Raw genomic sequence first — 93,575 nt, forward strand, 5'->3', positions numbered from 1 at the left:
GGCGAAGAGCAGGACGTCGTAGGCGTGGTCCTGCGGGATCGAGACGAGGTTCGCCTGCGCGTAGCCGTCGGCGATCCCCGAGGTCGGCCGCACGAGCCCCGCGCGGAAGCGCTCGCGGGCCTGCGCGGGGGTCGTGGCGCCGTCCAGCGGCGGCAGCGGCGTCGTCGTGGTCATCTCAGGCACCGGTGATCATCTCGACCATGGGGATGAACCCGCGCACCGCGATGAACACGGAGACGATCCACGCGAGCGCGCCGATCACGAGCAGCCACCCGGGGTAGCGGTAGCCGTGCAGCAGGTCGCGGCGGCGCCAGGCCACGTACAGGAGGGCGGCGAAGCCGACCGGCAGGATCATGCCGTTGAACGCGCCGGCGAACACGAGCAGCGTCTGCGGTGCCTGGCGCAGCGCCAGGTAGAGGGCGGTGCAGACCACGATGAAGGCGACCGTCAGCAGGTTGCGGGTGCGGGCGCTGGTGGTGGAGCGGGTGACGAAGCTGATCGAGGTGTACGACGCACCGATCACGGAGGTGACGGCGGCGGCCCACAGGACGATGCCGAACATGCGCAGGCCGATGTCGCCGGCGGCGGCCTGGAAGGCGGAGGCGGCCAGGTTGTCCTTGGACAGCACCGCCCCCGAGGCGACGACGCCGAGGATCGCCAGGAACAGGAGGGCGCGCATCAGGCCGGTCACGAGGATCGAGGCCACGGAGCTGCGGGTGATGTCCTGGACGTCGTCCACGCCCTTCACTCCGGAGTCGATCATGCGGTGGGCGCCCGCGTAGGTGATGTAGCCGCCGATGGTGCCGCCCACGAGGGTGACGATCACGAAGAAGTCGACCTCCTCCGGCATCACGGACTGGCGCAGGGCCTCGCCCACGGGCGGGGCGGAGGTGATGGCCACGTACAGCATCAGCAGGATCATGACGGCGCCGAGCGCCACCACGATCCGGTCCAGGGCCACGCCGGCGCGCTTGGAGAGGAAGATCAACAGCGCGATGAGCGCGGAGACGCCGCCACCGATCAGGGGGTCGACGCCGAGCATGGCGTTCGCGCCGAGGCCGGTGCCGGCGATGTTGCCGATGTTGAAGACCATGCCGCCGAGGAACACGAGCGCGGCGAGGACCCAGCCGAGGCCGGGCAGGACGCGGTTCGCCAGCTCCTGGGCGCGCATGCCGGAGACGCCGATGACGCGCCACACGTTCATCTGGACGGCGATGTCGATGAGGATGGAGACCAGGATGGCGAACGCGAACGCGGCGCCCATCCGGACGGTGAACGTGGCGGTCTGCGTGATGAAGCCGGGGCCGATGGCCGAGGTGGCCATGAGGAACATGGCGCCGAGCAGGGCGGTGCGCCGGGTGGCGCTCGCGGCACGGGAGTCGGTCTTCGGTGCGGTGCCCGAGGGGGTCGAGCCGTCCGGTCCGGCGTGGGGGATGTCTGCGTGGGACACGGTGGTCACCTTCGTCGAGGGCGCCAGGCGAGGTGACGGGCGTCACGAGGCGCTGGGGAGACGGTAGCTGTTGTTGAACAATCCTGGCAACAGCGAGACCGGGTGCCGTGGCGTCCCCGTCCGAAGGAACGCCTCACCTGCCTGGCGCGCCCCGCCCCGCGCCGCGACCATGGAGACATGTCGCACACGTCTGAACAGTCCTCGCCCCTGTCCGATCACCTCCCGCCGGGCGGTCCCGACGAGCCGCACGCCGCCGGCGGCGTGCATGCCCGCCTCAACTGGCTCCGCGCGGGTGTGCTCGGCGCCAACGACGGCATCGTGTCCGTCGCCGCCACCGTCGTCGGTGTCGCCGGCGCGACGACGGCGCTCACCCCGATCCTGCTGGCCGGCGCCGCCGCCGTGGTCGGCGGCGCCTTCTCCATGGCGCTGGGCGAGTACGTGTCCGTCTCCTCGTCCTCCGACTCGCAGAAGTCGCTGATCGCCAAGGAGCGCCGTGAGCTCGAGGAGGATCCCGAGGGCGAGCTGGAGGAGCTCGTGCAGCTCTACGAGGCGGACGGCCTGAGCCGGGCCACGGCCGAGGCCGCCGCGCGGGAGCTCACCGAGAAGGACGCGCTCGCCGCGCATCTGCGCATGGAGCTGGGCATGGCGGAGGAGGACGTCGTCAGCCCGTGGGCCGCCGCCGGAGCGTCCTTCCTCGCGTTCCTCGTGGGCGCGCTGCTGCCCTTCCTGACGGTCGTCCTGGCGCCGGTGGGCCTCCGCGTCCCGTTCACGTTCGGCGTCACCCTCGTGGCCCTCGCCGTCACCGGCTGGGTCGGGGCCCGGCTCGGCGACGCGCCCGCGCTGCGGGCGGCCGTGCGCGTCGTCCTCGGCGGCGCCCTGGCGCTCGGCCTGACCTTCGCGGTGGGCTCGCTGCTGGGGGCGTCGGTCGCCTGATCCGCGCCGGAGGGGTGGGCCGGCCCGGCGCCCGTGGCCGCGCCGAGCCGTGGCCAGCGGAGCGGCCCCGGGGGCCGAGGACCGTGCGCATACCACAGGCGCCCCCCGTCGAGTTGAAGCGACGCCCACGGTTCGCGTAAGGTGGGACGGCGCACGCCGCGTTGTTCTCGTCGTTCCATCGGTCAGGTGACCGGGCGGACGGCGGGTCGGAAAAGCAACGCGCTCCCGCAGACCGGATCCCGGGACGTCCTCAGGGCGGACCGGGGCTCACCGTCCACACCAGCGATCCCATAAGGAACTTCGGTTGGCTCTCACCCAGCCTGGTCCCCCTTTTCGAGAAGTCGCAGTAAGAGTGCGGTGTCCACACCCGGGGCGGGGCTCACAACAGGTGTCCGCGGACAGGTCCGCGGCTCGCCGCCATGCGGGTTCCGCCCGTCCTTTTACTACTACTTGCCACGAGGAGTGATCATGGCAGCTCACTGCCAGGTAACCGGGGCTGGGCCGGGATTCGGCCACAGCATCTCCCACTCGCACCGTCGCACCAAGCGCCGGTTCGACCCGAACATCCAGAAGAAGACCTACTGGGTCCCCTCCCTGCGCCGCAACGTCACCCTGACGCTGTCCGCCAAGGGCATCAAGACCATCGACGTGCGCGGTATCGACGCCGTCGTGGCGGACCTGATCGCGAAGGGAGTGAAGCTCTGACATGGCCAAGGACAAGGACGTTCGTCCGATCATCAAGCTGAAGTCCACCGCCGGCACCGGGTTCACCTACGTGACCCGCAAGAACCGCCGGAACAACCCGGACCGCATCACCCTGAAGAAGTACGACCCGGTGGTCCGCAAGCACGTCGACTTCCGAGAGGAGCGCTGAGATGGCCAAGAAGTCCAAGATCGCCAAGAACGAGCAGCGCAAGGCCATCGTGGCCCGTTACGCCGAGAAGCGTCTCGAGCTGCGCAAGACCCTCGTGGACCCGAACGCGTCGGACGAGGCCCGCGAGGCCGCCCGTCTGGGCCTGCAGAAGCTGCCCCGCGACGCCTCCCCGGTCCGCGTGCGCAACCGCGACGCCATCGACGGTCGCCCCCGCGGCACCTTCCAGCGCTTCGGCATCTCCCGCGTGCGCTTCCGCGACATGGCGCACCGTGGCGAGCTGCCCGGCGTGACCAAGTCCTCCTGGTGACCTGAGGCCCGGTCTCCGGGCGCTCGGCACCACCGCGACGGCGGCGTCCCTCCTGAGGAGGGGCGCCGCCGTCGTCGTGCCTCGGGGATCAGGGCCACCCAGGTCACGGGAAATCGCGGATTCTCGCGGTTCAGGGGGCGATTCGCCCGCGGAGAGATGGTACGTTCACAACTGGCAGCCCGGTCCGAACGGCCCGGGAACCGTAACCGACGTCCCATAGGGAGGACCCATGGCCATGAACCGCAAGGAACTCGTCGCCGCCGTCGCCGAGCGCTCCGGCAACACCCAGGCCGCCGTCAGCGATGTGCTGGACGCCCTCTTCGAGGTGTTCACCGCCCAGGTCAAGAAGGGCGAGAAGGTCTCGATCCCGGGCTGGCTGGCCGTGGAGCGCACCGAGCGCAAGGAGCGCACCGGCCGCAACCCGCGCACCGGCGAGGAGATCACCATCCCGGCCGGCCACTCCGTGAAGGTGACCGCCGGCTCCAAGCTCAAGGCCGCCGCCTCCGAGTGATCCCGGCCGCGGCGGGCGTCCCCGGACCCACGCCGTACGCCGCAGGACGGGCGTCCCACCCTCGGGTGGGGCGCCCGTCGTCGTCCCCGGCCGCGTAGGATGGGCGGACGATCGTCCGGCCGACGTGGACCGGGGCCGTCAGGAGAGGAGTCGTGGCATGCGCAGCGCCGTCGCCGCCGCTCCCTGGGCCCCGTCCAGCCTCGAGGACGCCCGTCCGCGCGTCGTGCGGGGACCGGCCCGTCTGGCCCGGGGCTGGGCCGGGGCCCTGGCGATGACCGCCCTGGCCGCGCTGTTCCACACCGCCGCCGAGCCCGGCCACGGGTTCCCCGAGGTCGGCGTCGTCGCCTTCGCGGCCGTCCTCGCCGCCCCGCTCTGCACCGCCCTGGCGGGCCGCGCCCTCTCGCTGTGGCGCACCGCCGCCGCCGTCGCGATCGCCCAGGGGCTGTTCCACGTGCTCTACGGGCTCGCCGCCGGCGGCCACGCCGTGGCGCCGGCCGCCGGCGTCGACCCCGCCCACCTCGGCCACGCCCGCCCCGGCGCCGGGGCCCTCCTGGCGCCGGGGGAGGCCCTGTCCGGCGCCCCCACCGGCCACCTGACCGATCTGCGCATGCTCGCGGCCCACGTGATCGCCGCGGTCCTCACCGTGCTGGTGCTGCGGCGCGGTGAGGCCCTCGTGCTCACCATCGCCGAACGCGTGGTGGCCGCCGTCTGCCCGCCGCCGGCCACGCACGGCCCCCTGCCGACGCCGGCCCGCCTCCGTGTCCCCGTCCCGCCGGTGCTCCGGCCGGCGACGTCCCTCGCCCTCCTCAGCTCTCCGGGGCGGCGCGGCCCGCCGTTCGCCCTCGCGGCCTGAGGACGCCGGCTCCGTCCGCGTCTCGAGGCCCGACCGCGCCCGACGACCCTTCGGAACGGTCCGCCCGCGACTCCCGTCCGGGACCGCGGCAGACCCGTGAGGACACCACCATGCATCACCAGACCACCCCTGTCCGCCGCGCCGCTCGCGCCGCCGCCGGACTCGCCCTGCTGCCCGCCCTCGTCGTCGCCGGGGCCGCCCCCGCGGCCGCACACGACGAGCTCATCCGCACCGCCCCCGCGGTCGACGAGACCGTCACGACGGCGCCGTCGGAGGTCTCGCTGACCTTCAGCGGCGACCTGATCGACGGCGAGGGCATCCAGAACCTCCTGCAGGTCCGCGACGCCGACCGCAACCAGTGGCAGTCCGCCGCCGGCACCGTGGACGGCCCCACCTTCTCCGCGCCGCTGTGCGAGGGGCTGCCCAACGGCGACTACGAGGTCGCCTACCGCGTCGTCTACTCGGACGGGCACTCCGAGGAGCGCTCGTTCGACTTCGCGGTGGACGACCCGGCCGCACCGGCCGCCGGCACCGCGCCCCAGGGCTGCGGCTCCGCCGTCTCCGGGGCCTCGATCGCCGCCTCCCCGGAGGCCGCGGCAGGCCAGGGCGACGCCGTCTCGGCCGAGGCGACCGCGCAGGCGGACGCCTCCGACGCCGCGCAGCCCGCGGACTCCGACGCGCTGCCCGCCTGGGTGTGGGTCGCCGGCATCGCCGGCCTGGCCGTGCTCGTGGTGGCCTTCCTCCTTATGGGCCGCCGCGCCCGCGCGCTCGGCCACCTCGACGACGGCCGCTGACCTCTGACCCCCGGCCGGCCCCACGAGGGGACCGGCCCCGCCCTCGCGCGCCCGCACGCCCCGCGCGTCGTCGCGCGCCCGCCTGACAAGGAACCCCACAGACATGACCACCTCCTCCCCCCGCGCCCCTCGCCGCCTCGGCGCCGCCGCCGTGCTCGCCGTTGCCGCCCTCGGCCTGACGGCCTGCGCCGGAGACGAGGCCGGCTCCGCCCCGAGCGCGTCGGATGCCTCGAGCGTCGCGCCGGCCACGGGCGCCGCCCCGGCCTCGGATTCCTCGTCGGCCGCGTCCACCGCGGACGGCCAGGCCGCCGGCCTCACGATCACCGACCCCTGGACGAAGGCCACCGAGGAGGGCATGACCGGCTCCTTCGGCATGCTCGAGAACTCCTCGGACCAGGACCTGCACGTCGTCGGCGTCCGCTCGGAGCTGGGTGAGACGGTCGAGCTCCACGAGATGGTCTCCGGCGAGGACGGCCAGATGGTGATGCAGCGGAGCCCCGACGGCTTCACCGTGCCCGCCGGAGGGAGCTTCGAGCTCGCCCCGGGCGGCAACCACGTGATGTTCCTGGGCCTGACCGACCCGATCGAGCCGGGTGAGGACGTGACCTACGACCTCGAGCTGGAGGACGGCTCCACCCTCGAGGTCACCTCCGTGGTCCGGCCCTTCACCGGCGCCAACGAGTCGTACCACGGTGGCGAGTCCCACGAATCGGAGGACCATGCCGACCACTGACCCCGCCGGCCGGCCGGACGACCACCACGGGTCGGGCGGGCGCGAGGGCGCCCGCCCGGCCCCGGGGGGCCCCTCCCGCCGCGGCCTGCTCCTCGGGGCGGGCGCGGTGGGCGGCGGCCTGCTGGGCACGGCACTCGGCTATGGCGCCGGCCACGCGTCGGCCTCGACCGCCCCGGGCGCGTCTACCGCGCCCGGGGCGGGGGCCTCGCCGTCCGAGGTCATGGGCGACACCGGCATCGAGGGCGACGTCGGCCGGGCCGGCTGGGCCGAGCCCGGCGGCCAGGCCGCCCGGGTGGCCGTCAGCTCGCCCGTGGGCACGGACACCGTGCCGTTCCACGGGCCGCGCCAGGCCGGCGTCGACACCCCCGCCCAGGCCCACGCCGTCTTCCTCGCCCTCGACCTGCGCGAGGACGCGGACCGGGTGCGCATCGAGCGGATGCTGCGCCTGCTCACCGACGACGCGGCGCGCCTGACCCAGGGCCGCGCCACGATCGCCGACACCGAGCCGGAGCTCGCCGCCGCCCCCGCGCGGCTCACCGTGACGTTCGGCTTCGGCCCGGAGCTCGTCCGCCGCGTGGCCCCGGACCGGGCCCCGGCCTGGCTGCGCCCGCTGCCGGCGTTCGAGCAGATCGACCGCCTGGACCCCGCGTTCAGCGACGGCGACCTCCTGCTGCAGATCTGCGGCGACGACCGGATGTCCGTGGCCCACGCCCGGCGCATGCTCCTCAAGGCGGCCCGGCCGTTCGCCACCGAGCGCTGGGTGCAGGAGGGCTTCCGCTCCGCCCGCGGCGCCCACCCCACCGGCACCACCATGCGCAACCTCTTCGGGCAGGTGGACGGCACCGGCAACCCGGCCGCGGACACCCCGCACCTCGATCGCGTGGTGTGGGGCGTGGGCGCCGAGCAGGTGGGCGTCACCCCGTGGATCGCGGACGGCACGTCCGTGGTGATCCGGCGCATCGAGATGCTCATGGACACGTGGGACGAGCTCGACCGCCCGGCCAAGGAGAAGGTCATCGGCCGTCGCCTCGGCACCGGCGCCCCCCTCACGGGGGAGCAGGAGCACGACGAGCCGGACTTCGACGCCGTCGGCCCCACGGGCTTCCCGGTCATCTCGGACATCGCGCACCTGCGGCGGGCCCGCGGGGAGGAGCCCGAGTACGGGATGCTGCGTCGCAGCTACAACTACGACGACCCGCGCGGGGCGCTGGAGGCGGGCTCCGGCCTGATCTTCGCCGCCTACCAGGCGGACGTGGACCGACAGTTCGTCCCCGTCCAGGCCCGGCTCGCCGAGTCGGACCACCTGAACCTGTGGACCGTGCCCGTCGGCTCGGCGGTCTTCGCGATCCCGCCCGGCTGCGCCGAGGGCGGGTTCGTGGGCGACGCCCTGTTCGCCTGACCCAGGGGCCCGACGACGGCGGGGCCGCTCCCGTCGTCGCCGGGCGTCCGCACGCTTTGAGAGGATGGACCCCATGTCCGCCGCCACCGCCCCCGCCCGGGGCAGCCACCCCGCCGAGAACGACGACGCCGCCCGCCCCGGTCCGTCGGGGCCGGTCGGTGTGCCCCGGTGGATCTGGGTGCTCGTGGCCGCCGCGGGAGCCGCCGGCCTCGCCGCCGCCGGCTGGCTGACCGGGGTCACCGCCGCACGCCAGCTCTCCGACCCGGGGTGGATCACCCGCTGGGGCGTGCCCGTGGGGGAGCTCGTCTCCAACCTGGCGATGTCCCTGACCATCGCGGCGCTGATCTTCGCGGCCGGGGTCCTGCCGCCGCACGCGGCGGGCACGGAACGGTGGCACCGCTCCGCCCGGCAGCGGCGCGAGGACGCGGACGCCGCACCGCTGCCCGAGCACCCCGCGTTCACCCGCGTGATGCGGATCGCCGCCGTCAGCGCCGGCGTGTGGACGGTGGCCGCGCTGGCCGTCGGCGTGCTGTCCTACTCGGATCTCGCCGGCATCCCCGTCACTGCGGGGCAGGGCTTCACGGACGGCCTGGCGGCCTACGTGGTCGGCATCTCGGTGGGCCAGGCGTGGTTCTGGGTCACCGTGATCGCCGCCGTCGTGACCACGTTGGCGATCGCCGTCCGCTCCCACAACGGCCTGTTCTGGACCGGCATCCTGGCGATGCTCGCCCTCGTGCCCCTGGCCCTGATCGGGCACGCGGCGGGCGGTGACGACCACACCGGCGCCGTGAACTCGATCGGCCTGCACCTGCTCGGCGTCGTCGTGTGGGTGGGCGGACTGCTCGTGCTCGTCGCGATCTCGGACACCCTCGTGGGGCCCAACGGGGCGCAGGGGCGGGGCCGCAGCCTGCGCCGGCAGGGCCCGGCGCCCCTGCTGCACACGGTCCTGACCCGCTACTCCGTGCTCGCCGGGCTGGGCCTGGTCACGGTGGCGCTGTCCGGCGTGGTCAACGCGTCGATCCGCATGGACGATCCGGCCCAGCTGCTGAGCCCCTACGGCATCCTCGTGTCGGCCAAGTTCCTGGCGGCCCTGGGCCTCGGCCTGATCGGCCTGCTGCACCGCCGGTGGGTGATCCCCCGCCTCGACGCCGGCCCGGACCGTCCCAGCCCCGCCCCCGCGCGTCGCCTGCTGTGGCAGCTCATCGCCGTGGAGGCCGTGATCATGGGCGCCGTCATGGGCGTCTCCTCCGTGCTCTCCCGGACGGCCCCGCCCGTGCCGGAGGAGCTCGCGCCGGACGCCTCCCCGGCCCGCATCCTCACCGGCTACGAGCTGCCGCCGGCCCTCGAGGGCGCCCGGTGGATCACGATGTGGCGGTTCGACTGGCTGTGGGTCGCGATCATCGCGTTCCTGACCCTCTGGTACCTGCGCTCCGTGTGGCAGCTGCGCCGCCGCGGCGACCGCTGGCCCGTGCTGCGCACCGTCGCGTGGCTCGCGGGCCTGGCCGTGCTGCTGTGGGCGACCTCCGGGTCCCCGGCCGTGTACGGCCGCGTCCTGTTCAGCGCGCACATGGTGGGCCACATGACGCTGACGATGCTCAGCCCCGTCTTCCTCGTCCTGGGCGCGCCGATCACCCTGGCGCTGCGGGCCCTGCCGTCCCGCACGGACGGGACGCGCGGCCCGCGCGAGTGGATCCTGTGGATCGTGCACTCCCCGTGGGGGCGGTTCATCACGAACCCGATCGTGGCGGGGGTCAACTTCGCCGGCTCGATCCTGGTGTTCTACTACACGGACTTCTTCCGGTTCTCGCTGGAGACCCACGTGGGCCACGAGTTCATGAACGTCCACTTCCTGCTGACCGGGTTCCTGTTCGCCCTGGTCATGATCGGCTCGGATCCGCTGCCGCGCCGGCCCCCGTACGCCCTGCGGCTCGTGCTGCTGATGGCCACGATGATCTTCCACGCCTTCATCGGCGTCGCCATGACCTCCTCCACCGGCCTGATGCAGGCGTCCTGGTTCGGCAACATGGGCCGCGACTGGGGCCCCACCGCCCTCGAGGACCAGCGCATCGGCGGCGCGGTGATGTGGGGCATCGGCGAGTTCCCCACCGTGATGATGGCGGTGATGGTGGCCGTGCTCTGGTATCGCAGCGACCGCAAGAACGCGGTCCGGCTGGACCGGCAGGCCGACCGCGACGGCGACGCGGAGCTGCGCCGCTGGAACGAGATGTACGCCCGCATGCACGGCACCCCGGTCACCGACGCCCCGAGCGGCGCCGAGCCCGTGGCCCGTGACTCCTCCACCGGCCCCGAGGAGGCCCGTGATGTCCGCTGACCTCCTCCCTCCCCTCGGCCGCCCGGCCGCGCCCCGGCGTGGTCGGCTGCGCCTCGCGGCCGCCGTCGCCGCCGGCCTGCTGGCCCTGACGGGCTGCAGGGCCGGGGACGGCGATCCGGCCGCCGCGTCCGCGCCCGCGGACGGAGTCCACGGCGACGCCGGCACCGCGGCGCCCACGGAGTCGGCGGCCCCGGAGGGGCTCGGCCTGGGCGACCGTCAGGACGAGCGCATGGCGCAGGCCGCGGCCGAGCGTGCGGCCACGTTCGGCTTCGTCCGGCAGCGGGCCGCCACGGCGGAGGAGATCGACGCGGCCCGCGAGGACTCCCGGGACCGGCGCGCGGACGCGGACCGGACCACCGTGCAGCCGGCGCAGTGCAAGGCGCCGCTGACCGCCCTGGACTTCTCCCCGATCGCCCTCGACGAGGCCGAGGCCACGCGCGTGGACGTCGGCGCCGACACCTTCACGGGCACGGGCACCGTGGAGGTCGCCCGGCTCACGGGCCAGGGCCGCCAGGACGTCGAGCGCCACATCCAGACCGTCAACGCCCTGCGCGCCGACTGCCGCGAGATGACCATGACCGTGCAGGAGGGGGACGCGACCGTCGACTACCGCCTCGAGGTCTCCGACGCGCCGCTGTCCGACGGCACGCCGGCGCAGTCCGCCCTCGTGTGGGAGCGGACCGTGGCCTCGGAGTCCGAGCCCCAGCTCACGGCCCAGGTGCTCACCGCCGTCACCTCCGACGCCGTGGTGATGGTCTCCTTCGTGGGCCGGCCCGAGGCCGGGCGCAAGGAGTTCACCCTCATCGCCGAGGAGATGCTGGCCGCCGCCCTGGCCGCCGACTGAGCCGGACCCGCCCGGCGGCGTCGTCTTTCCCCCTGTGACGCCGCCGGCGTCCGCTCACGGCTGACGCGTCCGGGGCGTGCGTCATGATGGTGGACATGACCGCACCGCAGACCCCGAACCCCGCCCCGACCGCTGACGCCCCCGCCGCCGTGCCGCGCGCGGCCACCCGGGTGCGCGCGTCCGAGCTCGTGGGCCGCGGCTGGCTGAACACCGGCGGCGAGCAGGTGAGCCTCGAGGACCTGCGCGGCAAGGTCGTCCTCCTCGACTTCTGGACGTTCTGCTGCATCAACTGCCTGCACGTCCTGGACGAGCTGCGCCCGCTCGAGGAGGAGTTCGCGGACGTGCTCGTCACGGTGGGCGTGCACTCGCCCAAGTTCGAGCACGAGGCGGACCCGGACGCGCTCGCGGCCGCCGTCGAGCGCTACGCCATCGAGCACCCCGTGCTGGACGACCCCGAGCTGACCACGTGGCAGGCGTACTCGGCGCGCGCGTGGCCCACCCTCGTGGTGGTGGACCCGGAGGGCTACATCGCCGCGCACCTGTCCGGAGAGGGGCACGTGGCCGGGCTCTACGGGCTCGTGCGCGAGCTCGTGGCCGAGCACGAGGCCAAGGGCACGCTGCACCGCGGCTCGGGCCCCTACGTCCCGCCCGCCCCCGTGGCCCGGGACCTGTCGTTCCCCGGCAAGGCCGTGTCGCTCGGCGGCCGCGGCTCCCGCCCGGGCACGTTCCTCGTCTCGGACACCGGCCACCACCGCCTCCTGGAGGTCGCCGAGGACCTGACCACGGTGCTCCGCGCGTTCGGCGGCGGGGACCCCGCCACGGCGGACGCGGGCCAGGCCGAGCTCGCATTCCCCACGCCCGGGGAGAAGGGCCACGCGGACGGCGGGCCGGACCAGGCGCTGTTCAACGAGCCGCAGGGCCTGGCGCTGCTGCCCGAGGACGTCGCCCAGCGCGTCGGCTACGACGTCGTCGTGGCGGACTCCGTCAACCACCGGCTGCGGGGCCTGCGCCTGTCGGACGGGCACGTCAGCACCCTCGCCGGCAACGGCGTGCAGAAGCTCATCGACTCCGAGCGCGCCAAGGAGGCCGCCGCCGTCGACGACGAGGGGGACGTCGCCGTCGACCTCGCGGACCTGCCCGGGGAGCCGACCGCGATCTCGCTGTCCTCCCCGTGGGACGTCGTGTGGCACCCCGCCCTGGGGCGTGTGGTGATCGCGATGGCCGGCACGCACCAGCTCTTCGACTTCGACCCCGTCACAGACGCGCTCGCGGTGCACGCGGGCACGGCGCTCGAGGGCCTGCTGGACGGCGACGCCGGACGGGCCTGGTTCGCGCAGCCCTCGGGGCTGTCCGTGGGCGCGGACGGCACGCTGTGGGTCGCGGACTCGGAGACCTCCGCGGTGCGCTGGGTGCGGACCGGGGAGGACGGGCGCCGCGAGGTCGGGACCGCCGTCGGGGCGGGCCTGTTCGACTTCGGCCACGTGGACGGGGAGGCGGACCGCGCGCGCCTGCAGCACGCGCTGGGCGTCACGGCCCTGCCGGACGGCTCCGTGCTGATCGCGGACACGTACAACGGCGCGATCCGCCGGTACGCCCCGGCCGGCGAGGATGCCGCGGGCCGGGCGGTCCCGGCCACGGTGACCACGGTGGCGCGCGGGCTGCTCGAGCCCTCGGACGTGCTCGTGGAGCACGACGCGGACGGGAACGACACTGCGATCGTGGTGGTCGAGTCCAACGCCCACCGGCTCACGCGGCTGGCGGTGCCGGAGGAGTTCCTCACCGTGGACGAGGGCGCGCGGCAGACGCAGCGTCCCCGCACCCCGGTGGTGGCCGGCGACCTGGACCTGACGATCGGCTTCGCCGCGCCCACGGGGCAGAAGCTGGACGACCGCTGGGGCGACCCCACGCAGCTGAAGGTCTCCTCGTCCCCGGAGGAGCTGCTGCTCGAGGGCGCGGGCACGTCCACGGGGCTGCACCGGACGCTGCGGCTGAACCCCGAGGTCGAGGAGGGCGTCCTGCACATCACCGCCCGGGCCGCCGCGTGCGACGGGGAGAAGGGGCAGCCGATCCCCGACCACGCCGCCTGCCACCTGTACCAGCAGGACTGGGGCATCCCGGTCACGGTGCACACCCCGGACCGGGCCCCGGAGGGCGCCGAGACCCGCCTGGACCTGGACCTGCGCGGGATACACTGAGCGCGTCGTCCGCCCCCGACCCCGAAGGCTGCGCCCCACCATGACCACGCTCATCGTCACCTCGTCCGCCCACGGATCCACGCGAGAGATCGCCGAGCGTGTCGCGGAGGTGCTGCGCACGTCGCAGGCCGTCCCGACCGTGGTGGAGGACGTCGAGGGCGCCGCCGCGTGGCTGGCCACGGCGGACGCGGTGATCGTCGCGGCCCCGGTCTACACGGGCTCGCTCGCCGCCGACGCGCGGGCGTTCCTCGACACCCGTCGGGCCGAGCTGGCGGACCTGCCGCTCGTGATCCTGGCCTCCGGCGGCGCGCCCGAGCTGGCCCCGCCGGTGCGGAAGAAGCTCGAGTCCTACGGTCCGCGCGAGGTGGCGTACTTCCGCGGGGCGCTCGTCGAGGAGCGCCTGGGCCGGCTGGAGAAGCTCAAGCTCAAGCTCTCCCGCAACGAGCACTACGGCGACTACCGCGACTGGGACGCCATCGAGGCCTGGGCCAAGACCCTCTCCGGCGCCGGCGTCCGCTGACCTCACCTGCCGCTGTCGTCGACGAGACGGTGGGGGCGCCTCCGCAGACGCTGTCGTTGACGAAACGGCGACGGAGGCTCTCGTGTCCGCAGCCGAGGCGAGCGGTTAACCTGGCCGCATGTCCCATGCCGCCCGTCGCCCCGCCGCGTCCTCCCGCCCCGCCCGGCCCCGCCCGACGACGGCGCCCCTCGCTCTGCCCGACCGGCCCGGCTGGGTGCGGCTCGCCGCGGGTGCGGTGGTCCCGGGCGTCGTCGCGGCGGTCGCGGCGCTCGCGGCCCTGCAGGTGTTCGTCCTCAACCCGTTGGCCGCCGCGCCCGGCGACCGCGGCCTCGGGAGGATCTACGCGGACCTGAGCGCGGCGGGCCAGCTCGGCGTCCCCTTCGTCCTTCCGGCCGTGATCCTAGCGGCCGGGTTCGGTGTGGCCGCGATCCTGTGGTTCCTCACGTGGCGTCGCGAGGAGGTCGACCCGCTGGCGGTCCTCGCCCTGGGCCTCGCCTCGCTCGTCGCCGCGTCCCCGGCCTACTTCATGGCCTCGTTCGGGCCGGGCATGGCGCTCGCGGACACCTACGGCATCGGCGGGGGCGACCACAGCCCGTGGGCCTGGCCGATCTACGTGGTCAGCGTGCTGGCGTCGGCGGGGCTGGTCGCCGTCGTCGTGCTCCTGCTGCGCGGTCCGGTGGGCGGACCCGGCGCCCCGCGGCGCCGGGCCTAGGCTGGCGGGACCGACCTGACCACGACCCCACCAGGAGGACGCACATGACCATCCGCGCCGGCATCGTCGGATACGGGAACCTCGGCCGCAGTGTGGAGAAGCTCGTGAAGCTCCAGCCGGACATGGAGCTGGTGGGCATCTTCTCGCGCCGCACCGGCCTGGACACGGACACGCCCGTGCTCCCGGCGGAGCGGGCCGCCGAGCACGCCGGGGAGATCGACGTGCTGTTCCTCTGCCTCGGCAGCGCCACGGACATCCCCGAGCAGGCGGCCGGCTACGCGCGGCACTTCACCACCGTGGACACCTACGACAACCACCAGCTCATCCCGCGGCACCGCGCCGAGATGGACGCCGCGGCCCGGGAGGGCGGGCACGTGGCGATGATCTCCACCGGCTGGGACCCGGGCCTGTTCTCGGTGAACCGGGTGCTGGGCGCGGCGCTGTTCCCGCAGCCGCAGCAGAACACGTTCTGGGGCAAGGGCCTCTCGCAGGGCCATTCCGACGCCGTCCGGCGGGTCCCCGGCGTCCGGCGCGGCGTGCAGTACACGATCCCCAGCGAGGAGGCGATCGCCGAGGCCCGCGCCGGACGGGGCGCCGAGATCACCGGCGCCTCCGCGCACGTGCGTGAGTGCTACGTGGTGGCCGACGAGGCCGACCACGCGGCCATCACCGAGGCCATCACCACGATGCCCGACTACTTCGCCCCGTACGAGACCACCGTGCACTTCATCTCCGAGGAGGAGTTCGAGCGCGACCACCAGGGCATGCCGCACGGCGGCCACGTCGTCACCTCGGGCGACCTCGGCGGCTCGCGCAGCGCTGTCGAGTTCGTGCTGGAGCTGGAGTCCAACCCCGACTTCACCGCCGCCGCGCAGGTCGCCTACGGCCGTGCCGCCGCGCGTCTGAAGGCCCAGGGGGAGACGGGGGCGCGCACCGTGCTCGAGGTCGCCCCGTACCTGCTCTCGCCCACGGGGCTGGACGAGCTGATCCGCCGGGACGTCTGAGCCGCGGCGAGGCGTCCGGCGCGTGACACCGGGCCGGGCGCCGCCGTCGTCGGCCTCAGGCCAGCAGCAGGGCGACGGCGATCATCGCCGGGATCGCGACGATCGTGGTGACCAGGATCGTGTCCTTCGAGACGCGCAGCCCCGCGTCGTAGCGCACGGCGGTGACGAACACGTTCTGTGCGGTCGGCAGGGAGGCCAGGACGACGGCGACGAACACGTGCCGCGCATCCAGGCCGAACACGAACTGCGCGAGCAGCCAGGCCAGCAGCGGATGCACCACCAGCTTCACCGCCGAGGCGAGCAGCACGTCCGCGCGTCGCCCGCCGGCCCGCTCGAGCGGCCGCGAGCCGACCAGCGACATGCCGAACGCCAGGAGCATCGCCGGGATGGACAGCCCGCCGATGAGCTCCACGGACTCCATGAGGGGGCCCGGCAACGACCAGCCGGTGAGGGAGAAGACCAGGCCGGCCACCGAGCCCAGGATCAGGGGGTTGGTGACCGTGTGGCGGACCTGGTCGGCCACGGCGCGCCCGGGGGAGCGGCGCACCGCCCGGCGCCGGCCCGCCGTCGTGCGTCGCCGGACCTCGCGCGCGGTGGCGGCGTCCATCGCGGCCACGTAGAGCGGCGTGTAGATCGCCAGCTGGAAGATGAGCGCCGGGGCGGCCAGGGCGGCGTCGCCGAGGACGTAGGCCGCGATGGGGATGCCGAGGTTCGCCGAGTTCACGAGCGAGGCGCTGAGCGCGGACATGATCCGCTCCGAGGCCGACCTGCCCTTCAGCAGCGGGACCGTCACCGCGAGGTACAGTGCGGCCGCGGTGAACGCGGACAGCGTGGCCACCCACAGCTGGGGGCCCAGCACGGCGCCCACGTCCGCGCGGGAGAGCGTGACGAACAGCAGCGCCGGGTTGCCGATGAAGAACGCCGCGCGGGAGAGCACGGTGCGGCCGTGCTCGCCGAGCACCCCCGTGCGCCCCACCAGGACGCCCACGAGGATGATCACCCACACGACCGCGAAGCCGGAGAGCACCTGGGTCACGGACGGGCCTCCACAGGTCGGGGTGGGGCGGTCCGCGGCGGGGTCAGGGGCATGGCGCGATCCTACGTCGCGGGCGTCGGCTAGCCTGGATCACGACGGCGGCGCCCACCGCCGAGCGCGCCACGCGGCCCGGTCCCGCGCGGCAGGGCCCTGCAGCCCGGCGCGAAGGGGAGCGGATCCTCGGGCCCACCCGCACGCGACGGACGTCGTCCCCGACCCGCGGCGCGGCATGGCCGGGAGCGCGCCGGCGAGGATGCACCATGACCCGTCAGTCCGACCTCAAGACCCTGATCCGTGCCCGCATGGCCGTCACCGGTGAGCGGTACACCGCCGCGGCGGCGGCCCTCGCTGACGAGTGGCAGTCCGCCGAGCGCTACCACGCGACCGTGCTCACCCGCTTCTTCGACGGGGACCGGCTGCGCTCCATCCCTGCGCGTCGCAAGCCGCGGGTGGCCGTCCTTCTCGAGCTGCTGCGTCGCTTCAGAGCGGGCCGCGCCTACGCGGAGGCCGAGGTCAACGACCTGCTGCGCCCCGCCCACGAGGACGTGGCCACGCTGCGTCGCGAACTCGTGGACTACGGGTTCCTCGACCGCGCCGACGGCGTCTACCGACTGGCGGACGCCGGGCCCGACCTCGACCCGCGCTTCGCCGCAGACCTGCCGGTCGACCTGGAACGCCGGCTGCGCGAGATCCGCGCGGGCGGTTGAGGGGAGCGGGACCCCGCACGTCGACCTGGAACGCCAGCGGTCGCCATGACACCGGAATGTGGCCGCATTCCGACGTCTTGCGTTCCCGGTGCGGCCGTGGCGGGGCGACGTGGACCGATACGGCCCCGGGTCCCTCGCGTGAGGGGCCCGGGGCCGTCGTCGTGGTGTGGAGCGGGCGACGGGAATCGAACCCGCGTATCTTGCTTGGGAAGCAAGCGCTCTACCATTGAGCTACGCCCGCGCAACCGCTCAGCTTCCGCCTGCGGCGCGGGCACCACCATACACCAGCCCGGCCGTGCGACCGGCCCCGCGTCGTCATTGAGCCCCGCGGACCCGTACGTCAGTGCACCGGGTCCGCTGCGGCGACCTCGCGCGCCCGCACCCGCCGCGTCGCCGCCCGGGCGCGCGAGCGACCGAACGCGTCCGCGTACCGCGTGAGCACCGGCCCGGCGATCACGATGGAGAACTCGCCGCGGATGGTCAGGGCCGCACCCGCGCGCCAGCGGCCGGCCACGCCGTTTCCCGAACGAAAGCGCACCAGGGGCCGCCGTTTCCCGAACGAAAGCGCACCAGGGGCCGCCGTTTCCCGAACGAAAGCGCGCCGGGGGCCGCTGGTAGAGTCCGAACCGCGCCCGGCCGCGGCCGGACGCGTCCGGCAGCCCCTGTCCCGGAAGGACGTCCCATGCGCGACACCACGGCCGACGCGGCCCAGGTCCCCGCCCGCCCCGACGACGCGGCGGTGTACCGCTACCTCGCGTTCGGGGAGGCGGACCGCCCCTTCCTCGTCGGCGGTCCCCGGCCCGCGCCGCTGGCCCCCGCTGCGACGCCGTCCCCGGTCGCCGACCTCGAGTCGGTCCGCGCCGCGATCCGCGCCCACGGCGGCCCCTTGGCCTCGACCGCGCACGTGTGCGGCCGCCCCGTCCCGACGCCTCCGGCCGCCGACGCGCCCCGCGGCCTGCGCGGTGCCGCGCGCACCCTGACCGCGACCCGCCGCGACGTCGCCGCACGCCTGGCCGACTCCCGCGAGCGCGCCGACGTGCCCGTCGAGGCGCTGCTGAACTCGGCCTTCGTCGACGCCCACGCGGACGAGCGCCCCGCCGATCGCGGCGTGCCGCGCGGGCGGCTCGCCGGCCTGGTGGACGCCGTCCTCCCGCCGGCCCGCCACGCGGACGACGACGCCGCGGCCGGCCTGCTGCTCGCCCTGCGCGAGCCGGTCCGCGAGGTGTTCGCCTCCGACTCGTTCGCCGCCCGCCCGTACGCCGACGCGCCCACCGTCCGCGCGCTCTTCGAGGACTTCCTCGCCCACCCGCGCCGGCACGACCCCGAGCGCTTCTGGCGCCTGCTCAACCTCGAGCTCTGGCTGCGCGACGCGGTGGACGCGGACGCCGCCCCGGCCGGCCCCGCCACCGCGGTCGACGAGGCCCCCACCGCCCCGGCACCGGCCAAACCGGACCACGAGCCGAACCCGGGCAAGGAGCTCGACCTGGTCTCCGCCGAGGACGGCCGCCGCTACCGCCGCTTCCCGGTGCAGACCGGCCTGGTGGACCGGGACACGGACCTGCAGGCCTACCTGCGCGGCGAGATCGAGGACTTCTTCCGCGACCTGCCCGCGGACGCGATGCCGCAGGACGCCCCGTGGCACTTCTCCGTGTCCGAGAAGATCGTGGCCATCACCCAGGGTCGCTCCTACTACACGTGGGAGGTCCGCCCCTCCGTGGCCGCCCGCGTCCTCTCCCGCCTGGTCACCCGCACGCCCGCGGGCATCGGCCTGGGCGATCCCACCACCATGCAGCTGGCCATCCAGGAGGCGGGCCTGCCGCGCATCGTGCTCTCCGCGGCGGCCGGCGCCGCCGGCAAGGTCGCCGGCAAGCGCGGTGTGTTCTACAACGTGGTGGGCGGCAACGTCCGCGCGATCGACGGGCCCACCACCTACTCCACGTTCCCGGCCAACGTCTCGGCCAAGCTGCCGCCGGCCGAGCCGGACCGGGTGGCCGCCGAGGTCTCGGCGATGATCCGGGCGGCGGACATCCCGGCCTGGGCGAAGGCATCCTTCGCCGGCACCGTCGTGATGGACGCCAACGACATCGGCCGCAACGCCCTCGGCCGGGACACGGAGGCCTCCGCCGCCGTCCTCGAGGCCGCCTTCGCGGACAACCCGCTGGGCCAGGGCCGCGAGCGCACCCCGCTGGCCGTCGTCGTGCGAATGGACTGAGCCGTGCTGCTCTCCGACCGCGACATCCGCGCCGAGCTCGACTCCGGGCGCGTGGGCCTGGACCCCCTCGACCCGGCGATGGTCCAGCCCGCGTCCGTGGACGTGCGCCTGGACCGGTTCTTCCGGCTCTTCGACAACCACCGGTACGCGCACATCGACCCGCGCCAGGAGCAGGACGAGCTGACCCGGCTGGTGGAGGTGGACCCGGACGAGGCGTTCATCCTGCATCCGGGGGAGTTCGTGCTCGGCTCCACCTATGAGCAGGTCACGCTGCCGGACGACCTCGCCGCCCGCCTCGAGGGCAAGTCCTCGCTGGGGCGGCTGGGCCTGCTGACGCACTCGACCGCCGGGTTCATCGACCCCGGGTTCTCCGGGCACGTCACGCTCGAGCTGTCCAACGTGGCCACGCTGCCCATCACGCTGTGGCCGGGGATGAAGATCGGCCAGCTGTGCTTCTTCCGGCTCTCCTCGTCGGCCCAGTCGCCGTACGGCACCGGGGCCAACCAGAACCGGTACCAGGGTCAGCGCGGGCCCACGGCCTCCCGGGCGCACCGGGACTTCCACCTCACCCGCATCGAGCGATGACCGACGTCGCGCTCCCGCCGGTCGCCTCCGCCGCCCCGCGCCGCCAGGTGGCCGCGTGGGCGCTGTGGGACTGGGGCTCGGCCGCGTTCAACGCGGTCATGGTCACCTTCGTGTTCGGCACCTACCTGGCCTCGGACGCGTTCGGGCCGGACGAGCGGGGCACGGCCTGGCTCTCGACGGCGATGGCGGTGGCCGGCGTCGTCATCGCGGTCACCGCGCCCGTGCTGGGGCGTCGGGCGGACGGCGCGGGACGGCGCCGGCGGGGGCTGGCGCTGACCACGGGCGCCGTGATCGCGTGCACCGCAGCTTGCTTCTGGGTCACCCCGGAGGAGTCCTCCCTTCTGCTGGGCGTCACCCTGATCGCCCTGGGCACGGTGTTCTTCGAGTTCGCGGAGGTGCAGGTCAACGCGATCCTCGTGCACATCTCGACGCCGGCCACGATCGGCCGGATCTCGGGCATCGGCTGGGGCGCGGGGTATCTCGGCGGCATCCTGCTGCTGCTGATCGTGTTCGTGGGCTTCGTCTCGGGTGACGCGCACTGGTTCGGCGTCACGGAGGACGCGGCGCTGAACATCCGGGTGGTCGCGCTCGTGGCCGCCGCGTGGTTCCTCGTGTTCGCGATCCCCGTGCTGGTGGCCGTGCCGGACCCGGCCCCCGCCCCGGCGGCGGACGGCGGGCCGCGCCGTGAGTCGGTGCTGGGCTCCTACCGCGAGCTGGGGGCCACGCTGGCCCGGATGTGGCGCGAGGATCGGAACACGCTGTGGTTCCTCGTGGCCTCGGCGGTGTTCCGCGACGGCGTGGGCGCGGTGTTCGTCTACGGCGCCATCCTGGGCACCACGGTCTACGGGCTGGCGACCTCGGACGTGATCCTGTTCGCGATCGCGGCCAACGTGGTGGCCGCCCTGGGCGCCTTCGTGGGCGGGCGGCTCGACGACGCGGTCGGTCCGCGCCGGGTGATCCTCGGTTCGCTGGCCGCCATGGTCCTCGTGGCCGGGGCGCTGTTCTTCGCCTCGGGCACCCTCGCGTTCTGGGTCGGCGGGCTGGCGCTGTGCCTGTTCGTGGGCCCGGTGCAGTCGGCCTCGCGCGCGTTCCTGGGCCGGCTCACCACGCCGCGGACGGCTGGCGAGGTGTTCGGGCTGTACGCCACCACGGGCCGCGCGGTCGGGTTCATCACGCCCGCGCTCGTCACGCTCGCGCTCGCCCTGCACCCGGACAACCGGGTGGTCATCCCCGTGATCGCCGTCGTGCTCGTGGCCGGTGGGCTGCTGTTCGCCCGGGTCACGGAGCCGATCACGCGGAGCGCGGAATCGGTCCGCTGACCCCGGGTGGGGCGCATCCCTCCGTTAGGCTGGACCGGACCCTCGCCCGTGCCTGACGAAGGGACCGCATGCTCGTCATCCTGACCGCGCTCTTCGTCGTCGCGCTCGCCGCCCCGGTGCTCTTCCGGTGGACGGGACGTCAGGGGTTCTATCTGCTCGCCGCCGCTCCCGCGGCGGGCTTCGTCTGGCTGCTCACTCAGCTGCCGCACGTGTTCGCGCTGCAGGAGGCGCTCGACGCCGGCCGGCCGGTCCCGGCCTCGGCGGCGCGCCTGGACCGCGCCGTGCCGTGGGTGCCGTACCTCGAGATCGAGCTCGCGTTCCGCATGGACATGCTGGCCGCGTTCATGTCCCTGATCGTGCTGGGAGTCGGCGCGCTGGTCCTGGCCTACTGCGCCCGCTACTTCCGGGAGCACGAGCCGCGCAACGCGGTGTTCGGCGGGCAGCTGCTGGCGTTCGCCGGCGCGATGTTCGGGCTCGTCACCACGGACGACCTGATGGTGCTCTACACCTTCTGGGAGATCACGTCCGTCCTGTCCTTCCTGCTGATCGGCTACTCGGGCCACCGCATCTTCGCCCGCCGCTCCGCCATCACCGCCCTGATCGTCACCACGTTCGGCGGCCTGGCCATGCTCGCCGGCCTCATCATGCTGGCCCACGTCTCCGGCTCCTGGCGGATCTCCGGCGTGCTCGAGGCGGCCCCGGCCCTCATGGCGGACCCCGGGATGCGCGGGCTGCTCGAGGTCGCCGTCGCGCTCGTGCTGATCGGCGCCCTGACCAAGTCGGCCCAGGCGCCGTTCCACTTCTGGCTCCCGGCCGCCATGGCCGCGCCCACCCCCGTGTCCGCGTACCTGCACGCGGCGGCCATGGTGAAGGCCGGCGTGTTCCTCGTGGCCCGCCTGGCCCCGGAGTTCCACGACCTCACGTCCTGGCAGGTCCTGGTGCTCGGCGTCGGCCTGTGGACCCTGGTGCTCGGCGGCTGGCGCGCCCTGCGGCAGACGGACGTCAAGCTCGTGCTCGCCTACGGCACGGTCTCCCAGCTCGGCTTCCTCATGGTGGCCAACGGCCTGGGCACCCGGGACGCGGCGATGGCCGGGCTCGCCATGCTCCTGGCCCACGCGGTGTTCAAGGCGCCGCTGTTCATGATCGTCGGCATCATCGACCATGAGACCGGCACCCGCGACCTGCGCCAGCTCTCCGGCATCGGGCGCCGCCATCCGGTCCTGGCCGCCGTCGCCGTGGCGGCGGGGCTGTCCATGGCCGGGCTGCCCCCGCTGTTCGGCTTCGTGGCCAAGGAGTCCGTGCTCGAGTCGCTGGCCGCCCACGGGGCCGCCCACGGCGGCGTGTGGGGCTGGACGCCGCTCGTGCTCATGACCGTGGGCTCGGTGCTCACCTTCGCCTACACGTGGCGGTTCCTGTGGGGCTCGTTCGCCGCCAAGCGGGACGAGGAGGGGGCCGCGGTCCCCGTCACGCGCTTCCACACCCGCGTCACCACCCTCGAGCTGGCCCCGGCCGCGCTGCTCGCGCTCGCCGGCCTGGTGCTCGCCTTCCTGCCCGGCCCGGTGGAGGGGATCATCACCGCCCACACGGGCTCCCTGCCGCCGCTGGACCCGGAGGAGGCGCCGGCCTACCTGGCCCTGTGGCACGGCTGGACGCCCATCCTCGCCCTCTCCGCGGGGGTCTGGGTGCTCGGCGCGCTGCTCGCCCTCGGCCGGCCGGGAGTCGAGGCGTTCCAGCGCCGCGTCGAGTTCCCGGTCGACGCCCTGCGCACGTACCGGAAGATCACCGGCGCCCTCGACGAGGTCGCCATCTGGGTCACGGGGCGCACCCAGACCGGCTCCCTGCGCCGCTACCTGGGCATCATCCTGGCCACCGCGTTCCTGCTGCCGGCCGCGTTCCTGCTCTTCCCCGTGGGGCGCAGCGAGCGCACGCTGGCCACCTCGTTCCTCTCCGCGGACGTCGCCTGGTTCCAGACCCCGGCGCAGCTGGTCGTGGTGCTGATGATCGCCGTCGCCACCGTGTTCGCCGTCCGCGCGCGCCGCCGCTTCAAGGCGATCATGCTGGTGTCCGTGACCGGCTACGGCGCCGCCGCCCTGTTCGCGATGCGCGGCGCCCCGGACCTCGCGATCACCCAGGTGCTCGTGGAGACCATCATCCTGGTCACCCTCATCCTGGGCCTGCGCGTGCTGCCGCCGGACTGGTACGACCGCCGCACCGGCTCGCGGCGGCTGGGCCGCCTGGCCGTGGCCGTCGGGTTCGCGCTGACCATGATGTGGATCGCCGCCACCGCGCTGGCCGCCCGCACGGCGGAGCGGATCTCGCTGCCCATGCCGGAGCTCGCCTACACGGACGGCTACGGCACGAACGCCGTGAACGTCACCCTCGTGGACATCCGCGCGTGGGACACGTGGGGCGAGATCACGGTGCTGGCCGCCGCGGCCACCGGCGTGGCCTCCCTGATCTTCCTGCAGCACCGCGACGGGCGCACCCGCAGCATCGACGACGTCGCCCCCGGCTCCGTCGGCGACTTCGGCGCCGACTCCTCGCTCGGGGCCCGCGAGCTGTCCGTCGTGCGCAGCTTCGCTGTGGACGATCGCAAGGGCCAGTGGCTCGTGGCCGGCCACACGATGGCCCCCGAGCGGCGCTCGATCATCCTCGAGGTCGTCACCCGCTTCATGTTCCCGATCATGATGCTGCTCTCCGTCTACCTGCTGCTGGCCGGGCACAACACCCCCGGCGGCGGCTTCGCCGGCGGCCTGCTCGCAGGCCTGGCCCTCACGCTGCGCTTCCTCGCCGGCGGCCGGTACGAGCTGCAGGAGGCCTCCGTGATCCCGGCCGGGCCCATGATCGGCCTGGGCCTGGCGATCGCCACGCTCACCGGGATCGCCCCGCTCTTCTTCGGCGGGCAGATCCTGCAGTCCTATGTGGTGGAGTTCACCGACCTGCCGCTGTTCGGCGACGCCCTCAAGCTGGTCTCGGCCACGGCGTTCGACATCGGCGTGTACCTCGTGGTGGTCGGGCTCGTGATCGACGTGCTGCGCTCGCTCGGCGGTGAGGTGGACCGCCGGGGCGAGGAGGCCCGCCGCGCCCGCCTGCGCGCCGCGGCCCGCCGTCGTCATCCGCGCATGCCCACCCCGTCCACCCCCGACGCCCCGGAGGCCGCCCGATGATGACCGTCGACCTGGCCCTGCTCCTGGCGATGGGCGTGATGTTCGCCGGGGGGATCTACCTGGTGCTCGAGCGCAGCCTGACGCGCATCCTGCTCGGCATCGTGCTGATCAACAACGGCGCCATCATGCTGCTGTTCCTCTCCTCGGGCGGCACGGGCCTGGCCCCGCTGTTCGTGCGCGGACGGGACCCGCACGAGTACGCGGACACGCTGCCGCAGGCGCTGATCCTCACCGCGATCGTGATCGGCTTCGCCGTGGTCGCGTTCCTGACCGCCATGATCTACCGCTCGTGGCTGCTCGTCCGCGAGGACGAGGTCGAGGTGGACGCGGAGGACGTCAAGATCGCCCGGATGCCCGCCTGGGACGCGGAGGACGACGCGGAGCTCGTGGAGGAGTCCTCCGAGTTCCTGGACGACGCCGCGGACCCCAACGCCCACTACGAGCACGCGACGGAGGCACGGCCCCAGGTGCAGCACGCCACGCCCGCCCCCCAGGCGCCCACCGGATCCGGGGCAGCGTCCCGCGGCCGCCGTCCCGAGGGCGGGGAGCGCGCATGAGCATCGGTTCCGTCCCCCTGACCGACCTGGCCCCGCTGGCCGTCATGCTGCCCGTGCTGGGCGCGGCCGTGACCTTCATGCTCGTGCGCCGCCCCCGCGCGCAGATCACCGTCACGGTCTCCGCGCTCGTGCTCACCCTCGTGCTGGACGCGCTGCTGCTGGCCGCGGTCTGGGACACCGGGGTCGCGGCCGTCCACCTCGGCGGCTGGCCGGCCCCGCTGGGCATCAGCCTCGTGGTGGATCGGCTCTCGGCCCTCATGCTCGTGGTGTCGGCGCTGATCACCCTGGCGGTGCTGCTGTACGCCTCGGCGCAGGGGCTGATCAACCGGGACGAGGGTGGGCCGGTCTCGATCTTCCACCCCACGTTCCTGATCCTCGTGGCGGGCGTGTCCAACGCGTTCCTCGCCGGCGACCTGTTCAACCTCTACGTGGGCTTCGAGATCCTCCTGACGTCCTCCTACGTGCTGCTGACCATGGGGGGCACCGCCCAGCGCATCCGCGCGGGCGTCACCTACGTGGTGGTCTCCGTGCTCTCCTCGGTGGTGTTCCTGATCGCGATCGCGATGATCTACGCGGCCACCGGCACCGTGAACATGGCGGACCTGGCCGTGAAGCTGGGCGAGCTGCCCACCGACGTGCAGATGGTCCTGCACGTGCTGCTCCTGGTGGGCTTCGGCATCAAGGCGGCCGTGTTCCCGCTGTCCTTCTGGCTGCCGGACTCGTACCCCACCGCGCCCGCCCCGGTGACCGCGGTGTTCGCGGGCCTGCTCACCAAGGTGGGCGTGTACGCGATGATCCGCACCGAGACGCTGCTCTTCCCGGGGGAGCACGTCAACGCGCTCCTGCTCGTGGTGGCCGCGCTGACCATGGTGGTGGGCATCCTCGGCGCGCTGGCCCAGACGGACATCAAGCGCATCCTGTCCTTCATCCTCGTCTCCCACATCGGCTACATGATCTTCGGCCTGGGCCTGGCCACGGAGGCGGGGCTGGCGGCCACCGTGTACTACGTGGCCCATCACATCACCGTGCAGACCGCGCTCTTCCTCGTCACGGGCCTGATCGAGAACCGCGCCGGCACCGCGAACATCGACCGCCTCGGGTCCCTGGCGAAGGTCTCCCCGTTCGTGAGCGTCCTGTTCCTCGTGCCCGCGCTCAACCTCGGCGGCATCCCGCCGTTCTCCGGCTTCCTCGGCAAGGTCGGCCTGCTGCGCGGCGGCGTCGAGCAGGCCACGCCCCTGGCCTACACGCTGGTGGGCGTGTCCCTGCTCGTGTCCCTGCTGACCCTGCTCGTGGTGGTGCGCGTGTGGACCCGCGCGTTCTGGCGCCGCGTCGAGGACGTGGAGCACCCGCCCGCCCAGCTCGTGGCCGCCTACGAGCGGGCCGTCGCCCGTGGCGAGCGCCCCCGCCCGCTCGAGCCGGGCCTCGTGCTGCCCACCACGGCGCTCGTGGGCCTGACGCTGGTGTTCACGGTGGCCGCCGGTCCGCTGTTCGCGCTGGCCGACGAGGCCGCCACGGACATGCTCGACCGCTCGCCCTACATCGCGGCGGTGCTCGACGACGCCGCGGCCGAGCGGGCCGCGGCCACCCTCAGCGTCGACCCGACGGAGGTGCACGATGCCCGGAAGTGACTCCGCCCGCCGCGGCGTGGTGCGCCCCGACCGGATCCGGGGCATCGTGGCCCAGTGGCCGCTGATCCTCGTGATGGTGGCCGTGTGGTGCGCCCTGTGGCAGGACTTCGCTCCGCACGTGGCCCTGACCGGCCTCGCCTTCGCGCTGCTGATCATCGGGCTCTTCCCGATGCCGAGCATCCCGTTCAGCGGCCGTCTGAACCCCTGGTGGTCCCTCGTGTTCACGGTGCGGTTCCTCGTCGACGTCGTGCGCGCCTCAGTCAACGTGGCCGGGACGGTGCTGCTGCGTGGCCGCCGCGCCCGCGGCTCGATCGTGGGCGTCCCGCTGCGCAGCCACGACGACCTCATCATCACGCTCGTCAGCCACGCCCTGGCCCTGGTGCCGGGCTCGATCGTGCTGGACGTGGACCGGGTCCGCTCCGTCCTGTACCTGCACGTGCTCGACGCGACCACGGACGAGGACGTGGCGGGCTTCCGCGCCAAGGCCCTCGACGTGGAGGCGGGCATCATCCGCGCCGTCGGCACGCGTGAGGACCTCGAGCTGGTCCGCCGCTTCCCGAGTTCGGCGCCCCCCGCCGCCCGCCCCCCGAAGGAGGAGGCCTGATGGACCCCATGGACCTGGCCACGTGGGCCGGCGGGGCGCTGCTCGTGGTCGGCGCCGTCGGTGCGCTCTACCGGATCGTGCGCGGCCCCTCGCTGCTGGACCGGGCGGTCGCCACGGACGTGCTGCTCGTGGTGTTCTCCGGGATGCTCGTCCTGGAGATGGCCGTGCACCGCCACACCCACCACGTGGTCCTCGTGGTGCTGGCCGCCACCGTCGGCTTCGTCGGCTCGGTGACGGTGGCGCGCTTCGCGGAGGACCGGCGCCCGGACCACTCGCTCGAGGACCAGGCGCGCGTGCCCGGCACCACGGACGTGCCGGGCGGGGAGGAGGGCCGATGACCGACACCGCCACGCTCCTGGACTGGCTGGCCGCGTTCCTGCTCGTCAGCGGTGCCTTCTTCTCCCTGGTGGCCGGCGTGGGCCTGTTCGTGCTCCCGGACCTGCTGGCCCGCATGCACGCCGCCGCCAAGCCGCAGGTCCTCGGCCTGCTGCTCATGCTCGCCGGGCTGGCGATCGAGTGGCGGTCGTGGGTGTGGCTGCCCGTGCTGTTGCTGGCGTGGGTCACCCAGATGGTCACGGCCCCGGTGGCCTCCCACCTGGTGGGCCGTACGGGCTACCGCACCAAGCACGCCCGCCGTGAGCTGTTGCACCGGGACGAGCTGGCCGCCGTCGTCCGTCGCGCCGAGCCCCCGGCGGACCCCGGGCCGCGCCGCGCCGGCGCCCGGCCGCGCGGGCGCCGCTGACACCACCCCGCATAGCACGACGGCCGCCGTCCGGATCCCTCCGGGCGGCGGCCGTCGTCGTGGTGGTGGCGGGGCGGCTCAGACCTCGTGGTCCACGCGGTGCGCGGTGGACTCGGACACCTTGCGGATCGCGGCGCCGGCGCCGCGCTGGCCGGCGACCTTCAGCAGCGCCGCGACGCCCGCGGAGATGAACGCGAAGGACAGGGCCTCGATGAGGGGCAGCGTCTCGTCGGCCGCGTCGTTCGGGGCGCTGTGGCCGGTGACGAGCCGCCAGCCGCCCGCCACCACGCGGGAGCCGACGATGCCGCCGACCAGCGTGATGCCGGCGGACAGGGCCTTCTGGGCGAGCGTGTTCATGGTGCGCCTTCCGTGGTCGGGGATCTCACGTGCGGTTGCGGCCGCGGCCGACGACGCCGGACGGGCCGGTCCCCAGCCTAGCCCGCGGTGGGCACCGGGTCGCCGCTGACGTGCCGGCCGGGGTCGCCGTCGGCGTCCAGATGGGCCTGCAGCATGCCGGTGAGCTCGTGGTCCACGGGGATCTCGACGCCGTCGACGGCGCGCACCGGCAGGACGCCGCGCACCGAGGAGACGAGCCAGACGCCCTCGGCGCCCTGGAGGTCCGCCGGGACGAGCGGGCCGTAGCCGAGCTCCCAGCCGTCCGCGTGGGCGGCCGCGAAGATCACGGCCTGCGACGTGCCGGCGAGGATGCCCTTCTGGCGCAGCGGGGTGAGGAGGCGGCGGACGCCGTCCTCCCCGGTGCGCACGATCAGCACCGTGGAGGTGGGGCCCTCGAGCAGGTAGCCGTCCGCGCTGGTGAAGACGACGTCGTCGGCGCCGTGCGCGCGGGCGTAGCGCAGGGCGGCCATGTTCACGGCGTAGGAGAGGGTCTTCGCGCCGGTGAGCAGCCACGGGGAGCGCTCGGGGGCCTGCGAGTCGATGCCGCGGTCCAGCAGCAGCACCCGCAGCCCCCGCTGCCGCTCCTCGTCCTGGATCGCCGGGGCCGGGCTCAGCAGCGCCCACGCGGTGGGCGTGGGCACCGCGCCGGGAGCCGCGTCCGGGCCGCGGGTGACGGTCAGGCGCACGGCGAGACGGTCCCCGGGCGCGACGTCGTTGGCCTCGGTGAACGCCCGCAGGCCGAGCGCGACGGCGGCCTCCCACGCCGCCGCCTCGGGGGCGGCCAGCTGCAGGGCGGCGGCGGACGCGGCCAGCCGGCCGAGGTGGGCTCCGAGCTTGCGCATGCGCAGGGTCCCGAGCCCGTCGGCGACGGCGAGCGCCGTCTCGAAGATGCCGTCGCCGCGCGTGACCCCCTGGTCCGTGACGCTCAGGTGCGGGACGGCCGGGTCCGCGAGCCGCGGGGCGGGGGCGCCGTCCGCGTCCGTCTCGAGCAGGACGAGGACGGGCGAGCCGGCGGCGGGGGAGAAGGCGGTGGGACGCATCCGCCCAGGATAGACGCCCGCCCCCGGCCGATCGGGGCCGGGGGCGGGCATCAGTCGGGGGCGGTCAGGCCCGGTGGGCGCCGCCGTCCGGGGCGGGGACGGAGGGCTGCGCCGGGGCGTGGGCGCGCTCGAGCTGGGCGCCCTCCACGTCCACGTCCGGCATGATCCGGTCGAGCCAGCGCGGCAGCCACCACGCCTTCTCGCCGAGCAGGTGCATCAGCGCCGGCATCAGGAGCAGGCGCACCACGAACGCGTCCAGCAGCACGCCGAAGGCCAGGCCGAAGCCCATCGGGCGGATCATCGCGTCGTGGGCGAAGATGAACCCGCCGAACACGGAGATCATGATGATCGCCGCGGCGATCACGACGGCCCGGCCCGAGCGCAGGCCGGTCAGCACGGCCTGGCGGGCGGGCAGGCCGTGGGCGTAGGCCTCGCGCATGCCGGAGGCGATGAACAGCTGGTAGTCCATGGCCAGGCCGAACAGCACGCCGATCATGATGGTCGGCAGGAAGCTGAGCACGGGGCCGGGGTTGTGGACCCCGAACACCGAGCCGAGCCAGCCCCACTGGTAGATGGCCACCACGCCGCCCATGGCGGCGAACATGGAGAGCACGAACCCGCCGGTGGCGATCAGCGGCACCAGGATCGAGCGGAACACCAGCACCATGATCAGCAGGGACAGGCCCACCACCACGCCCAGGTAGAGGGGCAGGGCGTCGGAGAGCTTCTCCGAGACGTCGATGAACCCGCTGGTCATGCCGGCCACGCCGAGGTTGGAGGCCTCGCCGGCCGGCTCGGTGGCGCGCAGGTCGCGCACCAGCTCCTCGGTGGAGACGGCGTTCGGGCCCTCCTCGGGCAGCACCTGGAACATGGTGACGGTGCGGTCCTCGTTGAAGCCCGCGGGCACCACGGCGTGCGCGTGCTCGAGGCCGGCGAGCTGCTCGCCCACCGCCAGGCGGGCGTCCTCGGCCGCGTCCTCGTCCAGGCCGGCGGGCAGGTCCACGGTCACCACGAGCGGGCCGTTGTAGCCCTCGCCGAACTTCTCGGCGGTGAGCTCGTACGCAACCTGCGAGTCGGAGCCCTCCGGCTCGGACCCGCCGTCCGGCAGGCCCAGGCGCATCGAGCCGACCGGCAGGGCCACGAGCACCAGCAGGGCGACGGCCGCCAGGGCCGAGGCGATCGCGGCCGGGGTGGACATGGTCGAGCGGCGCCCGGCGCGGCGCACGGCGGCGGAGCCCTCGGCGACGGAGGCGGGACCCTCGTCGGCGAGGCGGGCCCGCTCCTTCTTCGAGAGGATCCGCATCCCGGCCAGGGAGAGCAGGGCCGGGGTCAGGGTGACGGCCACCAGCACGGCCACGGCCACGCAGACCGCGCCCACGGTGCCCATCAGGCCCAGGAACGGGATGCCGGTGACGTTCAGGCCCACGAGGGCGACGATCACGGTGATGCCGGCAAACACCACGGCGTTGCCGGAGGTGCCGTTGGCCAGCGCGATCGACTCGTGCAGGCCCGTGCCGCGACGCAGCTCCTGGCGGTGCCGGTTGACGATGAACAGCGCGTAGTCGATGCCCACGGCCAGGCCCAGCATCACCCCGAGCACCGGGGTCACGGAGATCATCTCCACGGCGGAGGAGAACGCGAGCGCCCCGGCGGCGCCCACGCCCACGCCCACCAGCGCGTTGACCAGCGGCAGACCCGCGCCCACGAGGGTGCCGAGCATGACCACCAGCACGATCGCGGCGACCACGAGGCCCACGACCTCGCCCGGGCCGAGCAGGGAGGACACGGTGGCGTTGAGCTCCTGGGAGGGATGCACGGCGACGCCGTCGATGTCCGCGCCGGTGAGGGCGCCGGTGACCGCCTCCTTGTCCTCGGCGGTGACGTCCGGGGTCGGCGTGGTGAAGGTGACGATCCCGACGGCGGTGCTGCCGTCCTCGGACACGGTGCGGAAGTCCTCCGCGAGGGCCAGGGTGCGCTCGCCGCGCTCGGCCTCGACGCGGCCGTCGTCCAGCTCGGCGCGGCCGTCGGCGAGGTCGGCCTCGGCCTGGTCCAGGCGCTCCGCGCCGGCGGCCAGCTGGGCCCGGCCGTCCTCGAGCTCGGCGACGCCGCGCTCGTACTCGGCCCGGCCCTCGTCGATCTTCTGCTGCTGCGCGTCGAGCTCGGCCTCGGCCGCGTCCAGGGCCTGCTGCCGTCCCGCGGCCACCTGCTCGCGGCCGGCCTCGAGCTCGGCCTCGGACTCCTGCAGCTGCTGCCGGCCGGCGGCGAGTCGGGCGGCGCCGTCGTCGGCCTCCGCCTGGGCGGCCGCGAGCTGTTCGGCGCCCGCGTCGGCCTCGGCCTGGGCGGCCTCCAGCTGCGCGCGGGCGGCGTCGGCCTGGTCCTGACCGGCCGCCAGCTGTGCCTCGCCGGCGGCGAGCTGCGCCTCCTGGTCGGCGAACTGCGCGGCGACCTGCTCCGCCGGGATGCCGGCGGCCTCGGCCTCGGCCAGCGCGGCGTCCCGGGCCTGCTCGAGCTCGGCGCGGCCCGCGGCCAGCTGCTCGGCCTGGGCGTCGAGCTCGGCCTGCCCGGCCTCGAGCTCGGCCCACCGGGCGTCGAGCTCGGCCTGCGCGGCCTCGAGCTCCTGACGCTGTGCGTCGAGCTTGGCCTGGCCGGCCTCGAGGCGCTCCGCCTGCTCCTCGAGCTCGGCGCGGCCGGCGTCGAGCTGCTCCTGGCCTTCGGCCACCTGCTGCTCGGCCTCCCGGAGCGGGGCCAGGGCCTCGGCCGGCAGGGCGTCCAGGCCACGCTCCTCGAGGTCGGCGCGCGCGGCGTCGAGCTTCGCCTGCCCCTCCTCCAGCTGGGCGGCGGCCTCGGCCAGGCGCTGCTCGCCCGCGTCGGCCTCGGCCGTGCGACGCTCGAGCTCGGCCCGGCCGTCCTCGATCTCCTGGCGTCCGTCCGCGAGGCGCTGCTCGCCGTCGGCCAGCTCGGTGCGGCCCTCGTCCAGCCGGGTGCGGGCGTCGTCCTGCTGGGCCTGGGCCTCGAACGGGTCCACGACGCCCTCCACGGCCGGCTGCTCGGCGACGTCGTCCAGCAGGGCGGTGATCTGCTCGCGCTGGGCGTCGGTCAGGGGGGAGCCGTCCTCGGTGGTGAACACGACCTGGCCCCTGCCGCGGGAGGCTTCGGGGAACTCCTCCTTGAGACGGTCCGTGACCTGGGCGGTGGGGGTGCCGGGGATGGTGACGGTGGAGGAGAGCGTGCCGCCGAAGGCGAGGAACCCGCCGACGGCGAGGGCCAGGGCGAGCACCCAGGCGAGGATCACGAGGAGGGGGCGGCGGGCGGCGCCGAGGCCGAGACGGTAGAGCAGTGTCGCCATGGGAAGGGGAGGTCTCCTTGCGCTGGGGTGGGACGCGGCCGGACGCGGCGCGCCGCCTCCGATGCTACACCTAAGCGGAGCGAACCGCTCCGGTCCGGGCGGCGCCCCCGTCAGGCGGAGGGCAGGCGCAGGACCAGGTCCGCCGCGGCGCGCGGGGCGTGCCGGGCCAGGTAGTCCTCCTCCTGTGCGGCCCAGCGGTCCCAGTGCGGGGCGAAGGTCTCACCGTCCCGGGCCAGCGCCCGCGTGCGCCGCGCGGGGGTCTCGAGCTCGAGCCACACCGCCAGGTCGAGCAGCGGTCGGGCGGCGGTGCTGAGCGCACCCACGCCCTCGCACACCACGACGTCGGCCGGCGCGGTCCGCCGCGGCGGACCGGGGGCGGCGCGGTGCCAGTCCCACGTGGTCCAGGTCGCCGTGCCCCGCTCCCGCAGCGCGCGCACGACGGCCGGGTAGGGGCCGTCGTCGCCCACCGCGGCGGCCAGCCCGTCCCAGCCCTGGTACATGGACTCGATCTCGATCACCTCGACGCGCGCGAACGGCGCGATCCGGGCCGCGAGCGCGGCGGCGAGGACGGTCTTGCCCGACCCCGAGCGGCCGTCCAGGCCGATGAGCGCCGGTCGGGTCACGGGTCCTCCGGGGTGGGGTCCGTCAGCGCGGCGGTGGCCGCCTCGAGCACCCGCACCGCGGCCCGCAGCTCCGCGACGGAGAACCCCTCGAGGGCGGCGCTCAGCCGCTGGGACATCGGTTGGAACGCGCGCTGCCCGTCGCGGCGGGCCGTGTCCGTGTGCTCCACCAGCACGCGCCGCCGGTCGCCCTCGTCCCGGCGGCGGCGGACGTGGCCCGCGGCGGCCAGGCGGTCCACGAGGGCGGTGGCCGAGGCCCGGGTGAGGTGCAGGTGGGCGCCGAGGTCCGAGGCGGTGACGGGCTCACCGGCCGCCGCGCGGGCCATCAGGTACGCGAGGGCTCTGAGGTCCGTGCGATGCAGGCCGACGCCGCGGCCGGCCTCGTCGACGGCGTGCTCCGCGCTCTCGCTGAAGACGCGCAGCGCGTGGACCACGGCGAGATGCTCCGCGGGGGCGGAGGGGGGCTGCGTGGTCATGGCCGGGAGTCTAGCCAGCCCCCATGGTTGTTTGATCATCGAACCATCCCCTACGCTCGGGGGCATGCCCACCGCGCCCGACCTGTCCGCCTTCCGCACCCCCGCCGCGCCGGGGCGTCCCTCTCGGGGGCTGCGGCTGGGCCTGGCCGCGGCGCTCGCCGTGGTCTGGTTCGCCGTGCTCGGCCTGGGCGGCCCCGTGTTCGGCGCGATCGGCGACGTCTCCTCGAACGACCAGGCCACCTTCCTGCCGGCGTCGGCCGAGTCCACCCGCGCGGGGGAGGAGGCGGCGGCGTTCCAGGACGGTGAGGCCGTGCCCGCCGTCGTCGTGGGCCCGGCGAGCACCGCGGACCCCGCGGCCGCCTTCCCCGCGCTCGCGGACCTCGCGGGCCTGTTGGGCGAGGTGCCGGGCGTGGTCGACGTCGCCGGTCCGATCCCCTCCGAAGACGGTGCGGCGGTGCAGTTCCTGGCCTTCGTCGACTCCTCGGCCGGGGCTGAGCGACCCGTGGCCGACGTGGTGGCCGACCTGCGGGAGGTCGTGGCGGACCCGGCGGCCGCCGCCCCCGCCCTCGCCGGGACCGTGGCCGCGGACACCGAGTGGCACGTGGGCGGTCCGGCGGGCCTGGTCGCGGAGCTGGGCGGCGCGTTCGCGGGGATCGACGGGCTGCTGCTGCTCGTGGCGCTCGTGGTGGTGTTCGTGATCCTCGTGGCGGTCTACCGCTCCGTCCTGCTGCCGGTCCTCGTGCTCCTGACGGCCGTGGCCGCGCTCTGCGGCGCGATCGTGGCCGTCTACGGGATGGCCCTGGCGGGCTGGATCCAGCTCAACGGCCAGGCCCAGGGCATCCTCTCGATCCTCGTGATCGGCGCGGCCACGGACTACTGCCTCCTGCTCGTGGCCCGGCACCGCGAGGAGCTGCTGGTCCGCGCGGAGGTCGGGGAGGCGCTGCGGGCCGCCGTGCGCGGGTCCTTCGGCGCGATCACCGCGTCCGCCTCCACCGTGGCCCTCGCCCTGCTGATCCTGATGGCCTCGGACCTCAACTCGACGCGCTCCCTCGGCCCCGTGGCCGCCACGGGTGTGGCCTTCGCGTGGCTCGCCGCCCTGACCCTGCTGCCGGCGCTGCTGCGGCTGACCGGGCGTGCCGCCTTCTGGCCCACGATCCCGTCCCCCGAGCGCGCGCGCCGTCGCACGGAGCGCCGCGCCGCCCGGGGCCGGGCCTTCACCCCGCCGCGCGACGGCGCGGGCCGGCCCATCGCCGGCCTCGAGGAGGACCACGGGGTGTGGACGCGGGTGGGCACCGTTGTCGCGCGCCGGCCCCGCCCCGTCTGGGTCGCCACGACAGTCGGGCTCCTCGCCCTCTGCGGCGGCCTGCTGCAGCTGCGCGCGGACGGCGTCGCCCAGGAGGACGTGCTGCTCGGCGACTCCGACGCCCGGCAGGCCCAGGCCCTGCTGAGCGAGCACTTCGACGCCGGCGCGGGCGCTCCCGCCCAGATCCTCGCGCCGGCCGGGGACGCCGAGGCGGTGCTCGCCGCCGTCGCGGAGGACCCCGGCGTGGCCGAGGCGGAGGTCACCGCGGACGCCCCCGGGACCGCCGCGGTCCCGCCCCCGAGCGCGCTCGAGGCGGAGGGCGGGACGGGCGCCGCGTCCGCGCCGGAGCCGCAGCCTCGCGTGGTGGACGGCCGCGTGCTGGTCTCGGCCACCCTGGCGGACCCGGGCGAGTCCCTCGCCGCGCAGCAGACCGTGGCCCGCCTGCGCGACCGGCTCGCGGATCTCCCCACCTCGGGCGAGATCCTCGTGGGCGGCCCGGCGGCCCAGGCGTTGGACACGAACGTCACCACGCAGCGCGACCTGCGGGTCGTCATCCCGCTGATCCTCGCGATGCTGCTGGTCATCCTCGCGGTGCTGCTGCGCTCGCTCCTGGCGCCCGTGCTGCTCGTGGCGGCCACCGTGGTCAGCTTCGGTGCGGCCCTGGGCGTCTCGGCCCTCGTGTTCCGGCACGTGTTCGGCTTCGAGGACGCCGACCCCACCGTGCCGCTGTACGGCTTCGTCTTCCTCGTGGCGCTCGGGATCGACTACACGATCTTCCTGATGACCCGGGCGCGGGAGGAGACCCCGCGGCACGGCACGCGGGCGGGCGTGCTGCGCGCCCTCACCGTCACGGGCGGGGTCATCACCTCGGCCGGCGTCGTGCTGGCGGCCACCTTCGCCGCGCTCGCGGTGATCCCGCTGATGTTCATGGTGCAGTTGGCGTTCATCGTGGCCTTCGGCGTGCTGCTGGACACCCTGGTGGTGCGCACGCTGCTGATCCCGGCCCTCGTGTGGGACATCGGCCCGAAGGTCTGGTGGCCGGCCAAGGCCGCCTGACCTGGTCGGTCCCGGACCCTTCCCGACGACGGCCCGCACCTCCTCCGCCGAGGTGCGGGCCGTCGTCGTCCCGACACGGCGGGCGTGGGGCGTCGGTCAGTCGCCGAGGGTGAAGTCCACCATCAGCAGGTGGGACAGCGCCACGGAGTGACCGGAGTGGGAGTGGAAGGGCTTGCCCAGCGCGCGCAGGGCCTCCACTGTGCGGTCTGTGCGCGCCATGGCACGGCCCATGATGAAGCGACGCACCTCCGGGCGGGCGGCGGCCCGGTCGATGTCCTGCAGCCAGCGCTGGAAGCCGGCGGACAGGGGATCGTCCGGGTCGGCTGTCTCGACCGTGTCGTCGCCGTAGGCCGTGCCGGCGGCGAGCCGGTCCGAGGCGGGCAGGACGAGCAGGCTCTCGAGCTCCTGCGCGGTGGGTGCCTTGCGGGCGTTGTCGTAGTCCACGTCCTTGAGCCCGGGGGCGAGGGACTCCATGACGTCGAAGTAGAAGCGGCGGCGCACGTCCTGGGGGAGGGAGGTGAGGGCCCGGATCGCGTACTTCGAGTTGAGCGGCATGAACAGCGGGCGGGCCTTCGGGATGTGGCCGAAGTGGAAGCGGTTCCGGAACTCGAGGTAGTGTTGGATGCTCGGCACGACGCCCGGGGCGGTCTGCTTCAGTTGCTCGTGCGTGGTGGCCATCTCCTCCTGCCAGAGGGCGAAGTCGGCGGCGGGCATCTTCTCCTTGAACGGCTCCAGCAGGCGCAGCGGCTCGGCATGCCGGTAGTACTGCTTGATGGTGCCGCCACCGCCGCCGTGTGCATGCACCTCGAACGGGTTCTGGAACGTCGACGACATGTAGACCGGGGTGTACACGCCGAGGCTGTTCTCCCGCCAGTGGCGGTAGGCGCGGGACCCGGACACCAGGGTGAGGGTGGGCGGCTTGGGGCCGTTCACCGTCAGGCCGTGGGCCTCGGCGATCCCCTTTGCGACGGCCAGATCCTCCTTCTGGTTGACGCCCGAGTGCAGCCAGAACCGGTCCGAGTCCGTGCGGAACAGGCCGGACTCGAGGAGGAACGCGAACACCGTGCGGGAGTCCACGCCGCCGCTGAGGTCCGCGGTGAAGGTGACCCGCGGGTCCGCGAGCAGGGCGCGGGTGCGCCCGCGCCAGACGTCGAGGTACTCCTGGAGCGCCGCCTCGTACTCGAGCGGCTGGAGCTCGGGGGCGCGCTCGAGGGAGAGGACGCTGCCGCGGATCACCACGACGGTGCCGACCGGCAGGAGTCGGATCTCGTCGAACGGGGTCTGGAAGATGGACAGCTGCATGGTCAGCGTCTGGCGGAGGGCGAACGGACGGAGCCTGCCGAGCCGGGGCGTGAGCGTCATGCCCTCGGTGCGCAGGTGCTCCACCAGCCCGCTGTAGGAGGAGCCGAGCGCCCAATCGTCGCCGCTGCGGTAAAGGAAGAGACGGCCCAGACCGCTGGCGTCCGTGCCCACCTCGAAACGGCGGCCGAAGAGCCTGCCCGCCCGGCGTGCGACCACGTAGCAGCCGTCCTCGCCGGGGCCGACGGTGCGGCCGGTGCGCGCGCGATACGCAGTCATGCCCGCGGGCCCGTGCACGTAGTCCGTGCCGACGAAGGCGTATCCCTCGAACTGCTCTTTGGGTCGCATGCGACTCGAGAGGATGAGCACGTGTCACTCCTGGGTTGCGGGTCCGATTTCCAGAAGTCTAGTCAGCACCTGTGCGCCGGCACCGAGAGGGGCTCGGCAGGGCGCCCGCGAGATGCCTGAGAGGGGGATTCACGGAGGGTGTGACGAGGATCACCGACGGGCGGGAATGAAGCGCACGGGGGTGTGGTTGCACTGCACGACACCAGAACATGAGTCGAGGTGACTCAGGTTTCTTGACAGACCTTCCGCCCCGGTGGCAGGTTGAGTCCAGAACGCTCAAGGGCGGCCGGCACCGGTCGGCCGCGGTCACCTCGAGCAGCAGTCGACGAAAGGACACATGATGTCGCGAGCAGTGGGTATCGATCTTGGCACCACCAACTCCGTGGTTGCCGTCCTCGAGGGTGGCGACCCGGTCGTCATCGCGAACGCCGAGGGCGCCCGCACCACCCCGTCCGTCGTCGCGTTCTCCAAGGGCGGGGACGTCCTGGTCGGCGAGGTCGCTAAGCGCCAGGCCGTCAACAACCCGGAGCGCACCTTCGCGTCCATCAAGCGCCACATGGGCACCGACTGGACCACCGAGGTGGACGGCAAGAAGTACACCCCGCAGGAGATCTCGGCCCGCACGCTGATGAAGCTCAAGCACGACGCCGAGGAGTACCTGGGCGAGAAGGTCACCGACGCGGTGATCACCGTGCCCGCCTACTTCAACGACGCCGAGCGCCAGGCCACCAAGGAGGCCGGCGAGATCGCGGGCCTGAACGTCAAGCGCATCATCAACGAGCCCACCGCGGCCGCCCTGGCCTACGGCCTGGAGAAGGGCAAGGAGGACGAGCTCATCCTGGTCTTCGACCTGGGCGGCGGCACCTTCGACGTGTCCCTGCTCGAGGTCGCCAAGGACGAGGACGACTTCGCCACCATCCAGGTGCGCGCCACCGCAGGCGACAACCGCCTCGGCGGCGACGACTGGGACCAGCGGATCGTGGACTGGCTGCTCCAGCAGGCCAAGTCCAAGGGCGCGGACCTGTCCAAGGACAAGATCGCCCTGCAGCGCCTGAAGGAGGCCGCGGAGCAGGCCAAGAAGGAGCTCTCCTCGGCCACCTCCACCAACATCTCGCTGCAGTACCTGTCCGTGACCCCCGAGGGCCCGGTGCACCTGGACGAGCACCTCTCCCGCGCCAAGTTCCAGGACCTCACCAAGGACCTGCTCGAGCGCACCCGCAAGCCGTTCGAGGACGTCATCAAGGAGGCCGGCGTCAAGGTCTCCGACATCGACCACGTGGTCCTCGTCGGCGGCTCGACTCGCATGCCCGCCGTCTCCGACCTGGTGAAGGAGCTGACCGGCGGCAAGGAGCCCAACAAGAGCGTGAACCCGGACGAGGTCGTCGCCATCGGCGCCGCGGTGCAGGCCGGCGTGCTCGCCGGCGAGCGCAAGGACGTGCTCCTGATCGACGTGACCCCGCTGTCGCTGGGCATCGAGACCAAGGGCGGTGTGATGGCCAAGCTCATCGAGCGCAACACGGCCATCCCGACCAAGCGCTCCGAGACGTTCACCACGGCCGAGGACAACCAGCCCTCCGTGTCCATCCAGGTCTTCCAGGGCGAGCGCGAGTTCACCCGGGACAACAAGGCGCTGGGCACCTTCGAGCTGACCGGCATCGCCCCGGCCCCGCGCGGCATGCCCCAGATCGAGGTCACCTTCGACATCGACGCGAACGGCATCGTGCACGTCTCCGCGAAGGACAAGGGCACTGGCACCGAGCAGTCGATGACCATCACGGGCGGCTCCTCGCTGTCCAAGGAGGACATCGACCGCATGGTCAAGGACGCCGAGGCCCACGCGGACGAGGACAGGAAGCGCCGTGAGGCCGCCGACCGCCGCAACCAGGCGGAGCAGTCCGCGTACTCCGTGGACAAGCTCCTGCAGGACAACGCGGACAAGCTGCCCGAGGACGTCAAGACCGAGGTGCAGGCCGACGTCGACGCCCTGAAGGCCGCCCTGGAGAAGCAGGACAACGACGACGAGGTCGCCGCCGCGTTCGAGAAGCTCCAGGCCTCCCAGGTCAAGATCGGCGAAGCCCTCTACGCCCAGCAGGGCGCGGAGTCGGCCGACGCCGGCGCCGAGTCCGCCGCCCCGCAGGACGACGACGAGGACATCGTCGACGCCGAGGTGGTCGACGAGGACGACGAGAAGAAGGCCTGACACCCCGGTGCCGGGGCGGGCGTCCACGCCCGCCCCGCCCGGAGGCCCACGACGCCGGCGGGCCGGCCTTCCCGCACCACCCCCCCGCGCGGCGGACCCGCCGCGCCCACCCGCTTCGAAAGGACACACCATGAGCGCCGACCAGCAGCGTCCGCACGGCTCCTCCGATGCCGAGCGCGGCTCCGAGGAGGAGCCCATCGTGTTCAACGACCGTCGCCGCATCGACCCCGAGACCGGTGAGCCCCGGGTCTCCGCCGAGAGCGCGGCCGAGCAGGCCGAGGACGGCGACGCCCTCGCCCAGGCCGAGCGCATCCTCGACGAGGCCGGCGCGCAGGCCGGGACCGAGGCGCCGCAGCCCGCGGCCTCGGACCGCGAGGCCGAGCTCGAGACCGACCTGCGCCGGCTGCAGGCCGAGTTCGTGAACTACAAGCGTCGCGTGGACCGCGACCGCGACCTGGCCAGGGACGCCGGTGTGGTCAAGGCCGTGACCGCGCTGCTGCCGGTGCTCGACGACATCGACGCCGCCCGCGCCGCCGGCGACCTGACGGACGGTCCGTTCGCCGCGATCGCGACCAAGCTCGACACCGCCCTGGCCGGCCTCGGCCTCGAGCGCCACGACCAGGAGGCGCTGGCCGGCGTCGAGTTCGACCCGGCCGTGCACGAGGCCGTGATGCGCCAGCCGCACGCAGAGGTGCCCGCGGACCACGTGGTCCAGGTCTTCCGCAACGGCTATCTCCGGGACGGCCGCGTGCTGCGCGCCGCCCAGGTGATGGTCTCCGCCGGAGACGAGTGACCCCGTCGGCCGGCGGCCCACCCCGCCGCCGGCCGACCCCCCTGACCGATGCACACGAGAGGAGGCACCATGGCCTCGCAGGATTGGATGGACAAGGACTTCTACGCGACCCTGGGGGTGTCCAAGGACGCCTCCGACGCGGACGTGAAGAAGGCCTACCGCAAGCTCGCCCGCATGTACCACCCGGACCAGAACCCCGGGGACGAGGCGGCCGAGAAGAAGTTCAAGGAGATCTCGGAGGCGTACGCCGTCCTGAGCGACCCCCAGGAGCGGCAGGAATACGACGCGATCCGCGCGATGGGCGGCGGGGCCCGGTTCTCCGCCCCGGGCGGTGCCGGCGGCGGAGGCTTCGAGGACGTCTTCGGCGGCATGTTCGGCGGCGGGGGCGGCCCCCGCGCCACGCAGTCCGAGCCCGACCTGTCCGACCTGTTCAGCGGGATGTTCAGTGGCGCCGCCGGCCAGCCCGGCGGCTTCGGCCCCGGCGGCTTCGGCGACGCCGGCTACGCACGGCCGCGCCCCACGAAGGGCGCGGACCGCACCGCCACCACCACGATCTCCTTCCGCGGCTCGATTCAGGGCACCACGGTGTCCCTGCGCGGCCCGGACGGCGAGACGATCGAGGTGAAGATCCCGAAGGGCATCCGCGACGGCCAGAAGGTCCGTGCCCGCGGCAAGGGCTCGCCCGGCCCGGCCGGCCGCGGCGACCTGCTGGTCACCGTGCACGTGCGCGAGCACGAGTTCTTCCGCCGGGACGGGGACGACCTGCGGATCACCGTGCCGATCACCTTCCCCGAGGCCGCCCTCGGCGCCACGATCGAGGTGCCGACGCTGGAGCGCCCCGTGAAGGTGAAGGTGCCGGCGGGCTCCCAGTGTGGCCGCGTGCTGCGCCTGAAGGGCCGCGGTGTCGAGCGCGGGAAGACGACGGGTGACCTGCTCGTGGAGCTGCGCGTCACCGTGCCCACCACGCTCAACGACGACGCCCGCGCCGCCGTCGAGGCCCTGCAGTCCGCCACTGCCGGCGACGATCCGCGGCGGGAGCTGGCCCGGAAGGCAGCCTGGTGAGCGCCCGCGACGGCGCCGCCCGTGCGGACCGGGGCCGCGAGGGGGGTCCCGACCGGCACGCCCCGGTCTTCGTGATCTCCGTGGCCGCCGAGATGGCGGACATGCATCCGCAGACCCTGCGCCAGTACGACCGGCTCGGCCTCGTGGTCCCCGCCCGCCAGGACGGACGGCACCGCCGCTACTCCCTCGCCGACGTCGAGCGGCTGCAGACCGTGCAGACCCTGAGCCGTGAAGGCATCTCGCTGGAGGGCATCCGCCGCGTGATCGCGCTGCAGCGCGAGGTCGAGCAGCTGCAGGACACCGTGGTCGAGCTGGCTGCCCAGGTGGACCGCCTCCACCACGCCTCCCGCCTGGCCCGCGTCTTCACCGTGGGCTCCGGCGGCGACGTCTCGGCCCGCTACGCCGACCGGATGGCCGCCCGCCGTCACGCCGCGGCACGGGCCGGGGCGGACACCGCGGGCGAGGCCCGCCCGAGCGGCCTGCGGAGGCTGCCCTCCGGCGGCGCCCGCCTCCGACGGGTGCCCACGTGGCAGTCCGAGCAGGACTGAGCCGGGCGTCGTTCGGGGCGGCCGCGCGGTCCCGCGTGCAGGAGCGGCTGCGCGCCGACATGGCCCGGCGCGACGGCCTCGGCCGGCAGGCCCGCAGCGCCCTGGACGGGATCGTCCACGCCCTCAAGCCGGAGGGCATGGACCCGCACCTGCCCGCCCGGCATCTGCTGGACTACGTCCTCGACGGCCCGGACGGTCCGCGCGCGGTGGTCGCCGCGGGGGACCCCGCGACCGCCACGCATCTGACCTGGCTCGTCTCCGGCATGGGCATCCGCCCCCAGACGGCCATGTGGGGGACGGCCCGGGAGGCCGCCCACCTCGCCGCCGCCCAGCGCGCCGCCGGCGCACCCCGCCCCGTCGTCATCGCGTGGCTCGGCTACCCCGCGCCCACACCCTGGCGGGTGGTGCTCGACGGCCCCGGCCGGCGCGGCGGCGCGATGCTCGCCGCGGATGTCCGGGCCTGGTGGGAGTTCCTGCGCCACGGGCCGGGGGAGGACGACGACGCCGCCCCGGCCCTGCGCGCCCGCGGGACCGCCGTGCACGGGGCCGTGGAGGCCCACTCGTACGGCTCGCTCGTGGCCGCGCACGCCCTGCGCCTGCTCGCGGACCGGGGCCTGCAGCCCGACGACGCCGACGCCCCGTGGCCGGCCGAGCGTCCCGTCGAGGCCCTCGTGGTCTCGGGCGCGGTCGGCCTGCCCGCCGCCCTGGCAGCCCGGGCCGCGCACCTCGGCCTGCGGTCCGGGCGGACGTTCCGCGCCCTGGCCCCGGGCGATCTCCTCGCCCGGGTCGGCCGCGCGGTCGGCCGTCGTCGGGACTGGACGGACGCCGCCGTGCTGCCGGTGGCCCCGCGGCCCGGCCTGGCGGGGGCCGCCGTCCGCGGCCACCGCACGGCCCGCTGGTCGCCGACGGCCCCCGGGGACGCCCCGAGGGGCTACCGGGACGCCGGGTCCGTGACGCTCGCGGCGACCGCGCGGGTGACCGCCGGCCTGCCGGTGCCGCCCGTCCCGGACGGCGCCGACCCGGCCGGGCCGGTCGCCCCGGCCTGAGCGGCCCCGTCGGGCCCCGTGCTCAGCGGCGGCGGTACGCCAGGTCGAACACGAGGCGTCCGGCCCGCTGGGACTTCGCCTCGAAGCTCGTGATCGGTCGGCCCTCGAACCGGGGCGCCCAGCCGCCCGCGTGGTCCACGGGGTCCGCGGCCGCCGCGCCGGCCCGCGCCTCACCCAGGCCGGCCCGCAGCGGGCGCTCCTCCTCGGCCGCGCTCTCCCATCCCGAGGGCAGCGGCTGGGCCCCCACCTCGGTCTCCCTGCCCTCGCGGCGCACCCGCGTGAGCGGGGAGCCCTCGCCCGCGGCGCGCCCGGGGAAGAGGTTCTCGAACTCCGGGTGCGCCTCGAGCACCTCGCGCATCTGCACGGCGTAGCCCGACCAGTCCGTCGCCAGCCGCAGCACCCCGCCGGGGGTGAGCACCCGCGCCACGCGGTCCGCGAAGGCGGGGGAGACCAGGCGGCGCTTGTGGTGCCGCTTCTTGTGCCACGGGTCCGGGAAGAACACCCACACCTCGGAGACGGAGCCGGGCGTGAGCAGGGCGTCCAGCAGCTCGGGGGCGTTGGCCTCCACGGCGCGGACGTTCTCCAGGCCCTGCTGCTCCACGCGCGTCATGAGCGCGGCCAGGCCGGGCACGTAGACCTCGACGGCGAGCACGTTCCAGTCCGGCCGGTCGGCGGCGGCCTGCGCCGTTGACTCGCCCAGCCCGGAGCCGATGTCGACCAGCAGGGGGGCCTCGCGCCCGAACACCCCCGCCCAGTCCAGTCGGGCCTGGCCGTCCACCGAGGTGGCGCCGCGGCCGCGAGGCACGTCCACGAGGACCCGCTCCGCCTGGCGGTCCCACACGGCCTGCCGCCCCGCGTTCAGGCGCGCACCACGTCGGACGAAGGAGACCGGCTCCCGTCGGACGAGGGCGGGGTCCTTGTCCCGATTGTGGTCGTGCGCGTGGACGCGCTCGGCGGGCGGCGGCACGGCGTCGGGGCCGGGTGCGTCCGGGCAGGGGCGGGGCAGGTGCTCAGTCATCGCCCCGATCCTGCCACGGCCGCGCGTCGACGGTGCAGACCGCGGCCGACGACGGCGCCCGGCGCCGGGGTCAGGGGGTGCTGCTGGAGCGGTCCCCCGACGTGGGCGACGCGGACGCGGAGGCCGTGGTGGCGGTCGGCTCGGGTGCGGACTCGGTCGGGTCCGGCGCAGGGTCCGTGGCCGGCGCGCTCGTGGACGGACCGGACGCGCTCGTGGACGGACCGGACGGGCTCGGGGACGTCGGGGTCGGGGACGTCGGGGTCGGCGTCGCGGAGGTCGGCGTCGGGTCGGGGGTGCTCGGCGTCGGACTGCCGGATCCCGTGCCCGACGGCGAGGACGAGGTGGGGGGAGACGACGGGGAGGACGGCGTGGCCGAGCGGGTGGGCGCGGGGGCCGAGGAGGACGGGGCCGTGCTGCTCGGCACCGGGGTGGTCACGCTGGGCGTCGGGGCCGCCGTGTCGGCGGGCGCGGACGGGGGCGGCACGGGTGCGCCGGTGGCCTCCTCCGTCCACGAGGACGTCTCGGGCTCCGGCTCGGGGGCGGGCTCCGGCTGCTGCTCCTCGGGGGTCGGGGTGGAGCGGTCCGGCAGACGCAGGTCGGCGGGGGCGGAGGCGGCGTCCGCGGCGACGTGGCCCAGGTCGGACAGCCAGGCGGTCGCCGTGTCCCGAGGGATCCGCACCGTCAGCACGCCCGCGGCGGCCGGCGCCATGGACGCCTGGTCCGCCTCGAGCATCAGGCTGCCGTCCGGCAGGAAGACCACCGCGTCCCAGACGCGACGGTTCTCCACCTGCTCCGGGGCGTCGACCGCCGAGTCCAGGCGCGAGCCGATCACGTCCGGGTCGTTGGCCATGCGCTGGCGCACCTCGGCGCGGAACGCGTCCCAGCCGTCGGGGGTGAAGAGATCGGCGGTCTCGAGCACGCGGTCCTCGCGGGCCGAGTACCAGATCACGTGCGAGGTGGACACGGAGTCCGTGCCGCGCCGCTCCGTGGCGAGCAGGCGGGCCGCGGCGATGTCCTCGGCCACGACGGCGAGCTGCGGCTGGATCTCCAGGCGCGGGTCCGCGCTCGGGTCGGTGTCCCGGCGGTACTGGTCGATCTGGTCGCGCACGGCCCCGGCCATGGCGTCCGTCCAGGCCGGCGCCCCGGACACCTGCAGCCACGCCCCGTGGTGGTCCGGGTCCTCGCCCTCGAGCACGGCGACGCTCGCCTCCGGCACCCGCTCGAGGTCGTGTGAGGGGACCTCGACCGTGAACGGGGCCATGTCCATGGACGGCAGGGCGGAGGCCGCCGTCGTGGCGGGCGCAGGCTCGGGCTGCGGCTCGGTGCGAGCACAGGCGCTCAGCGCCACCAGGGCGACGGCGGCCAGGCCGAGGGCCGCGCGGCCACGGCGGGGGGAGGGCAGGACGGGGTGCATGCGATTCACTTCCGGTGGTCGGAGGACTCCAGGATGGCCTCGACGCGGGCGGCCATCTCATCCGCGGTCGGCGGGCGCCAGTCCGGGTCGTTCCGGCGGCGGGCGTCACGGCGCAGGCGCAGGACCACCCAGATCGCGAGGAAGGCCAGGATCAGGACCAGGACGATGTTGGAGAAGACGTCCGCGTACTCGGAGACGACGTGGAACCGCTCCCCGAGCGCGTAGCCGCCGTAGACGAAGATCGCGTTCCAGATCAGGGAGCCCAGCGCCGTGAACAGGGTGAACTTCGCGAGGTTCATCCGCTCGATGCCCGCGGGGATGGAGATCAGGGAGCGGAACACGGGGACCATGCGGCCCAGGAACACGGTCCAGTAGCCGTATCGGATGAACCAGCGCTCGGTCTTGGCCACGTCCTCCATGTCCACCAGCGGCATGCGGTCCGCGAGGCGGTACATGCGGTGGCGGCCGAGCCACGCGCCGAGGCCGTAGAGGGCCAGCGCTCCGACGATCGAGCCGACCGTCGCCCAGACCAGCGCGGCATGCGGGCTGAAGGCGCCGCCGGCCGCGGTGAAGCCTGCCAGGGGCAGGATCACCTCGGACGGGATGGGCGGGAAGATGTTCTCCGCGAAGACGGCCAGGCCGACGCCGATCGGGCCGACCGCCTCCATGATGTCCACGACGATGTTGCCGAGCCAGCCGTAGTCGGTGGGCGCGGCGGCGGCCACGGTCAGGGGTGCGACGAGGGGGAGCATGCGCCCCATTGTCCATCATCGACCGCCTCCGCGACGTGGTGGAGGCGCCGACGTCGTCCGCTCTGCGCGCACAGCCGCGCCTCCGGGCGGGCGGGAGCGGGCTGCCATTGGTACTGTCGGAGGTGCAGACCGCTCACCGACCGTTCGCGCCACACCCCACTCCACGTGCGTGCCGCGGGCCCTACTGGAAGGAAGACTCCATGAGCATCGTCCAGATTCCGCTGCGCCTGGCCTCCGGCGCGTTCATCCTGAACTCCGGCCTGAACAAGCGCGGCATCTCCGCGGAGCAGGCCCAGGGCCTGCGCGACATGAGCGCCCGCGGCCTGCCCGCGCTGGCCAACCTGTCACCGGAGCAGTTCAAGAAGTTCCTCGTGACCACCGAGATCGGCGTGGGCTCGGCCCTGCTGGCCCCGTTCGTCCCGGGCTGGCTCGCCGGCTCCGCCCTGACCGCGTTCTCCGGCGGCCTGTTCTCCATGTACCTGAACACCCCGGAGATGACCGAGGCGGACGGCGTGCGCCCGTCCCAGGAGGGCACCGCCGTCGCCAAGGACATCTTCCTGGTCGGCTCCGGCCTGGCCATCGCCGCCGACTCCGTGGCCAACCGCCCCGGCAAGCGCCGCAAGGCCGCCAAGAAGCGCGCCGCCCGCATCGAGGGCGCCCGCGACGCCAAGGTGCAGGCCATCCGCGACGCCCAGGACGAGAAGGTCGCCGCGATCCACGCCGCCCGTGAGGAGCAGGTCGCCGCGCTGCGCGAGGCCCGTGACGAGCTGAAGAAGCTGCGCAAGAAGGCCTGACGCCCCCGCCGCATGCCTGAGGGGCCCCGCCCGGACCACGGTCCAGGCGGGGCCCCTCACGCATGCGCCCGCCCACCGGGCGGGCAGGCTCAGAGGTCGATCTCGGTGGGGTGCAGCACGCGGCGCAGGAAGTCCTGGGTGCGCGGCTGCTGGGGGTCGGAGATCACCGCGGCGGCCGGGCCGGCCTCCACCACGACGCCGCCGTCCATGAACACGACCCGGTCGGCCACCTCACGGGCGAAGCCCATCTCGTGGGTGACCACGAGCATGGTCATGCCGTCGCGGGCCAGCTGACGCATGATCGCCAGGACGTCGCCGACGGTCTCGGGGTCGAGGGCCGAGGTGGGCTCGTCGAAGAGCATCAGCTGCGGGTCCATGGCCAGCGCACGGGCGATCGCCACGCGCTGCTGCTGGCCGCCGGAGAGCTGGTCCGGGTAGCGGTCCTCGAGCTCGGCCAGGCCCACGCGGGCCAGCTGCCGACGGGCGATGTCCGCCGCCTCGGCCTTGCCCCGCTTGAGCACCTTGAGCTGGGCCACGGTGCAGTTCTCCAGCACGGACAGGTGCGGGAACAGGTTGAACTGCTGGAACACCATGCCCACGTGGCGGCGCAGCACGTCCAGGTCCACGTCCTCGTCCGTGACCGTGAACTCACCGACCGTGACGACGCCCGAGTCGGGCTTCTCCAGCAGGTTCACGCAGCGCAGGAGGGTGGACTTGCCCGAGCCGGACGGGCCGATCAGGCACACGACCTCGCCAGGGGCGACCTCGAGGTCGATGCCGCGCAGCACGTGGTTGGCGCCGAAGGACTTGTTGAGGCCGGCCACATGCACGCCGGCGGCGTCCGCGGCGGCCACCGCGCCGAAGGATCCGGTGATGGGGTTCTGCTGGGCCATCTCAGTGCCCCTTCTTGGTCGAACGGGCCTCGAACCGGCGGGCCAGCAGGGACAGCGGCACGGTGATCACGAGGTAGAACAGGCCGGCCACGAGGATCGGCGTCATGCCGGCGTCGAGGGCGGAGATGCCGTCGCGGCCGAACTTGGTGAGCTCGTACTCGTGCGCGGCCAGGCCGAGCACGTAGACCAGCGAGGAATCCTTGGTCAGGAGGATGACCTCATTGGTGAGCGGCGGCAGCACGATGCGGAACGCCTGGGGGATCACGATGGTGACCATGGCCCGCCACGTCGGCATGCCGAGGGACCGGGCCGCCTCCATCTGGCCGCGGGGCACGGCCTGCAGGCCGGCACGCAGGGTCTCGGCGATGTAGGCGGCCGAGACCATGCCCAGGGCCGCCATCACGACGACGGGGATCGGCCAGGACACCCCGAACGCGAAGGGCACCCCGTAGCCGAAGGCGAGGAACACCAGCAGCGCGGGGACGCCGCGGAAGAACTCCACGTAGGCGGTGGCCAGCCACCGGTACGGGCCGAACGAGCTCAAACGCATGAGCGCGAGCACGATGCCGCCCAGCAGGCCGACGACGAACGAGGTGACCGTGTAGAACAGCGTGTTGCCCAGCCCCACGAGGATCACGTTGGGGAACATCGGGGCCACGGCGGGGAAGTTCAGGACGTTCTCGGCGAGCGCGCCCCAGTCGATGAGGACGGCCAGGACGACGAGGGCGAGGACGAAGACGGCCGCCTGGATGATCAGGGACAGCCGACGACGGCGGCGCGCGCGGCCGGGCTTCAGGGCCGGTGCCGGCGAGACGGGGGCCTGCGTGCTCATCGGTAGTCCTCCTGTGCCTGACCGAACCAGCGCTCCTGGAGCTCGGCCACGGTGCCGTCGTTGCGCAGCTCCTGCAGCGCGCGGTTCACGGCGGAGCCGAGCTGCGCCTTCTGCGGGCCGACCGCCATGCCGAGCTGCTCGCCCGTGGGCAGCGACTCGACCACCTCGAAGCGATCGTCGTCCTTGAGGGAGTAGAGCAGCACGGACTGGTTGCCCAGGGCGGCGTCCACGGTGCCGGCCTGGAGGGCCTGGATCTGCATGCCGCCGTCCTCGAACTGCACGGGGCTCAGGCCGTTCTGCTGGGCGTACTCGTCGCCGGTGGTCGCGGCCTGCACGCCGATCCGACGGCCCTTCGCGGAGTCGACGTCGGTGATGCCGGAGCCCTTCTTCGCGACCAGGACGAGGTCGTCGTCGAGGTAGGGGAGGGTGAAGGCCATGACGCGCTGGCGGGCCTCGGTGATGGAGATCGACGAGGCGTTCACGTCGCAGCCGGTGAGCGAGGCACCCGACTCGATGGCCTCGAAGGAGGAGTCGATCACGTTCACCCCGAGACCCAGCTCCTCCGCCACCGCCTCGACCAGCTGGATGTCGTAGCCGGTCAGCTCACCGTTCTCCTCGAACTCGAAGGGCGGGTAGGGGATGTCGGAGCAGACCGTCAGGACGCCGGGCTGGACGAGGCCGTACGAGGTGCTCAGGTCGTCGTCGGACACGATGCCGGCGGATCCGGCGTCGCCGCCGAGGACGGCGCAGCCGGTGAGCAGCGCCGCCGACGCGGTGAGCCCCACGGCGCCGAGGAGGCGGGAGTGGATGCGGGTCATGGAGTGCCTTCTGGGCCGCCGTCGGGAGGACGGGCGTGCGGGTCGGAGGGAGCCGGCAGAGTGACGTGTTCCGCCGTGATTGGTGGTCATCGTAGTGCGTCGGGGGCCGTCGCGGGCGCCGGGAGACGACTCGTCCCCGCGGAGCGAGCCGATCGACCGGTGGCCCTGCCGCGGCCCGCCTCGGCAGACGAAGACTGGCCTTGCGCTGTGGAGATTGTCAGGCTGGTCACATCGTCGTCACCCGGTCTGAGAGGTCTCTCATGCTCCGCACCGCCGCCCCCGCTCGCCCCGCTGCCCCCCTGTCCCTGCTCGCCGTGGGCGCCCTCGCGCTCGTCGGCTGCGGTGGGGGAGGCGGCGAGGCCTCGTCCTCCTCGGCCGACGCGTCCGAGTCCGCCCCGACGGGGGCCGGCTCGGGCCTCACGGCCGAGCAGGAGGAGCGCGTGGAGGCGCTCGAGGACGTCCTGCTCACCCCCGAGACCGCGCCCGACGGCGTGTTCACGGACATGGAGACCCAGGCCGGCGGCGGCGGGGAGCCGATCAGCACCAGCCTGAGCCTGACGGGCGTCACCCCCACGGGCGCCTGCGCGGACCTCATCGAGCAGATCAACACGCAGCAGGCGCCCGGGCTCGGCGGTGCGCTGGCCCAGTACGAGGTGGACCCGGACGCCGTCACCGGCCTGGCCGGCTCCCAGGCCGGGGCGTTCGGCATGGTCGCGGTCACCGACGACGGCACCGATCTGCTGGCGCCCTTCGGCGAGCTGGCCGACACGTGCGGCACGTTCGGCGACCCGGACGGCGTCGAGGCGGCCTTCACGAAGGTGCCCGGCGTGCCGGACGCGGTCCACATCGCCCTGGGGAACTCGGGCATGGACACGGCCGTGTTCACCATGACCGTCGGCGGCGTCACGGACGGGGACGAGCTCGTGTACCTCGGCATGGTGGGCCTCGACGAGGAGATCGCGGCCGAGACGCTGCGTGCCCAGGTCGAGGCGTTCGAGAAGCGGGAGCGCTGACCTCTCAGTCGTCGGGCCGGGGCGTCGGCTCGAGGCGGGCGCCGTCGTCGGACACCGGGTCCGCGTGGAACGGGCTGCCCGAGCTGACGTCCTCCGGGCCTCGCCGTCCCGACTCGACCGCGAGGAGGCGCCCCTCCTCGGAGAGCAGGGGTGTGGCCTCGATCGTGAGGTCCTCGCCGGCGCGCACGGCGTCGGCTACGAGCCGGGCCAGGCGGCGGTTGCGGGCCTCGTACCGTTCGGAGTCCTCGAGCACCGCGGTGTGCCGCGTCGCCAGCTGGATCTCGACGGAGGCGTCGATGCCGACGGCCAGCTGGCGGGCACGCAGCACCTCCGCGTCGAAGGCGGCCCCGGCCAACAGCACGATGCACGCCACCCACGCGAGGGCGAGCACGCCGATCGCGGAGTTGATCCGCCCGACCACGGCGAACTGGCCGAACCGGTCCGTGATCCAGCCCAGGGCCACGGTGGCGCCGAAGAGCAGGACCACCACGGCCACGGCGCCGAGCGAGAGCGGGCGGTAGCGGGGCTGCCGGACGTTGGGACCCAGGCGGTAGGCGAGGGTCACGATCAGGGCGATCACCACGAGGATGACCGGCCACTTCACCACGTTCCACGTCTGGACCGTCTCCTCCGGCAGGCCGACGGCCTGGCCGAGGCGCTGGGAGAGGTCCCCGCCGACGACCACCAGGATCGTGATCAGCACGGCGCCGAGCATGAGGGCGAGGGTCTCGACGAAGACCACGAGGCGGAAGTGGAGGAAGGGCCGGCCCTCGCGGGTGTCGTGGATGCGGTGCATGGCCCGGTGGAACGCGGCGACGGCGCCCGAGGCGGACACCACGGTGCCGACGGCCCCCAGGACGACGGCGCCGGTGCCGGGCCCGGCCGAGCCGAGGGTCAGGATCCACTCGCGGACGACGTCGGGCGTCAGCGACGGCCAGATCTCGGCGGCCAGGTGCGCCGCGGCGTCCACGGTCTCCTCCTCGACGCCCAGCAGCGAGACCACGGAGAGCAGGGCGACCACGGTGGGCAGCAGGGACAGCGCCCCGAAGAAGGTCATGGCGGCGGCCACGTCCCAGACCTGCAGCTCGAGGAGCCGGTGCAGGGTGCGGCGCAGGACGTACAGCAGGGACACCCGCGGTCGGGTGTACGTGCGGAGGCGCCGGGGCGCCGCTCGGGAGCCGGCCATGGCACCAACGTACCGGCGCGAGGGGGAATAGCCCTGGTGCGTGGAGGGTTGAGCTATATAGACTCAACTTCGTCTGCGGCGGGAACGGCCCGCGGTCGACGGTTGTCCGACACCCCGGGACACGGGAGAGAAGGAGCCAGTAGCCCATGGATGCCAAGTTCACCACCAAGAGCCAGGAGGCGCTCTCGGCCGCGGCCATGAACGCCTCCACCGCCGGCAACCCCCAGGTCGAGCCGGCCCACCTGCTGAAGGCCCTGATGGACCAGCGGGAGTCCGTCGCCGTGGCCGTCCTCAAGGCCGCCGGGGCCGACCCCGACGCCGTCTCCACGGCGGCCTCCTCGGCCATCCGACGCCTGCCCTCCACCCAGGGCAGCACGGTGGCCCAGCCCCAGTTCTCGCGCGCCGCCCTGCAGGTCGTGCAGAACGCGCGCACCCAGGCCGAGCAGCGCTCGGACGAGTTCGTCTCCACCGAGCACCTGCTGCTCGGCGTGGCAGCGGACTCCGGCGAGGCCGGTGAGGCACTGCGCTCGAACGGGGCGAGCCTCGAGGCGCTCGCCGCCGCCCTGACCCAGGTGCGCGGCGACTCCCGCGTCACCACTCAGGACCCGGAGAACACCTTCCAGTCCCTGGAGAAGTACGGCACGGACCTCACCGAGCTCGCCCGCTCCGGCAAGCTCGACCCGGTGATCGGCCGCGACGCCGAGATCCGCCGCGTGGTCCAGGTGCTCTCGCGCCGCACCAAGAACAACCCCGTGCTCATCGGCGAGCCCGGCGTCGGCAAGACCGCCGTCGTCGAGGGCCTGGCCCAGCGGATGGTGGCCGGGGACGTCCCCGAGTCCCTGCGCGGCAAGACGCTGATCAGCCTGGACCTGGGCGCCATGGTCGCCGGCGCCAAGTACCGCGGCGAGTTCGAGGAGCGCCTGAAGGCCGTCCTCGAGGAGATCAAGGCCGCCGAGGGTCAGGTCGTCACGTTCATCGACGAGATCCACACCGTCGTGGGCGCGGGCGCGTCCGAGGGCGCCATGGACGCGGGCAACATGCTCAAGCCCATGCTGGCCCGCGGCGAGCTGCGCCTGATCGGCGCGACCACCCTGGACGAGTACCGCGAGAACATCGAGAAGGACCCCGCCCTGGAGCGCCGCTTCCAGCAGGTCTACGTGGGCGAGCCCAGCGTGGACGACACGATCGCCATCCTGCGCGGGCTCAAGGAGCGCTACGAGGCCCACCACAAGGTGGCCATCGCCGACTCCGCGCTCGTGGCCGCGGCCGCGCTGTCCGACCGGTACATCACCGGCCGCCAGCTGCCCGACAAGGCCATCGACCTCGTGGACGAGGCCGCCTCGCGCCTGCGCATGGAGATCGACTCCGCCCCCGAGGAGATCGACGTCCTGCGCCGCCAGGTGGACCGCCTGACCATGGAGGAGCTCGCCCTCGAGGGCGAGACGGACCCGGCATCCGTCGAGCGGCTCGAGGCCCTGCGTGCCGAGAAGGCGGACCGCGAGGAGGAGCTCACCGCCCTCACCGCCCGCTGGGACGCGGAGAAGGCCACCCTGAACGAGGCCGGTGACCTGCGCGCCAAGGTGGACGAGCTGCGCTCGCTGGCCGAGAAGGCCCAGCGCGACGGCGACCTCGCCGAGGCCTCCCGCCTGCTGTACGGCGAGATCCCCGCGCTGGAGAAGCAGCTCGAGGAGGCGGACCGCGCCGCCCGCGAGGCCGACCGCTCGGCCACCGAGCCGATGGTCTCCGAGGAGGTCACGGCGGACGACATCGCCGAAGTGGTCTCCGCGTGGACCGGCATCCCCGCGGGTCGCATGCTCACCGCCGAGTCCGAGAAGCTGCTCACCATGGAGGAGCACCTCGGCGAGCGGCTGATCGGGCAGCGGGACGCCGTCGTCGCCGTCGCGGACGCGGTGCGCCGCTCGCGGGCCGGCATCGCGGACCCGAATCGGCCCACCGGCTCGTTCCTGTTCCTGGGCCCCACGGGCGTGGGCAAGACCGAGCTCGCCAAGGCGCTCGCGGAGTTCCTCTTCGACGACGAGCGCGCCATGGTGCGGATCGACATGTCCGAGTACGCGGAGAAGCACTCCGTCTCCCGCCTGGTCGGCGCCCCTCCGGGCTACGTCGGCTACGACGAGGGCGGCCAGCTCACGGAGGCCGTGCGGCGCCGGCCGTACTCGGTGGTGCTGCTGGACGAGGTGGAGAAGGCCCATCCCGAGGTCTTCGACATCCTGCTCCAGGTGCTCGACGACGGCCGCCTCACCGACGGCCAGGGCCGCACCGTGGACTTCCGCAACGTGATCCTGATCCTCACCTCGAACCTGGGCTCGCAGTTCCTCGTGGACCCGACCCTGGATGAGGCCGCCAAGCGCGAGTCCGTGATGTCCGTGGTGCGCGGGGCGTTCAAGCCCGAGTTCCTCAACCGCCTGGACGAGATCGTGCTGTTCGACGCGCTCACCGTGGCCGAGCTGACGCGGATCGTGGACCTGCAGGTCGCCTCCCTGCAGGCGCGCCTGACGGACCGCCGCCTCACCCTCGAGGTGTCCGACGCCGCCAAGGCGTGGCTCGCCGAGACCGGGTTCGACCCGGCCTACGGCGCCCGCCCGCTGCGCCGCCTGGTGCAGCGCGAGATCGGCGACCAGCTGGCCCGCGCCCTGCTGGCCGGCGAGATCACGGAGGGGGACACCGTCGTCGTGGACCGCGCCGAGGGCGAGAACGGCCTCACCGTGGCCCGGAAGGGCTGACGCCGGGACCGACGGGCCGTGTTCCTCCTCCCTCTGGCACGTCGGGGCGGTTTCGGGTGGTATCCGGCCTGGATACCACCCGAAACCGCCCCCGACGGCATCTGTGAGACGGACGGAGCCGCTCGGGTCAGCGGGTGCCGAGGGCGTCGGCGTCCTGCTGGAGGGTGCCGATCAGGTTCGCCACCGCGCGGGCCGTGTGGGTCAGCGTGGTGATGGAGACGTTGTCGATGTCGTCCTGGGGCGTGTGGTAGTTGTCGTCGCGGATCGAGAGCAGGCCCGTCGAGGCGATGCCCGCGTCCACGAACGGCGCGTAGTCCGAGCGGCCGTTGCTGCCCTCGGGCTGGTGCGCGTGGCCGTCGCGGTCGAGCTGTGCGCCGAGCAGGGACTCAGCACCGATCGACCCGCGCCGCACCCGGCGCCACTGCACGCCCCGCCGGACCGGGCCGGCCGTCGTCGTCCACAGGCCGTCCAGCGGGTCATGTATCCTTGTCCGCACGAACCGTATTGACCAGTGAAGACCTCGGCGGGCCCCTGTGCGCCACAGATCCGAGGCGGCGAGAGATGCGAAGGGGGTCACGCTCATGGGGCGCGGCCGTCAGAAGGCGAAGGCCACGAAGCAGGCACGGGAGATGAAGTACTTCTCTCCCGGAACAGACCTCTCGGCACTGGAGCGAGAGCTCACGGGCGGACGCACGCGCGGCCCGGAGCAGGACCAGGAGCCCGAGTACGAGGATCCGTACGCGGACCTCTACGCGGAGGACGAGGACGACGACGCGCGGGCGCGATGACGCCCGCACGGCATCCGGCCCTGGACGGGCATCAGGCCGCCCTGCGGTCGATCGCCAGGGTGGTGGATGAGACAGCACCGCTGCAGGACCCCGAGACGGCGTCTCGGGGTCTGCTGCGTCTGATGGAGGAGTCCCGCCCGCTCGTGATCACCGGGGCCGGCGTGTCCACGGACTCCGGCATCCCGGACTACCGGGGGCCGAACGGGTCCCTGCACCGCCACCGGCCGATGACGTACCAGGAGTTCCGGGACGACCCGGCCGCCCGCCACCGCTACTGGGCGCGCTCGTTCGTGGGCTGGCGTCGCATGGACCAGGCCCGGCCGAACGAGGCGCACCGCATCCTCGCGCGCTGGGCGGACGAGGGGCGCATCGCCGGCGTCCTGACCCAGAACGTGGACGGGCTGCACGCCGAGGCTGGACGCGCGGCGGGCATGGCGGAGGACCGGCTGATCGAGCTCCACGGGGACCTGGCGCGCGTGGCCTGCCTGAACTGCGGGGCCACCGAATCCCGCCGTGACCTGGACCTGCGGCTCGAGGCCGCCAATCCGGGTTACCTCGAGCGCGTGGCGATCGACCCGGACGCCGTGAACCCCGACGGGGACGTCTCCCTCGACCAGCACTGGGTGGATGAGTTCACGATGGTCGGCTGCCGGGTGTGCGGGTCCGTGAAGCTCAAGCCGGACGTCGTGTACTTCGGCGAGTCCGTGCCCGCGGCGCGACGCGCGGCCGCGGAGGCGATGGCCGACGACGGCGGCACGGTGCTCGCCGTCGGCACCTCGCTGGCCGTGATGAGCGGCTACCGGTTCGTGCTGCGGGCCGAGCGGGCCGGGCATGCGACGGGGCTGATCAACCTCGGCCCCACCCGCGCCGACCCCAAGGCCCGCTGGCGCTGGCGCGCCCCGGTCGCCGACGCGCTGGCCTGGCTCGACGCCCGCCTCTGACCCCCGCCGGCGTTTTCGTTCGGGAAACGGCGGGCGCCGGGGTGCTTTCGTTCGGGAAATGGCGGGCGCCGGGGGTGTGGACACCGGGTGGCCCGGGGCCACGCACGACTCCTGCACAGGTGGCGCCGCCGACGTCGTCGTCCACGGTGGGTGCTCCTGAGCGGGCGGGGTCGGCCGGGTTGAGCCATCGTCACGGGCATGGCCACGTCATCTCAGCCTTTGTCGGACATCGTCGAGACCGGCCGGCCGTTCACCCGTGGCGACCTGCGCGCGGCCGGGGTCTCGGAGCGACTGGTCCGCGGCGGTGATGTGCGGCGCGTGACGCATGGGGTCCATCGGCTCCGGTCTGACCACCTCGGCTCGTGGGCGGAGCTCGGCTACGCCGAGGCCCCCGCTCCCTTCGCGCCGGAGGAGACGGCCGCGATCGTGGAGGCGAGCGGGGGAGTGGCCTCCCACCTCACGGCGCTGCTCCTGCACCGCGTGCCGCTGCCGCCGTTCCTGGCGGAGGACGGCACGGTGCACGTGTCACGGCCGCACCCGCGCGGGGCGAGCGTCCGACCGGAGATCACCTCGCATGCCCGCCTCGTCCCGGCCGCGGACGTCACCGTCCTTCACGGGATCCGCCTGACGAGCCTGGAGCGATCCTGGGCGGATCTGGCCGCACTGCTCCGTCCAGGCATGCTCGAGCCCGTCGTGGTGGCCGGGGACGCCCTCGTCCACCGGCCCTGGTCGCCGGAGGGGCGCCGCTCACCACGGACCACGACGGCGGCCCTGCGGTCCGCGCTCCTGCGTGCCGGGCGGTTCAAGGGAGTGCGCACCGCCCGTGCCGCCCTCGAGCTGGTGCGGGTGGGCGCGGACTCCCCGCAGGAGACAGCCCTGCGACTGGCCCTGCTCCACGCCGGCCTGCCCGAGCCGGAGCTCCAGCTGGTGCTGCACCCGGGCCGGGCCCGGTCGCCGGACGCGGATCTGGGGTGGCGGCAGTGGCGCTTGCTGGTCCACTACGACGGCGGCCACCACCTCGACCCGGCGCAGCTCGCCGTGGACGCGTGGAGGGACGAGGGGTGGGCGCGCGCGGGCTGGACGCAGGTCTGGGCCACGGTGGACGACGCGCGGGACGACTTCCGGCGCGTCGTCGCCGAGGTGCAGGCGCACCGGGCCCGGCTCGGCGGGCGGATCTTCGCGTCGTGAACCGCCGTTTCCCAAACGAAAACGCTCCGGAGGCCGCCGTTTCCCGAACGAAAACGCCCCGTGGGGGTCAGGCGGCGTACTGGCCGCGCATCAGCACGGCGCCGCCGTCGACGCCCTTGGCGCCCTGCACGAAGTCCAGGCCTGCGGCCGCCGCGTCGTCGGTGAGGGCGCCGATGGTGCCCATCTCCCACGCGTCGATGCCGGCGTCCACGAGCACGGAGGTCGACTTCGCGGCCACCTCCGGGTCCACCACGGCCACCATGCCCACGCCGAGGTTGAGGGTGCGCTCGAGGTCGGACTGCGGGACGCGGCCGAGCTCGCCCACCAGACGGAACACGGGCGGCAGGGACCAGGTGTCGCGCTCGACGGTCGCCATGAGGCCCTGCGGGAGCACGCGCGCCAGGTTCGCGGCCAGGCCGCCGCCGGTCACGTGGCTGAACGCGCGCACCGGCAGGTCCGAGCCGCCGTCGTGGCCGTTGAGGCGCTGCACCAGGTCGAGGCAGGCGCGGGAGTAGATGCGGGTCGGCTCGAGCAGCTCCTCGCCGAGGGTGCGGCCGAGCTCGGTGACCTCGCGGTCGAGGGACCAGCCCGCGGTGTTCACCACGCGGCGCACGAGCGAGTAGCCGTTCGAGTGGATGCCGGAGGAGGCCATGCCGATCACGACGTCGCCGGACTGCACCCGCTCCGCGCCCAGGACCATGTCCGCCTCGACCACGCCGGTGGCCGCGCCCGCCACGTCGTACTCGTCCGCGGCCAGCAGGCCCGGGTGCTCGGCGGTCTCGCCGCCCACGAGCGCGGTGTCGGCCAGGCGGCAGCCCTCGGCCACGCCGCGCACGATGTCCGCGATGCGCTCGGGCACGACCCTGCCGCATGCGATGTAGTCGGTCATGAACAGGGGCTGGGCGCCGACCACCACGATGTCGTCCACGACCATGCCCACGAGGTCCTGGCCGATGGTGTCGTGCTTGTCCATCGCCTGCGCGATCGCCACCTTCGTGCCGACGCCGTCCGTGGACGTGGTCAGCAGCGGCTTGCGGTACTGCAGCAGCGCGGAGGCGTCCCACATGCCGGCGAAGCCGCCGATGCCGCCCATGACCTCGGGGGTGTGGGTGGCCTTCACGGCGTCCTTCATCAGCTCGACGGCGCGGTCGCCGGCCTCCACGTCGACGCCGGCCGAGGCGTAGGTGATCGGGGCGGCGGAGGAGGGGGTCTGGTTCGGGGTCACAGCGGGATCCTGTCCGTCTCGGTGAGCAGCTTCTCGTCGTCGGCGTCCGGGCCGGGCTCGCAGCCCGTGGCGGTCACGGTGGTGGTCTCGCCGTCCTCGTCCAGCATCACGGTGGACGCGGGCGACACGGCGACCGGCTCCAGCAGGCCCTTGCCGCGTTCGCCCTCGTCGGCCAGTGGGATCGGGTAGTCGCCGGTGAAGCAGGCGGTGCACAGGCGCTCGCGCGGCTGCCCGGTGGCCTCGATCATGCCCTCCTCGCTGATGTAGGCCAGCGAGTCGGCGCCGATGGACGCGGCGATCTGGTCCACCGCGGCGCCGTTGGCGATGAGTTCGGCGCGGGTGGCGAAGTCGATGCCGTAGAAGCAGGGCCACTTCACGGGAGGGGAGGAGATCTTCACGTGCACCTCGGCGGCGCCGGCCTCTCTGAGCATCCGCACGACGGCGCGCTGGGTGTTGCCGCGCACGATCGAGTCGTCCACCACCACGACGCGCTTGCCGGCCACCACGGTGGACTGGACGTTGAGCTTGAGGCGGATGCCGAGCTGGCGCAGCGTCTGGGACGGCTGGATGAAGGTGCGGCCCACGTAGGCGTTCTTCACGAAGCCCTGGCGGAACGGCAGGCCCGAGGCGTCCGCGTAGCCCACGGCGGCGGGCGTGCCGGACTCGGGCACGGGGATCACGACGTCGGCCTCGACCGGCTGCTCGAGCGCGAGGCGGCGGCCCATCTCCACGCGGGACTCGTACACGGAGCGCCCGGCGATCGTGGCGTCCGGCCGGGCGAGGTAGACGTACTCGAACACGCAGCCGGCCGGCTTCGACTCGGCGAAGCGGGTGGAGCGGATGCCCTCGTCGTCGATCGCGATCATCTCACCGGGCTCGACCTCCCGGATGAACGAGGCGCCGACGGTGGCAAGGGCCGACTGCTCGGAGGCCACCACCCAGCCGCGCTCGAGGCGGCCGAGCACGAGCGGGCGCACGCCCTGCGGGTCGCGGGCGGCGTAGAGGGTGCGCTCGTCCATGAACACGAAGCAGTAGGCGCCGCGGATCTTCGGCAGCAGCTCGAGGGCGGTCTCCTCGAGGCGGTGCCCGGGGGCGCCGTGCAACAGGGCCGTGACCAGGGCGGTGTCCGTGGTGTTGCCCTGCTTCATCTCACCGTGGGTGTGGCGGCCCTCCTCGGCGTGCACCATGCGCAGCAGCTCGGCGGAGTTCACGAGGTTGCCGTTGTGCGCCAGGGCGACCGTGCCGTCGTCGGCGGTGGCGCCCAGGGTGGGCTGGGCGTTGGCCCACTTGTTCACGCCGGTGGTGGAGTAGCGGCAGTGGCCGACGGCGATGTGGCCGCTCAGCGCGGTGAGCGTGGCCTCGTCGAACACCTGGGAGACCAGGCCGATGTCCTTGTAGACGGCGATGCGCCCGCCGTCCGAGACGGCGATGCCCGCGGACTCCTGGCCGCGGTGCTGGAGCGCGTAGAGGCCGTAATAGGCCAGCTTCGCGACCTCCTCGCCCGGCGCCCACACGCCGAACACGCCGCATTCGTCCTGCGGCCCCTGGTCCTGGGGGTCGAGGGCGGCGGTCAGGCGGCCGTCGCCTCGTCGGGTGCGCGGTGCGATCACTGCTCGGGGGTCCTTTCGGTGGGCGTGGTGCGGGCGGGCGGGGTGCCCGCGTCCACGCGGTCCAGGCGGACGTCCGCCATGGCCGGGTCGTCGGTGCGCTCGAGGACCACGGTGCGCGCGGTCGACCGGGAGCGGCGGTCCAGCAGCAGCCACACGACCAGTCCGAGCACGCCGGTGCCCAGCATGCTCAGCAGGGCCGCGAAGCCGAACGTCTCCGAGAAGGAGAGCGGGATGCCGGAGTACGGGTCCGCGGGCGGGGTGGGGGAGGCATGGACCGCGGTGGTGATCACGAGGGCGATCAGCAGGCCGAGCGCGAGCGCCACCGCAAGCACCGCGGTCAGCCGGGGGGCGCGACGGACGGTGTAGGCGCGCTGATCGGGGGTCGGCTCGGGGGCGGAGGTCATGCGCGCCAGTCTATCGAGTCGGCCGCTGGGGCCAGTCGCGCGTGCCCGCGGCGGGATCGGCACAGCGGCATACCGCGACGAAGAACGGTGCCGCCGTTCGAACGGTCGGTGCCGCCGAGAGGACTGCCGGACACCCCTCGCTCACGGCCGCACGAGCGGCAGGTGCGCGCCGAGGTCGGCCCGCACGCCCGAGGCGCGCACGCCCCCGGACGCCGTCGCATCCTCCCAGGTCGTCAGCCCCGTCGCCAGGGACAGCCATGTCACGGCGTCCATCTCCACCACGTTGGGCGGGGTGCCCCGGGTGTGCCGGGGCCCGGGGAGGCACTGGGCGACGCCGAAGGGCGGCACGCGCACCTCCACCGAGTTCCCGGGCACGCGGGTCGCCAGCTCCTCGAGCGCGAAGCGCACCGCCATGGCCCGCGTGGGGCGCGGCAGCGCGGCGGCCGCCGCGGGGTCCTGCGCGTGGGCGCGTGCCCACGCCAGCAGCGCCGCGTGGCCCTCGACGACAGGCACCCGGCGGCGCGGGACGGAGCCGGTGGTCACGCCCGCGCCTCGAAGGCCGGCAGGACGCCCCCCACGAGGTCCCGCACCGGCGCGGCCAGGCGGATCTCGCCGACCGGCTCATCCCGGCCGAGCACCGGGGGCACGACGGCGGCCAGCACGCCCGGCAGCGTCGCCCGGTCCACGTGGTCCGGGGCGAACCGGGCCAGCAGCGCGAGCGCGACCAGGTCGCCGGCCCGCGTGCCGCCGTCGAGCGCCTTGACGGCCACGGCCGTGCCGTCCGGCGCGGCCATGACGAGGACGCCGTCCGCGCCCGCCTTGGCGAGCAGGCCGAGCTCGCGCATCACCACGGTGTTGGAGCTCGTCTCCCCGTGGACGGCCCACGGGTGCTCGAGCATCGCCGTGGCGATAGCGGCCGCATGCGGATCCGCGTCGGCGCGGCCGGGCGCCGCGGCGACACGCCCGATGCCGCGGGCCAGGCCCGCCAGCGAGACGACGGCGGCCGGGGCGCCGCAGCCGTCCACACCGGTGTGGGCCACCGGCCCCCCGCAGTACTCGGCGATCACCGCGTCCACCTCCCGCTGCAGCGGGTGCGCCGGGTCGAGGTACGTGGCGACGTCGTGCCCGGACGCCGCGCAGGCCGCGAGGAAGCCGGCGTGCTTGCCGGAGCAGTTGAAGGCCAGCGGGGTGGCGGCGGCGGACTCGCCGTCGCGGCGGACCTGCGCCACGACCTCGGAGGTGTCCGCGGGCCAGGCCGGCGGGCACCGCAGGGCGGACGCGTCGAGGCCTGCGTCCGCGAGCATGCGCTCGGCCAGCGCCTGGTGCCGGAGCGTGCCCCGGTGCGAGCCGCACGCGATGGACAGGGCCTCGCCCTCCAGCGCCGCCCCGTGGCGCAGCGACGCGACGGCCTGGAACGGCTTCAGCGTGGAGCGCGGGTAGATCAGCGCGTCCGCGGGGCCGAGCCCGGCCAGCACCCGCCCGTCGGGGCCGGTCACGACGGCGGCGCCCGCCGTCCGGGACTCGACGAAGCCGTTGCGGACGGTCTCCACGAGCTCGACGGCGTCGGACAGGGCGAAGGTCTCACCCGCGGGGGCGACGGTGGCGTGGGTCATGCCGTCCAGGGTAGCGAGGACCCCGGACGCGCCGGGCGTCCGGGGCCGGCGCGGTCTTGTCATCGGGGGTCGCGGGGGCTGGTCGCGTGGAGGGTGAGAGGAGGCGACGGTAGCCTCGCCCTATGGCTCTCACCCCTCCCGGCGTCGTGTTCGAGTCGCGCACCATCACACAGATTTCGGGCGCATTCACGATCCCGGCCTATCAGCGCGGCTACCGGTGGACGGAGGTCGAAGTGAACCAACTCCTGTTCGACGTCAGCGGTTTCGACGGGCCGGCCTACTACCTCCAGCCCATCGTCGTCCGACGGAGTGAGGACGATCGTTTCGAGGTCGTCGACGGTCAGCAACGGCTGACGACGCTCTTCCTTCTGCTGCAGCACATCGCCCGGAAGTTCCTCCCCGCGGCGGACGACGTGCCCTACACCCTCTCCTATGAGACACGTCCCGGGAGCGCAGAGTTCCTTCGGGACCCTGCGCTGACAGAGGCAGGCCGGAACATCGACTTCTTCCACATGGCTCGGGCCGAGCAGGCGATCAGGAAATGGTTCGAGAACCGGCCGAACCCGTTGCTCAGCGCCATCGACGTCTATCAGCGTCTGGGCGAGCGGGTGAAGGTGATCTGGTACGAGATCCCCCCAGAAGAGGACGCCCTGGAGCTCTTCCGTCGACTCAACATGGGTCGGATACCGCTGACCAGTGCGGAGCTCGTGAAGGCGGCGGTCCTGACCGGGCTCCGGGGAATGGACGAGACGACGGCGTCTTCCCCAGCCGGCGGTCGGGCGGCGGTGGCGGCTCGACAGTGGGACGCGATTGAAGTCGATCTCCGGGACCCAGCGCGCTGGGCCTTCGTGAGCGGTGGGCGTCCGACCCAGGCGGCGCACCTCGAATTGCTGCTGGACGCAATGGCAGTCATGGACAGTGCCGTGACCGACGATGCGGACCCGGTGACCGCCCGGTTCACGACGTTCGAGCGATTGCGGCACCGCATCGCGGCGACACCTGACGGATTCTGGGATGAGGTCCTGGATCTTCACAGTCGAGTTGTCGACTGGTTCGAGGACCGCGACTTCTACCACCAGATCGGGTTCCTGACGACGACGGGAACCTCCCTCGCCGAGCTGGTCGCGTCCATGGCAGGACGCCCTCGATCTGAGGTGCGACGCCTCGTCGAGGCGATGATCAGGCAACGCATCGGTGTGACGACGGACGGGCTGGCGGATCTCAAATACGGCGGTAGGGGCACCTCGGTGGAGCGGGTGCTGTTGCTCTTCAACATCGAGACCGTGCGGCGTGCGGCGGACGAGACGGCGCGTTACCCGTTCGCCGCCCATGCCAGGACGGCCTGGTCGGTGGAGCACATCGACGCGCAGAACGCCGAGGGGCTGGTCCGACAGGAGCAGTGGCGCCAATGGCTTCTCGAGCACGCCGAGGAAGTCGCGCGCCGTCGAGACGAGTTGGGCCACGCGGCCGCCGCCAGGCTGGTGGGAGACATCGGTGTCGCCCTGGACAGCGCGGAACTCCGCAGACGCGAGTTCGAACAGCTGGAGGACCGAGTGGTGGAGCTCTTGGGCGCGACCGACGTCCACACGCTCGAGAACCTCGCACTGCTCAGCCAGTCCGCGAACAGCGCCTTGAGCAATGCGCTCTTCGGCGTCAAGCGCCATCGCCTGCTCACCCTCGAGCGGGAAGGCGCGTTCATCCCGCCCGCGACTCGGAACGTCTTCCTGAAGGCGTACAGCTCTGACGCGAGGCCCCACCTGTGGGGTCCGAACGACCGCCAAGAGTACCTCGCGACCATCCGGACCACGTTGCGCCCGTATCTCGCGGAGGAGGCCTCATGACCCATCCCGCCACCGCGCCCCTGAGCTACCTGGCCCTCTTCGACGCTGTCACCGATGGGGGTGCCGGCCTCCGGGCCGTCGTCATCCCTCAGATCCAGCGCGATTACGCGCAGGGGCGGCGGGACCCCGTGGCGACACGGATCCGTCAGGACTTCCTCGATTCGGTCTGTGGCGCAGCGACCGGTCTGACGGGCCCCGTCTCGCTGGATTTCGTCTACGGCTCGGTCCGTGACGGCGTCCTGTCCCCTCTCGACGGTCAACAACGGCTGACGGCCCTGTTCCTCCTGCACTGGGTGGCGGCCGTCCGCGTCGGCGAATTGACACAGGAGTCTGCGTGGGCGGACTTCGGCTATGACACCCGCGACTCGGCTCGCATGTTCACGCATCGAATCGCCCGGCACGGAGCCGACCTCGAATGGGGAGGGGGCCCGGGACTTCGACAGTGGATCGAGGACCAGCCCTGGCATCTCCATGCCTGGCGTCACGACGCCACCGTCCAGTCGATGCTCGTGGTCCTCGAGGAGATCGAGGCCCGGCTGCTGGGGCTGCCTGCCGCGGACGTCTGGCGACGCCTGGCCCGGCGGGACTCTCCCGCTGTCTCGTTCCGGCTCCTCCAGATCGGGAGAGAAGGGGACGCGGGCCATGAACTCGGCGATCTGCAGGGCGATGAGTTGTACATCAAGATGAACTCACGGGGGAAGCCGCTCACGGAGTTCGAGAACGTCAAGGCCGTCCTTCAACGGATGCTCGAGCCGTCCGGTCGGGCGGGGGAGTTCGCCGACAAGTCCGATGGGGCCTGGAGCGACCTCCTGTGGGTCTACCGGGGCGACGACGAGCTGATCGACGACGAGTTCGTCCGGCTCCTCGAGTTCGTCCATGACATCTGCCGTTGGCGTGACGCCGTGAGCGGATACCCGACGGGCCGCGAGACCGCCGCCGTCGGCACACGGCTGGACGACCGCCTGCGTCAGGTCCTGGTCGACAGTCCTGATGCGGAACGGCACCGTGAGTACCTCTTCCACCTCTTCGACACCTGGTCGGATGAGGACCCCGGCTCCTTCTTCAGGCGGATGTTCACGACATCGGACGACGTCGACGACCGCGTCAGACTCTTCGTGACAGACGGCGACGAGGACCTCTTCCACACGGTCTGTCGCCGCTATCGAAGCTGGGAGACCCGAGCCCGAGGTGATCGGGCGGTGTCCATCGCGGACACGCTCATGCTCCACGCAGTCCTCGTACACCGGGGGGAGAAGACCGGGTCATTCCCGGACCGCATACGAGTCCTACGGAACCTGCTGGGCCAGCGAGAGAACCGTGCCGAGGAGTTCCCTCAGCTCCTCCGAGAGGTGGAGGAGTTCGTCCGCTCCGGCGACCTGTCCGAAGCCACGATGCTCGGATGGGATGCGGACCGGCAGGACGAGCTGGCGAAACGGCGTCTGCTCAGGGAGTGCCCTCACATCGAGCCGACCGTGGTGCGGCTTGAGAACCATCCGCTCCTCCGTGGATCACTTACGGCGTTCGACCTGGACCCGAGCACCCTTCCGCGGCGTGCCGAGGCGTTCATTCGATGCTTCGATCCCGATGCCGTCGAAGAATTCCACGGTGCTCTCTTGGCCGTCGGCTTCGAGACGATGGACCAGTGGCGCCGCGGATCACGCCGTCGAGGCGGGACCTCCGCTCAGGGGCGGGCCGCAGTGTGGCGCGAACTGTTCCAATATGCATCGCGGGACGACAGTGCGAACCTGCGTGAGGCCATGGGGGAGGTCCTCGACGAGATCGACGCGGCCGACGGCCACGACATCGGGAAGAGACTCATGTCCGTTGCCGAGGCCAGGTGGGAGCGGGCTGTGGCCGACGGCCGACTGCGACTCCATGACTATCTGGCGCGCTATCCCGCGATGCGAAGGGGCGAGTCCGGCCTGTTCGAGCTCGAGGACGGCAGCGAGTATCAAGTCTGCGCCCTGAGGCGTACTCAGCTCAACAGCAACTATCGCGACGCATACCTCAGCGCTGCGCTGGCCTCGGTCCCGGACTGGCCCTTCCCGGAGGGTGAACCGTGGTTCACAGGCTATGCGTCGGGCCCCAGGTGGCTGGAGGTTCCCGGAGCCGGCCGAATCCGGGTCCGGGACGCAGGGCTCCAGATTGATTTGGACGAGCCGTCCCGGCTCAGGCCGGAGTCCGTCGTCCAGCTCCAGCGGCCGCTCACCAGACGAGGGGAGAACCCCGCCCCGGACGAGGGAGCCCTGGGTGTCCCTGTGCCCTTCCAGGTCCTGCCAGGAGGTCGAGTCGTGGACTCGGTGGACCGCGTCGCCCTCATCGTTGACGTGATCTCCCGCCTCTCGGCCATGGGCGGTGACTGACAGCATTCTCCTTCAGCGGCTCACTCCGCGGAGAGCCGCCCGTCCACCATGGTCAGGGTGCGGTCCGTGGCGGAGAGGAACTCGTGGTCGTGTGTGACCATGAGCGTCGCCACCTGCTCCTCGCGGGTCAGCGTGCCCAGCAGGTCCACGACGGCGGCCGAACGCTCGCGGTCCAGGGCGGAGGTGGGCTCGTCCACGAGCAGCAGCGTTGGCGAGGCCATGAGCGCGCGCACGATGTTCACGCGCTGCCGCTGGCCGCCCGAGAGCTGGTGCGGGCGCTTGCCGGCCTGGTCGGCCAGGTCGACGCGCTCGAGCAGCTCCAGGGCCCGCGCCCTGGCGGCCTTGCGGTCCGCGCGGGTGGCGTCGCGGTCCAGGTGCACGGTCAGCTCGAGCTGCTCGGCGGCGGTCAGGGACGGGATGAGGTTGGGCTGCTGGAAGATCGTGCCGATCTCCTGGCCGCGCAGCGCGGTGCGCTCCTTCCGGGACAGTCCGGCCATCTCGCGGCCAGCCACGGACACGCTGCCGGAGGTGGGCGTCACGAGGCCCGCGGCCACCGCCAGCAGGGAGGACTTGCCGGAGCCGGACGGGCCGACCATCGCGGTGAACGTGCCGGGGAGCAGGTCCAGGCTCACCTCGTCCAGGGCACGCAGCACGCCGCGCTCGCCGTCCGGGTACTCCAGCACGAGGTCGCGCACGGACAGCGCGGGGGTGGCGTCGGCCGCGGCGGCCGGGGTGCGGAGGGCGTCGAGGTCGGCCTGCGGGGCGGTGAGGGTGGTCATGGGGAGGTCCTTTCTCCAAGCGGGGGCGAGGCGGAGCCGAGGAGGACGACGGCGTCGGGCGGCGCCGTCGTCGGAGGCGGTCAGTTGCCGCCGAGGGCGACCAGCGGGTCGATCCGGGTGACGCGGTAGACCGCGATGACGGCGGCGAGCATGCCGAGCACGAGGACCCCGGCGGCGGGCACCGCGGTGGTGGCCCACGAGAGCTCGAACGGGACGGCCCGCCCCGCGAACGCGCCGACCACGGCGGCCAGCCCGGTGCCCACGGCTACGCCCCCGACGAGCACGAACGCGGCCTGCGCGAGCGAGTCCTTCAGCACCCAGCCGTTCGAGCCGCCGAGGGCCTTGAGCACCGCGATGTCGCGGGTGCGCTGCACCGTCCAGATGGACAGGAACGCGATCACCACGAGCGCCGAGATGCCGTACAGGAAGCCCTGCATGGTCATCAGGGAGCCGTTCTCGGACCGGTAGCTGGGCAGGGCGGCGTAGGAGCCCTTCACGGTCTCGGCGACGGTGCCCGCGGCGTCGTCACCGGCGGCGGCCACGGCGTCGACGTCGGCGCCGGCGTCGAAGCGCACCAGGCCGGCGGTGCCGAGCACCGCGTCGTCGGCGGTGTGCGAGATGGCGTTCCAGTCCTCGAGCGCCAACCACGTCACGGGGGAGTGGGAGTAGTACTCGGTCGGCACGACGTCGGCCACGGTGTACACGAAGCCGGAGACCGCGACGGCGTCACCCGCCTGCGCGTGGAGGGAGTCGGCCACGTCCTGGCTGAGCACGATCTCCCCGGGCTCGACGCCGGTCGGCGCGTCGGAGCCGCCCGGGGTGAGACCGATGAACGCGGTGGTGGCCACGCCGGTGGTGGGCTCGCCGGACACGTCTGCGCGGCCGTGCGGGTCCGTGTCCACGGGGTGCTCGAGGCCGATGGCCCGGCCCTGGCTCACCCCGAGCGGCTCGACGGAGGCCACGCCGTCCGTGGCCGCCCACGCGTCGCGCTGGGCCACGGAGAACTCGGACTGGGTGAACGACGCGGTGGGCTCCTGGCCCGCCGCGCCGCCGAAGACCAGACGCTGCACGCCCTGCTCGCCGAGGCGGTCGATCGCGGCGGTGTTCTGCCCGCCCAGACCGGCCGTGAGGCCGGAGAGCATGACGAGCAGCAGGCTGATGAGGGCCACCACGGAGCCCATGAGGGCGAACCGTCCGGTGGCGAAGCGGAGGTCGCGGAGTGCGAGGAACACGGGGCGCGTCCTTTCCTGACGAGGCCTGTCCTGAGGTTGCCTCCACGGTCTCGCGCGGGCAGGGGTCGCCACATCGTCCGCGGTGGCTGGACCCGGTCAACCGAATGGTTGATCCCGGCGGCGCACCGGCGCGGCCCCGGGGCCGCGGGCCGTTGTCGCGTCCGGGGCGCGCCCTAGGGTGGAGCCATGTCCGCCGCCCCCCGCACCGCCGCGCCCACCGAGACCGGCACCACCGCCGTGCTCGCCGGCCTGCGCGTGGCCCTGCACGTCACGTTCGCCGCGCTGCTCACCGTGGGGCTGGCGCGCGCGCTCGCGGACCGGTCCCCGGACGCGTCCGGTCCGTTCCCGGCCACCACCCTGGTGCTGCTGACCGCCGCGCTGGCGGGCGTCTACCTGGCCGGGACCGTGCTGGAGCGGCGCCGGTGGACCCGGGGCGACGACGTCGGCCGCGGTCCGGCGGTCGCCTGGCTGGCCCTGGTGCTGCTGCTGTGGGGCCTGCTCGTGGCCCACCACGGCGACTTCGCGTGGGTCGCCTTCCCCCTCTTCTTCGTCGTCCTGCACGTGGTCGACCGGGTGACCCGGCAGGCGTGGGTGCGCCACGTGGTCGGGCCCGCCCTGGTGGTGGCGATGGCCGCCGTCGTGGTGGCCGGGATGGCGGCGGGCGCCGGCGGCGTGCGGGTGCCGGCCGTGATCGGTCCGCTGGTGGGCGCCGCCGTGGCCGTGGTGCTCTCCGAGGCGTACCGCGCCCTGCACGCCGAGTCCGAACGCCAGCGCGCCGTGGCCGAGCAGCTGCGCGCCGCGCAGGCCGAGCTCGCGCGCACCGAGCATCGGGCGGGGGTGAGCGCCGAGCGGGAGCGGCTCGCCCGCGAGATCCACGACACCCTCACCCAGGGGCTGGCCTCGATCGTGCTGGTCTCGCGCGCGGCCCAGGACGCGCTCGACGCCGCCGACCCCGCCCTCGCCCGGCAGCGCATGGAGACCGTGCGCGCCACGGCTGCCGAGAACCTCGCCGAGTCCCGCCGGTTCGTCCGCGACCTGCGCGGCACCGGGGCGCCGTCCCTCGTGGAGGCGCTCGAGCGCGCGGTCGCCGGGTTCGTCGACCGGCAGGCCGCCGCCGGGACGCCCGTGGCCGCGGACGTCGAGGTCGTGGGCGAGCCGGTCGCGGTCGCCGAGGCCGTGGAGACCGCCGTGCTGCGGGCCGTGCAGGCATCCCTGGCAAACGTCGGCGCCCACGCGGGCGCCCATCGCGCCCGCGTCACGCTGGGCTACCTCGGGGACGAGCTGACGGTGGACGTGGCCGACGACGGCGCGGGGTTCGACCCGGCCGTCGTCGCGGCCCGCACCCGGGCCGGAGCCGCCGGCGCCGACTCGGGGGCGGGGACCGGCGTGGGACTGGCGAGCGTGCGCGAGCGTCTCGCTGCGGTGGGCGGCGAGGCCACCGTCGAGTCGGCCCCCGGCGAGGGCACCGTGGTGGCGCTGCGGGTGCCGCTGGTCGCCGCCGGGGCCGGCCGGGGCGCGGATCCCGAGCAGACCGAGAGCGAGGAGACCGCATGAGCGTGCGCGTGATGCTGGTGGACGACCACCCCGTGGTGCGGGCGGGGGTGCGGGCCGTTGTCGAGGCACACCCGGACCTGAGCGTGGTGGCCGAGGCCGCCGACGGGGCGGAGGCGATCGGCGTCCTGGAGGCGGGCGAGCCCGCGGTGGACGTGGTGCTGATGGACCTGCAGATGGGCGCGGGCATGGACGGCGTGACCGCCACCCGCGCGGTGCGGGAGCGGTGGCCGGGGGTGCAGGTGCTGATCCTGACGACCTTCGACACGGAGGCGGACATCCTCGCGGCCGTGAACGCGGGCGCCGCCGGCTACCTGCTCAAGGACGCCCCGAGCGAGGAGATCGCCTCGGCGGTGCGGCAGGCGGCGGCGGGACGCAAGGCGCTGGCCCCGCAGGTCGCGGCCACGCTGATGGGGCGCATGTCCGGCGGCTCCGAGGTGCTGTCCGAGCGGGAGATCGAGCTGCTCGAGCTGATCGCGCGGGGCGCCACGAACAAGGTGGCCGCGAAGGAGCTGTTCATCTCCGAGGCCACTGTGAAGACGCACCTGGTGCACATCTTCCAGAAGCTCGGCGTGGACAACCGCACCCGCGCCATCGACGAGGCCCGGCGACGGCGCATCATCCGCTGACGCGCAGGCCGGGGCGGCCGGCCCCCGCGGACCCGGTCCTGCTCAGCGGCGCCGCACGTACCGGGTGATCACCGCCGCGGCGACGGCGGCCAGCGCCAGCACGCCGAGCGCGGCGGGCAGGCTGAGGTCGCCGCGCTGGACACCGAACCCCCGCAGCGTCCAGAAGACGATCAGGGCGCACGTGAACATCACGCCGACGAACGTCCAGACCGTTCGCAGCCCGGTTCCCAGCCCCGCACCGGGCCGGTGGCGGGGGTCACGGGGGTCACCGTCGTCGCCGGGCTGACCGTGGTGGAGGGGAGGCATCGTCATGCGCTCCACCGTAGGGGCCACGGGCCGGGCCGGGCCAGGGCCACCGCGTAGGCTTGAGGCTCGTGAAGACCCTTGTGCTCGGCAACGGCGGCCGCGAACACGCGCTGCTCACCGCCCTCTCCCGTGATCCGCAGGTCAGCGCCCTCCACGCGGCGCCCGGCAACGCCGGCATGGCCGACCTCGCCACCCTCCACGCCGTCGAGGCCACCGACCCGGCCGCCGTCGTGGAGCTCGCGAGCGAGCTGGGGGCCGACCTCGTCGTCGTCGGTCCCGAGGCCCCGCTTGCCGCCGGCGTCTCCGACGCCCTGCGCGAGGCCGGGTTCGCCGTGTTCGGCCCCTCGCAGGCGGCCGCGCAGCTCGAGGCGTCCAAGGCCTTCGCCAAGGAGGTCATGGCCGCCGCGGGCGTGCCCACCGCCGGCTCCCGCGTGTGCACCACCGCCGCGGAGGCCGCCGCCGCCCTCGACGAGTTCGGCGCCCCGCACGTCGTCAAGGACGACGGTCTGGCTGCGGGCAAGGGCGTCGTGGTCACCTCCGACCGCGCCGAGGCCCTCGCCCACGCCGAGGCCTGCTTCGCCGCCGGCGGCACCGTGGTGATCGAGGACTTCCTGGACGGCCCCGAGGTCTCCCTCTTCGTGATCTGCGACGGCGAGGACGCCGTCGCCCTCACCCCCGCCCAGGACTTCAAGCGCATCCACGACGGCGACGCCGGCCCCAACACCGGCGGCATGGGCGCGTACACGCCGCTGCCGTGGCTGCCCGAGGGCTTCACGGACGAGGTCATGGACCGCGTGGCCCGCCCCGTGCTCGCCGAGATGGCCCGCCGCGGCACCCCGTTCACCGGCGTGCTGTTCTGCGGCCTGGCCGTGACCGCCAAGGGCGTGGAGGTCATCGAGTTCAACGTGCGCTTCGGCGACCCCGAGACCCAGGCCGTGCTCGCCCGCCTCGAGACGCCCCTGGGCGGGCTGCTCGCCGACGCCGCGGCCGGCCGGCTCGGCGCGGACCGTCGGCTCGAGTGGAGCGACGACGTCGCCGTGGACGTGGTCATGGCCTCGGCCGGCTACCCGGCCTCCTCCTCGCGGGGCGACGTGATCACCGGGCTGGCCGACGCGGCCGCCCTCGAGGGCGTGCACGTGATCCACGCCGGCACCGCGGCGTCCGGTGAGGACGTGGTGACGGCGGGCGGCCGGGTGCTGGCCGTCGTCGGGCGCGGGACGGACCTGGCCCAGGCGCGGCAGCGGGCCTACGCGGGCGTCGAGCGCATCCGGTTCGACGGCGCCCAGTGGCGCACGGACATCGGACTCAAGGCCGAGCGCGGCGAGATCACCGTGCCCGAGTCGGAGGGAGCGAAGTGAGCGGTGAGCGCGTGGGGTTCACGGGGGCCGAGGCCCTCGAGCTGCCGGGCTGGCGGCACGTCTACTCGGGCAAGGTGCGGGACCTGTACGAGCCCGCCGACGCCGAGCCGGGACGGTCCGCGACGCTGCTCGTGGTGGCCTCCGACCGGATCAGCGCCTACGACCACGTGCTGGAGCCGCCGATCCCGGACAAGGGCGCCATCCTCACCCGGCTGACCCTGTGGTGGTTCGAGAAGCTGGCCGAGGGCTACAACGGGGCCCACGCCGAGCCGGTCGAGCACCACGTGGTGAGCACGGACGTGCCCGCAGCCGTGGCCGGGCGGGCGATGATCGTCAAGCGCCTGGACATGTTCCCCGTGGAGTGCATCGCCCGCGGCTACCTGACCGGCTCCGGCCTGGCCGAGTACCGCGCGTCGGGCACGGTGGCCGGCCTGCCGCTGCCCGCCGGTCTCGTGGACGGCTCGCGGCTCGACCCGCCGATCTTCACGCCGTCCGCGAAGGCCGAGGTCGGCGAGCACGACGAGAACATCACGTTCGAGCAGATGGTCGAGCGCGTGGGCACCGAGGCCGCCGAGCGCCTGCGGTTCCTCACCCTGGACCTGTACGCGCGCGCCGAGGCGATCGCCCGCGAGGCGGGCATCATCCTGGCGGACACGAAGGTCGAGTTCGGCGTGGACCCGGCCACCGGCCAGGTGGTGCTGGGCGACGAGGTCCTCACCCCGGACTCCTCCCGGTTCTGGGACGCCGAGGACTACGAGCCCGGCCGCACCCAGGCGAGCTTCGACAAGCAGTTCGTCCGCGACTGGCTCACGGGCCCCGACTCCGGCTGGGACAAGACCAGCGGGGAGGCCCCGCCGGCGCTGCCCGCCGACGTCGTGGCCAAGACCCGCGACCGCTACGTGGAGGCGTACGAGCGCCTGACGGGTCGCCCCTTCGACGCCTGACCCGGACTTTCGAACGTGGGATAGGCCCTCTCTCACGTTCGAAAGTCCCCATTCGCCCGATTTCACGTTCGAAAGTCCGGGGAGGGGCGGGGCGGGGCGGCTCCTGCACAGGGGCCCGGCCCCGCACAGGAGGGGGTCGGACGCCCGCCCACGACGACGGCGCCCGCATCCTGGCCGCATGCCACGCCGCCCCGCACCCCTTCCGCCAGCCCTCGCCGGCCGCGTCTTCACCCGGCGCGAAGCCCTGGACCGCCTCTCCCTCTCCTCCGACCGGCTGCGCAGCCTCGACCTGCGCCAGGTCACCCACGGGGCACACCGCGCGGTCGTCGACGTGCCGGGGTCGTGGGCCGCGCTCGGATACCCCCGCCCCGTGGCGGCCCTGCCGCCGGAGGAGGCCGCTGTCGTGGTGGCTCTGACCCGTGGGGTCGCCTCGCATCTGACGGCGGCGCGGCTGCACGGGCTCGTCCTGCCGTGGTGGGCCGAGGAGGACACACGGGTGCACGTGAGCCGGCCGCACCGCACGGGTCGGACGGGGCGCGCGGGCGTCGCCTGCCACGGACGCACGGTGCCGGCCGAGGACCGCGTGGAGGTGCACGGGGTCCCGGTCACCTCGCTCGAGCGGACGTGGGTGGACCTCTGCTCCCTGCTGCGGCCGGATCAGGTGGCGGACGCCGTCGTCGCGGGGGACGCGCTCGTGAACCGTCCGTGGGTGGACGGGTCCCGACTCCCGCCGCGCACGACGGCGTCGCGGCTCTCCGCGGCGCTGGAGCGGGCGGGCCGGTTCAAGGGCGTGCGGGTGGCTCGGGCCGCGCTGGCGCTGATCCGGGTGGGGGCGGACTCGCCTCCGGAGACGCGACTGCGGCTGGCGCTCCTCGACGCCGGCCTCCCCGAGCCGCGCCTGCAGGCGCAGCTGGTCTCACCGGCGGGGGAGCGGACCGACGCGGACATGGTGGTCGAACGGTCCCGCGTGGCCCTCCACTACGACGGCGGCCACCATCGCACGCCGGAGCAGCAGCGACGCGACGCACGGCGGGACCGTCTCTGGCAGGAGGCCGGCCACCTGTCCATCACGGTGATGGGCGCCGACCTGGCCGAGGACTTCCGGACCGTGGTGGCCGCCGTCGTCCGCCACGACCGGGCCGCGCGGGCGACCTCCACCATCTCCGCTCCCGCCCCCGCCGCAGGACTTTCGAACGTGAAATCGGGCGAATGGGCACTTTCGAACGTGGGATAGGCCCTCTCTCACGTTCGAAAGTGCCCGGCCCGGGGCCCATCAGGCGAGCGAGTCCTCCCAGGACCGGTGCAGCGCCGCGAACCGGCCGTCGGCCGCCACGAGCTCGGCAGGGCTGCCGTCCTCGACGATCCGGCCGTCGTGCATCACGAGCACCCGGTCGGCGGTCTCGACGGTGCTGAGCCGGTGGGCGATGATCAGCGCCGTCCGGTTCCCCAGCAGCCGCTCCAGCCCGGCCTGCACGAGCCGCTCGCTCGGCAGGTCCAGCGACGACGTCGCCTCGTCCAGGATCAGCACGGCGGGGTCCGCGAGGAACGCCCGCGCGAACGACACGAGCTGCCGTTGCCCCGCGCTCAGCCGCCCGCCGCGCTTGGCGACGTCGGTCGCGTAGCCCTCGGGCAGCCCCAGGATGAAGTCGTGCGCCCCCACCGCCCGGGCGGCCGCCTGGATCTCGGCCTCGGTGGCGTCGGGCCGGCCGAGGGCGATGTTCTCCGCGATCGACCCGGAGAACAGGAATGCCTCCTGCGTCACCATCACCACGTTGCGCCGCAGATCCGCCTGGCTGAGCTCGCGCAGCTCCACCCCGTCCAGCGTCAGCGAGCCGGTGGACACGTCGTAGAACCGGGCGATGAGCTTGGCCAGCGTCGACTTGCCCGCGCCCGTCTGGCCCACCACGGCCACGGTCTGCCCGGCCGGGATCACGAGGTCGAACTCCGGCAGCACCACCCGGTCCGGCCCGTAGCTGAACACCGCGTCCCGGAACTCCACCCGCCCGGACGCCACGCCCGCCCCCGGCGCGTCGGCCCCGGGCAGCGGCGTGGGCTCGGCGGCCTCCACCACGGTGGGCTCCTCCTCGAGCAGGCCGGAGACCTTCTCGAGCGCCGCCGTCGCGGACTGCAGCGACGAGTAGAACATCGCCACCATCTCCATGGGCTGGAACACGCGCCGCCCGGCCAGCAGGAGCGCCACGAGCACCCCCACCTCGAGGTCGCCGTCGAGCACGCGCAGGCCCCCGGTCACGAGCAGCGCTGCCACCGTCAGGTTGCCCGTCGCCACGAGCACCGGCTGCAGGATGCCGAACAGGTTGAGCGTGGCCACCATGTCGTCCCGGTAGGCCGTGGCCAACTCGCGGTACCGCGCGTCGTTGTCCCGTTCCCGTCGGAAGGCCTGCACCGCGCGGATGCCGGTCATGGTCTCCACGAAGTGCACGATGGACCGCGCCGAGGACACCCGCGACCGCCGGTACGCCTCCTCGGACCGCACCTGGTACCAGCGCGTCACGATCGCCACCGGCACGGCCGCGCCCAGCAGCACGAGGAACGACGGCGGGTCCAGCAGCAGGATGGACGCCGCGGTGAACGACATGAACATCAGCCCGGACACGAGCGAGGACACGCCCTGGTCCAGCAGCTCCCGCAGCGCCTCCAGGTCTGAGGTCTGCCGCGAGATCACCCGCCCGGACGTGTACCGCTCGTGGAACCCGAGGCTCAGCCGCTGCGTGTGCCGGAACACGCGCAGCCGCAGGCTCAGCAGCATGGCCTGGCTCGCCCGCGCGGTGAGCCATGTGTACGCCCCCAGGAGGCCGCCGGAGATGAGGGCCGCCGCCACGTACGCCCCGCCCACGGGGACGAGGACGGGCCAGACGGACTCGCCGGCCCGCACGGCCTCGACGACGCGCGGCAGCTCCGCGTCGATCGCCCAGGCGATGATCAGCGGCCCGGCCGCCCGCGCCGCGTTGGACACGAGCACGAAGACCACGGTGAGCAGCAACGTCCCCCGGACCGGCCGCGCGAGCTCGCCGAGCAGGCGGAAGGACCGGCGCCGGATGTGGCGGCGCTCCGCGCGGGTGTAGTCGAGGTCCTCTTCGGCCCCCACGCCGCGCACGCGGCTCACATCGGCGGCGCTCATGCCTGCTCCTCCGGTCGGCTCGAGATGATGTGCCGGTACACGGCGCTGCGGGCCAGCAGTTCGGGGTGCGTCCCCACGTCGGCGATCCGCCCGTCCGCCAGCACCGCGACCCGGTCCGCGAGGGCCACGGTGGAGGGACGGTGCGCCACGATCAGGGTGGTCGTCCCGTCGAGGACCTCGCGCAGGCGCGCGGTCACGGCCTCCTCGGTGCGCACGTCGAGGGCGGAGAGGGGGTCGTCCAGCACGAGCACGTCCGGGCGCGCCGCGATCGCGCGGGCGAGGGCGATCCGCTGGCGCTGTCCGCCGGAGAGGCTGAGGCCCTCCTCGCCGATCTCGGTCTCGACGCCGTCCGCCAGGTCCGCCACGAAGCCCGCCTGCGCGGTCTCGAGCGCGAGGTCGAGCAGGGCGTCCGCCGCGGGGGAGTGGAGGCCGTCCGCGAGCACGTCCGCCGGGGCGCCGAGCAGCACGTTCTGCCGGATGGTCGCGGAGAACAGCGTGGCGTCCTCGAACGCCACGGACACCCGCCGGCGCAGCTCCTCGAGCGGCATCCGGCGCACGTCCACCCCGTCCACGCAGACGGAGCCCGCCGTGACGTCGAGCAGCCGGGGGACCAGCTGCAGCAGCGTCGACTTGCCGGCGCCGGTCGCGCCGACCAGGGCCATCGTCTCGCCGGGCACCAGCTCGAGGTCGACGCCGTCGAGCAGGTCGCGCTCCCCGCGCTCCGGGTCCGCGTCCGGCCAGCGGAAGCGCACCCCGTGGAACGCGAGCGCGCCGGTGGTCGGGGGCACGACGGCGGCCTCCCCGGTGGGCGAGGCGATGTCCACGGGCGTGGCGAGCACGTCCACGTGGCGGTCGATCGCCGTGCGGGCCGAGAGGGTCATGCCCATCAGCTGGCCCACCGACTCGACCGGTCCGGCCAGCACGGCCGCGGTGGCGAAGTAGGCGGCGAGCGCGCCCACCGTCAGCTCCCCGGTCGCCACGAGCCACAGGCCCAGGGCGAGGCCCAGGCCCAGCACCGTCTCCGGCAGGGCCACGATCAGCGCGATGAACCGAGCCAGCACGGACGCCTTGTGCACCTCGGTGCCCTGCAGCGTGCGGGCGCGCCCGCGGAAGCCGTCGAGGGCGTGCGCGCCGCGGCCGAACGCCTTGAGGACGCGGATGCCGTGCACCGACTCCTCGACGGACGTGGCGAGGTCCCCGGCCTGGTCCTGGGAGAGCCGGGACGCGGCGCGGAAGTCGTTGCGGAACCCGAACGACGCCCACATGATCGGCACGGCCGCGGCGAGGTAGAGCAGGGCCAGCTGCCAGGACAGCAGGAACAGCAGGACGAGGCCGACGGTGATGGTCACCACGTCCACCACGAGCATGACCGAGCCGAACGCGATCCACCGCCGCAAGAGCGAGAGGTCGCCCTGGGCCCGGGAGAGCAGCTGCCCCGAGGGCCACGCGTCGTGGAACGCCACCGGCAGGCGCTGGAGCCGTTCGAACAGGGCGATGCGCGCCCGGTTCTCCACCCCGGCGGCCGGCGGGAGGATGAAGTACCGGCGCAGGCCGATGAACGCGGCCTCGGCGAGGCCGAGCACGGTGAGCAGGCCGGCGGCCCGCCACACGTCCGCGCGGGAGTCGGGGGAGGAAGGCCGGGCGAGCACGGTCTCCGTGAACACGGTGTCCACGAGCAGGTGGATGACCTGCGGGATGGCCAGGGCCACGAGGCCCGCCGCCATGGCCGAGGCGAGCCCGAGCACCCAGCGCGCCCGCACGCCCTCGAGGTACGGTGCGATCCCGCCCAGGGCGTCACGCAGGGACGAGGCGCCGGGAGAGGTGGTGCGGGTCACGGGGCTCCACTGTACCCGCGGCCCCGGACGGGACAGGCGGCTCAGCCCCGCGGGACCAGGTCCAGCACCACGGCCTCGGGCCGGCACGCGAACCGCACGGGCGCGGACGGCGCGGTCCCCAGGCCGGCCGACACCTCGAGCGGGACGGTCCGCCCCGCGGCCGTCCACGTCGAGACCCCGGAGGCCTGCCGGCGCGGCAGGTCGCAGTTGGTGACGAGCGCGCCGAGGAACGGCACGCAGACCTGCCCGCCGTGGGTGTGGCCGGCGAGCAGCAGATCGGCGCCGTCGACGGTCATGGCGTCCAGCACGCGGCGGTACGGGGCGTGGGTGACGCCCAGCCGGAACCGCCCGTCGCCGCCGGGCCGCCCGGCGCCGTCGTCGTGTGCGGGGCCGGGGAAGCCGGCCCAGGCGTCCAGACCGAGGTGCGGGTCGTCGGTGCCGGCGGCGAGGACCTCGAGCGTGGTCCCGGCGCGGGTCGGCACGGCCAGGGCGACGCCCCGGTTCGTCAGGTCGGCCCAGCCGGCGGCGCGGAACGCGCCGAACAGGACGTCGGAGGGAAGCCGGGGCCGGTCCGCGTCCATGCGCGAGGGGCCCGCGAAGTACCGCAGGGGGTTGGCCGCCTTGGGCGCGTAGTAGTCGTTGGAGCCGGGCACGAACACGCCCGGCCGCGCCAGCAGCGGCCCGAGCGCGTCGAGCACGAGCGGCACCGACGCCGCGGCGGACACGTTGTCCCCCGTGTTGACCACGAGGTCAGGCTCGAGTACATCCAATCCGCGCAGCCACGCCCGCTTGGCCCGGTGCCGGGGCAGCAGGTGGATGTCCGAGAGGTGCAGCACCCGCAGCGGCGCCGACCCGGCCGGCAGTACGGCCAGTCGGTGCGTGCGCACCGTCCGGGCCTCGGCCTCGACGAGGCCCCAGGCCAGGCCGAGGCCCGCCGTCGTGGCCATCCCGACGGCGGCAGGCGCTGCGGAACGGAGCATGCGGCGGGTGCGGGAGGCGGCGGGGCGCATCGCGGTCAGTAGCCCGGGACCGCCTCGGGCAACGGCCCGCCCCGGTCCAGGTCGTCGATGTGGAACTGGCGTCCGTCCGGGTGCTCGCCGGCCTCGCCCGGGTCCTCCGACTGCGGGCCGTCCCACTCGGGCAGTTCACCCGGCGGGAACTTCTCCTTGGCCAACTGGTTGTACTCGAGCCAGGACGGGCCGTTGATGGAGGTCGAGTAGAACGGGTTGCGGACCTCGCCGTTGACGGTCTCGCCCGTCATGGTCTTCAGGTTGTTGTAGCGGCCGGTCCACACGGCGGTGGCCAGCTTGTTGGTGAACCCGACGAACCACGTGGAGGACACGTTGTCGTTCGTGCCCGTCTTGCCGCCGAACTCGTAGCCGGCGCCCTCCTCGGCGATGTTGAAGCCGCCGATGTGGCGCAGGACCGGCATCAGCTCCCGGACGTGGTCCGGGTCGATGACCTGGTCGCACTGCGGGTCGGCGACGTCGTACTGGTTGCCGACGGTGTCCGTGACCTCCAGGATGGCGCGCGGCTCGCAGTACAGGCCGTTCGCGGCGATGGCGGCGTACGCGCCGGCCAGGGAGAGCGGGGCCACCGAGTCCTTGCCGAGCAGGAAGGACGGGTCGTCCGGCTGCAACGGGGAGCTGTCCAGGGCGCGGGTGACGCCCAGCTGGGTGGTGAGGCTCGTGATGTCGCACAGATCCAGCTGGTACGCGGTGGCGACGGTCGGCGTGTTCACCGACCAGAAGAGGCCCTCGTCCACGCGCACCTGCCGCAGCATGCCCGGGACCACGTTCTTGAACTGCCAGGTGCCGCCGACCGTGGTGTAGCCGCCCGGGCGGCACGAGGCAGCGAACCGCGTGCCCGTGGGGTAGACGTTCCGGGAGGCGTCCACGGAGTCGACCAGGCGGTTGCCGTTGCGCAGCCACGTCAGTGCCACGAAGGGCTTGAGCGTGGAGCCGGCCTGGAAGCCCTGGCCGCCACCCCACTGCTTGTCCACGTTGAAGTTCAGCGAGGTGTGGCCGAGCTCGTCCTGGATGGCGTACTCGGTGTTCTGGGCCATGGTGCGGATGTTGCCGGTGCCGGCCTCCACCGAGGTGAGCGCGTGGCCGGCGCCCAGCGACTCGTTGTTGGGCACCGAGGCGCGCAGGTTCTTCTCGGTCTCCTTCTGGAGCGTCGAGTCGATCGTCGTGCGGATGGTGAGCCCGCCGCGGTCCAGCAGGGCCTGGCGGGACTGGACGTCCGGGCCGAACGTGGGGTCGGCGAGGATCTGCCGCTCCACGTAGTCGCAGAAGTAGGTGCCGAACTTGGCGTAGAGGCAGCCCGAGGGGCGGGACTCCATGACCACCTCCATCGGCTGGGCGACGGCGTGGTCGTACTCCTCCTGGGAGAGGTAGCCGTTGTCCTTCATCGCGTTCAGCACGAGGTTGCGCCGCTCCGTGGCCTCCTCCGGATTGCGGGCCGGGTCGAACCGGGTGGGGGACTGGACCATGCCGGCCAGCGTGGCGGCCTCCCAGCTCTCCAGGTCGGCGGCGGACTTGCCGAACACGTACTGCGAGGCGGCCTCGACCCCGTAGGCACGGCCGGAGAACAGCACGATGTTGAGGTAGCCCTCGAGGATCTCGTCCTTCGACATCTGCTTCTCGACGGCGACCGCGAGCTTGATCTCCTTGACCTTGTCCGCGATGTTCTTGGAGCCGGAGAGCGTGAGGCGGGAGTCGCCGCGGATCTGCTGCACGTTCACCAGCATGTTGTTCACGAACTGCTGGGTGAGGGTGGAGGCGCCCTGCGTGGAGTCGGAGGTGGCGTTGTTCACGGTCGCGCGGATGAGGCCTCGTGCGTCCACGCCCTCGTGCTCGTAGAAGCGCTCGTCCTCGATGGCCACGATCGCGTGCTGCATGTGCTCCGAGATCTCGTCCAGCGGGACCGGGGTGCGGTTCTCCTCGTAGAAGACGGCGATCTCCTCACCGTCCTCCGACAGGATGCGCGACGGGACGGAGACCGGCTCCGCGGGCAGCTCGTCCGGCAGCTCCTCCAGCATCTCCCGGCCCGACGCGGCGGCGACACCGGCCAGGCCCGCGACGGGCAGCAGGAGGGCCGCCACGAGCAGGCCGGCCACCGCCGAGAGGCCCACGAAGGCGAGGAGGCGGCCGAGAGCGCTCGAGGGGGCGGGGAAGCGGGTCGTGCGGGAGGCCATGGGCGCGAGTGTAGCGCGGGCACCTGGGACCTCTTCCGGGGTCCGCGCCGGTGGCTAGGGTGGGTCCCATGACTCAGCAGACGCAGTGGGAGTACGCCACGATCCCCCTCCTCATCCACGCGACCAAGCAGATCCTCGACCAGTGGGGCGAGGACGGCTGGGAGCTCGTCACGGTGATCCCGGGCCCCGAGGGGAACAACCCCGTGGCCTACCTCAAGCGTCCGAAGGCGGCGTGAACGTGACGGCGCAGTCCTCGGCCCCCACCTGGGGCGACGGCGCCGTCGCGGCCCGCCTCGCGGCGCTCGGCATCGACCGACCCGCCGTCGCGGCGCCGGTCGGCTCCTACGTCCCGGCCCTGCTTGACGGCGACCTCGTGCTGACCTCAGGCCAGCTCCCCTTCGTGGCCGGCGCCCTGCACGCCACCGGCAAGGTGGGCGCGGAGGTCACCCCCGAACGCGCCCAGGAGCTCGCGCGGGCGTGCGCCGTGAACGCGATGGCCGCGGTGCACGAGCTGCTGGGGGACCTGGACCGAGTCGCCCAGGTCGTCAAGGTCGTCGGTTTCGTGGCCTCCGACCCCGCGTTCACCGGTCAGCCCGGCGTGGTGAACGGCGCCTCGGACGTGCTGGCCGAGATCTTCGGCGAGGTCGGCCGCCACGCGCGCTCCGCCGTCGGCGTGGCCGTGCTGCCCATGGACGCTCCCGTCGAGGTGGAGATCACCGTCCGTGTCCGCTGACCCGGCCGGCATGCTGCTGCCGGTCCCGGGGCAGGAGGAGGACCTCACCCGCCAGTGGCTGGACCGGCGCTTCCGCCAGGTCCGCCCGGCCCGGCCCGCGTCGTCCGTCGTCCTGGTGCGCGACGGCGACGACGGCCCGGAGGTCTTCCTCCGCCACCGCGCGGGACGCACCCCGCTCGGCCGCGTGGGCCTGCCCGGCGGCGCGCTCATCGAGTCCGACGCCGACTCCTGCCCGTGGTACGGGCCCGAGCCCTCCCAGTGGGCCCGCACGTTCGGGACCACGGACCGGCGGCGTGCGCGGCAGCACGTGGTGGCCGCCGTCCGCGAGCTCCACGACGAGGCCGGAGTGCTCCTCGCCGGCCGCTCCGACACGGACGTCGTGGCCACGGCGCGCATCGAGACCTGGGGCGGGGGCCGCAGCTCGCTCGAGGAGGGCTCGGAGAGCCTGCCCCGCCTGCTGGCCGCGCGCGGCCTCGGACTGCGCACCGACCTGCTGCGCCCCGTCATGCGCTGGCAATCCGCGCCCCACGTCCACCGACGCTTCGACACGGCCGTGTTCGCTACGACGACCCCACCGCTGCAGTCCGCGCCGACAGCAGAGGAACCCGGTCCCGAACTCCAGGCGTGGGTGCCCGCGCGTCGCGCGCTCGCCGGCCCGCTGCGGCTGCCCGGACCCGCCGGGGCGGAGGGCACGGCGCCCTTCGACCAGGTGGCGACCCCACTGACGCAGGTGATGGTGCGTCGGGTCGCGGCGCACCGGACGGCCGCCGCCTTCCTGCTCTCCGTCACGCCCTGTGCCCGGCGCGACCCCGTGCCGGAATACCACCTGGTCACCGAGGCCGGCGACGACGGCACCCCCCGGATGCGCGTGGAGCGGGCCACCCGGGACTGACCGGGGTGGCCCGCTCCACGGCGGCGGGGGCGTCAGCGCGAACGCTGGCGCAGACGCTGCAGGTCCAGGATCACCACGGCGCGGTTCTCCAGGCGGATCCAGCCGCGCTGGACGAACTCGGCCAGGGCCTTGTTCACGGTCTCGCGGGACGCGCCCACCAGCTGGGCGAGCTCCTCCTGCGTGAGGTCGTGCGCCACCAGCAGGCCGTCCGCGGCCGGCCGGCCGAAGCGGTCCGCGAGGTCCAGGAGCGCCTTGGCCACGCGGCCCGGCACGTCCGAGAACACCAGGTCCGCCAGGGACTCGTTGGTCTTGGACAGGCGCTGGGCCAGGGCCTGGAGCAGCTGGACCGACACATCCGGCGACGAGGCGATGGCGCGGCGCAGGTTCTCGTGGCGCAGACCGGCCAGGCGCGTGGCGGACACCGCGGTGGCGGTGGCGTTGCGCGGGGCGGGGTTGAACAGGGCCATCTCGCCGAAGATCTCGCCGGGGCCGAGCACGGCCACGAGGTTCTCGCGGCCGTCCGAGGCGGTGCGGCCGAGCTTGATCTTGCCGGACATGATCACGTACAGCTGATCGCCCTGGTCGCCCTCGTGGAACGCGGACGCGCCGCGGGAGAGCTCCACCTCGGTCAGCTCCGAGGTGAGGATGGCGAACACCTCGTCGTCCAGGTTGGTGAACAGCGGAGCCTTCCGCAGAACCTCGAGATCCATGTGTGCGTGTCCTCTCTGTGGCCAGTTCCTCACACCGCGGCGGAGGAGCCGCCCGGTTCACTGGCGTCCATTGTGCCCCATACCCCAGTGCGGGCCGATACCCTGGATCCTCCACCGGGTGCGCGGGCCGTCCCCGTGCGTGGCCGGTGCCGTCACATCCGAAGGAGGTCGCCCATGCCGCTGGGTCTGACGTGGCTGGACGTCCTGCTCATCGTCGCGCTCGCGATGCTCCTGGTCCAGGGTCACCGTCGCGGCCTGTGGGTGGTGCTGGGCAACCTCGTCGGCCTGGTCGGCGGCGCCGCGATCGCGTTCTACGCCCTGCCGGAGGTGGCGGAGTTCGTCACCGCGCCGCAGTGGCGGTGGGCCGCGCTGATCGCCACCCTCGTCCTGCTCGTGGCGGCGGGCCAGTACGTGGGCGCCGCAATCGGCGAGGCGATCCGGCTGCGCGTGAACCTGCCGGCCCTGCGACTCGTCGACCGCCTGCTCGGCGCGCTCGCCGCCGGTCTCGCGGGCGCCCTCGTCCTCTGGCTCGTGGCGTTCTCCATCGCGGCCTCCGGCTCCACCGCGGTCACCCGTGAGGTGAACCGCTCGCAGGTGATCACGGCGCTGGACACCGTGATGCCCGACTCGCTCCTGGCCTGGGCCGCCCGCTCGCGCTCCGCCGTCGCCGACCTGGACGTGCTGCCGGAGCTCGAGCTGCCCGCCCCCGTCCCGGAGTCCGACGACGGCATCCGTGCCGCCCCGGCCCCGGCCGCGACGCCGGCTCTGCCCTCGGCCGCCTCCTCCCCGTCCGACACCGCCACGTCCGCCCCGCCCCCGACGTCCGCCGCGCCGTCGGCCGCGACGACCGCCCCCGCCTCGTCGGCGTCGACGGCCGCCCCCTCGACTCCCGCCGCCTCCTCGGCGTCGGCCGCCGTCGTCCGGCTGACCGGCACGGCCGCGCAGTGCAGCCAGGTGCAGAGCGGCTCGGGCGTGGCCGTGGCCCCGGACCGCGTGCTCACGAACGCGCACGTGGTCCTCGGCGTGGACGCCCCCACCGTGACGGACCGCGCCCGCGGCGTGCATGAGGCGCGGATCGTCCACCTGGACACGGTGCACGACCTCGCCGTCCTGGCGGTCGACGACGCGGACCTGCCCGTCATGCCGGTCGGCGCCGAGCTGACGGGCGGCGCGTCGGCCTCCGTCCTGGGCTATCCCGACGGCGGCCCGTTCGCCTCCACCCCCGCGACCGTGCAGGCCGTCGGCGAGGTGCCGCTCGGCGACGTCCTGACCGGGGCCGCGAGCATGGTGGACGTGTACACCCTCGCGGCGGACATCCGCCACGGCTACTCGGGCGGCCCGGTGGTGGACACGGCCGGGAACCTGGCCGGTCTGGTGTTCGCCCGGGCCCCGGGCTCGGACGCCGTCGGCTACGCCCTGACGGCGGACACCATCGCCCCCGTCGTCGCCGCGGCCCCGGGGATGACGGCCACGGTCCCTTCGGGGGACTGCGTCCCGGGCGGCTGAGCCGGCGCCGCGCCACGCGCCTGATGCCCGCATTCCGGACCGGACTGTCCGGCAACGGCCCGTGTCGACTATTGTGTCCTCCGTCACACTCGAGTTTTCCCGACCCCCGGAGGTCCTGCATGTCCAGCACCGTCTCCGCGCCCGCGTCGGCGCCGAAGCGCACCCGGGAGGAGTTCACCGGCCGGTGGGCCTTCATCCTGGCGGCCATCGGCTCCGCCGTGGGCCTCGGCAACATCTGGCGCTTCCCCTACGTCGCCTATGAGAACGGCGGCGGCGCGTTCGTCATCCCCTACCTGATCGCGCTGCTCACCGCGGGCATCCCGCTGCTGTTCTTCGACTACGCGATCGGCCACCGCTTCCGCGGCTCCGCGCCGCTGGCGTTCCGGCGCCTGTCCCGGTGGACCGAGACCGTCGGCTGGTGGCAGGTGCTCATCTGCGTCGTCATCGCGATCTACTACGCCGCGATCATCGGCTGGGCGATCATGTACACCTGGTTCTCCGTGGACCAGCGGTGGGGCGACGACCCGGAGACCTTCCTCATGGGCGACTACCTGCAGGTCGCCGACGACCCGTCCCCGTCCTTCGACTTCGTCTCGGGCGTCTTCTGGCCCATGCTCGCCGTCTGGGTGATCACGCTGCTCATCATGGGCTTCGGCGTGCGCCGGGGCGTGGCCCTGGCCTCGATGGTCGGCATCCCGCTGCTCGTCGTGATGTTCCTGATCCTCGTCGGCATCGCCCTCACCCTGCCGGGCGCCGCCCAGGGCCTGGACGCGCTGTTCACGCCGAACTGGGCCGCGCTGGCGGACCCGGGCGTCTGGATCGCCGCCTACGGTCAGATCTTCTTCTCGCTGTCCGTCGGCTTCGGCATCATGATCACCTACGCCTCCTACCTCAACCGCCGCACGAACCTCACCGGCTCCGGCCTGGTGGTCGGCTTCTCCAACTCGGGCTTCGAGATCCTGGCCGGCATCGGCGTGTTCTCCGCCCTGGGCTTCATGGCGCAGGCCTCCGGCGTGTCCGTGGCCGAGGTGGCCGGCAGCGGCATCGGCCTGGCGTTCATCGCCTTCCCCACCCTGATCTCGCAGGCCCCGCTCGGCGCCCTGATCGGCGTGCTGTTCTTCGGCTCGCTCGTGGTCGCCGGCTTCACCTCGCTGATCTCGATCCTCGAGGTCGTCATCTCCGCCGTGAAGGACAAGCTCGGCTGGGGCCGCTGGACGGCCACGATCGTGGTGATCGGCCTGTCCGGGGTGGTCTCCCTCGCCCTGTTCTCCACCACCACGGGCCTGCAGATGCTGGACACCATGGACGCGTTCGCCAACAACTTCGGCATCGTGGGCGCGGCGCTCCTGTCGGTGCTCCTGGTCACCGGTGCGCTGGGCTCGGCCCGTCGCATCACGGCGCACCTCAACGCCGTCTCCTCCTTCAAGGTCGGCCGCGGGTACGTGCTGCTGATCGGCGTGCTCATGCCGATCGTGCTCGCCTACATCTGGCTCTCCTGGATCATGAAGGTGATCGCGGAGGGCTATGAGGGCTACCCGGGCGACTTCCTCGGCGTCTTCGGCTGGGGCATCGCGCTCGGCTCCGTCGCCCTGGCGATCCTGCTCTCCCTGATCCCGTGGTCCCGCAAGTCCAACCTCTACGCCGAGGACCTGGACAGCGAGATCCACGGCGACCTCATCCCGCACAACGCCGTGCCCGAGGGCACCGTCCCCACCGGCGCCCTGCCGGTGGTGCCCGCGGCCGCCACCCGGAAGGAGCTCTGACCGATGAGCACCGCAGCGATCGTCATGATGTCCCTGGCCATCCTCCTGGTGTGGGGCGGCCTCGCGGTCTCCGCCGTCCACCTGCTCCGCCACCCGGACGACTCCTCGGGCGACCTCGCCATCGAGGACGAACTGGCCCCCGCCGTGTGGGAGCGCGAGGATGGCCGTCTCGACGCACGGCACCGGTGAGTCGATGAGGGCCCCCGGTCCGTCCGCAGCGGCCCCGTCCGCGGCCTCGGTCGCCGACGGGGCCGCGGGCGTGGTCTCCGCCTCCCTGCCGGTCGTGGCGGTGGACGGGAGCCTGCCGGCCCCGCCCTACCGGCAGATCGTGGACGCGGTCCTGGCCGGCGTCGCCTCCGGATCCCTCGCCTGCGGGGACCGACTGCCGCCCGTGCGTGCGCTCGCGGCCGAGCTCGGCGTGGCACCGGGCACCGTGGCCCGGGCCTACAAGGAGCTCGAGGCGCACGGCACCATCCGCACCCGGGGGCGCGCGGGCACGTTCGTGGCCGCCTCGGCGGACGCCCGCGCGGACGCCGCGCACCAGGCCGTGCGCCGCTGTCTCGACACCCTGCTCGAACGCCTCGGCTACACGCCCGACGAGGCCGTGGAGCTGGTCCGGCGGGACGCGGCCGCCCGCGCCTGAGCCGGGCCCGCCCACCGACGACGCCGCCCCGGACCGCACACAGCGTGCGGACCGGGGCGGCGTCGTCGTGCCGGCTCAGGCCTTCGGGGCGAGCGTCTCCACGATGCGCTGCATGACCGTGGGGTCGGCCAGCGTGGTGGAGTCGCCCGGGTCGCGGCCCTCGGCCACGTCCTTGAGCAGACGGCGCATGATCTTGCCGGAGCGCGTCTTGGGCAGCTCGGGGACCACGAGCACGCGCTTGGGCTTGGCGATGGGGCCGATGTCCTTGCCCACGTGCTGCCGCAGCTCCTCCTCGACCTCGGCGACGTCGCGGTCGGCCGCGACGGCGACCGTGGTCAGCAGGACGAACGCGACGACCGCCTCGCCCGTGGTCTCGTCCTTCGCACCGACCACCGCGGACTCGGCCACGGACGGGTGCGCCACGAGGGAGGACTCGATCTCGGTGGTGGACAGGCGGTGACCGGAGACGTTCATGACGTCGTCCACGCGGCCCAGCAGCCAGATGTCGCCGTCCTCGTCGTAGCGGGCGCCGTCGCCGGCGAAGTACATGCCGGGGAAGCGGGACCAGTAGGTCTCCTTGAAGCGCTCCCGGTCGCCCCAGATGCCGCGCAGCATGGACGGCCACGGCTCGCGCACCACGAGGAAGCCCGCGCTCGTGTCCGTCATGGGCTCGCCGAGCTCGTCCACGACCTCCAGCACGACGCCGGGCACCGGCCTCTGGGCGGAACCGGGCTTGAGAGTGGTCACGCCGGGCAGCGGGGTGAGCATGTGGGCGCCCGTCTCGGTCTGCCACCAGGTGTCCACGATGGGGCAGCGGCCGGCGCCGATGACCTCGTGGTACCAGCGCCAGGCCTCCGGGTTGATGGCCTCGCCCACGGAGCCGAGCACGCGCAGGCTGGAGAGGTCGTACTCGTCCGGGATGTGCCGGCCCCACTTCATGAACGTGCGGATCGCCGTCGGCGCCGTGTAGAGGATGCTCACGCCGTACTTCTGCACGATCTCCCACCAGCGGCCCTGGTGCGGGGAGTCCGGGGTGCCCTCGTAGATCACCTGGGTGGCGCCGTTGACCAGCGGTGCGTAGGCGACGTAGGAGTGCCCGGTGACCCAGCCGACGTCGGCGGTGCACCAGAAGACGTCCGACTCCGGGTGCAGGTCGAAGGTGTCGTGGTGGGTGACCGCGGCCTGCACGAGGTAGCCGCCGGTGGTGTGCAGGATGCCCTTCGGCTTCCCGGTGGTGCCGGAGGTGTACAGGATGTAGAGCGGGTGCTCGGCGTCGTGCCACACGAGCTCGTGCTCGTCGGACTGGCCGTCCACGACGTCGTGCCACCACAGGTCGCGGCCCTCGGTCATCTCGACCTCGGCCTCGTTGCGGCGGACCACGAGCACGTGCTCGGCGGTGTGGCCGGGCGCGGAGAGGGCCTGGTCCACGGCGGGCTTGAGCATGGAGGGTTTGCCGCGGCGGAAGGAGCCGTCCGCCGTGACGACGAGCTTGGCCTCGGCGTCGTCCACGCGGGAGCGCAGGGCATCGGAGGAGAAGCCGCCGAACACCACGGAGTGGACCGCGCCGATGCGCGCGCACGCGAGCATCGTGATGACGGCCTCGGGGATCATCGGCAGGTAGACGGCCACGCGGTCGCCCTTGGTCACGCCGAGGGACTCGAACGCGTTGGCGGCGCGCCGGACCTCGGCGGCCAGGTCGGCGTAGGTGTAGGTCCGGGTGTCGCCGGGCTCGCCCTCGAAGTGGATGGCCACGCGGTCGCCGTGGCCGGCCTCGACGTGGCGGTCCAGGGCGTTGTACGCGGCGTTGGTGGTGCCGCCGACGAACCACTTCGCGAAGGGTGCGTCGGACCAGTCCAGGACGTCGGTGAAGTCCTGCTCCCAGTGCAGGACCTCGCGGGCGCGGCGGGCCCAGTAGGCCAGGCGGTCCTCGGCGGCCTCCTCGTAGAGGTCGGCTCCGGCCACCGCCTGGGCGGCGAACTCGGCCGGGGGCGGGAACGTGGGGATCTGCTCGTCCATCGACGGGGTCCTTTCGGGGTGGTGCGGTCGGTGCGCGGCACGGATGTGACGCGTCCCACACTAGTCTCCCGCCTCAGCATGCCGCGCGCGGCGTCGTCGCCACAAATCCTCAGGTCCTGTGTGTCGCATCGCACCCAGAAGCGGGGGCCGGACGCGGTGCGGACGTCGGCATGTGCCCCGCTCCCTAGGATGGTCGGACCTGAGCGGATCGCACGAGGGCGGGAGGACGCGCGGATGGAGACGGAGTCGACGGGCACGCCGACCGGGGAGACCCGGCTGGCCCTGGTGCGCCGGGCGCGGCGGATCGACCGGATCCTGGCCGAGACGTACCCGTACGCCGTCGCCGAGCTGGACTTCGAGACGCCGTTCGAGCTGCTCGTGGCCACGGTGCTGTCCGCCCAGACCACCGACGTGCGCGTCAACGCGGCCACGCCGGCGCTGTTCGCCCGCTTCCCGGATGCCCACGCGATGGCGGCGGCCACCGAGCCCGAGCTGCAGGAGCTCGTGCGCTCCACGGGGTTCTACCGGAACAAGGCCTCGGCGATCCTGCGGCTGTCCCAGGAGCTCGTGGCCCGGCACGACGGCGAGGTCCCCGCCCGTCTCGAGGACCTCGTGGCGCTGCCCGGGGTGGGGCGCAAGACCGCGTTCGTGGTGCTCGGCAACGCCTTCGGCCAGCCCGGGATCACGGTGGACACGCACGTCGGCCGGCTGGCCCGACGCCTGGGGTTCACGGACGAGACCGACCCGGTGAAGGTCGAGGACGCCGTGGGCGCCCTGTTCCCGCGCCGGGACTGGACGATGCTCTCCCACCGGCTGATCTTCCACGGCCGCCGCGTGTGCCACGCGCGCCGCCCGGCGTGCGGGGCGTGCCCGATCGCCCGTTGGTGCCCATCCTACGGCGAGGGGGAGACCGACCCCGAGCGGGCGCGCGCCCTGCTCGCCTACGAGCTCAAGCCCGGCCGGGAGGAGCTGCTCGAGCTCCTGCGCGCGGGGCGGACGCGCCGGGAGCTGCGCGCCCTCGGCCACGGGCTGGAGGCCTGAGCGCCCGGCCTGCCCGCTCAGCCTGCGGTGAGGCCCGCGAGGATCGCGTCGACGGCCCGGCGCGCGTGCACCCCCACGCCCGCGAGCGTGGCCGAGGCGGCCCCGCACCAGTCGTCGTAGCCGAGCAGGTGCAGTCCCGGCACGTCCACCGAGGCGGTCGGCAGCGCACGCTCCGTCGCCGGCGCCCCGGAGGGGCGGCGGGTCAGCTCGAGGCCCCGCAGATGGCGCAGGTCCGCCCGGAAGCCCGTGCACCAGACGACGTCGTCCACCGGGTGCTCGGCACCGCGCACCCGGGCCGCGGCGCGGCTGGCGGCGGGCCAGCCGTGGCTCGCGCCGGCGTCGTGGTCCCAGCGGACGCCGTCCGGCGTGAGCGCGGTGGGCGCGGGGACCGCGTGGAGCCCGGCCTCGTCGCGGGCGCGGATCACCGGGGGCACCATGACGATGTCCCCGAGGTCGCCCACGCGCGCCTCGGAGCGGCCCAGCACGCGCGCCGAGGCCCGATCGAAGAGCACCCGCCCGTCCACGTCGTCCGGCATGAACCGCGGCGGACGCCGGGTGGCCCACGTGGTGGCGACACCCGCCAGAAGCAGGTCCGCCGCGATCTGAGCGCCCGAGTTGCCACCGCCCACCACGAGGACCCGCCGCCCGGTGAACGCGTCGGGGGAGCGGTACGCGGCGGAGTGCCGCTGCGTGCCGCCGAAGCGATCGGCCCCCGGGAGGGCCGGCACGAACGGGCGGGTGAACGAGCCGGTCGCGGAGACCACCGCGCGGGCGGTCAGGGCCGAGCCGTCCTCGAGCCGCACGGTGAACGGCGGGGACGCGGCGGCGTCGTGCGTCACCTCCGCCACGCGCACGCCCCGGCGCACCGGCAGCCCGTAGCGGTCCTCGTAGTCGGCCAGGTACGCGACGACGTGCCCGGCGTCCGGGGTGGCGGGGCCGGGCGACGGCGGCATGGGTCGGCCCGGCAGGGAGGAATGCTCGGCGGGGGAGAACAGGCGCAGAGAGTCCCAGTGGTGCGGCCACGCACCGCCGGGCTGGGCGGACGCGTCGAGCAGGACGAACGACGGCGGCGGGCCCGGCCGGCGTCCGCCGGCGACGTCCCGCGCGGCCCGCGCCAGGAAGTAGCCGACCGCCAGTCCGGCCTGGCCGGCGCCGATCACCGCGACGTCCACCGGATCCGGGGACGCGGTGGCCGCCGGGGGCGAGGTCAGGGGAGCCGTCATGCCCCGAGGCTACGACCGGCGGCTAGCGTGGGGGCCATGCCTGAGACCCCCGCGAGCCCCCGCCCGACCTCCCGCGACGCCGTCGGGACGTCCGAGGCGTCGCTGACGGGTGCGCGGGACCAGCTGGCGGACCTCGTGGCCCGCTGGGGCACGGCCCCTGCGGACGCGCCCGGTCACCACGACCCGGCCTCGCTCACCACCATCCCGCCCGAGGCCGTGCCGATGTGGGGCTTCGACTGGCCCCGGTCCGGCGATCCGCGCCCCTCCGCCGTGCTGATCCTGTTCGGCGCCCTCGACGACGTCCCCGCCCGTCACGACGCCGGGCGCGTGCACCCGCACGTGGACGTGCTGCTGACCCAGCGCGCCGCCACCCTGCGCCAGCACGCCGGGCAGATCGCGTTCCCCGGCGGTCGCGTCGACCCCGAGGACGGCGACGTCGTGGCCACGGCCCTGCGCGAGGCGCAGGAGGAGACCGGCCTGGACCCGGCCGGCGTGGAGGTCCTGGGCGTGCTGCCGGCGGTGCCGGTGGTGGTCTCCGGGCACGTGGTGCACCCGGTGCTCGGGTGGTGGCGGGACCCCAGTCGCGTGGCGGTGGTCGACCAGGCCGAGGCCGCGGCCGTGTTCCGGATGCCGGTCGCGGACCTGGTGGACCCCGCGAACCGGTGCCGCGTGGCCCGGCCCGGCGGCCGCCGCGGCGAGACGCCGGGCTTCCTCGTGGGCGAGCGCCTGGTGTGGGGGTTCACGGCGGCGCTGCTCGACCGCGTGCTGGCGCTGCTGGGCTGGGACGTGCCGTGGGACGACTCCCGCGTGCGCGACGCGCGGACCCACGAGATCCTGCGCGGCTGACGGCTGCGCGCCGCCGCCCGCTCCTGCACAGGCGCCGGAGGGCGGGTTCGTGTCCCCAGCGGCGGGACCGGGGGCGCGGGCACCCGGGCGGGACGGTGGACTGGACGGGCCGGCGGCCGCGGACCGCGGCGGCCGCCCCGACCCGCAGGAGGCCCGCCATGCGCCCGTTCGTCCCCGCCGCCCCGGCCCGCCCGCCCCGGGGCCGACGACGCCGCCCCGCCCCGCCCGAGGGCGACCGGCGGTTC

At 73.9% G+C, this 93,575-nt stretch carries 85 protein-coding genes, 1 tRNA gene and 1 pseudogene (1 of these 87 cut by a window edge); 53 read left to right on the plus strand and 34 right to left on the minus strand.

Going from position 1 to position 93,575, the window contains the following annotated elements:
- Together MF605_RS03410 and MF605_RS03415 are read right to left on the minus strand one after the other, a co-directional pair.
- Positions 1-183: the beginning of a putative hydro-lyase gene (locus MF605_RS03410; protein ID WP_095694947.1), read on the minus strand. Its footprint begins 630 nt before the window's first position; 183 of the gene's 813 nt are visible here — the first part of the coding sequence; its start codon is at positions 181-183; its stop codon lies beyond the left edge, outside the window.
- Positions 176-1,459, minus strand: a complete 1,284-nt coding sequence (locus MF605_RS03415) for an NRAMP family divalent metal transporter (protein WP_041104497.1) — start codon at positions 1,457-1,459, stop codon at positions 176-178. The genes MF605_RS03410 and MF605_RS03415 overlap by 8 nt, the downstream gene beginning before the upstream one ends.
- A 168-nt stretch (positions 1,460-1,627) precedes the next feature.
- Between MF605_RS03415 and MF605_RS03420 the strand changes: the two genes are divergently transcribed.
- The 15 genes from MF605_RS03420 (at position 1,628) to MF605_RS03495 (ending at position 15,461) form a co-directional block, all read left to right on the plus strand.
- On the plus strand, positions 1,628-2,383 hold the full coding sequence (locus MF605_RS03420; protein ID WP_134415864.1) for a VIT1/CCC1 transporter family protein: 756 nt from the start codon (positions 1,628-1,630) through the stop codon (positions 2,381-2,383).
- 468 nt (positions 2,384-2,851) lie between these two features.
- Positions 2,852-3,088, plus strand: a complete 237-nt coding sequence (gene rpmB, locus MF605_RS03425) for a 50S ribosomal protein L28 (RefSeq protein ID WP_002858335.1) — start codon at positions 2,852-2,854, stop codon at positions 3,086-3,088.
- 1 nt (position 3,089) lies between these two features.
- The gene (rpmG, locus tag MF605_RS03430; protein ID WP_002858336.1) at positions 3,090-3,257 is read left to right on the plus strand and encodes a 50S ribosomal protein L33; all 168 of its coding nucleotides are present in this window, start codon (positions 3,090-3,092) and stop codon (positions 3,255-3,257) included.
- A 1-nt stretch (position 3,258) separates the two neighbouring features.
- Positions 3,259-3,564 carry a 30S ribosomal protein S14 gene (gene rpsN / locus MF605_RS03435; protein WP_002858338.1) on the plus strand — a complete coding sequence of 102 codons (306 nt, stop codon included), beginning with the start codon at positions 3,259-3,261 and terminating at the stop codon, positions 3,562-3,564.
- Positions 3,565-3,793: 229 nt separating this feature from the next.
- Positions 3,794-4,075 (plus strand): HU family DNA-binding protein, encoded by a 282-nt coding sequence (locus MF605_RS03440; RefSeq protein WP_002858339.1) that lies wholly within the window; start codon positions 3,794-3,796, stop codon positions 4,073-4,075.
- Between the two features lie 157 nt (positions 4,076-4,232).
- On the plus strand, positions 4,233-4,928 hold the full coding sequence (locus tag MF605_RS11970) for a hypothetical protein (RefSeq protein ID WP_134415862.1): 696 nt from the start codon (positions 4,233-4,235) through the stop codon (positions 4,926-4,928).
- 110 nt (positions 4,929-5,038) lie between these two features.
- Complete coding sequence (locus tag MF605_RS03450; RefSeq protein ID WP_044658837.1) at positions 5,039-5,722, plus strand: copper resistance CopC family protein; 684 nt, start codon at positions 5,039-5,041, stop codon at positions 5,720-5,722.
- 103 nt (positions 5,723-5,825) lie between these two features.
- Complete coding sequence (locus MF605_RS11975) at positions 5,826-6,455, plus strand: copper chaperone PCu(A)C (protein ID WP_044658838.1); 630 nt, start codon at positions 5,826-5,828, stop codon at positions 6,453-6,455.
- Positions 6,442-7,854 carry a Dyp-type peroxidase gene (locus MF605_RS03465; RefSeq protein ID WP_095694942.1) on the plus strand — a complete coding sequence of 471 codons (1,413 nt, stop codon included), beginning with the start codon at positions 6,442-6,444 and terminating at the stop codon, positions 7,852-7,854. Before MF605_RS11975 ends, MF605_RS03465 begins: the two co-directional genes overlap by 14 nt.
- Before the next feature lie 73 nt (positions 7,855-7,927).
- Positions 7,928-10,186 carry a bifunctional copper resistance protein CopD/cytochrome c oxidase assembly protein gene (locus MF605_RS03470; protein ID WP_044658530.1) on the plus strand — a complete coding sequence of 753 codons (2,259 nt, stop codon included), beginning with the start codon at positions 7,928-7,930 and terminating at the stop codon, positions 10,184-10,186.
- A complete protein-coding gene (locus tag MF605_RS03475; protein WP_178329097.1) occupies positions 10,176-11,030 on the plus strand; it encodes a hypothetical protein in 855 nt (284 codons plus the stop codon). The genes MF605_RS03470 and MF605_RS03475 overlap by 11 nt, the downstream gene beginning before the upstream one ends.
- Before the next feature lie 95 nt (positions 11,031-11,125).
- On the plus strand, positions 11,126-13,225 hold the full coding sequence (locus MF605_RS03480) for an NHL domain-containing thioredoxin family protein (RefSeq protein ID WP_044658531.1): 2,100 nt from the start codon (positions 11,126-11,128) through the stop codon (positions 13,223-13,225).
- Between the two features lie 40 nt (positions 13,226-13,265).
- A complete protein-coding gene (locus MF605_RS03485) occupies positions 13,266-13,745 on the plus strand; it encodes a flavodoxin domain-containing protein (RefSeq protein WP_134415860.1) in 480 nt (159 codons plus the stop codon).
- 118 nt (positions 13,746-13,863) lie between these two features.
- Entirely contained in the window at positions 13,864-14,457 is a 594-nt protein-coding gene (locus MF605_RS03490) for a hypothetical protein (RefSeq protein ID WP_134415858.1), read from the plus strand.
- 44 nt (positions 14,458-14,501) lie between these two features.
- A complete protein-coding gene (locus MF605_RS03495; protein ID WP_036385002.1) occupies positions 14,502-15,461 on the plus strand; it encodes a diaminopimelate dehydrogenase in 960 nt (319 codons plus the stop codon).
- Positions 15,462-15,516: 55 nt separating this feature from the next.
- Here MF605_RS03495 and MF605_RS03500 read toward each other — a convergent pair whose 3' ends face one another.
- Positions 15,517-16,497: an AEC family transporter gene (locus MF605_RS03500; RefSeq protein WP_036317140.1), complete on the minus strand. Its 981-nt coding sequence runs from the start codon at positions 16,495-16,497 to the stop codon at positions 15,517-15,519.
- A gap of 260 nt (positions 16,498-16,757) precedes the next feature.
- Here MF605_RS03500 and MF605_RS03505 point away from each other — a divergent pair, with 260 nt between their 5' ends.
- Complete coding sequence (locus MF605_RS03505) at positions 16,758-17,204, plus strand: DUF2087 domain-containing protein (RefSeq protein WP_134415856.1); 447 nt, start codon at positions 16,758-16,760, stop codon at positions 17,202-17,204.
- 167 nt (positions 17,205-17,371) lie between these two features.
- Here the strand turns inward: MF605_RS03505 and MF605_RS03510 are convergent.
- Together MF605_RS03510 and MF605_RS03515 are read right to left on the minus strand one after the other, a co-directional pair.
- Positions 17,372-17,445: transfer RNA gene (locus tag MF605_RS03510), tRNA-Gly, on the minus strand.
- Positions 17,446-17,544: 99 nt separating this feature from the next.
- On the minus strand, positions 17,545-17,718 hold the full coding sequence (locus tag MF605_RS03515; protein WP_223247468.1) for a hypothetical protein: 174 nt from the start codon (positions 17,716-17,718) through the stop codon (positions 17,545-17,547).
- A gap of 168 nt (positions 17,719-17,886) precedes the next feature.
- Between MF605_RS03515 and MF605_RS03520 the strand changes: the two genes are divergently transcribed.
- The 9 genes and pseudogenes from MF605_RS03520 (at position 17,887) to mnhG (ending at position 28,018) form a co-directional block, all read left to right on the plus strand.
- Positions 17,887-19,416 carry a hypothetical protein gene (locus tag MF605_RS03520; RefSeq protein ID WP_134415854.1) on the plus strand — a complete coding sequence of 510 codons (1,530 nt, stop codon included), beginning with the start codon at positions 17,887-17,889 and terminating at the stop codon, positions 19,414-19,416.
- Between the two features lie 3 nt (positions 19,417-19,419).
- Positions 19,420-20,001, plus strand: coding sequence for a dCTP deaminase (gene dcd, locus MF605_RS03525; RefSeq protein ID WP_002858370.1), 582 nt, complete (start codon positions 19,420-19,422; stop codon positions 19,999-20,001).
- Positions 19,950-21,320, plus strand: a pseudogene (locus MF605_RS03530) (MFS transporter); the annotation flags it as partial. The gene dcd and the pseudogene MF605_RS03530, both read left to right, overlap by 52 nt.
- A 68-nt stretch (positions 21,321-21,388) precedes the next feature.
- The gene (locus tag MF605_RS03535) at positions 21,389-24,487 is read left to right on the plus strand and encodes a Na+/H+ antiporter subunit A (RefSeq protein WP_061867680.1); all 3,099 of its coding nucleotides are present in this window, start codon (positions 21,389-21,391) and stop codon (positions 24,485-24,487) included.
- The gene (locus tag MF605_RS03540; RefSeq protein ID WP_002858374.1) at positions 24,484-25,044 is read left to right on the plus strand and encodes an NADH-quinone oxidoreductase subunit K; all 561 of its coding nucleotides are present in this window, start codon (positions 24,484-24,486) and stop codon (positions 25,042-25,044) included. The genes MF605_RS03535 and MF605_RS03540 overlap by 4 nt, the downstream gene beginning before the upstream one ends.
- Positions 25,041-26,672 (plus strand): Na+/H+ antiporter subunit D, encoded by a 1,632-nt coding sequence (locus tag MF605_RS03545; RefSeq protein WP_044658842.1) that lies wholly within the window; start codon positions 25,041-25,043, stop codon positions 26,670-26,672. Before MF605_RS03540 ends, MF605_RS03545 begins: the two co-directional genes overlap by 4 nt.
- A complete protein-coding gene (locus MF605_RS03550) occupies positions 26,659-27,276 on the plus strand; it encodes a Na+/H+ antiporter subunit E (RefSeq protein ID WP_036383643.1) in 618 nt (205 codons plus the stop codon). Before MF605_RS03545 ends, MF605_RS03550 begins: the two co-directional genes overlap by 14 nt.
- A complete protein-coding gene (locus MF605_RS03555) occupies positions 27,276-27,614 on the plus strand; it encodes an MrpF/PhaF family protein (protein WP_036383645.1) in 339 nt (112 codons plus the stop codon). The genes MF605_RS03550 and MF605_RS03555 overlap by 1 nt, the downstream gene beginning before the upstream one ends.
- Positions 27,611-28,018 (plus strand): monovalent cation/H(+) antiporter subunit G, encoded by a 408-nt coding sequence (gene mnhG, locus MF605_RS03560; protein ID WP_036383647.1) that lies wholly within the window; start codon positions 27,611-27,613, stop codon positions 28,016-28,018. The genes MF605_RS03555 and mnhG overlap by 4 nt, the downstream gene beginning before the upstream one ends.
- Before the next feature lie 78 nt (positions 28,019-28,096).
- Here the strand turns inward: mnhG and MF605_RS03565 are convergent, their stop codons facing one another.
- The 5 genes from MF605_RS03565 to MF605_RS03585 all read right to left on the minus strand — a co-directional run bounded on the left by MF605_RS03565 (position 28,097) and on the right by MF605_RS03585 (position 33,896).
- Positions 28,097-28,375, minus strand: a complete 279-nt coding sequence (locus tag MF605_RS03565) for a DUF4235 domain-containing protein (protein ID WP_036383649.1) — start codon at positions 28,373-28,375, stop codon at positions 28,097-28,099.
- A gap of 77 nt (positions 28,376-28,452) precedes the next feature.
- Positions 28,453-29,454, minus strand: coding sequence for an aminotransferase class IV (locus tag MF605_RS03570; protein ID WP_036383651.1), 1,002 nt, complete (start codon positions 29,452-29,454; stop codon positions 28,453-28,455).
- A gap of 64 nt (positions 29,455-29,518) precedes the next feature.
- On the minus strand, positions 29,519-32,800 hold the full coding sequence (locus MF605_RS03575) for an MMPL family transporter (protein ID WP_134415852.1): 3,282 nt from the start codon (positions 32,798-32,800) through the stop codon (positions 29,519-29,521).
- Between the two features lie 110 nt (positions 32,801-32,910).
- A complete protein-coding gene (locus MF605_RS03580; protein ID WP_044658845.1) occupies positions 32,911-33,423 on the minus strand; it encodes a nucleoside/nucleotide kinase family protein in 513 nt (170 codons plus the stop codon).
- Positions 33,420-33,896 carry a MarR family winged helix-turn-helix transcriptional regulator gene (locus tag MF605_RS03585; RefSeq protein ID WP_044658846.1) on the minus strand — a complete coding sequence of 159 codons (477 nt, stop codon included), beginning with the start codon at positions 33,894-33,896 and terminating at the stop codon, positions 33,420-33,422. Before MF605_RS03585 ends, MF605_RS03580 begins: the two co-directional genes overlap by 4 nt.
- 64 nt (positions 33,897-33,960) lie before the next feature.
- On the opposite strand from MF605_RS03585, the gene MF605_RS03590 reads away from it, so the two are divergent.
- Complete coding sequence (locus tag MF605_RS03590; protein WP_061867625.1) at positions 33,961-36,255, plus strand: MMPL family transporter; 2,295 nt, start codon at positions 33,961-33,963, stop codon at positions 36,253-36,255.
- Between the two features lie 96 nt (positions 36,256-36,351).
- Here MF605_RS03590 and MF605_RS03595 read toward each other — a convergent pair whose 3' ends face one another.
- Complete coding sequence (locus MF605_RS03595; protein ID WP_166795235.1) at positions 36,352-37,902, minus strand: asparagine synthetase B family protein; 1,551 nt, start codon at positions 37,900-37,902, stop codon at positions 36,352-36,354.
- A 340-nt stretch (positions 37,903-38,242) separates the two neighbouring features.
- On the opposite strand from MF605_RS03595, the gene dnaK reads away from it, so the two are divergent.
- From dnaK to MF605_RS03620, 5 genes are all read left to right on the plus strand, one after another.
- Entirely contained in the window at positions 38,243-40,102 is a 1,860-nt protein-coding gene (dnaK, locus tag MF605_RS03600) for a molecular chaperone DnaK (RefSeq protein ID WP_134415850.1), read from the plus strand.
- 130 nt (positions 40,103-40,232) lie between these two features.
- Positions 40,233-40,895 (plus strand): nucleotide exchange factor GrpE, encoded by a 663-nt coding sequence (locus MF605_RS03605; RefSeq protein WP_010080231.1) that lies wholly within the window; start codon positions 40,233-40,235, stop codon positions 40,893-40,895.
- A 69-nt stretch (positions 40,896-40,964) separates the two neighbouring features.
- Positions 40,965-41,957: a DnaJ C-terminal domain-containing protein gene (locus MF605_RS03610; protein WP_078026125.1), complete on the plus strand. Its 993-nt coding sequence runs from the start codon at positions 40,965-40,967 to the stop codon at positions 41,955-41,957.
- Entirely contained in the window at positions 41,954-42,505 is a 552-nt protein-coding gene (locus MF605_RS03615; RefSeq protein WP_095694935.1) for a heat shock protein transcriptional repressor HspR, read from the plus strand. The genes MF605_RS03610 and MF605_RS03615 overlap by 4 nt, the downstream gene beginning before the upstream one ends.
- Complete coding sequence (locus MF605_RS03620; protein WP_235186512.1) at positions 42,484-43,551, plus strand: alpha/beta hydrolase; 1,068 nt, start codon at positions 42,484-42,486, stop codon at positions 43,549-43,551. The genes MF605_RS03615 and MF605_RS03620 overlap by 22 nt, the downstream gene beginning before the upstream one ends.
- Positions 43,552-43,573: 22 nt before the next feature.
- Here the strand turns inward: MF605_RS03620 and trmB are convergent, their stop codons facing one another.
- From trmB to MF605_RS03635, 3 genes are all read right to left on the minus strand, one after another.
- A complete protein-coding gene (gene trmB / locus MF605_RS03625) occupies positions 43,574-44,569 on the minus strand; it encodes a tRNA (guanosine(46)-N7)-methyltransferase TrmB (RefSeq protein ID WP_134415848.1) in 996 nt (331 codons plus the stop codon).
- 70 nt (positions 44,570-44,639) lie between these two features.
- Positions 44,640-45,983: a hypothetical protein gene (locus tag MF605_RS03630; RefSeq protein WP_043280891.1), complete on the minus strand. Its 1,344-nt coding sequence runs from the start codon at positions 45,981-45,983 to the stop codon at positions 44,640-44,642.
- A gap of 5 nt (positions 45,984-45,988) precedes the next feature.
- A complete protein-coding gene (locus MF605_RS03635; RefSeq protein ID WP_036382290.1) occupies positions 45,989-46,735 on the minus strand; it encodes a DedA family protein in 747 nt (248 codons plus the stop codon).
- A gap of 200 nt (positions 46,736-46,935) precedes the next feature.
- Here MF605_RS03635 and MF605_RS03640 point away from each other — a divergent pair, with 200 nt between their 5' ends.
- Complete coding sequence (locus MF605_RS03640; RefSeq protein ID WP_020626481.1) at positions 46,936-47,529, plus strand: hypothetical protein; 594 nt, start codon at positions 46,936-46,938, stop codon at positions 47,527-47,529.
- Positions 47,530-47,618: 89 nt separating this feature from the next.
- Here the strand turns inward: MF605_RS03640 and MF605_RS03645 are convergent, their stop codons facing one another.
- Genes MF605_RS03645 through MF605_RS03655 form a run of 3 tightly spaced genes read right to left on the minus strand, consistent with a single transcriptional unit; the run spans position 47,619 to position 50,072 of the window.
- On the minus strand, positions 47,619-48,422 hold the full coding sequence (locus MF605_RS03645) for an amino acid ABC transporter ATP-binding protein (RefSeq protein ID WP_036339321.1): 804 nt from the start codon (positions 48,420-48,422) through the stop codon (positions 47,619-47,621).
- Between the two features lies 1 nt (position 48,423).
- Positions 48,424-49,254, minus strand: coding sequence for an amino acid ABC transporter permease (locus MF605_RS03650; RefSeq protein WP_052006995.1), 831 nt, complete (start codon positions 49,252-49,254; stop codon positions 48,424-48,426).
- A complete protein-coding gene (locus MF605_RS03655) occupies positions 49,251-50,072 on the minus strand; it encodes an ABC transporter substrate-binding protein (protein WP_036382225.1) in 822 nt (273 codons plus the stop codon). The genes MF605_RS03650 and MF605_RS03655 overlap by 4 nt, the downstream gene beginning before the upstream one ends.
- A 260-nt stretch (positions 50,073-50,332) precedes the next feature.
- Between MF605_RS03655 and MF605_RS03660 the strand changes: the two genes are divergently transcribed.
- A complete protein-coding gene (locus MF605_RS03660; protein WP_228062970.1) occupies positions 50,333-51,085 on the plus strand; it encodes a hypothetical protein in 753 nt (250 codons plus the stop codon).
- 4 nt (positions 51,086-51,089) lie between these two features.
- On the opposite strand, the gene MF605_RS03665 is transcribed toward MF605_RS03660, so the two are convergent.
- Positions 51,090-52,271: a YihY/virulence factor BrkB family protein gene (locus MF605_RS03665; RefSeq protein WP_036382227.1), complete on the minus strand. Its 1,182-nt coding sequence runs from the start codon at positions 52,269-52,271 to the stop codon at positions 51,090-51,092.
- 146 nt (positions 52,272-52,417) lie between these two features.
- Here MF605_RS03665 and clpB point away from each other — a divergent pair, with 146 nt between their 5' ends.
- On the plus strand, positions 52,418-55,012 hold the full coding sequence (clpB, locus tag MF605_RS03670; RefSeq protein ID WP_052006996.1) for an ATP-dependent chaperone ClpB: 2,595 nt from the start codon (positions 52,418-52,420) through the stop codon (positions 55,010-55,012).
- A gap of 127 nt (positions 55,013-55,139) precedes the next feature.
- Here the strand turns inward: clpB and MF605_RS03675 are convergent, their stop codons facing one another.
- Positions 55,140-55,508, minus strand: a complete 369-nt coding sequence (locus MF605_RS03675) for a M28 family peptidase (protein WP_230259731.1) — start codon at positions 55,506-55,508, stop codon at positions 55,140-55,142.
- A gap of 85 nt (positions 55,509-55,593) precedes the next feature.
- Between MF605_RS03675 and MF605_RS03680 the strand changes: the two genes are divergently transcribed.
- The 3 genes from MF605_RS03680 (at position 55,594) to MF605_RS03690 (ending at position 57,929) form a co-directional block, all read left to right on the plus strand.
- The gene (locus MF605_RS03680) at positions 55,594-55,800 is read left to right on the plus strand and encodes a DUF3073 domain-containing protein (protein WP_036314242.1); all 207 of its coding nucleotides are present in this window, start codon (positions 55,594-55,596) and stop codon (positions 55,798-55,800) included.
- Positions 55,797-56,741: a Sir2 family NAD-dependent protein deacetylase gene (locus tag MF605_RS03685; protein ID WP_036382232.1), complete on the plus strand. Its 945-nt coding sequence runs from the start codon at positions 55,797-55,799 to the stop codon at positions 56,739-56,741. The genes MF605_RS03680 and MF605_RS03685 overlap by 4 nt, the downstream gene beginning before the upstream one ends.
- Positions 56,742-56,939: 198 nt before the next feature.
- Positions 56,940-57,929, plus strand: coding sequence for a hypothetical protein (locus MF605_RS03690; protein WP_041103965.1), 990 nt, complete (start codon positions 56,940-56,942; stop codon positions 57,927-57,929).
- A 67-nt stretch (positions 57,930-57,996) separates the two neighbouring features.
- Here MF605_RS03690 and purM read toward each other — a convergent pair whose 3' ends face one another.
- From purM to MF605_RS03715, 5 genes are all read right to left on the minus strand, one after another.
- Positions 57,997-59,154 carry a phosphoribosylformylglycinamidine cyclo-ligase gene (purM, locus tag MF605_RS03695; protein WP_036382236.1) on the minus strand — a complete coding sequence of 386 codons (1,158 nt, stop codon included), beginning with the start codon at positions 59,152-59,154 and terminating at the stop codon, positions 57,997-57,999.
- Positions 59,151-60,764 carry an amidophosphoribosyltransferase gene (gene purF, locus MF605_RS03700; protein WP_036382238.1) on the minus strand — a complete coding sequence of 538 codons (1,614 nt, stop codon included), beginning with the start codon at positions 60,762-60,764 and terminating at the stop codon, positions 59,151-59,153. The genes purM and purF overlap by 4 nt, the downstream gene beginning before the upstream one ends.
- Positions 60,761-61,168 carry a hypothetical protein gene (locus MF605_RS03705; protein WP_036382241.1) on the minus strand — a complete coding sequence of 136 codons (408 nt, stop codon included), beginning with the start codon at positions 61,166-61,168 and terminating at the stop codon, positions 60,761-60,763. Before MF605_RS03705 ends, purF begins: the two co-directional genes overlap by 4 nt.
- 141 nt (positions 61,169-61,309) lie before the next feature.
- Entirely contained in the window at positions 61,310-61,711 is a 402-nt protein-coding gene (locus MF605_RS03710; RefSeq protein WP_036382243.1) for a sterol carrier family protein, read from the minus strand.
- A complete protein-coding gene (locus MF605_RS03715) occupies positions 61,708-62,781 on the minus strand; it encodes an asparaginase (RefSeq protein WP_134415846.1) in 1,074 nt (357 codons plus the stop codon). The genes MF605_RS03710 and MF605_RS03715 overlap by 4 nt, the downstream gene beginning before the upstream one ends.
- 122 nt (positions 62,782-62,903) lie before the next feature.
- Here MF605_RS03715 and MF605_RS03720 point away from each other — a divergent pair, with 122 nt between their 5' ends.
- Complete coding sequence (locus MF605_RS03720; protein WP_134415844.1) at positions 62,904-64,622, plus strand: DUF262 domain-containing protein; 1,719 nt, start codon at positions 62,904-62,906, stop codon at positions 64,620-64,622.
- On the plus strand, positions 64,619-66,985 hold the full coding sequence (locus MF605_RS03725; protein WP_052007000.1) for a DUF262 domain-containing protein: 2,367 nt from the start codon (positions 64,619-64,621) through the stop codon (positions 66,983-66,985). Before MF605_RS03720 ends, MF605_RS03725 begins: the two co-directional genes overlap by 4 nt.
- A gap of 20 nt (positions 66,986-67,005) precedes the next feature.
- Here the strand turns inward: MF605_RS03725 and MF605_RS03730 are convergent, their stop codons facing one another.
- Positions 67,006-67,764, minus strand: a complete 759-nt coding sequence (locus MF605_RS03730) for an ABC transporter ATP-binding protein (RefSeq protein ID WP_036382249.1) — start codon at positions 67,762-67,764, stop codon at positions 67,006-67,008.
- Positions 67,765-67,844: 80 nt separating this feature from the next.
- A complete protein-coding gene (locus tag MF605_RS03735) occupies positions 67,845-68,996 on the minus strand; it encodes an ABC transporter permease (protein ID WP_134415842.1) in 1,152 nt (383 codons plus the stop codon).
- A 186-nt stretch (positions 68,997-69,182) separates the two neighbouring features.
- Between MF605_RS03735 and MF605_RS03740 the strand changes: the two genes are divergently transcribed.
- Together MF605_RS03740 and MF605_RS03745 are read left to right on the plus strand one after the other, a co-directional pair.
- Positions 69,183-70,550, plus strand: coding sequence for a sensor histidine kinase (locus MF605_RS03740; protein WP_052007001.1), 1,368 nt, complete (start codon positions 69,183-69,185; stop codon positions 70,548-70,550).
- Positions 70,547-71,176, plus strand: a complete 630-nt coding sequence (locus tag MF605_RS03745; protein ID WP_036382254.1) for a response regulator — start codon at positions 70,547-70,549, stop codon at positions 71,174-71,176. Before MF605_RS03740 ends, MF605_RS03745 begins: the two co-directional genes overlap by 4 nt.
- A 42-nt stretch (positions 71,177-71,218) precedes the next feature.
- On the opposite strand, the gene MF605_RS03750 is transcribed toward MF605_RS03745, so the two are convergent.
- Positions 71,219-71,488 carry a hypothetical protein gene (locus tag MF605_RS03750; protein WP_134415840.1) on the minus strand — a complete coding sequence of 90 codons (270 nt, stop codon included), beginning with the start codon at positions 71,486-71,488 and terminating at the stop codon, positions 71,219-71,221.
- A 62-nt stretch (positions 71,489-71,550) separates the two neighbouring features.
- Between MF605_RS03750 and purD the strand changes: the two genes are divergently transcribed.
- The 3 genes from purD to MF605_RS03765 all read left to right on the plus strand — a co-directional run bounded on the left by purD (position 71,551) and on the right by MF605_RS03765 (position 75,018).
- Positions 71,551-72,840, plus strand: coding sequence for a phosphoribosylamine--glycine ligase (gene purD, locus MF605_RS03755; RefSeq protein ID WP_134415838.1), 1,290 nt, complete (start codon positions 71,551-71,553; stop codon positions 72,838-72,840).
- A complete protein-coding gene (locus MF605_RS03760) occupies positions 72,837-73,784 on the plus strand; it encodes a phosphoribosylaminoimidazolesuccinocarboxamide synthase (protein ID WP_012751065.1) in 948 nt (315 codons plus the stop codon). Before purD ends, MF605_RS03760 begins: the two co-directional genes overlap by 4 nt.
- 178 nt (positions 73,785-73,962) lie before the next feature.
- On the plus strand, positions 73,963-75,018 hold the full coding sequence (locus MF605_RS03765) for a hypothetical protein (protein ID WP_069941148.1): 1,056 nt from the start codon (positions 73,963-73,965) through the stop codon (positions 75,016-75,018).
- 39 nt (positions 75,019-75,057) lie between these two features.
- Here MF605_RS03765 and MF605_RS03770 read toward each other — a convergent pair whose 3' ends face one another.
- The 4 genes from MF605_RS03770 to MF605_RS03785 are packed head-to-tail and all read right to left on the minus strand — an operon-like array spanning position 75,058 to position 81,957.
- Positions 75,058-76,923, minus strand: coding sequence for an ABC transporter ATP-binding protein (locus tag MF605_RS03770; protein WP_134415836.1), 1,866 nt, complete (start codon positions 76,921-76,923; stop codon positions 75,058-75,060).
- Entirely contained in the window at positions 76,920-78,758 is a 1,839-nt protein-coding gene (locus MF605_RS03775) for an ABC transporter ATP-binding protein (protein WP_134415834.1), read from the minus strand. Before MF605_RS03775 ends, MF605_RS03770 begins: the two co-directional genes overlap by 4 nt.
- Positions 78,759-78,799: 41 nt before the next feature.
- Positions 78,800-79,768 (minus strand): metallophosphoesterase, encoded by a 969-nt coding sequence (locus MF605_RS03780; protein WP_134415832.1) that lies wholly within the window; start codon positions 79,766-79,768, stop codon positions 78,800-78,802.
- A 5-nt stretch (positions 79,769-79,773) separates the two neighbouring features.
- Positions 79,774-81,957 (minus strand): transglycosylase domain-containing protein, encoded by a 2,184-nt coding sequence (locus MF605_RS03785; RefSeq protein WP_095694912.1) that lies wholly within the window; start codon positions 81,955-81,957, stop codon positions 79,774-79,776.
- 68 nt (positions 81,958-82,025) lie between these two features.
- On the opposite strand from MF605_RS03785, the gene MF605_RS03790 reads away from it, so the two are divergent.
- From MF605_RS03790 to MF605_RS03800, 3 genes are read left to right on the plus strand one after another with little or no spacing between them, the layout of a single operon-like run.
- On the plus strand, positions 82,026-82,193 hold the full coding sequence (locus tag MF605_RS03790) for a Sp36 family protein (RefSeq protein WP_010080276.1): 168 nt from the start codon (positions 82,026-82,028) through the stop codon (positions 82,191-82,193).
- Positions 82,190-82,690 carry a RidA family protein gene (locus MF605_RS03795; protein WP_095694911.1) on the plus strand — a complete coding sequence of 167 codons (501 nt, stop codon included), beginning with the start codon at positions 82,190-82,192 and terminating at the stop codon, positions 82,688-82,690. The genes MF605_RS03790 and MF605_RS03795 overlap by 4 nt, the downstream gene beginning before the upstream one ends.
- A complete protein-coding gene (locus MF605_RS03800; RefSeq protein WP_134415830.1) occupies positions 82,680-83,582 on the plus strand; it encodes an NUDIX hydrolase in 903 nt (300 codons plus the stop codon). The genes MF605_RS03795 and MF605_RS03800 overlap by 11 nt, the downstream gene beginning before the upstream one ends.
- Positions 83,583-83,614: 32 nt before the next feature.
- Here the strand turns inward: MF605_RS03800 and MF605_RS03805 are convergent, their stop codons facing one another.
- On the minus strand, positions 83,615-84,292 hold the full coding sequence (locus MF605_RS03805; protein WP_002854021.1) for a Crp/Fnr family transcriptional regulator: 678 nt from the start codon (positions 84,290-84,292) through the stop codon (positions 83,615-83,617).
- A gap of 174 nt (positions 84,293-84,466) precedes the next feature.
- Between MF605_RS03805 and MF605_RS03810 the strand changes: the two genes are divergently transcribed.
- From MF605_RS03810 to MF605_RS03825, 4 genes are all read left to right on the plus strand, one after another.
- Positions 84,467-85,798 carry a MarP family serine protease gene (locus MF605_RS03810; protein ID WP_095694910.1) on the plus strand — a complete coding sequence of 444 codons (1,332 nt, stop codon included), beginning with the start codon at positions 84,467-84,469 and terminating at the stop codon, positions 85,796-85,798.
- A 119-nt stretch (positions 85,799-85,917) separates the two neighbouring features.
- On the plus strand, positions 85,918-87,561 hold the full coding sequence (locus MF605_RS03815) for a sodium-dependent transporter (protein ID WP_095694909.1): 1,644 nt from the start codon (positions 85,918-85,920) through the stop codon (positions 87,559-87,561).
- Positions 87,562-87,564: 3 nt separating this feature from the next.
- Positions 87,565-87,750: a methionine/alanine import family NSS transporter small subunit gene (locus MF605_RS03820; RefSeq protein ID WP_036338231.1), complete on the plus strand. Its 186-nt coding sequence runs from the start codon at positions 87,565-87,567 to the stop codon at positions 87,748-87,750.
- On the plus strand, positions 87,722-88,204 hold the full coding sequence (locus tag MF605_RS03825) for a GntR family transcriptional regulator (RefSeq protein WP_095694908.1): 483 nt from the start codon (positions 87,722-87,724) through the stop codon (positions 88,202-88,204). The genes MF605_RS03820 and MF605_RS03825 overlap by 29 nt, the downstream gene beginning before the upstream one ends.
- 75 nt (positions 88,205-88,279) lie before the next feature.
- On the opposite strand, the gene acs is transcribed toward MF605_RS03825, so the two are convergent.
- Positions 88,280-90,220 (minus strand): acetate--CoA ligase, encoded by a 1,941-nt coding sequence (gene acs / locus MF605_RS03830; RefSeq protein WP_134415828.1) that lies wholly within the window; start codon positions 90,218-90,220, stop codon positions 88,280-88,282.
- Between the two features lie 234 nt (positions 90,221-90,454).
- On the opposite strand from acs, the gene nth reads away from it, so the two are divergent.
- Positions 90,455-91,261 (plus strand): endonuclease III, encoded by an 807-nt coding sequence (gene nth, locus MF605_RS03835; RefSeq protein ID WP_134415826.1) that lies wholly within the window; start codon positions 90,455-90,457, stop codon positions 91,259-91,261.
- A 17-nt stretch (positions 91,262-91,278) separates the two neighbouring features.
- Here the strand turns inward: nth and MF605_RS03840 are convergent, their stop codons facing one another.
- On the minus strand, positions 91,279-92,484 hold the full coding sequence (locus MF605_RS03840; RefSeq protein WP_134415824.1) for an NAD(P)-binding domain-containing protein: 1,206 nt from the start codon (positions 92,482-92,484) through the stop codon (positions 91,279-91,281).
- A gap of 36 nt (positions 92,485-92,520) precedes the next feature.
- Here MF605_RS03840 and MF605_RS03845 point away from each other — a divergent pair, with 36 nt between their 5' ends.
- A complete protein-coding gene (locus MF605_RS03845) occupies positions 92,521-93,330 on the plus strand; it encodes an NUDIX hydrolase (protein ID WP_134415822.1) in 810 nt (269 codons plus the stop codon).
- Positions 93,331-93,575: the final 245 nt, after the last annotated feature.

The sequence above is a fragment of the Micrococcus luteus genome (genome assembly GCF_022664405.1).
GTDB lineage: Bacteria > Actinomycetota > Actinomycetes > Actinomycetales > Micrococcaceae > Micrococcus > Micrococcus luteus.

Bases quoted from the DNA above. Each gene is read 5' to 3' on its own strand.
- MF605_RS03420 (WP_134415864.1), top strand. From the start codon at position 1,628: ATGTCGCACACGTCTGAACAGTCCTCGCCCCTGTCCGATCACCTCCCG.
- rpmB (WP_002858335.1), top strand. From the start codon at position 2,852: ATGGCAGCTCACTGCCAGGTAACCGGGGCTGGGCCGGGATTCGGCCAC.
- rpmG (WP_002858336.1), top strand. From the start codon at position 3,090: ATGGCCAAGGACAAGGACGTTCGTCCGATCATCAAGCTGAAGTCCACC.
- rpsN (WP_002858338.1), top strand. From the start codon at position 3,259: ATGGCCAAGAAGTCCAAGATCGCCAAGAACGAGCAGCGCAAGGCCATC.
- MF605_RS03440 (WP_002858339.1), top strand. From the start codon at position 3,794: ATGGCCATGAACCGCAAGGAACTCGTCGCCGCCGTCGCCGAGCGCTCC.
- MF605_RS11970 (WP_134415862.1), top strand. From the start codon at position 4,233: ATGCGCAGCGCCGTCGCCGCCGCTCCCTGGGCCCCGTCCAGCCTCGAG.
- MF605_RS03450 (WP_044658837.1), top strand. From the start codon at position 5,039: ATGCATCACCAGACCACCCCTGTCCGCCGCGCCGCTCGCGCCGCCGCC.
- MF605_RS11975 (WP_044658838.1), top strand. From the start codon at position 5,826: ATGACCACCTCCTCCCCCCGCGCCCCTCGCCGCCTCGGCGCCGCCGCC.
- MF605_RS03465 (WP_095694942.1), top strand. From the start codon at position 6,442: ATGCCGACCACTGACCCCGCCGGCCGGCCGGACGACCACCACGGGTCG.
- MF605_RS03470 (WP_044658530.1), top strand. From the start codon at position 7,928: ATGTCCGCCGCCACCGCCCCCGCCCGGGGCAGCCACCCCGCCGAGAAC.
- MF605_RS03475 (WP_178329097.1), top strand. From the start codon at position 10,176: ATGTCCGCTGACCTCCTCCCTCCCCTCGGCCGCCCGGCCGCGCCCCGG.
- MF605_RS03480 (WP_044658531.1), top strand. From the start codon at position 11,126: ATGACCGCACCGCAGACCCCGAACCCCGCCCCGACCGCTGACGCCCCC.
- MF605_RS03485 (WP_134415860.1), top strand. From the start codon at position 13,266: ATGACCACGCTCATCGTCACCTCGTCCGCCCACGGATCCACGCGAGAG.
- MF605_RS03490 (WP_134415858.1), top strand. From the start codon at position 13,864: ATGTCCCATGCCGCCCGTCGCCCCGCCGCGTCCTCCCGCCCCGCCCGG.
- MF605_RS03495 (WP_036385002.1), top strand. From the start codon at position 14,502: ATGACCATCCGCGCCGGCATCGTCGGATACGGGAACCTCGGCCGCAGT.
- MF605_RS03505 (WP_134415856.1), top strand. From the start codon at position 16,758: ATGACCCGTCAGTCCGACCTCAAGACCCTGATCCGTGCCCGCATGGCC.
- MF605_RS03520 (WP_134415854.1), top strand. From the start codon at position 17,887: ATGCGCGACACCACGGCCGACGCGGCCCAGGTCCCCGCCCGCCCCGAC.
- MF605_RS03535 (WP_061867680.1), top strand. From the start codon at position 21,389: ATGCTCGTCATCCTGACCGCGCTCTTCGTCGTCGCGCTCGCCGCCCCG.
- MF605_RS03540 (WP_002858374.1), top strand. From the start codon at position 24,484: ATGATGACCGTCGACCTGGCCCTGCTCCTGGCGATGGGCGTGATGTTC.
- MF605_RS03545 (WP_044658842.1), top strand. From the start codon at position 25,041: ATGAGCATCGGTTCCGTCCCCCTGACCGACCTGGCCCCGCTGGCCGTC.
- MF605_RS03550 (WP_036383643.1), top strand. From the start codon at position 26,659: ATGCCCGGAAGTGACTCCGCCCGCCGCGGCGTGGTGCGCCCCGACCGG.
- MF605_RS03555 (WP_036383645.1), top strand. From the start codon at position 27,276: ATGGACCCCATGGACCTGGCCACGTGGGCCGGCGGGGCGCTGCTCGTG.
- mnhG (WP_036383647.1), top strand. From the start codon at position 27,611: ATGACCGACACCGCCACGCTCCTGGACTGGCTGGCCGCGTTCCTGCTC.
- MF605_RS03565 (WP_036383649.1), bottom strand. From the start codon at position 28,375: ATGAACACGCTCGCCCAGAAGGCCCTGTCCGCCGGCATCACGCTGGTC.
- MF605_RS03570 (WP_036383651.1), bottom strand. From the start codon at position 29,454: ATGCGTCCCACCGCCTTCTCCCCCGCCGCCGGCTCGCCCGTCCTCGTC.
- MF605_RS03575 (WP_134415852.1), bottom strand. From the start codon at position 32,800: ATGGCGACACTGCTCTACCGTCTCGGCCTCGGCGCCGCCCGCCGCCCC.
- MF605_RS03585 (WP_044658846.1), bottom strand. From the start codon at position 33,896: ATGACCACGCAGCCCCCCTCCGCCCCCGCGGAGCATCTCGCCGTGGTC.
- MF605_RS03590 (WP_061867625.1), top strand. From the start codon at position 33,961: ATGCCCACCGCGCCCGACCTGTCCGCCTTCCGCACCCCCGCCGCGCCG.
- MF605_RS03595 (WP_166795235.1), bottom strand. From the start codon at position 37,902: ATGCGACCCAAAGAGCAGTTCGAGGGATACGCCTTCGTCGGCACGGAC.
- dnaK (WP_134415850.1), top strand. From the start codon at position 38,243: ATGTCGCGAGCAGTGGGTATCGATCTTGGCACCACCAACTCCGTGGTT.
- MF605_RS03605 (WP_010080231.1), top strand. From the start codon at position 40,233: ATGAGCGCCGACCAGCAGCGTCCGCACGGCTCCTCCGATGCCGAGCGC.
- MF605_RS03610 (WP_078026125.1), top strand. From the start codon at position 40,965: ATGGCCTCGCAGGATTGGATGGACAAGGACTTCTACGCGACCCTGGGG.
- trmB (WP_134415848.1), bottom strand. From the start codon at position 44,569: ATGACTGAGCACCTGCCCCGCCCCTGCCCGGACGCACCCGGCCCCGAC.
- MF605_RS03630 (WP_043280891.1), bottom strand. From the start codon at position 45,983: ATGCACCCCGTCCTGCCCTCCCCCCGCCGTGGCCGCGCGGCCCTCGGC.
- MF605_RS03635 (WP_036382290.1), bottom strand. From the start codon at position 46,735: ATGCTCCCCCTCGTCGCACCCCTGACCGTGGCCGCCGCCGCGCCCACC.
- MF605_RS03640 (WP_020626481.1), top strand. From the start codon at position 46,936: ATGAGCATCGTCCAGATTCCGCTGCGCCTGGCCTCCGGCGCGTTCATC.
- MF605_RS03645 (WP_036339321.1), bottom strand. From the start codon at position 48,422: ATGGCCCAGCAGAACCCCATCACCGGATCCTTCGGCGCGGTGGCCGCC.
- MF605_RS03650 (WP_052006995.1), bottom strand. From the start codon at position 49,254: ATGAGCACGCAGGCCCCCGTCTCGCCGGCACCGGCCCTGAAGCCCGGC.
- MF605_RS03655 (WP_036382225.1), bottom strand. From the start codon at position 50,072: ATGACCCGCATCCACTCCCGCCTCCTCGGCGCCGTGGGGCTCACCGCG.
- MF605_RS03660 (WP_228062970.1), top strand. From the start codon at position 50,333: ATGCTCCGCACCGCCGCCCCCGCTCGCCCCGCTGCCCCCCTGTCCCTG.
- MF605_RS03665 (WP_036382227.1), bottom strand. From the start codon at position 52,271: ATGGCCGGCTCCCGAGCGGCGCCCCGGCGCCTCCGCACGTACACCCGA.
- clpB (WP_052006996.1), top strand. From the start codon at position 52,418: ATGGATGCCAAGTTCACCACCAAGAGCCAGGAGGCGCTCTCGGCCGCG.
- MF605_RS03680 (WP_036314242.1), top strand. From the start codon at position 55,594: ATGGGGCGCGGCCGTCAGAAGGCGAAGGCCACGAAGCAGGCACGGGAG.
- MF605_RS03685 (WP_036382232.1), top strand. From the start codon at position 55,797: ATGACGCCCGCACGGCATCCGGCCCTGGACGGGCATCAGGCCGCCCTG.
- MF605_RS03690 (WP_041103965.1), top strand. From the start codon at position 56,940: ATGGCCACGTCATCTCAGCCTTTGTCGGACATCGTCGAGACCGGCCGG.
- MF605_RS03705 (WP_036382241.1), bottom strand. From the start codon at position 61,168: ATGACCTCCGCCCCCGAGCCGACCCCCGATCAGCGCGCCTACACCGTC.
- MF605_RS03715 (WP_134415846.1), bottom strand. From the start codon at position 62,781: ATGACCCACGCCACCGTCGCCCCCGCGGGTGAGACCTTCGCCCTGTCC.
- MF605_RS03720 (WP_134415844.1), top strand. From the start codon at position 62,904: ATGGCTCTCACCCCTCCCGGCGTCGTGTTCGAGTCGCGCACCATCACA.
- MF605_RS03725 (WP_052007000.1), top strand. From the start codon at position 64,619: ATGACCCATCCCGCCACCGCGCCCCTGAGCTACCTGGCCCTCTTCGAC.
- MF605_RS03730 (WP_036382249.1), bottom strand. From the start codon at position 67,764: ATGACCACCCTCACCGCCCCGCAGGCCGACCTCGACGCCCTCCGCACC.
- MF605_RS03740 (WP_052007001.1), top strand. From the start codon at position 69,183: ATGTCCGCCGCCCCCCGCACCGCCGCGCCCACCGAGACCGGCACCACC.
- MF605_RS03745 (WP_036382254.1), top strand. From the start codon at position 70,547: ATGAGCGTGCGCGTGATGCTGGTGGACGACCACCCCGTGGTGCGGGCG.
- MF605_RS03750 (WP_134415840.1), bottom strand. From the start codon at position 71,488: ATGACGATGCCTCCCCTCCACCACGGTCAGCCCGGCGACGACGGTGAC.
- MF605_RS03765 (WP_069941148.1), top strand. From the start codon at position 73,963: ATGCCACGCCGCCCCGCACCCCTTCCGCCAGCCCTCGCCGGCCGCGTC.
- MF605_RS03770 (WP_134415836.1), bottom strand. From the start codon at position 76,923: ATGAGCGCCGCCGATGTGAGCCGCGTGCGCGGCGTGGGGGCCGAAGAG.
- MF605_RS03780 (WP_134415832.1), bottom strand. From the start codon at position 79,768: ATGCGCCCCGCCGCCTCCCGCACCCGCCGCATGCTCCGTTCCGCAGCG.
- MF605_RS03785 (WP_095694912.1), bottom strand. From the start codon at position 81,957: ATGGCCTCCCGCACGACCCGCTTCCCCGCCCCCTCGAGCGCTCTCGGC.
- MF605_RS03790 (WP_010080276.1), top strand. From the start codon at position 82,026: ATGACTCAGCAGACGCAGTGGGAGTACGCCACGATCCCCCTCCTCATC.
- MF605_RS03805 (WP_002854021.1), bottom strand. From the start codon at position 84,292: ATGGATCTCGAGGTTCTGCGGAAGGCTCCGCTGTTCACCAACCTGGAC.
- MF605_RS03810 (WP_095694910.1), top strand. From the start codon at position 84,467: ATGCCGCTGGGTCTGACGTGGCTGGACGTCCTGCTCATCGTCGCGCTC.
- MF605_RS03815 (WP_095694909.1), top strand. From the start codon at position 85,918: ATGTCCAGCACCGTCTCCGCGCCCGCGTCGGCGCCGAAGCGCACCCGG.
- MF605_RS03820 (WP_036338231.1), top strand. From the start codon at position 87,565: ATGAGCACCGCAGCGATCGTCATGATGTCCCTGGCCATCCTCCTGGTG.
- MF605_RS03825 (WP_095694908.1), top strand. From the start codon at position 87,722: ATGGCCGTCTCGACGCACGGCACCGGTGAGTCGATGAGGGCCCCCGGT.
- acs (WP_134415828.1), bottom strand. From the start codon at position 90,220: ATGGACGAGCAGATCCCCACGTTCCCGCCCCCGGCCGAGTTCGCCGCC.
- nth (WP_134415826.1), top strand. From the start codon at position 90,455: ATGGAGACGGAGTCGACGGGCACGCCGACCGGGGAGACCCGGCTGGCC.
- MF605_RS03840 (WP_134415824.1), bottom strand. From the start codon at position 92,484: ATGACGGCTCCCCTGACCTCGCCCCCGGCGGCCACCGCGTCCCCGGAT.
- MF605_RS03845 (WP_134415822.1), top strand. From the start codon at position 92,521: ATGCCTGAGACCCCCGCGAGCCCCCGCCCGACCTCCCGCGACGCCGTC.